At 69.7% G+C, this 110,962-nt stretch carries 106 protein-coding genes and 1 riboswitch (1 of these 107 running past the window's edge); of the genes, 31 read left to right on the top strand and 75 right to left on the bottom strand.

Annotated elements, in window-relative coordinates; genetic code table 11:
* The 3 genes in view from gatB to gatC are tightly spaced (at most 2 nt apart) and all read right to left on the bottom strand, a layout consistent with a single transcriptional unit that may run on beyond the window.
* Positions 1-843, bottom strand: partial view of an Asp-tRNA(Asn)/Glu-tRNA(Gln) amidotransferase subunit GatB gene (gene gatB, locus ACS5NL_RS14645; protein ID WP_439354612.1) — the 5' portion only. The gene continues 621 nt to the left of window position 1, outside the view; only the first 843 of its 1,464 coding nucleotides appear in the window; its start codon is at positions 841-843; the stop codon falls past the left edge of the window.
* Positions 844-845: 2 nt separating this feature from the next.
* Positions 846-2,342, bottom strand: a complete 1,497-nt coding sequence (gatA, locus tag ACS5NL_RS14640) for an Asp-tRNA(Asn)/Glu-tRNA(Gln) amidotransferase subunit GatA (RefSeq protein WP_439354610.1) — start codon at positions 2,340-2,342, stop codon at positions 846-848.
* Positions 2,339-2,638 (bottom strand): Asp-tRNA(Asn)/Glu-tRNA(Gln) amidotransferase subunit GatC, encoded by a 300-nt coding sequence (gene gatC / locus ACS5NL_RS14635; protein WP_439354608.1) that lies wholly within the window; start codon positions 2,636-2,638, stop codon positions 2,339-2,341. The genes gatA and gatC overlap by 4 nt, the downstream gene beginning before the upstream one ends.
* A gap of 263 nt (positions 2,639-2,901) precedes the next feature.
* Between gatC and ACS5NL_RS14630 the strand changes: the two genes are divergently transcribed.
* From ACS5NL_RS14630 to mrdA, 4 genes are all read left to right on the top strand, one after another.
* Positions 2,902-3,945, top strand: a complete 1,044-nt coding sequence (locus ACS5NL_RS14630) for a rod shape-determining protein (protein WP_066256228.1) — start codon at positions 2,902-2,904, stop codon at positions 3,943-3,945.
* A 45-nt stretch (positions 3,946-3,990) separates the two neighbouring features.
* Entirely contained in the window at positions 3,991-4,953 is a 963-nt protein-coding gene (gene mreC, locus ACS5NL_RS14625; protein ID WP_439354606.1) for a rod shape-determining protein MreC, read from the top strand.
* Positions 4,950-5,480: a rod shape-determining protein MreD gene (mreD, locus tag ACS5NL_RS14620; RefSeq protein ID WP_439354604.1), complete on the top strand. Its 531-nt coding sequence runs from the start codon at positions 4,950-4,952 to the stop codon at positions 5,478-5,480. Before mreC ends, mreD begins: the two co-directional genes overlap by 4 nt.
* A gap of 209 nt (positions 5,481-5,689) precedes the next feature.
* Positions 5,690-7,675 (top strand): penicillin-binding protein 2, encoded by a 1,986-nt coding sequence (mrdA, locus tag ACS5NL_RS14615; protein WP_439354602.1) that lies wholly within the window; start codon positions 5,690-5,692, stop codon positions 7,673-7,675.
* A 9-nt stretch (positions 7,676-7,684) separates the two neighbouring features.
* On the opposite strand, the gene ACS5NL_RS14610 is transcribed toward mrdA, so the two are convergent.
* Positions 7,685-8,443, bottom strand: coding sequence for a sulfite exporter TauE/SafE family protein (locus ACS5NL_RS14610; protein ID WP_439354600.1), 759 nt, complete (start codon positions 8,441-8,443; stop codon positions 7,685-7,687).
* A gap of 39 nt (positions 8,444-8,482) precedes the next feature.
* On the opposite strand from ACS5NL_RS14610, the gene ACS5NL_RS14605 reads away from it, so the two are divergent.
* On the top strand, positions 8,483-9,319 hold the full coding sequence (locus ACS5NL_RS14605) for an amidohydrolase family protein (RefSeq protein ID WP_439354598.1): 837 nt from the start codon (positions 8,483-8,485) through the stop codon (positions 9,317-9,319).
* Between the two features lie 45 nt (positions 9,320-9,364).
* On the opposite strand, the gene ACS5NL_RS14600 is transcribed toward ACS5NL_RS14605, so the two are convergent.
* From ACS5NL_RS14600 to ACS5NL_RS14485, 24 genes are all read right to left on the bottom strand, one after another.
* Positions 9,365-10,708 (bottom strand): sensor histidine kinase, encoded by a 1,344-nt coding sequence (locus tag ACS5NL_RS14600; RefSeq protein ID WP_439354597.1) that lies wholly within the window; start codon positions 10,706-10,708, stop codon positions 9,365-9,367.
* Positions 10,709-10,861: 153 nt separating this feature from the next.
* Entirely contained in the window at positions 10,862-12,319 is a 1,458-nt protein-coding gene (locus ACS5NL_RS14595) for a nickel-dependent hydrogenase large subunit (protein ID WP_439354595.1), read from the bottom strand.
* The gene (locus tag ACS5NL_RS14590; RefSeq protein ID WP_439354594.1) at positions 12,316-13,311 is read right to left on the bottom strand and encodes an NADH-quinone oxidoreductase subunit B family protein; all 996 of its coding nucleotides are present in this window, start codon (positions 13,309-13,311) and stop codon (positions 12,316-12,318) included. The genes ACS5NL_RS14595 and ACS5NL_RS14590 overlap by 4 nt, the downstream gene beginning before the upstream one ends.
* Positions 13,308-14,768 carry a sigma-54-dependent transcriptional regulator gene (locus ACS5NL_RS14585; protein ID WP_439354592.1) on the bottom strand — a complete coding sequence of 487 codons (1,461 nt, stop codon included), beginning with the start codon at positions 14,766-14,768 and terminating at the stop codon, positions 13,308-13,310. Before ACS5NL_RS14585 ends, ACS5NL_RS14590 begins: the two co-directional genes overlap by 4 nt.
* Positions 14,769-14,775: 7 nt before the next feature.
* Positions 14,776-16,578, bottom strand: coding sequence for an enoyl-CoA hydratase-related protein (locus tag ACS5NL_RS14580; RefSeq protein ID WP_439354591.1), 1,803 nt, complete (start codon positions 16,576-16,578; stop codon positions 14,776-14,778).
* A 5-nt stretch (positions 16,579-16,583) separates the two neighbouring features.
* The gene (locus ACS5NL_RS14575) at positions 16,584-17,108 is read right to left on the bottom strand and encodes a hypothetical protein (protein ID WP_439354589.1); all 525 of its coding nucleotides are present in this window, start codon (positions 17,106-17,108) and stop codon (positions 16,584-16,586) included.
* 17 nt (positions 17,109-17,125) lie between these two features.
* A complete protein-coding gene (hypE, locus tag ACS5NL_RS14570; RefSeq protein ID WP_439354587.1) occupies positions 17,126-18,238 on the bottom strand; it encodes a hydrogenase expression/formation protein HypE in 1,113 nt (370 codons plus the stop codon).
* A complete protein-coding gene (gene hypD, locus ACS5NL_RS14565; protein ID WP_439354585.1) occupies positions 18,235-19,407 on the bottom strand; it encodes a hydrogenase formation protein HypD in 1,173 nt (390 codons plus the stop codon). Before hypD ends, hypE begins: the two co-directional genes overlap by 4 nt.
* Positions 19,404-19,643: a HypC/HybG/HupF family hydrogenase formation chaperone gene (locus tag ACS5NL_RS14560; RefSeq protein WP_291104025.1), complete on the bottom strand. Its 240-nt coding sequence runs from the start codon at positions 19,641-19,643 to the stop codon at positions 19,404-19,406. The genes hypD and ACS5NL_RS14560 overlap by 4 nt, the downstream gene beginning before the upstream one ends.
* A complete protein-coding gene (locus tag ACS5NL_RS14555; protein ID WP_439354583.1) occupies positions 19,634-20,770 on the bottom strand; it encodes a Kae1-like domain-containing protein in 1,137 nt (378 codons plus the stop codon). The genes ACS5NL_RS14560 and ACS5NL_RS14555 overlap by 10 nt, the downstream gene beginning before the upstream one ends.
* A gap of 13 nt (positions 20,771-20,783) precedes the next feature.
* Positions 20,784-21,767, bottom strand: a complete 984-nt coding sequence (gene hypB, locus ACS5NL_RS14550; protein WP_439354582.1) for a hydrogenase nickel incorporation protein HypB — start codon at positions 21,765-21,767, stop codon at positions 20,784-20,786.
* 20 nt (positions 21,768-21,787) lie between these two features.
* Positions 21,788-22,135 (bottom strand): hydrogenase maturation nickel metallochaperone HypA/HybF, encoded by a 348-nt coding sequence (locus tag ACS5NL_RS14545; protein ID WP_439354580.1) that lies wholly within the window; start codon positions 22,133-22,135, stop codon positions 21,788-21,790.
* Positions 22,128-23,267, bottom strand: a complete 1,140-nt coding sequence (locus tag ACS5NL_RS14540) for a hypothetical protein (RefSeq protein WP_439354578.1) — start codon at positions 23,265-23,267, stop codon at positions 22,128-22,130. Before ACS5NL_RS14540 ends, ACS5NL_RS14545 begins: the two co-directional genes overlap by 8 nt.
* Complete coding sequence (gene hybE, locus ACS5NL_RS14535; RefSeq protein ID WP_439354576.1) at positions 23,267-23,764, bottom strand: [NiFe]-hydrogenase assembly chaperone HybE; 498 nt, start codon at positions 23,762-23,764, stop codon at positions 23,267-23,269. Before hybE ends, ACS5NL_RS14540 begins: the two co-directional genes overlap by 1 nt.
* A gap of 1 nt (position 23,765) precedes the next feature.
* The gene (locus ACS5NL_RS14530; protein ID WP_439354734.1) at positions 23,766-23,960 is read right to left on the bottom strand and encodes a rubredoxin; all 195 of its coding nucleotides are present in this window, start codon (positions 23,958-23,960) and stop codon (positions 23,766-23,768) included.
* Between the two features lie 125 nt (positions 23,961-24,085).
* Complete coding sequence (locus ACS5NL_RS14525) at positions 24,086-24,949, bottom strand: hydrogenase expression/formation protein (RefSeq protein WP_439354574.1); 864 nt, start codon at positions 24,947-24,949, stop codon at positions 24,086-24,088.
* Positions 24,950-24,993: 44 nt separating this feature from the next.
* Positions 24,994-25,449, bottom strand: coding sequence for a thioredoxin domain-containing protein (locus ACS5NL_RS14520; protein WP_439354573.1), 456 nt, complete (start codon positions 25,447-25,449; stop codon positions 24,994-24,996).
* Between the two features lie 16 nt (positions 25,450-25,465).
* Positions 25,466-25,768 carry a HypC/HybG/HupF family hydrogenase formation chaperone gene (locus ACS5NL_RS14515; protein WP_439354572.1) on the bottom strand — a complete coding sequence of 101 codons (303 nt, stop codon included), beginning with the start codon at positions 25,766-25,768 and terminating at the stop codon, positions 25,466-25,468.
* Between the two features lies 1 nt (position 25,769).
* The gene (locus tag ACS5NL_RS14510) at positions 25,770-26,435 is read right to left on the bottom strand and encodes a HyaD/HybD family hydrogenase maturation endopeptidase (RefSeq protein WP_439354571.1); all 666 of its coding nucleotides are present in this window, start codon (positions 26,433-26,435) and stop codon (positions 25,770-25,772) included.
* Positions 26,436-26,457: 22 nt separating this feature from the next.
* Positions 26,458-26,796: a HigA family addiction module antitoxin gene (locus tag ACS5NL_RS14505; protein WP_439354570.1), complete on the bottom strand. Its 339-nt coding sequence runs from the start codon at positions 26,794-26,796 to the stop codon at positions 26,458-26,460.
* Positions 26,797-26,800: 4 nt separating this feature from the next.
* Positions 26,801-27,547 carry a Ni/Fe-hydrogenase, b-type cytochrome subunit gene (gene cybH / locus ACS5NL_RS14500; protein WP_439354569.1) on the bottom strand — a complete coding sequence of 249 codons (747 nt, stop codon included), beginning with the start codon at positions 27,545-27,547 and terminating at the stop codon, positions 26,801-26,803.
* A gap of 31 nt (positions 27,548-27,578) precedes the next feature.
* Positions 27,579-28,181, bottom strand: coding sequence for a HupE/UreJ family protein (locus ACS5NL_RS14495; protein ID WP_439354568.1), 603 nt, complete (start codon positions 28,179-28,181; stop codon positions 27,579-27,581).
* A gap of 44 nt (positions 28,182-28,225) precedes the next feature.
* Positions 28,226-30,085 (bottom strand): nickel-dependent hydrogenase large subunit, encoded by a 1,860-nt coding sequence (locus tag ACS5NL_RS14490; RefSeq protein WP_439354567.1) that lies wholly within the window; start codon positions 30,083-30,085, stop codon positions 28,226-28,228.
* 20 nt (positions 30,086-30,105) lie between these two features.
* Positions 30,106-31,200 carry a hydrogenase small subunit gene (locus ACS5NL_RS14485; RefSeq protein WP_439354566.1) on the bottom strand — a complete coding sequence of 365 codons (1,095 nt, stop codon included), beginning with the start codon at positions 31,198-31,200 and terminating at the stop codon, positions 30,106-30,108.
* A 531-nt stretch (positions 31,201-31,731) separates the two neighbouring features.
* On the opposite strand from ACS5NL_RS14485, the gene ACS5NL_RS14480 reads away from it, so the two are divergent.
* Positions 31,732-37,242, top strand: a complete 5,511-nt coding sequence (locus ACS5NL_RS14480) for an O-linked N-acetylglucosamine transferase, SPINDLY family protein (RefSeq protein WP_439354565.1) — start codon at positions 31,732-31,734, stop codon at positions 37,240-37,242.
* A 94-nt stretch (positions 37,243-37,336) separates the two neighbouring features.
* Positions 37,337-37,639: a hypothetical protein gene (locus ACS5NL_RS14475; RefSeq protein WP_439354564.1), complete on the top strand. Its 303-nt coding sequence runs from the start codon at positions 37,337-37,339 to the stop codon at positions 37,637-37,639.
* Between the two features lie 124 nt (positions 37,640-37,763).
* On the opposite strand, the gene ACS5NL_RS14470 is transcribed toward ACS5NL_RS14475, so the two are convergent.
* The 5 genes from ACS5NL_RS14470 to ACS5NL_RS14450 form a co-directional block, all read right to left on the bottom strand.
* Positions 37,764-38,600: a dioxygenase family protein gene (locus ACS5NL_RS14470; RefSeq protein ID WP_439354563.1), complete on the bottom strand. Its 837-nt coding sequence runs from the start codon at positions 38,598-38,600 to the stop codon at positions 37,764-37,766.
* A gap of 23 nt (positions 38,601-38,623) precedes the next feature.
* Complete coding sequence (locus tag ACS5NL_RS14465) at positions 38,624-39,286, bottom strand: peptidase associated/transthyretin-like domain-containing protein (RefSeq protein WP_439354562.1); 663 nt, start codon at positions 39,284-39,286, stop codon at positions 38,624-38,626.
* Positions 39,287-39,373: 87 nt separating this feature from the next.
* Entirely contained in the window at positions 39,374-40,579 is a 1,206-nt protein-coding gene (locus ACS5NL_RS14460; protein ID WP_439354561.1) for an ATP-binding protein, read from the bottom strand.
* Complete coding sequence (locus ACS5NL_RS14455; protein ID WP_439354560.1) at positions 40,576-41,307, bottom strand: response regulator; 732 nt, start codon at positions 41,305-41,307, stop codon at positions 40,576-40,578. The genes ACS5NL_RS14460 and ACS5NL_RS14455 overlap by 4 nt, the downstream gene beginning before the upstream one ends.
* A gap of 92 nt (positions 41,308-41,399) precedes the next feature.
* Positions 41,400-43,115, bottom strand: coding sequence for a GMC family oxidoreductase (locus ACS5NL_RS14450; protein ID WP_439354559.1), 1,716 nt, complete (start codon positions 43,113-43,115; stop codon positions 41,400-41,402).
* Positions 43,116-43,271: 156 nt separating this feature from the next.
* Between ACS5NL_RS14450 and ACS5NL_RS14445 the strand changes: the two genes are divergently transcribed.
* Genes ACS5NL_RS14445 through gloA2 form a run of 3 tightly spaced genes read left to right on the top strand, consistent with a single transcriptional unit; the run spans position 43,272 to position 46,582 of the window.
* A complete protein-coding gene (locus tag ACS5NL_RS14445; RefSeq protein ID WP_439354558.1) occupies positions 43,272-44,198 on the top strand; it encodes a LysR family transcriptional regulator in 927 nt (308 codons plus the stop codon).
* 35 nt (positions 44,199-44,233) lie between these two features.
* Positions 44,234-46,171 (top strand): acyltransferase family protein, encoded by a 1,938-nt coding sequence (locus ACS5NL_RS14440; protein ID WP_439354557.1) that lies wholly within the window; start codon positions 44,234-44,236, stop codon positions 46,169-46,171.
* A gap of 24 nt (positions 46,172-46,195) precedes the next feature.
* A complete protein-coding gene (gloA2, locus tag ACS5NL_RS14435) occupies positions 46,196-46,582 on the top strand; it encodes an SMU1112c/YaeR family gloxylase I-like metalloprotein (protein WP_439354556.1) in 387 nt (128 codons plus the stop codon).
* 115 nt (positions 46,583-46,697) lie between these two features.
* Here the strand turns inward: gloA2 and ACS5NL_RS14430 are convergent, their stop codons facing one another.
* On the bottom strand, positions 46,698-47,540 hold the full coding sequence (locus tag ACS5NL_RS14430) for a hypothetical protein (RefSeq protein ID WP_439354555.1): 843 nt from the start codon (positions 47,538-47,540) through the stop codon (positions 46,698-46,700).
* A gap of 181 nt (positions 47,541-47,721) precedes the next feature.
* Between ACS5NL_RS14430 and ACS5NL_RS14425 the strand changes: the two genes are divergently transcribed.
* Entirely contained in the window at positions 47,722-48,231 is a 510-nt protein-coding gene (locus tag ACS5NL_RS14425) for a low molecular weight protein-tyrosine-phosphatase (protein ID WP_439354554.1), read from the top strand.
* On the opposite strand, the gene ACS5NL_RS14420 is transcribed toward ACS5NL_RS14425, so the two are convergent.
* Positions 48,228-48,746 carry an acyl-CoA thioesterase gene (locus ACS5NL_RS14420; RefSeq protein WP_439354553.1) on the bottom strand — a complete coding sequence of 173 codons (519 nt, stop codon included), beginning with the start codon at positions 48,744-48,746 and terminating at the stop codon, positions 48,228-48,230. The two genes, ACS5NL_RS14425 and ACS5NL_RS14420, sit on opposite strands and share 4 nt — an antisense overlap.
* Before the next feature lie 112 nt (positions 48,747-48,858).
* Here ACS5NL_RS14420 and ACS5NL_RS14415 point away from each other — a divergent pair, with 112 nt between their 5' ends.
* Positions 48,859-49,668, top strand: a complete 810-nt coding sequence (locus ACS5NL_RS14415) for a putative signal transducing protein (protein WP_439354552.1) — start codon at positions 48,859-48,861, stop codon at positions 49,666-49,668.
* A 16-nt stretch (positions 49,669-49,684) separates the two neighbouring features.
* Here ACS5NL_RS14415 and ACS5NL_RS14410 read toward each other — a convergent pair whose 3' ends face one another.
* On the bottom strand, positions 49,685-50,335 hold the full coding sequence (locus tag ACS5NL_RS14410; RefSeq protein WP_439354551.1) for a LysE family translocator: 651 nt from the start codon (positions 50,333-50,335) through the stop codon (positions 49,685-49,687).
* A 91-nt stretch (positions 50,336-50,426) separates the two neighbouring features.
* Here ACS5NL_RS14410 and ACS5NL_RS14405 point away from each other — a divergent pair, with 91 nt between their 5' ends.
* The gene (locus tag ACS5NL_RS14405) at positions 50,427-51,401 is read left to right on the top strand and encodes a helix-turn-helix transcriptional regulator (RefSeq protein WP_439354550.1); all 975 of its coding nucleotides are present in this window, start codon (positions 50,427-50,429) and stop codon (positions 51,399-51,401) included.
* A 16-nt stretch (positions 51,402-51,417) separates the two neighbouring features.
* Here ACS5NL_RS14405 and ACS5NL_RS14400 read toward each other — a convergent pair whose 3' ends face one another.
* Entirely contained in the window at positions 51,418-51,618 is a 201-nt protein-coding gene (locus ACS5NL_RS14400) for a hypothetical protein (RefSeq protein ID WP_439354549.1), read from the bottom strand.
* A 117-nt stretch (positions 51,619-51,735) separates the two neighbouring features.
* Here ACS5NL_RS14400 and ACS5NL_RS14395 point away from each other — a divergent pair, with 117 nt between their 5' ends.
* Together ACS5NL_RS14395 and ACS5NL_RS14390 are read left to right on the top strand one after the other, a co-directional pair.
* Entirely contained in the window at positions 51,736-52,071 is a 336-nt protein-coding gene (locus ACS5NL_RS14395) for a flagellar basal body protein (protein WP_439354548.1), read from the top strand.
* Positions 52,072-52,229: 158 nt separating this feature from the next.
* Positions 52,230-52,559 carry a YegP family protein gene (locus ACS5NL_RS14390; protein ID WP_439354547.1) on the top strand — a complete coding sequence of 110 codons (330 nt, stop codon included), beginning with the start codon at positions 52,230-52,232 and terminating at the stop codon, positions 52,557-52,559.
* Here the strand turns inward: ACS5NL_RS14390 and ACS5NL_RS14385 are convergent.
* Positions 52,546-53,415, bottom strand: a complete 870-nt coding sequence (locus ACS5NL_RS14385; RefSeq protein WP_439354546.1) for a heme-dependent oxidative N-demethylase subunit alpha family protein — start codon at positions 53,413-53,415, stop codon at positions 52,546-52,548. The genes ACS5NL_RS14390 and ACS5NL_RS14385 overlap by 14 nt on opposite strands.
* Before the next feature lie 99 nt (positions 53,416-53,514).
* Here ACS5NL_RS14385 and ACS5NL_RS14380 point away from each other — a divergent pair, with 99 nt between their 5' ends.
* Positions 53,515-53,988 carry a c-type cytochrome gene (locus tag ACS5NL_RS14380; RefSeq protein ID WP_439354545.1) on the top strand — a complete coding sequence of 158 codons (474 nt, stop codon included), beginning with the start codon at positions 53,515-53,517 and terminating at the stop codon, positions 53,986-53,988.
* A gap of 13 nt (positions 53,989-54,001) precedes the next feature.
* Positions 54,002-55,423 (top strand): FAD-dependent oxidoreductase, encoded by a 1,422-nt coding sequence (locus ACS5NL_RS14375; RefSeq protein ID WP_439354544.1) that lies wholly within the window; start codon positions 54,002-54,004, stop codon positions 55,421-55,423.
* A gap of 18 nt (positions 55,424-55,441) precedes the next feature.
* Here ACS5NL_RS14375 and ACS5NL_RS14370 read toward each other — a convergent pair whose 3' ends face one another.
* Entirely contained in the window at positions 55,442-56,323 is an 882-nt protein-coding gene (locus tag ACS5NL_RS14370) for a LysR family transcriptional regulator (protein WP_439354543.1), read from the bottom strand.
* Positions 56,324-56,426: 103 nt separating this feature from the next.
* Here ACS5NL_RS14370 and ACS5NL_RS14365 point away from each other — a divergent pair, with 103 nt between their 5' ends.
* The 3 genes from ACS5NL_RS14365 to ACS5NL_RS14355 are packed head-to-tail and all read left to right on the top strand — an operon-like array spanning position 56,427 to position 58,126.
* Entirely contained in the window at positions 56,427-57,107 is a 681-nt protein-coding gene (locus ACS5NL_RS14365) for a Bax inhibitor-1/YccA family protein (RefSeq protein ID WP_439354542.1), read from the top strand.
* A 9-nt stretch (positions 57,108-57,116) separates the two neighbouring features.
* Positions 57,117-57,527: a hypothetical protein gene (locus ACS5NL_RS14360; RefSeq protein ID WP_439354541.1), complete on the top strand. Its 411-nt coding sequence runs from the start codon at positions 57,117-57,119 to the stop codon at positions 57,525-57,527.
* Positions 57,524-58,126, top strand: coding sequence for an exopolysaccharide biosynthesis protein (locus ACS5NL_RS14355; protein ID WP_439354540.1), 603 nt, complete (start codon positions 57,524-57,526; stop codon positions 58,124-58,126). Before ACS5NL_RS14360 ends, ACS5NL_RS14355 begins: the two co-directional genes overlap by 4 nt.
* Before the next feature lie 83 nt (positions 58,127-58,209).
* Here ACS5NL_RS14355 and ACS5NL_RS14350 read toward each other — a convergent pair whose 3' ends face one another.
* The 10 genes from ACS5NL_RS14350 to ACS5NL_RS14305 all read right to left on the bottom strand — a co-directional run bounded on the left by ACS5NL_RS14350 (position 58,210) and on the right by ACS5NL_RS14305 (position 69,470).
* The gene (locus ACS5NL_RS14350) at positions 58,210-58,962 is read right to left on the bottom strand and encodes a sulfite exporter TauE/SafE family protein (protein ID WP_439354733.1); all 753 of its coding nucleotides are present in this window, start codon (positions 58,960-58,962) and stop codon (positions 58,210-58,212) included.
* Between the two features lie 16 nt (positions 58,963-58,978).
* Positions 58,979-59,218 carry a hypothetical protein gene (locus tag ACS5NL_RS14345; protein WP_439354539.1) on the bottom strand — a complete coding sequence of 80 codons (240 nt, stop codon included), beginning with the start codon at positions 59,216-59,218 and terminating at the stop codon, positions 58,979-58,981.
* A gap of 70 nt (positions 59,219-59,288) precedes the next feature.
* On the bottom strand, positions 59,289-60,335 hold the full coding sequence (locus ACS5NL_RS14340; RefSeq protein ID WP_439354538.1) for an SLAC1 family transporter: 1,047 nt from the start codon (positions 60,333-60,335) through the stop codon (positions 59,289-59,291).
* 9 nt (positions 60,336-60,344) lie between these two features.
* Complete coding sequence (locus ACS5NL_RS14335; RefSeq protein WP_439354537.1) at positions 60,345-60,572, bottom strand: YgaP family membrane protein; 228 nt, start codon at positions 60,570-60,572, stop codon at positions 60,345-60,347.
* A 34-nt stretch (positions 60,573-60,606) separates the two neighbouring features.
* Positions 60,607-63,876 (bottom strand): efflux RND transporter permease subunit, encoded by a 3,270-nt coding sequence (locus ACS5NL_RS14330; protein WP_439354536.1) that lies wholly within the window; start codon positions 63,874-63,876, stop codon positions 60,607-60,609.
* A 9-nt stretch (positions 63,877-63,885) separates the two neighbouring features.
* The gene (locus ACS5NL_RS14325) at positions 63,886-65,004 is read right to left on the bottom strand and encodes an efflux RND transporter periplasmic adaptor subunit (protein ID WP_439354535.1); all 1,119 of its coding nucleotides are present in this window, start codon (positions 65,002-65,004) and stop codon (positions 63,886-63,888) included.
* A gap of 87 nt (positions 65,005-65,091) precedes the next feature.
* A complete protein-coding gene (locus tag ACS5NL_RS14320) occupies positions 65,092-66,330 on the bottom strand; it encodes an MFS transporter (protein WP_439354534.1) in 1,239 nt (412 codons plus the stop codon).
* A 153-nt stretch (positions 66,331-66,483) separates the two neighbouring features.
* On the bottom strand, positions 66,484-67,608 hold the full coding sequence (alr, locus tag ACS5NL_RS14315; RefSeq protein ID WP_439354533.1) for an alanine racemase: 1,125 nt from the start codon (positions 67,606-67,608) through the stop codon (positions 66,484-66,486).
* Between the two features lie 101 nt (positions 67,609-67,709).
* The gene (locus ACS5NL_RS14310; RefSeq protein WP_439354532.1) at positions 67,710-68,729 is read right to left on the bottom strand and encodes a DUF6976 family protein; all 1,020 of its coding nucleotides are present in this window, start codon (positions 68,727-68,729) and stop codon (positions 67,710-67,712) included.
* Positions 68,730-68,735: 6 nt separating this feature from the next.
* Entirely contained in the window at positions 68,736-69,470 is a 735-nt protein-coding gene (locus ACS5NL_RS14305) for a hypothetical protein (RefSeq protein ID WP_439354531.1), read from the bottom strand.
* 296 nt (positions 69,471-69,766) lie between these two features.
* Here ACS5NL_RS14305 and lplT point away from each other — a divergent pair, with 296 nt between their 5' ends.
* The gene (gene lplT / locus ACS5NL_RS14300; RefSeq protein WP_439354530.1) at positions 69,767-71,050 is read left to right on the top strand and encodes a lysophospholipid transporter LplT; all 1,284 of its coding nucleotides are present in this window, start codon (positions 69,767-69,769) and stop codon (positions 71,048-71,050) included.
* Positions 71,051-71,247: 197 nt separating this feature from the next.
* Here lplT and ACS5NL_RS14295 read toward each other — a convergent pair whose 3' ends face one another.
* The gene (locus ACS5NL_RS14295) at positions 71,248-72,360 is read right to left on the bottom strand and encodes a response regulator (protein WP_439354529.1); all 1,113 of its coding nucleotides are present in this window, start codon (positions 72,358-72,360) and stop codon (positions 71,248-71,250) included.
* Between the two features lie 179 nt (positions 72,361-72,539).
* Between ACS5NL_RS14295 and ACS5NL_RS14290 the strand changes: the two genes are divergently transcribed.
* The 4 genes from ACS5NL_RS14290 (at position 72,540) to ACS5NL_RS14275 (ending at position 77,985) form a co-directional block, all read left to right on the top strand.
* Entirely contained in the window at positions 72,540-73,022 is a 483-nt protein-coding gene (locus tag ACS5NL_RS14290) for a glutathione peroxidase (RefSeq protein WP_439354528.1), read from the top strand.
* A gap of 163 nt (positions 73,023-73,185) precedes the next feature.
* Positions 73,186-75,108, top strand: a complete 1,923-nt coding sequence (locus ACS5NL_RS14285) for a PrkA family serine protein kinase (RefSeq protein ID WP_439354527.1) — start codon at positions 73,186-73,188, stop codon at positions 75,106-75,108.
* Positions 75,109-75,140: 32 nt separating this feature from the next.
* Positions 75,141-76,418, top strand: coding sequence for a YeaH/YhbH family protein (locus ACS5NL_RS14280; RefSeq protein WP_439354526.1), 1,278 nt, complete (start codon positions 75,141-75,143; stop codon positions 76,416-76,418).
* Between the two features lie 22 nt (positions 76,419-76,440).
* A complete protein-coding gene (locus ACS5NL_RS14275) occupies positions 76,441-77,985 on the top strand; it encodes a SpoVR family protein (RefSeq protein ID WP_439354525.1) in 1,545 nt (514 codons plus the stop codon).
* On the opposite strand, the gene ACS5NL_RS14270 is transcribed toward ACS5NL_RS14275, so the two are convergent.
* The 8 genes from ACS5NL_RS14270 to ACS5NL_RS14235 form a co-directional block, all read right to left on the bottom strand.
* Positions 77,982-78,686 (bottom strand): helix-turn-helix transcriptional regulator, encoded by a 705-nt coding sequence (locus tag ACS5NL_RS14270; protein WP_439354524.1) that lies wholly within the window; start codon positions 78,684-78,686, stop codon positions 77,982-77,984. The two genes, ACS5NL_RS14275 and ACS5NL_RS14270, sit on opposite strands and share 4 nt — an antisense overlap.
* Positions 78,647-79,168, bottom strand: a complete 522-nt coding sequence (locus ACS5NL_RS14265; RefSeq protein WP_439354523.1) for an EVE domain-containing protein — start codon at positions 79,166-79,168, stop codon at positions 78,647-78,649. The genes ACS5NL_RS14270 and ACS5NL_RS14265 overlap by 40 nt, the downstream gene beginning before the upstream one ends.
* Positions 79,165-79,542 carry a VOC family protein gene (locus ACS5NL_RS14260; RefSeq protein ID WP_439354522.1) on the bottom strand — a complete coding sequence of 126 codons (378 nt, stop codon included), beginning with the start codon at positions 79,540-79,542 and terminating at the stop codon, positions 79,165-79,167. Before ACS5NL_RS14260 ends, ACS5NL_RS14265 begins: the two co-directional genes overlap by 4 nt.
* 109 nt (positions 79,543-79,651) lie before the next feature.
* The gene (gene glcF, locus ACS5NL_RS14255; RefSeq protein WP_439354521.1) at positions 79,652-80,881 is read right to left on the bottom strand and encodes a glycolate oxidase subunit GlcF; all 1,230 of its coding nucleotides are present in this window, start codon (positions 80,879-80,881) and stop codon (positions 79,652-79,654) included.
* Positions 80,882-80,884: 3 nt separating this feature from the next.
* The gene (gene glcE / locus ACS5NL_RS14250) at positions 80,885-82,012 is read right to left on the bottom strand and encodes a glycolate oxidase subunit GlcE (protein ID WP_439354520.1); all 1,128 of its coding nucleotides are present in this window, start codon (positions 82,010-82,012) and stop codon (positions 80,885-80,887) included.
* A 90-nt stretch (positions 82,013-82,102) separates the two neighbouring features.
* Positions 82,103-82,345 carry a hypothetical protein gene (locus ACS5NL_RS14245; protein WP_439354519.1) on the bottom strand — a complete coding sequence of 81 codons (243 nt, stop codon included), beginning with the start codon at positions 82,343-82,345 and terminating at the stop codon, positions 82,103-82,105.
* Positions 82,346-82,540: 195 nt separating this feature from the next.
* Positions 82,541-84,145 carry an ammonium transporter gene (locus ACS5NL_RS14240; protein ID WP_439354518.1) on the bottom strand — a complete coding sequence of 535 codons (1,605 nt, stop codon included), beginning with the start codon at positions 84,143-84,145 and terminating at the stop codon, positions 82,541-82,543.
* 31 nt (positions 84,146-84,176) lie between these two features.
* Positions 84,177-84,515: a P-II family nitrogen regulator gene (locus ACS5NL_RS14235; protein WP_411366570.1), complete on the bottom strand. Its 339-nt coding sequence runs from the start codon at positions 84,513-84,515 to the stop codon at positions 84,177-84,179.
* A 277-nt stretch (positions 84,516-84,792) separates the two neighbouring features.
* On the opposite strand from ACS5NL_RS14235, the gene ACS5NL_RS14230 reads away from it, so the two are divergent.
* The gene (locus tag ACS5NL_RS14230; protein WP_439354517.1) at positions 84,793-86,346 is read left to right on the top strand and encodes a YifB family Mg chelatase-like AAA ATPase; all 1,554 of its coding nucleotides are present in this window, start codon (positions 84,793-84,795) and stop codon (positions 86,344-86,346) included.
* 37 nt (positions 86,347-86,383) lie between these two features.
* Here the strand turns inward: ACS5NL_RS14230 and ACS5NL_RS14225 are convergent, their stop codons facing one another.
* From ACS5NL_RS14225 to ACS5NL_RS14215, 3 genes are all read right to left on the bottom strand, one after another.
* Entirely contained in the window at positions 86,384-87,184 is an 801-nt protein-coding gene (locus ACS5NL_RS14225) for a zinc ribbon domain-containing protein (RefSeq protein WP_439354516.1), read from the bottom strand.
* 49 nt (positions 87,185-87,233) lie between these two features.
* On the bottom strand, positions 87,234-89,969 hold the full coding sequence (gene metH, locus ACS5NL_RS14220) for a methionine synthase (RefSeq protein WP_439354515.1): 2,736 nt from the start codon (positions 89,967-89,969) through the stop codon (positions 87,234-87,236).
* 25 nt (positions 89,970-89,994) lie between these two features.
* Positions 89,995-90,100, bottom strand: a riboswitch (S-adenosyl-L-homocysteine riboswitch).
* An 8-nt stretch (positions 90,101-90,108) separates the two neighbouring features.
* Positions 90,109-90,546, bottom strand: a complete 438-nt coding sequence (locus tag ACS5NL_RS14215) for a transcriptional regulator (RefSeq protein WP_439354514.1) — start codon at positions 90,544-90,546, stop codon at positions 90,109-90,111.
* A gap of 87 nt (positions 90,547-90,633) precedes the next feature.
* Here ACS5NL_RS14215 and ACS5NL_RS14210 point away from each other — a divergent pair, with 87 nt between their 5' ends.
* Positions 90,634-91,455: a hypothetical protein gene (locus ACS5NL_RS14210; protein ID WP_439354513.1), complete on the top strand. Its 822-nt coding sequence runs from the start codon at positions 90,634-90,636 to the stop codon at positions 91,453-91,455.
* Here the strand turns inward: ACS5NL_RS14210 and ACS5NL_RS14205 are convergent.
* The 10 genes from ACS5NL_RS14205 to ACS5NL_RS14160 all read right to left on the bottom strand — a co-directional run bounded on the left by ACS5NL_RS14205 (position 91,430) and on the right by ACS5NL_RS14160 (position 101,591).
* Entirely contained in the window at positions 91,430-92,482 is a 1,053-nt protein-coding gene (locus tag ACS5NL_RS14205) for a protein-glutamate methylesterase/protein-glutamine glutaminase (protein WP_439354512.1), read from the bottom strand. The two genes, ACS5NL_RS14210 and ACS5NL_RS14205, sit on opposite strands and share 26 nt — an antisense overlap.
* A gap of 9 nt (positions 92,483-92,491) precedes the next feature.
* A complete protein-coding gene (locus ACS5NL_RS14200; RefSeq protein WP_439354511.1) occupies positions 92,492-93,010 on the bottom strand; it encodes a chemotaxis protein CheD in 519 nt (172 codons plus the stop codon).
* Positions 93,007-93,819: a CheR family methyltransferase gene (locus ACS5NL_RS14195; protein WP_439354510.1), complete on the bottom strand. Its 813-nt coding sequence runs from the start codon at positions 93,817-93,819 to the stop codon at positions 93,007-93,009. Before ACS5NL_RS14195 ends, ACS5NL_RS14200 begins: the two co-directional genes overlap by 4 nt.
* A 52-nt stretch (positions 93,820-93,871) precedes the next feature.
* Complete coding sequence (locus tag ACS5NL_RS14190) at positions 93,872-94,381, bottom strand: chemotaxis protein CheW (protein WP_439354509.1); 510 nt, start codon at positions 94,379-94,381, stop codon at positions 93,872-93,874.
* Between the two features lie 12 nt (positions 94,382-94,393).
* Positions 94,394-96,550 (bottom strand): methyl-accepting chemotaxis protein, encoded by a 2,157-nt coding sequence (locus ACS5NL_RS14185; RefSeq protein WP_439354508.1) that lies wholly within the window; start codon positions 96,548-96,550, stop codon positions 94,394-94,396.
* An 11-nt stretch (positions 96,551-96,561) separates the two neighbouring features.
* Complete coding sequence (locus ACS5NL_RS14180) at positions 96,562-98,619, bottom strand: chemotaxis protein CheA (protein ID WP_439354507.1); 2,058 nt, start codon at positions 98,617-98,619, stop codon at positions 96,562-96,564.
* The gene (locus ACS5NL_RS14175; protein ID WP_439354506.1) at positions 98,616-98,930 is read right to left on the bottom strand and encodes an STAS domain-containing protein; all 315 of its coding nucleotides are present in this window, start codon (positions 98,928-98,930) and stop codon (positions 98,616-98,618) included. The genes ACS5NL_RS14180 and ACS5NL_RS14175 overlap by 4 nt, the downstream gene beginning before the upstream one ends.
* A 10-nt stretch (positions 98,931-98,940) precedes the next feature.
* Positions 98,941-99,312 (bottom strand): response regulator, encoded by a 372-nt coding sequence (locus ACS5NL_RS14170; protein WP_439354505.1) that lies wholly within the window; start codon positions 99,310-99,312, stop codon positions 98,941-98,943.
* A gap of 17 nt (positions 99,313-99,329) precedes the next feature.
* Positions 99,330-100,391, bottom strand: a complete 1,062-nt coding sequence (locus ACS5NL_RS14165) for a methyl-accepting chemotaxis protein (RefSeq protein WP_439354504.1) — start codon at positions 100,389-100,391, stop codon at positions 99,330-99,332.
* Between the two features lie 156 nt (positions 100,392-100,547).
* Complete coding sequence (locus tag ACS5NL_RS14160) at positions 100,548-101,591, bottom strand: RNA methyltransferase (RefSeq protein WP_439354503.1); 1,044 nt, start codon at positions 101,589-101,591, stop codon at positions 100,548-100,550.
* A gap of 73 nt (positions 101,592-101,664) precedes the next feature.
* Between ACS5NL_RS14160 and ACS5NL_RS14155 the strand changes: the two genes are divergently transcribed.
* From ACS5NL_RS14155 to ACS5NL_RS14145, 3 genes are all read left to right on the top strand, one after another.
* The gene (locus ACS5NL_RS14155) at positions 101,665-102,537 is read left to right on the top strand and encodes a pirin family protein (protein WP_439354502.1); all 873 of its coding nucleotides are present in this window, start codon (positions 101,665-101,667) and stop codon (positions 102,535-102,537) included.
* Between the two features lies 1 nt (position 102,538).
* A complete protein-coding gene (locus ACS5NL_RS14150) occupies positions 102,539-103,408 on the top strand; it encodes a pirin family protein (RefSeq protein ID WP_439354501.1) in 870 nt (289 codons plus the stop codon).
* Between the two features lie 88 nt (positions 103,409-103,496).
* Positions 103,497-104,117 (top strand): cyclic nucleotide-binding domain-containing protein, encoded by a 621-nt coding sequence (locus tag ACS5NL_RS14145; RefSeq protein ID WP_439354500.1) that lies wholly within the window; start codon positions 103,497-103,499, stop codon positions 104,115-104,117.
* Between the two features lie 19 nt (positions 104,118-104,136).
* Here ACS5NL_RS14145 and ACS5NL_RS14140 read toward each other — a convergent pair whose 3' ends face one another.
* The 4 genes from ACS5NL_RS14140 to ACS5NL_RS14125 form a co-directional block, all read right to left on the bottom strand.
* A complete protein-coding gene (locus ACS5NL_RS14140; protein WP_439354499.1) occupies positions 104,137-105,696 on the bottom strand; it encodes a methyl-accepting chemotaxis protein in 1,560 nt (519 codons plus the stop codon).
* 119 nt (positions 105,697-105,815) lie between these two features.
* Positions 105,816-106,766 carry a TerC family protein gene (locus ACS5NL_RS14135; RefSeq protein WP_439354498.1) on the bottom strand — a complete coding sequence of 317 codons (951 nt, stop codon included), beginning with the start codon at positions 106,764-106,766 and terminating at the stop codon, positions 105,816-105,818.
* 287 nt (positions 106,767-107,053) lie between these two features.
* Complete coding sequence (locus ACS5NL_RS14130; protein ID WP_439354497.1) at positions 107,054-108,106, bottom strand: homocysteine S-methyltransferase family protein; 1,053 nt, start codon at positions 108,104-108,106, stop codon at positions 107,054-107,056.
* A 29-nt stretch (positions 108,107-108,135) separates the two neighbouring features.
* Complete coding sequence (locus ACS5NL_RS14125; RefSeq protein ID WP_439354496.1) at positions 108,136-108,903, bottom strand: alpha/beta fold hydrolase; 768 nt, start codon at positions 108,901-108,903, stop codon at positions 108,136-108,138.
* A 78-nt stretch (positions 108,904-108,981) separates the two neighbouring features.
* On the opposite strand from ACS5NL_RS14125, the gene recQ reads away from it, so the two are divergent.
* Complete coding sequence (gene recQ, locus ACS5NL_RS14120; RefSeq protein WP_439354495.1) at positions 108,982-110,883, top strand: DNA helicase RecQ; 1,902 nt, start codon at positions 108,982-108,984, stop codon at positions 110,881-110,883.
* The last annotated feature ends 79 nt before the right edge of the window (positions 110,884-110,962 follow it).

The following is a 110,962-nucleotide window of genomic DNA, read 5'->3' as shown; positions in this document are numbered from 1 at the left end:
GTAGCGGTAGTCGGCCGCGTCTTCCTTGGTGCGCATGGCGCGCGTCTCGCCGGTGTCGGGGTCGAACAGTACCGTGGCCTGCTGGATCTCGAAACCGTCCTCGATCTGCTCGATCTGCCAGCGGATCTCGTAGTCGATCGCCTGCTGCATGAACTTGAACGAGTTCAGGTTCTTGATCTCGCGGCGCGTGCCCAGCGGCGCGCCGGGCTTGCGCACCGAGACGTTGGCGTCGCAGCGGAACGAGCCTTCCTGCATGTTGCCGTCACACACACCGATCCAGGTCACGATCTTGTGCAGCTCTTTCGCGTAGGCCACGGCCTCGGCGCTGGAGCGCATGTCGGGCTCGGTCACGATCTCCAGCAGCGGCGTGCCGGCGCGGTTGAGGTCGATGCCGCTCTGGCCGATGAAGTCTTCGTGCAGGCTCTTGCCCGCGTCTTCTTCCAGGTGGGCGCGCACCAGGCGCACGGTCTTCTTTTCGTCACCGAGGAAGAAGCTCACCTCGCCGCCCTGCACCACCGGGATCTCGAACTGGCTGATCTGGTAGCCCTTGGGCAGGTCGGGGTAGAAGTAGTTCTTGCGCGCGAACACGCTCTGCTCGGCGATGTGCGAGCCCAGCGCGAGGCCGAGGCGGATCGCGTGTGCCACCGCTTCGCGGTTCATCACCGGCAGCGTGCCGGGCAGCGCCAAGTCCACCGCGCAGGCCTGCGTGTTCGGCTCGGCACCGAAGGCCGTCGGCGCGCGGCTGAAGATCTTGGATTGCGTGGCCAGCTGGGCGTGGGTCTCGAAGCCGATCACGACTTCGTAGCCTTGCACCAGCAGGGAAGCTTGTTTCTTTTCGCTCATGGTCAGAAGCCCTCCGGCGTCTTGGTGTGCCAGTCGGTCGCGCGCTGGAACGCATCGGCCGCTTGCAGCAGTTCGGCTTCCTGGAAGTAGTTGCCCAGCAGCTGCACGCCCACGGGCAAACCACCGGCGCCAAAGCCCGCCGGCACGCTCATGCCGGGCAGGCCGGCCAGCGAACCGGGCAGCGTGAAGATGTCGGCCAGGTAGTTGGCGACCGGGTCGTCGCTCATCTCGCCGATCTTCCACGCCGTGGTCGGTGCGGCCGGGCCGGCGATCACGTCGCACTGCGTGAAGGCCTGCTGGAAGTCCTGCGCGATCAGGCGGCGGATCTGCTGGGCCTTGAGGTAATACGCGTCGTAATAACCGTGGCTCAGCACGTAGGTGCCGATCATGATGCGGCGTTGCACCTCGGGGCCAAAGCCTTCGCTGCGCGACTTCCGGTACATGTCGTTCAGGTCGTCGAACTGGGCCGCGCGGTGGCCGAACTTCACGCCGTCGAAGCGGCTGAGGTTGGACGAGGCCTCGGCCGGCGCGATGATGTAGTAGACCGGGATGGACAGCTGCGTGCGCGGCAGCGAGATGTCGACCAGCGTGGCGCCGAGCTTCTCGTATTCGGCCAGCGCCGCGCGCACGGCGGCCAGCACATCGGGCGCGCAGCCCTCGCCGAAGAATTCCTTGGGCAGGCCGACGCGCAAGCCCTTGAGCGGCTGCGCGGCGGTCGCGCCTTCGCGCGGGGCACCGAGCAGGCGCGTGTAGTCCTCGGCCGGGTGGTCCAGGCTGGTGGAATCGCGGTCGATGTCGGGACCGGCCATCGCCGTCAGCAACGTGGCGCAGTCGGCGGCGCTGCGCGCCATGGGGCCGGCCTGGTCGAGGCTGGAGGCGAAGGCCACCATGCCGTAGCGCGAGCAGCGGCCGTAGGTCGGCTTGATGCCGGTGACGTTGCAGAAGCTCGCAGGCTGGCGGATCGAGCCGCCGGTGTCGGTGCCGGTGGTGGCGGGCGCCAGACGCGCGGCCACGGCCACGGCCGAGCCGCCCGAGGATCCGCCGGGCACGCGCTCGGCGTCCCAGGGGTTGCGGGCCACGCCGTAGGCCGAGTTCTCGTTGCTGCCGCCCATGGCGAACTCGTCGCAGTTGAGCTTGCCCAGCGTCACGGCGCCGGCTTTGGCCAGATTCGCGACCACGGTGGCGTCGAACGGGCTCTGGTAGCCCTCCAGCATCTTGCTGCCGGCGGTGCTCGGAAAGCCTTGTGTGACAAAGATGTCCTTGTGGGCCAGCGGCACGCCCAGCAGCGGGCCGCGCTCGCCAGCGGCCACGCGGGCATCCGCGGCTTTCGCCTGCGCCAGCGTGAGGTCTTCGTTGAAGGCCAGGTAGGCACCCAAGTTTTCATGCTGTTTGGCACGGGCCAGCAGAGCCTGCGCGGCTTCGACGCTGGACGTCTTCTTGTCGGCAATGGCGGCGGCCAGTTCGGCCACGCCCATTTCGTGAATCTGCTTGGAACTCATTCGATCACCTTGGGCACGAGGAACAGGCCGCGCTCGACGGCGGGCGCGCTTTGCTGGTTGGCCTCGCGGTTGTTGGGTTCGCTGGCCACGTCGGGCCGCAGGCGCAGGCTGACGTGATCGATCACGGCCGTCGGGTGGGCCAGCGGCTCGACGCCGGTGGTGTCCACCGCGTTCATCTGTTCGACGATGTCGAAAAAGCCGTTGAGCTGGGAGAGCATGCGCTCGGCCTGGGCCGGCGGCATTTCCAGCCGGGCCAGGTTGGCGATGCGGCCGATGTCGGTCAGGGTCAGGGACATGACGGGATGGACTCGGAGTAGGTCGAAAGAAACAGGCTCGCGGGAAAGACCGCGCGGTGGAAACCGCCTGTAAAGAGATGATTTCGGCCCCGTTGGGTGCAGTTATGCACAGGGGATACGGTATTATCCAAGGTTTGGCGACCCCGACCGCCTCTCGGGCCGTTTTTGTCGCTGAATCAAAGACTTATCCGGATTCCACCCCGAACAGCACACGGCGACGGCCACCCGAAGCGGCGGTCGTGCCCCACAGGATTTTTTGCACCATGTTTGAAGCGTTCCGTCGGAGTTTCTCGACCGACCTGGCCATTGACCTTGGCACCGCCAACACCCTGATCTACGTCCGCGGCAAGGGCATCGTCCTCGACGAACCCTCGGTGGTGTCGATCCGCCACGAAGGCGGTCCCCAGGGCAAGAAGACCATCCAGGCCGTCGGCCACGAAGCCAAGGCCATGCTGGGCAAGGTGCCCGGCAACATCGAGGCGATCCGCCCGATGAAAGACGGCGTGATCGCCGACTTCACCGTCACCGAGCAGATGCTCAAGCAGTTCATCAAGATGGTGCACCCGCGCTCGATGTTCAAGCCGAGCCCGCGCATCATCATCTGCGTGCCCTGCGGCTCGACCCAGGTCGAGCGCCGTGCCATCCGCGAGTCGGCCCTGGGCGCCGGCGCCTCCGAGGTCTACCTGATCGAAGAACCCATGGCCGCGGCCATCGGCGCCGGCCTGCCGGTGTCGGACGCATCCGGCTCCATGGTGGTGGACATCGGCGGCGGCACGACCGAAGTCGGCGTGATCTCGCTGGGCGGCATGGTCTACAAGGGCAGCGTGCGCGTCGGTGGCGACCGCTTCGACGACGCCATCATTGCCTACATCCGCCGCAACTACGGCATGCTGATCGGCGAACCCACCGCCGAAGCGATCAAGAAGAACATCGGCTCGGCCTTCCCCGGCTCCGAAGTCAAGGAAATGGAAGTCAAGGGCCGCAACCTCTCCGAGGGCGTGCCACGCAGCTTCACCATCTCCAGCAACGAAATCCTCGAAGCCCTGACCGACCCGCTCAACAGCATCGTCTCGGCCGTCAAGAGCGCGCTGGAGCAGACGCCGCCCGAGCTGGGCGCCGACATCGCCGAGCGCGGCATGATGCTGACCGGTGGCGGCGCGCTGCTGCGCGACCTGGACCGCCTGCTGGCCGAAGAAACCGGCCTGCCGGTGCTGGTGGCCGAAGAGCCGCTGACCTGCGTGGTGCGCGGCTGTGGCATGGCCCTGGAGCGCATGGAGCGCCTGGGCACCATCTTCACCAGCGAGTAATCCGGTGCCGGCGCCCTGGCGCCTGCCCGCACTGCCCGACCCGACATGCCACTGGGCACCCTGGACCGAACGCCCCCCCCGTTTTTCAAGCAGGGGCCGTCGGCGCTGTCCAAGCTGATGGTGTTCAGCGCGATCGCGCTGTTCCTGATGGTGGCCGACGCGCGTTTTCGCGTCACCACCCCGCTGCGTGCCGTGCTGGCCACCGCCCTGTATCCGGTGCAGTGGCTGGTGCTCCAGCCGATCGATGCCGCCAGCCACGCGGGCGAATACTTCACCAGCCTGCACACGGCCCAGCAGAGCGAAGCCCAGGCCCGCCAGCAGCTGGCGACCCAGGCCGAGCGGGCGCAGCAGGTCGAGCAGCTCACACTGGAGAACCAGCGCCTGCGCGAGCTGCTGGACATGCGCCCGCGCATCAATGCCAAGGCCACCGGCGCACAGGTGCTCTACGACGCGGCCGACCCGTATTCGCGCAAGGTGGTGATCGACCGCGGGCAGACGCACGGCATCCTGCCCGGCTCGCCGGTCATCGACGACCAGGGCGTGCTGGGCCAGGTCACGCGGGTCTACCCGCTGGTGTCCGAAGTGACGATGCTGATCGACCGCGACCAGGCGATCCCGGTACTGAACAGCCGCACCGGCGTGCGCAACGTGGTCTACGGACAGCCCGGCCCCGACGGTGACGGCCTGGAGCTGCGCTACACGCTGGCCAACGCCGACATCAACGAAGGCGATCTGCTGACCACCAGCGGCGTCGACGGTGTCTATCCGCCGGGCCTGCCGGTGGGCCGCATCACCAAGGTGGAACGGCGCGCCGAAACCTCGTTCACCCGCATCAGCTGCGTGCCGGTGGCGCGCATGCACGGCGCGCTGCATGTGCTGGTGCTCGACCCCGTCGGGCAAGGACTGCCCGCCGCGCCCGCGCCGCAGAACGCGGCCGACAAGAGCGCCGAGAAAGACCCCGACGCCGAGCCGTCCACCCCGGCGCACAAGCGCAGGAGGACGCCATGATCATGCGTCCGGGGCAGCAGCTGCTGCTGCCCGCCAACCCGGTCTTCATCTGGGGCAGCCTGCTGGCCGCGCTGCTGCTGAACATCCTCATGAACATGGGGCTGTGGGGCCGCGCCGCCTGGGTGCCCGACCTGCTCGCCGTCGCCCTGGTGTTCTGGAGCGTGCACCAGCCGCTGCGCATCGGGGTCGGCGTGGCCTTCGCGTTCGGCCTCCTGATCGACGTGCAGCAAGGCGCCTTGCTGGGCCAGCATGCGCTGGCCTACACGGTGCTGGGCTACGTCTCGGTCTTCATGCACCGCCGCCTGCTCTGGTTCGACGTGCCGACACAGGCGATCCAGGTGCTGCCGCTGTTCGCCGCGGCGCACCTGCTGGAACTGGTGGTGCGCCTGGTGGCCGGTGGCGGGTTCCCGGGCTGGGCCTACTTCCTGTCGCCGGTGATCGAAGGTGCGCTGTGGCCGGTGGCCAGCGTGCTGCTGCTGGCGCCGCAGCGCCGGGCGCCCGACCCCGACGACAACCGGCCGCTCTAGATGAAACACCCCCGCGCCGCCTTCGGCGTCACCCCCTCAAGGGGGCGATGCGTGTGGCCCGGCAGAGCCGGTTCCACCGCATCCTGGTGCCCAGACACTTCGCGCCAGCGGAGCGTGGAGACCAGGAATTCAGCGCCGGGCCGCCCCAAGCTGAATTCGCACCCCCTCGGGGGGCAGCGACCCGCGCAGCGGCGGAGCGTGGGGGCGCTATGACCGAACTGCGCAACGTCGAAGCCGACCTGGCGCACTTCCGCACCCGGGTCCTGGTGGCCGGGCTGGCGGTGCTGGTGGCGTTTTCGCTGCTGGCCGCGCGGCTGGTCTACCTGCAGGTCGTGCGCCACGAGGACTTCGACGCACAGGCCGAAAGCAACCGCACGGCGGTGCTGCCGGTGGTGCCCAACCGCGGGCAGATCCTGGACCGCTACGGGCGCGTGCTGGCCACCAACTTCTCGGCCTACACGCTGGAGATCACGCCTTCGAAGGTCGAGGACCTGGACCGCACGATCGAGGCGCTGGGCCAGCTGGTCGACATCCAGCCGCGCGACAAGCGGCGCTTTCGCAAGCTGCTGGAGGAGTCGCGCAACTTCGACTCGCTGCCGATCCGCACCCGCCTGACCGACGAAGAGGTCGCGCGCTTCACGGCGCAGCGTTACCGCTTCCCCGGCGTGGAGGTGCGCGCCCGGCTGATCCGCCACTACCCGCACGGCGAGGTCGGCAGCCACGTGGTGGGCTACATCGGCCGCATCAACCAGCGCGAGAAGGAAGACATCGAAGACTGGCCCGAGGAAGACCAGGCCAACTACCGCGGCACCGACTACATCGGCAAGCTCGGCGTCGAGCAGCACTACGAACGCGAGCTGCACGGCATCACCGGCTTCGACCGGGTCGAGACCTCGGCCGGTGGCCGCGCCGTGCGCTCGCTGGCCAACACGCCGGCCACGCCGGGCAACACGGTCGTGCTGGCGCTGGACATCAAGCTGCAGAAGCTGGTCGAGGAGATGTTCGGCGACCGCCGCGGCGCGCTGGTGGCGATCAACCCGAACAACGGCGAGCTGCTGGCCTTCGTGTCCAAGCCGACCTTCGACCCCAACCTGTTCGTCGAGGGCATCGATGCCGACAACTGGAAGGCGCTGAACGAGTCGATGGACAAGCCGCTGCTCAACCGCGCGCTGCGCGGCACCTACCCGCCCGGCTCGACCTACAAGCCGTTCATGGCGCTGGGCGCGCTGGAACTGGGCAAGCGCTCGCCGACCACCATCATCAACGACCCCGGCTATTTCATGTTCGGCGGCCACCGCTTCGGCAGCCCCGAGAACGAGCGCGGCGGTGCGATGGACATGCGGCGCGCCATCGTCGAGTCGAGCAACGTGTACTTCTACTCGCTGGCCAACGAGATGGGTGTCGACACGATCCACGACTTCATGGCGCCGCTGGGCTTCGGCCAGATCACCGGCATCGACCTGCGCGGCGAGCTGCGCGGCATCCTGCCCAGCCAGGCCTGGAAGCGCGAGACCTACAAGCGCCCCGAGCAGCAGCGCTGGTACGCGGGCGAAACGGTCTCGCTGGGCATCGGCCAGGGCTACAACAGCTTCACCATGCTGCAGCTGGCACACGCCATGGCCACGCTGGTCAACGGCGGCAAGTCCTACCCGCCGCACCTGGCGCTGGCCACCGAGGACGAGGTCACCCGCACACGCCATCCGGTGGCGGTGGCCCCGCCGGTCGATCTGGCCTTCAAGCCCGAGCACGTGGAACTCATCCGCCAGGCCATGTACGGGGTCACCACCGGTGGCACGGCCACGCGCGTGTTCGCGGGCGCGGGCTATCTCAGCGGCGGCAAGACCGGCACGGCGCAGGCCGTGAGCCTGGGCAAACACGAGCGCTACGACGCGCGCAAGATGGAAGAGCACCAGCGCGACCACTCGCTGTATGTGGCCTTCGCCCCGCTGGAAAAGCCGACCGTGGCGCTGGCCGTGGTGGTGGAGAACGCGGGCTTCGGTGCCGCCAGCGCCGCGCCGATCGCGCGCCGGGTGTTCGACTACCTGCTGCAGGACCAGTACCCCAATCCCGAAGACCTCGCCGCGGTGCAGAAGGGCCAGGCCGGCCGGCCGATCGGCACGCCGCTCAAGGCCAGCGAAATTCCCTGGCCCTCGGAGAACGAGAACGCCCCGGCGTCGCTGCGCGCGCCGGGCTGACGCCGCCGCTCAGCGCAGCCAGCTGTCGTAACCGGTCTTGAGGATCAGGGCCGTGACAACCACGATGAAGGCCACGCGCACGAAGCCGCTGCCATGCTTGAGCGCCAGCCGCGTGCCCAGCAGGCTGCCGACCACGTTGGCCGCCGCCAGTGGCAGCACGAAATGCCACCAGATGTGGCCCTTGCTGATGAACAGTGCCAGCGCCGCCAGGTTCGACGCCGTGTTCAGCAGCTTGGCGCTGGCGCTGGCGTGCAGGAAGTCGTAGCCCAGCCAGCGCACGAACAGGAACACGAAGAAGCTGCCGGTGCCCGGGCCGAAGAAGCCGTCGTAGAACCCGATCACCAGCCCCAGCGTGCTGGCCGCCCAGGCCTCGCCGCGCGCCGTGAACCGCGGCGTGTGGTGGCGACCCAGGTCCTTGCGCGCCAGCGTGTAGATCAGCAGGGCCAGCAGCACCAGCGGCAGGGCCTTGCGCAGGAAGCCGGGCGAGATCACGGTCACGGTCCAGGCGCCGGCCATCGAACCGGCGAACGCCAGCGCCGCCGCCGGCAGCAGGGCGTGCCAGGGCATGGTCACGCGCTGCGCGTACTGCGCCGTCGCCGCCGCCGTGCCCCAGATCGACGCGCTCTTGTTGACCCCGAACAGCGTCGCCGGGTGCGTGGTCGGGAACACCGCGAACAGCATGGGGGTCAGGATCAGGCCGCCGCCGCCCACGATGGAGTCGACAAAACCGGCGAACAGCGAAGCGAGCGAAACGATCAGCAATTCCATGCAGCGATTGTCGCCGGGCGCCTCGAAGACAATGCCCGCATGACCCAGATCCCCCGCACCAGCGAAGCCCGCATCGACTGCCATGTGCACGTGTTCGATCCGGCCCGTTTCCTCTACGCCGCCGACGCCTGGTACACGCCAGCCCCCGCCGAGACGGGCACGCCGGACCAGCTCGGGCATGTGCTCGACGCCCATGGCGTGCAGCACGCGCTGCTGGTCGGCCCCAACTCCGGCTACGGCCTGGACAACCGCTGCCTGCTCGACACCATCGCGCGCCAGCCCACGCGCTACCGCGGCATCGCGGTGGTGCGCAACGACGCCAGCCGCGACGAACTGCAGGCCTTGCAGGCGCAAGGCGTGGTCGGCGTGGCCTTCAACGTGGCCCTGCTCGGGGTCGACCACTACCGCGACACCGGACCACTGCTGGAGCGGTTGCGCGAACTGGACCTGTGGGCCCAGGTGCAGGTCGAGGGCGACCAGCTCTGCGAGCTGCAAGGGCTGCTGCGGGACAGCGGCGCGCGCCTGCTGTTCGACCACGGCGGCCGGCCCCGCCCGGCCGAGGGCACGCACCAGGCCGGGTTCGCCGCGCTGCTCGGCTTCGCGGCCACGGGTCGCGCGGCGGTGAAGCTCTCCGGCTGGGCCAAGGTATCGCAGCAGTCCTTCCCGCACGCCGACGTGATGCCTTATGCCCGCGCGCTGCTGGAGGCTTACACGCCGCAGGCCCTGGTGTGGGCTTCGGACTGGCCGTTTTTGCGCGCGCCAGCGCGCGTCGACTACGGTCCGCTGCTGGCCCTGCTGGCGCAACAGGTGCCCGACGAGGCCGCGCGCCGCGCCATCCTGTGGGACACGCCGCGGCGCCTGTTTGATTTCGGCTAAGGGGCAGCGGCCCGCGAAAGCGGCGGAGCGTGAGGGCCCCGTACTCTAGGCCGCGGGCAGCTCCAGCAGGAACTCGGCGCCGCCGCCGTCGGCGTTGCGCGCACTCAGGTGCCCGCCGTGCTGCTCGACGATGCCGTAGCTGATCGACAGGCCCAGGCCCGTGCCCTTGCCCACCGGCTTGGTGGTGAAGAAGGGGTCGAAGATGCGCAGCAGGTGTTCGGCCGGAATGCCCGGGCCGTTGTCGCGCACCGTGATGCGCACGGTGGAGCGCTCGCCGCCGCCGCACTCCATCTCGACCCGGACCATCGGTTCGGGTTCGCGCGCGAGCGCGTCGAAGGCGTTCTGCAGCAGGTTCATCATGACCTGCTGCAACTGCCCGGCGCTGCCCATCACCGAGCAGGTCTGCACCGGGTCCCAGCGCACCTGCACCGAGGTCGCGCGCCCTTTCTGCACCCAGTGGATCGCGCGCTCGATCACCTCCACCAGGTTCACCGGCTTGCGCTCGTCGGGGTCCATGGCCGAGAAACGCTTGAGGCCGTGCACGATGTCGGCGGTGCGCTGTGCGCCTTCGAGCGTGCCCTCGATCAGCGAGGGCAGATCGCCCATCAGGTGTTCGATGCGCAGCCGCTGGCGCAGCGCCTGCAGTTCCTCTTCGCTGGCCTGCGCGTGCAGCGCGGCCATGTACATCTGCAGCCGGTCGCAGTATTTGCGCAGCGCGTGCACGTTGCCCAGCACGAAGCTGATCGGGTTGTTGAGTTCGTGCGCCACGCCCGCGACCAGCTGGCCCAGCGAGGCCATCTTCTCGGAGTGCAGCAGCTGCTGCTGCGTGCGCTTGAGCGCTTCGTGGGCGGCGCGCATCTCGTGGTACGCGCGCTTGAGCTCGGCCGTCGGGCGCCCGACCCAGACCGTGCCGACGCGCTTGCCGTTGCTGCCCACGCGCGGCGTGCAGCTGGCGTCGACCGACACCGCCTGGCCCTGGCGGTCCAGCAGGTTGAGCTCGATGCCCTGGCCCGAGCGCGGCACGGCGTTACGGCCCATGGCCTCGCGCGCCGCCTGCACGCTGGCGGCATCGGCCAGCAGGTCCGACAGGCTGCTGCCGCGCAACAGCTCTTCGCTGCGTCCGACCAGTTCACACAGCGCGGCGTTGGCCTGCTCGATCAGGCCTCGCTCGTCGCACACCACCAGCACGTCCGACATCGAGGTCAGCACGCTGACGATGAACTGCTGCGACTGCTCCAGCTCGGCGTTCTTCTTCTCCAGCTCGACTTCGTCGTCGATCAGCCGCGTGTAGACCTCGTCCATCTTCTGGATCACGTCCAGCCAGGTGGACTCGTCCACACCCTCCATGGGCGCGGCGGTCAGCGGACTAGGTGCACGGTCTTTGGTCATAGCGAGGAAAAGGCTCCGGAGCGCGTGCACCCGGATTGAACGGGGGCACCGTGGAACCGGCTTCGCCGGGCCACAGGCGCCGTCCCCCTGCCCAGCACCGAAGGTGCGCCAGAGCGGGGGGAAGCCGCGCAGCGGCGCAGGGGGGTGTCCATCTCAATGCACCGTACACACCATGCAGGGATCGAAGGAGCGCACGATGTGCTGCACCGCCACCGGGTTCTTCTCACCCTCGCGCACCGGCGCGCCCGCCAGCGCCTGCTCCAGCGCACCGGGCGTGCCCTGCGCGTCGCGCGGCGAGAAGTTCCAGCTGGTCGGCGCGACGATCTGGTAGTTGGCGATGCGGCCATCCCGCACCACCAGCCAGTGGCCCAGCGCGCCGCGCGCCGCTTCCGACAGGCCCACGCCGTGCCCTTCGTCGGGCAAGGCCGTCGGCACGCAGAAGGCCTCGGTCGGACGCAGCGACTGCAGCCAGTCTTCCATCATCGGCACCACCCGGGCCAGCTCGACCACCCGGGCCAGCACGCGCGTGAACACCGTGCCGCCGTGGCGCGCCACCGCGTCGCGCACCAGCGGGTGGGCGCTGGCGAGCTGGCGCGCGATGGCCCCGGTCTCGACCACTTCGCCGCCCAGCCGCGGCGCCTTGTTCCAGGTGTAGGCCCCGGCCTTGTCGGGCTCGGGCCGGGTCACGCCATGCAGCGGGTGCAGCGGCGCGCGCGCCTGCGCCAGCCAGGCGTGGGTGGCGTCCTCGGTGATCGCGCGGGCGTCCAGCGGGTCCAGCCGCCGCGCGTCGCCGCGCCACAGGCCCTGGGCGAGCGCGAGCCCGCCGTCCGGTTGCGCATAGGCGCCATAGCTCAGGTAACGGCCCGGCCCCGGGCCGAGTGTCTGCAGCGACAGGTCCTGCACGGCGGTGAGGAAAAACCGCAGGTCGCCGGCCAGCGGGTCCTGCGCGTGCCAGTCCCAGAGCGCGTCCTCGCTGGCCAGTCCGACGAACTGTTCCAGCGGCGCGGCCAGCAGCTGGCGCTCCAGGAAGCCGCGGAACTCGCGCACCTTGCTCAGCAGGCGCACCCGCTCGGCGGCGTCGATCGGTCGCGTGGAACCACCGGGCTCGACCGACTGCGTGTGCGGCCACTTGCCGCCCAGCGTGCCCAGCAGCGTGAGCCAGCGCTGGCGTGCCGCCGTGGCCCCGCGCACCTGCTCGCCCCGGTCGGGCGCGAAGCGGCGCAGCGCCTCGGCGTGCCAGGGCCGGTCGGCATAGACCGGCCGCGCGAAGTCGGGCATGAAGAACAGGTAGAAGTGCGTCAGGTGGTCGGCCAGGTTCTCGGTCGCCAGGATCAGGTTGGTCGCGTGCTGCCCGTTGGGCGGCATGGCGATGCCGCCCAGGTCGGCCAGCGCCCGCGCCGCCGCGACCGACTGCGAGACCGAACAGATGCCGCAGATGCGCGGCACGTAGACCAGCGCGTCGTGCGGCGCCTTGCCCTGCAGGATCTGTTCGAAGCCGCGGTACATGGTGGCGTTGACCTGGGCCGAGGCGACGCGGTCGCCGTCGATCTCCAGCGAGACCTCGAGGTCGCCTTCGACGCGGTTGAACGGACCGACGAGCAGGCGACTCATTTCAGGCGGGTCTTTCTCACCGCGGGCTTCACCACGAGGTGGTCCGCCACCGCGTTGTGCTTCACCCGCCTGGGCGTGGCGCTCTTGGACAGCGAGGCCAGCGCGACGAACCAGGCCTTGGGCATGTCGGTCGGCAGGCCGACCGGAATGCCGGCGATCTTGGGCGTCTGGTGGAAGGGGTGGCCGGGCTCCTGGAAGCCCGGCTCGGTGCAGGCGATGCAGGCGTAGCCGCCGCGCGTGCAGCTGCCCTCGCCGTTCCAGGGCCGGATGTTGCAGTCGGCGTGCACCTGGGTGCCCTTGCAGCCCATGTGCTCCATCATGCAGCCCAGGTCGGAAGGCTTCTCGGCGCTGGCCTTGAACTCGTAGTACTCGTTGCGCGTGCAGCCGTGGTGCACCAGCTGGTCGGCGTAGAAGCGCGGGCGGGCCAGCGGGTCCAGGTCGTCTTCGGTGAAGGCCTCGGCGGCCAGCGCCATCAGCGTGTCGATCACCCAGCTCGGGTGCGTCGGACAGCCGGCGACGTTGATCACCGGCAGGCCGCTGCCGCTGCGGAAGTCGGCGCCGAGCAGGCCGCCCGGGCGGTCGTCCTCGTACTGCAGGCCGCAGGCGTCGGTGGGGTTGTCGCCGCCCGCGGTGATGCCGCCCCAGGCGGCACAGCTGCCCACCGCCACCACATGCTGCGCCTTCGCGGCGAGTTCGCGCACCCAGTGGATCATGGGCAGACCGGTGCCGGCCAGCATGTGGAAGCGCCCGGTGCCGTTGGGGCCACGCAGCAGCGAGCCTTCGACGCACAGCGCGTCCAGCCGCGTGCCGCCATCGATCACCGATCGCAGCAACGCCAGCACCTCGTCGCCACTGGCCAGCGAGAGCGAGGGATGCCACAGCAGCTGGATGCCGGCGTCGCGCAGATGGCCCTGGAAATCGGTGGTGTCGGCGCACAGCAGCGACATGCTGCAGCCACCACAGCCCCCGCTCTGAACCCACAGGACGTTCATGGCGTGTCCAGTCCGAAACGTTGCATCTTGGCCCGCAGGCCGACGCGAGAAAGGCCCAGCTCGGCGGCGGCGCGGGTCTTGTTCCAGCGGTGCCGCAGCAGGGTCTCGCGCAGCAGCATCGCTTCGATCACGTCCAGCCGGTCGGTCAGGGTGCCGGTGCTGGGAATCGCGGCGGCCAGGCCGTCGCCTCCCCCGGCGGCACGGCCCTGCAGCACGCGCGGCGAAAACGCGGCGGGCGGCAGCTCGGTGCCCTCGTGCAGCGCCATCGCGCGCGCGATCTCGTTGCGCAGTTCGCGGATGTTGCCCGGCCAGGGATAGGCCAGCAGGCAGGCCAGCGTGTCGCCCGGCAGCGTGGCGCCCGGATGGCCCAGCTCGCCCGCAACGTCCAGCGCGATCTGGCGCGCGATGGGCGCGATGTCGGCGATCCGGTCGCGCAGCGGCGGCACGGTGATCGACACCCCGGCCAGGCGGTAGAACAGGTCTTCGCGGAACAGGCCTTCGCGCACCCGCTGCTCCAGGTTGCGGTGGGTGGCCGCGATGATGCGCACGTCCACCGGGATCGGCCGCGGCGCGCCCACAGGCCGCACCTCGCCCTCCTGCAGCACGCGCAGCAGCTTGACCTGGAAGGCCGGCGAGGTCTCGCCGATCTCGTCGAGGAACACGGTGCCGCCGCTGGCGCGCTGGAACAGGCCGGGGTGGTCGTCGAAGGCGCCGGTGAAGGCGCCGCGCTTGTGGCCGAACAGCTCCGACTCCAGCAGGGTGTCGGGAATCGCGGCGCAGTTCTCGACCACGAAGGGGCCGGTCTGGCGCGGCGAGGCGTAGTGGATGGCACGCGCCAGCAGCTCCTTGCCGGTGCCCGACTCACCCAGCACCAGCACCGGGATGTCGTAGCGCGCCACGCGCTCGGCCATCGAGCACACCAGGTCGATCGGGCTGCCCGGCGCGCGCACGATGCGGTCGAAATCGAAGTGGCTGCGCGCCTGCGCCATCTGCTGCGCGGTGCGCTGGCGCAGCACGCGGGTGCTGGTGCGCAGCTCCAGGTCGAGCCGGCTGGTCTGGCGCTGCAGCACCTGGGCCTCGACCGCGTTGCGCACCGAATCGAGCAGGTGGTCGGGCGACCAGGGCTTGAGGATGTACTGGTAGATGCCGGCCTCATTGATGCCGGCGATGATGTCCTCGCCGTCGGTGTAGCCGGAGATCACGATGCGCACGGTCTCGGGCCAGCGCTCGCGCACCTCCTTGAGGAAGTTGACGCCGGTCACGCCCGGCATGCGCTGGTCACACAGGATCACGCTCACCGGCTGGCGCTCCAGCAGGCCACGCGCCTCGTCGGCGCTGCTGGCGGTGAAGACCGTGAAGTCTTCGTCCAGCGTGCGCCGCATCGCGTCCTGCGAGCGCACCTCGTCGTCGACCACCAGCACGGTGGGCAGAGGGTCGTGGAGCGGAGGCAGTGTCACGGGACGCTCAGCGGTGGATGGCAAGGTGGCGTGGCGTCCAGGCGTGCGGCAGCTTGTGCACGAAGTGGTGCCGGGCCACGTGGTAGCTGGGATCGAAGCCGTAGAAGTTGCGGTGCATGCGCGCCAGTTCCTGTTCGCGGTAGCGGGCCAGCGGGCAGTGCGCCTCGTCGGCGGCGCGCCGGGCCTGTTTGGCCGCCAGCTGTTCGCTCCGATTGTAGGAGCCGGCCAGCGCCAGCGCACGCGCCAGAACCCTCGCTTCCAGCCCCTCGCGCGGCCCGTCGTCGCAGGCATCGACCAGGCCCATGCGCTGCGCCTCGGCGGCCAGCAGCGGCAGGCGGCCGGCCATCAGGTCGCGCGCACCGGCCTCGCCCAGGCGGCGCGGCAGGAGGTAGGTCCAGTACTCCGAGCCATAGAGGTTGCCCATGTTCTTGTAGTGCGGGTTGAGCACCACGCTCCCGTGCGCCCAGACCTGGTCGGCCGCCAGCGCGAGGAACACCCCGCCCGCACCTGCGTTGCCGCGCATCACGCTCACCGTCAGCCGGTCGGTCATCTCCAGCACCGCCAGCGCCACGTCGTCCATGGCCTGGATGTTGCGCCACGATGCGTCGGCCGCGCTGTCGCCGGGGCGGTGCGCCGCGGCCTCGATGCTGTTGAGGTCGATGCCGTTGCTGAAGAAGCCTTCGCCGCCGCTCAGCAGCAGCACCTGCACCGGCCGCTCGCGCACCTGCCGCAACGCCGCGTGCAGACGCTCGCAACGGTCGGTGCTCATGGCGCCGTTGCAGAAGTCGAAGCTCAGGCAGCCGACCCGCGCACCCTCCGGGCCGTGTTCGGTGTAGCGCAGCTCGCCCCACTCGCCATCGGGCCGCATCAGCGGCACCGGCCGTTGCGGCAGCGCCGCCGCCTGCGGCGCGAACAGTTCGGCCGCGGCCTGCTTGAAGTGCCCCTGGCCCGGTGCCGTGCCCGGCGGATCGGCGAGACGGGCCTGACCGATCCACACGCCGCCGTCGACGGTGCGGCGCAGCAGCGCGCCATCGCGCACCGCCAGCAGCCCGCCCGGCGCGCGGTCGGCGAATTCGACCACGGCCTCGGCGCTGGCCTCGTGGGCATCGCCGAGGTAACAGGCCTGGCCCCAGAGCGCGTCCAGCACACCCGGCTGGCCGTCGGCGCAGCGCAGCCGGGCCAGCACGGTCGCGGTGCCGTCGCGCGACCAGTCGATCGCGCGGTCGGCCTGCTTCATCAACGGTTTCCAGCCAAGCCCCGACGCTCCGCCGCTGCGCGGGTCGCTGCCCCAGGACAGGGAAGGGCCCTGGTCCTTGCCGGATCCGGGGGCTGATTCGCCCTGGAGCGGCCCGGCGGCAAACCGCTCCACCGCCGCCAGCGTGGCCTCCAGCGCGGCCCGGGTGACCTCGCGGCGGTACAGGCTGCCTTTGGTGGCGGGCCGCATCACAAAGCCGGCGTGGGCCCAGACCGGGCCGGCGTCGAATTCGCCGTCGGCCTGCAGCACCGTGACGCCCCACCGCGCCTCGCGGTCGCGCACCGCCCAGTCCAGCGCACTCGGCCCCTGGTCGCCCGGCGGGCCCGGGTGGACCACGAAACAGGGCACGCGCTGCCAGACCGAGGCCGGGATGCGGCGCTTGAGGAACGGTGCGAGCACGAGATCCGGCTGCGCCAGCGCCACCGCTTCTTCGGTCACGCTGTCGGCGATGTCCAGCTCGACGCTGATCGTGTGGCCGCGCGCGCGCAGCTCCGCGAACAGCCGCTGGCTGAGGCTGTTGAAACTGTGGCAGAGCAGCAGGATGCGCAGTGACATGGGCATCAGGGCGCGATGCGCAGCTCCTGCACCTCGCGCTCGGCCTGCTTGCGTCCCATGTAGATCGCCAGCTTGGCCTGGATGCCGTCGAGCGCCGCCAGGTACTGGGCGATCGAACGGGCGGCCAGCAGGCTCTGCGCCACGGTGACGGTGTCGGGCCCGAAATGCTGGACCAGGCGCTGCATCGCCAGCCGCTGCGCGGCGAGCAGCCGGCGGTCTTCCTCGGACGGCGGCGCGGCCGGGGCCGGCGGGGGAGCCGGCGGTGGCGGCGCCACCACCGGGGCCGGTGCCCCCACGGCCGGACGCGGCTCGGGCGCTGCCGCGGCCTCGACGCCCTCGATCAGGCGCAGCGCCAGCAAGGTGTCGATGTGGGACACGATGTCGGGCACGCCCTGCGCCGCCAGCGTGTTCACGCTGTCGTTGCCATTGACCATGATGAGCACCCGCCGCGTGGTGGGCGACAGGCCGGCGCGGCGCGCGCTGATTTCTTCCTTGCCGGTTGTGGTCTTGCGGTACACCGGTGACGCCATGAGCTTCTCCCCGTGAATCAGCAGATGCGTGGCAGCTGTTCCCCGCTGAGCCAGTCGACCACGCGGCGTCCGCCGAAGCGCGTGGCCATCTGCACGAAGTGGTGCGGGTCGGTGGTGACCTCGCCGATGCGCGCCGCGTCCTGTCCCAGGGGGTGGGCCAGCATCGCGGCCAGCACCGCGTCGGCCGCCTCGGGCGCCACCACCGCGATCAGCTTGCCTTCGTTGGCGACGTAGAGCGGGTCCAGGCCGAGCAGCTCGCAGGCCGCGTCCACCTGCGGTTTGACGGGGATCGCGGCCTCCTGCAGCAGCATGCCCACGCCGGACTGGCGCGCGACCTCGTTGAGCGTCGTGGCCAGGCCGCCACGCGTGGGGTCGCGCAGCACGCGCACCGCGCCCGGCGCGGCCGCCAGCATGGCCGCCACCAGGGTGTGCAGCGCGGCGGTGTCGCTCTGAATGGTGGTCTCGAAGGCCAGCGACTCGCGCTGCGAGAGCACGGCCACGCCGTGGTCGCCGATGCTGCCCGAGACCAGCACCACGTCGCCCGGCCGCGCGTGGCGGCCGCTGATGGACACGCCCGGCGGCAGCACGCCGACGCCGGTGGTGCTGATGAACACGCCGTCGCCCTTGCCCTGCTCCACCACCTTGGTGTCGCCGGTCACGACCGGCACGCCGGCCTCGCGCGCCGCCGCGGCCATGGACTGCACGATGCGCTGCAGATCGATCAGCGGAAAGCCTTCTTCGATGATGAAGCTCGCGCTCAGGTACAGCGGCTTCGCGCCCGACATCGCGACGTCGTTGACCGTGCCGTGCACCGAGAGGCAGCCGATGTCGCCACCGGGAAAGAACAGCGGTGAGATCACGTGGCCGTCGGTCGCCATCACGAGGCGTCCTTCGGCCGGATCGAAGGCCGGCAGCGCCAGCACCGCGCCGTCGTCGCCCTGGCGCAGGAAGTCGTTGTCGAAGGCCGCCAGGAACAGCTCCTCGATCAGCTGCGCCGCGGCCTTGCCGCCCGCGCCGTGACTCATGTCGATGCGGCCGTGTTTGATGTCGAGCGGGCGGATGTAGTTCTTCTTCACGGGCTTGGGTGCGGGCGCCTCGCCGGCGCCGCTCTGGTCGTGTTCGGTTCTCATGGCGTGGCCTCCTCGGCCACCGGTGCGGCGGGTGCGGGCACGATGGGAATGTCGCGGAAGCGGCCGTAGGTGTAGTGCGCGGCGCAGGCGCCCTCGCTGGACACCATGCAGGAGCCGACCGGGTTCTCTGGCGTGCAGACGGTGCCGAAGATCTTGCAGTCGGTCGGCTTCTTCACGCCGCGCAGGATGGCGCCGCACTCGCAGGCCTTGTTGTCGGGCACGGTCTTGTAGTTCAGGTCGAATCGGCGCTCGGCGTCGAAGCCGGCGAAGGCCTCGCGGATCTTGAGCGCGCTGTAGGGCACCTCGCCCAGGCCGCGCCACTCGAAGCTGGGCCGCAGCTCGAACACCTCGGACACCAGGGCCTGGGCCTTGAGGTTGCCCTCGGGCGTGACGGCGCGGGTGAACTCGTTCTCCACATGGGCACGGCCCTCGTTGACCTGGCGCACCAGCATCAGGATGGCCTGCATCACGTCCAGCGGCTCGAAGCCGGCGATCACCACCGGCTTGCGGTACTCCTCGGCGAAGTGGTCGTAGGGCGCGGAGCCGATCACGATGCTGACGTGCGCCGGGCCGATGAAGCCGTCGATCGGCACGGTGCCGAACTGGCGCACCTCGGGCGATTCGAGGATGTGGGTGATGGCCGACGGCGTGAGCACGTGGCAGCACAGCACGCTGAAGTTGGCCAGGCCCTCGCGCGCCGCGTCGCGGATGGCGAGCGCCGTGGGCGGCGTGGTGGTTTCGAAGCCGATGGCGAAGAACACCACCTCGCGCTGCGGGTTCGCGCGCGCGATGGCCATGGCGTCGGCGGCCGAATAGACCATGCGGATGTCGCCGCCGCGCGCCTTGGCCTTGATCAGCGAGAGGCTGTCCGACGCCGGCACGCGCATGGTGTCGCCGTAGGTGCAGACAATGGCGTCCCGCTCCAGCGCAAGGCGGATCGCCAGGTCGATGCGGCCGATGGGCAGCACGCAGACCGGGCAGCCGGGGCCGTGGACCATGCGCACGTTGGGCGGCAGCAGCTCCAGCACGCCGTAGCGGCTGATGGCGTGGGTGTGGCCGCCGCAGAACTCCATGAAGCTGTAGGAGCGCTCCGGGCGGGCCTCGGCGGCAATGCGGGCGCCGATCTGGCGGGCCAGGTCACCGTCGCGGAATTCGTCGATGTATTTCATGGCTGGACCTCCGCGCCGGCAACCGCCTGCATCTCTGCGAACAAGGCCAGCGTCCTCGCCGCCTCTTCCGGGTCGATCACACCGATGGCGTGGCCCACGTGCACGATCACGTAGTCGCCCACCTGCACACCCTCCACCAGCGCGATGGAAATTTCCTTGCGGATGCCGCCGAGGTTGACCACGGCCTGGTCGTGGGGGCGCAGCTCCACGAGTTGGGCGGGAATGGCTAGGCACATGAGAGAGTCTCCTCAACGGATGGTTGTTGTGATGGGGCGAGCGTCTGCGCCGCGACCCAGGCCTGGCCGATCGCCAGGCCGGCGTCGCCGCAGCCCTTGGCTCCGGTCTGGACCACCGTCAGCCGGGCCGACGTCAGCCGCTGTTCGACGCGCTCGCGCAGGATGCGGTTGAAGAAGCAGCCGCCGCCCAGCGCGGCGGTGCGGGTGCCGCGCGCGTGGGCGGCGGCGATCAGCGCGTCGGCCAGTGCGTCGGCCATGGCCAGGTGGAAGCCGGCGGCGGCCGCGTCGGCGTCGGGCGCGTCGAATAGCTGCGCCAGCACCGGCCGCAGGTCGATCACGCCGTCGGCGCCGACCACGGCACCGGGCAGGGGCGTCAGGGTGGCATGTCGGGTCCACGCGCGCGTGGCCGCCTGCTCCAGTGCGATGGCGGCCTGGGCTTCGTCGCGTTGGTGCAGACACAGGCCCAGCGCCCCCGCGGCGGCGTCGAACCAGCGGCCGGCGCTGCTGGTGGCCGGGCAGTTCAGGTTTTTGTCGAGCATCTGGCGCACGCCGACCGCCACCGCCTCACCCACCGCCGGCCCGAAGCGCGAAACGATCTGGTCGCCCTGGCCCAGGGCGTGCAGCGCGCTCGCCGCCATGCGCCAGGGTTCGCGGGCCGCGCGGTCGCCGCCCGGCAGGGCCAGCGGCCGCAGGTGACCCAGGCGCTCCCAGCGTGCGCCGTCCAGCCACAGCAGTTCGCCGCCCCAGGGCGTGCCATCGGTGCCCAGGCCCACGCCATCCAGCGCGAGCCCGACCACCGGACCATCGATGCCGTGTTCGGCCACCACGGCCGCCAGGTGCGCGTGGTGGTGCTGCACGCCGACCGCGGGCACACCCAGGGCCTCGGCGGTGGCGATGGCCAGCTGCGTGCTGAAGAAGTCCGGGTGCAGGTCGTGCGCGATGGCCCGCACCGGCGCACCCGCGGCCACCGCCTGCCGCAGCAGCGCCTGCACCGATTGCTCCAGCGCCTCGCAGGCGGCCGGGTCGCTCAGGTCGCCATGCACCGGCGACCAGTGCGGCTGACCGCGCAGCACCAGGCAGGCCGCGTTCTTGAGCCAGGCGCCGACGGCAAGGACGGTGGTGGACATGGCGCCGGAGCCGTCAGGCGGCCGATTCGGTGGACAGCGCGGCCTTCGCCTTCGCCAGTTCCGCTTCAAGCTGCTGCACGCGCGCGCGCAGCGCCGCTTCTTCGGACACCGGCGCGTCGTGATGGTGGTGGTGCGCGCCCATCGCGTGGTCCAGCCAGTGCAGCCAGGCGTCCATGCCCTCGCCGGTGGTGGCCGAGAGCTGGAGGATCTCGATGGCGGGGTTCACGCGGCGCGCGAGCTCGATGCAGCGGGCGACGTCGAACTTCACGTGCGGCAGCAGGTCGACCTTGTTGAGGATCATCAGCTGCGAGGCCGCGAACATGTCGGGGTACTTCAGCGGCTTGTCCTCGCCCTCGGTCACCGAGAGGATCGCCACCTTGGCCGCTTCGCCCAGGTCCCACACCGCCGGGCAGACCAGGTTGCCGACGTTCTCGATGAACAGCAGGTCGCGCGAACCGTGGTCGTGGTGATGGTGGTGTCCGTGCGCATGGTCGTGGTGGTCATGCGAATGCAGCTGCGCGAACGCCTCGGCCACCATGGGCGCGTCGAGGTGGCAGCCCTTGCCGGTGTTGACCTGGATCGCGGGCGCACCGGTGGCGCGGATGCGGTCGGCGTCGAAGCTGGTCTGCTGGTCGCCCTCGATCACGGCGACGTGCAGGCCCGGGTCGCGCGCCTTCAGCGCCTCGATGGTCGCGCACAGCAGCGTGGTCTTGCCCGAGCCGGGGCTGGAGACGAAGTTCAGCGCGGTCACGCCGTGCGACTCGAAATGCGCGCGGTTCTGCTGGGCCACGCGGTTGTTGGCGCCGAGGATGTCGCTCTCCAGCTTGATCGCGCGCTCCTGGCTCATGCCCGGCACCGACACCCGGGCCGAGCCGGCGCCGAAATGCAGGTCGCCGTTGGCCGGGTTGACCTTCACCACGCCGGCCTCGCCGGTCTGGGCCTGCGCGTGGCGGGCATGGGCCGGACTGTTGTCACTGCATCCGCAAACGACACACATGTTCTGTCTCCTGGTTGGGTTCAATCATCACTCACGCGCATGTCCACCACGCGCAATTCCAGCCCGCCGGTCGGCTGCAGCTGATAGCCGCCACAGGACGGGCAGGCGTCGCCGCGCTGGACGATCGCCACGGTCTGTCCGCAGCCCATGCACCAGGCCTGTCCGGGCGGTTCGTCGACCTCGATCTGCGCGCCGTCGAGCAGCGTGCCGGGCGCCAGGCTCTCCAGCGCGAACCGCAGGGCGCGCACGTCCACGCCCGCGAGCTGTCCGGCCTCCAGACGCAATTCGAGCAGGCGCGAAAAACCTTCGCGCCGGGCGGTGTCTTCGACCAGTTGCAGCACGCCACCGGCGAGGCTGGCTTCATGCATGGCTCACCTCTTCGGTCTGGTCCTGCGCCGCGCCGATGTGGAACGGCACGCAGGGGTCGAACGCCACCATGAGCAGGGCCAGCTGACGGTGCAGCAGCGCCTCGGGCACGCCGGTGTCCAGCGCGGCGATGCGCTGCGCCACGGCGCCCTGCGGGTGGAAGTTCCATTCGGTCGGCGCCAGCACGCGGCAGGACCGGACCTTGGCGGTCGCGCCGTGACCGTCGATCGCCACCCGGTGCACCAGCAGACCGCGCGCCATCTCGACCCAGGCCAGGCCCTGGCCGTCGGACAGGCGCAGGGCGCCGTGCGCCAGCCAGCCGGCGCGCTCCTGCGGTGCGGGCAGGCACAGACGCGCCAGCTCGGCCAGCCGGCAACCCAGCATCGCCCAGGGTGTCAGCGGCAGGCCATCGTCGGCGCCGTGCAGGCGCGACCAGGTGCCGGTGTGCGCGCAGGCGCCGTGCCACAAGGGCTGCATCGCGAAACCCGGCGTCTGTGCCAGCGCGTCGGCCAGGCCCTGCTGACCCGCTTCATCGGTATGCGCGCGCAGTGCGTGGTCCATGTCCAGCGCCGGGCCGGTGTCGGCCTCGCGCGCGGCGCGCAGCAGGGTCGGCAGCCAGCCGGTGTGGCGCCGGCTCCAGTCGATCAGCCAGTCGGCGCCACAGGCCTGCCAGGCGCGCAGCCAGGTCGCGGCCGGCATCTGCAGCCACTCGGATTCGAACCAGGCCAGCGATGGCGCCCAGTCGGGTTCCGCCGCGGCGTTCGCCGGCCGGAGCAAGGGACTGGTCTGCAGCGAGGCCAGCGCGGCCGGCACCGGCGCACCGGCCAGCAGGCGCGGCCAGTCCAGGCCGATGCGGCGCACATGCTCCTGTGCGGTTTCCAGCCGCAGGCGCCGGGCGACATCGGTCGGTGCCGCCACCGCCCCCGGCGCCGCCGCCGAGACCGCGAGCTGGGCGCACAGCCGGTGCGCGTGGCTGCACAGGCTGAACAGGCTGGCCAGCAGACCGGGCAAGGCGGTCGCCGCCTGGCCTTGCGCCAGCCGCGACGCCCAGTCGCGGCGCTCGCTGTGCAGCGCGCCGGGCACCGGCACGCCGGGGCGCACGCGCAGGCTGCCCGCCATGTCGTCGGCGCGCATCACGGCGTGGCTCCCGGCCCGGCGCGGCGGGCCATGAAGAAGGCGCGGCGCGCGGGCACCGGCTCTGGCGCCACCGCCTTGGCAGGCTCGGGGCGCACCAGCGCGAGCGAGGCCAGCGCGGTCTCCACCGCCTGCGCCTGCGTCGCGAACCCTTCCATCGGCGAGAACAGCGCGCAGGTCTCGTGGTAGCCCACGGCGTCGTCGTGCGCACCGATGAACTCGAAGCCCTCGCTGCCGAAATCGCGCACGAACTTGCGCGCGACCCGGTTGCCGTGCGGCTGCAGCGCCAGCGGCAGGCGCACCAGGCTCATGAACCAGGGCGTGATCAGCACGCCCTCGGCCACCGGCTCCTGTTCCGGCGCCTCTTCGGGCACCTCGGCCCGGCGAAACCCCACGGCCTCGACCGACAGCGCCGGGTTGAGGATGGGAATGCCCTGCATGCGCTCGGTCTGCACGCGGCGGTAGAAGTCGACCAGGGCAGTGACGCGCTGTTCCATCTCAGTCATCCGTCAACAGGAGGAACTGTTCGGCATCGCAGTCGCAGTTCGGGCAGCGCCAGTGCGGCGGCAGGTCGGCGAACGGCGTGCCGGCCGGGATCTGCCACTGCGGATCGCCCAGTGCCGGGTCGTAGACCCACCAGCAGATCTTGCACTCCAGGCGCGAGCCAGGCTTGAGCGCCGCCCGGTTGCCCAGGTAGCTGCCCTCGAAGCCTTCGAAGCCGCCACTCTTTGCGCTCGTCCGATCCGGCGCCGGGCCGCCCCAAGCCGGATCAGCCCCCTCGGGGGGCAGTGACCCGCCCAGCGGTGGAACGTGGGGGTTCATGCCTGCTCCAGGTAGCCCAGCACGTCGTTCAGGCGCTCGTGCGAGTCGCGCAGGTCTTCGGGCGCGGCCATCGCGACCTCGGGCATGTCGACCACCTCGACCGTGTTCAGGATCACCGTGTCCATCGAGTTGTAGTACACGACGCGCCAGCAGTTGGGCAGCAGGGTGTTGGAGATGCGGCAGTTGCCGTAGCCGCGCGAGAGCAGCAGCACACGGCCGGTGCCCAGCTGGTGGTCCAGGAAGCCGATGTCCTCGGGCGTGACCGGCAGCAGCGTGAGGTTGATGACGTGCGGCGCCTGGCCCGTCTGCCAGCGCGCGATCTGGTCGCGCACTTCCTCGACCAGCATCGGGGCGTTCTGCACGTTCGGCGGCAGCGGCCCGCGCCAGGGCTTGTAGATGCTCTCGGAGTCTTCCTCGGCCACGGTGCGCAGCAGCGCGGGCACCGGTCCGACCTCGATCACGTCGTCCACCAGCGTGCCTTCCTTGAGGGTCATCAGGCGCCAGACGCCGGCGAACACCGACTCCTGCACGCGGACCTCCAGGCTGGCGCCTTCGTCGCGCACGATGGCGCTGGCTTCGCCCTCACCCATCACCTGGTTGATCAGCGCCAGGTCTTCGGCGGCGAGGTCGCGCAGGCTGACCTGGCCACCGGCCTGACCGTCCGCGGCCACATCCAGCAGCGCCAGCACCTGGCACAGCGCATCGCGCGCCGCGGCGCGGCCGGCGATCTCCTCGGGCTCGGGCAGCATCGGCGCGCGGTAGGTGTCCATGTCCTTGGGCATGGGCAGGTAGTCGAGGGTCTCTTCTTCGGTCTGCGAACCCGGACCGAGGGCGACGACGGGAATGGGGAAGGCTTTCATGGGGTGTTCCTTGGGTGTCTGTGCGGGCGGAGCGGTCGTTGCGTTCAGTGGCAGGCGCTGTCGCTGCCGGCGCCCTGGATCACGACGGGAATGCCGACGGTGGGCGGACGCGAAGGCGGCATGGCGAGCGCGGCGGCGACGCCATTGAGATAGATGTCCCAGTCCTGCATGCCGGCGATCGCGGTCACGTACTGTCCGTCGCGGAAGAACAGCAGCGAGGGCCAGCGCTGCGAGCCGTAGCGGCGGGCCACGGCGTCTTCGCTGTCGCGCGGCACCACGGCCACGGTGAAGCGCTCCGGAAAGGCCTTCATCAGCTCGGGCAGCACGGCCGCCACGTCCACGCCTTCGGGAAAGCGCACCGGGTCGCCGGCCAGCAGCACGACGCGGTCGCCGCCGCCGGCGGTCCAGTCGGCGACGGTCTGTTCGTCGACCCAGGTGGCGCCGAACTCGCGGGCCAGTCGCTGGATCAGGGGGGCATGGGCTTCTTCGATGTCGATCATGTTGTCTCCAGTGGAATCATTGGCCCGTCAGGGCACGCATCTGTTCGGGGCTCATCTGCGAGGGCAGCGCGAAGTCGACGTCGTCCGGCAGGGCCGTGCCCTGCATGGCGCCGAGCACCAGGTCGAGTGCCGCGTCGACTTCGAGCGCACGTTCGGCGTCGATCTGTTCGCGGGCATCGTCGAGGAACACCAGCAGCCAGTCGCCGACCGCCACCTGGCCGACCAGGGCGGTGTTCACGCGCCGGCGCTCGCCCCGGCCTTCGCACAGCGCGAAGCGTCCGTCGGTCTCGACCACCTGCATGGGAATGCCGATGCACATGTCAGAGTTCCTTGGGCAGGAAACGGTCGTCGCCGATCCGGCAGGCCTCTTCGGCCGCGGGGCGCTGCGCTTCGTAGGCGGTCAGGGCCAGCTCGTCGAGCGTCACGGCCTCGCGCGGTGCCAGCGGCGCCTGGCGCAGCTGCGGCCGGGCACCCCAGCGTTCCAGCTCGGCCACGCCCAGGGTGATCGCCTCTTCCATCGCCGCCTTGACCACCGGCCGCAGGCTGCCGCCGTAGTCCTCCAGCTCCTGCGGCTGGCAGCCCACCAGCAGCACGCGCCGCGGGTACTTCTCGGTCAGCTGCGCCAGCGAGAGCACTTCCTGGAAGCCGGTCTGGTGCAGGCTCATCTTCTTGGCGCCCATGAAGCGGGGCACGGCGTCGTCGCGCACCTGCTTGAGCGTGCCCGGTTCGAGGCCGTAGTCGATGGCGTCGAAGATCAGCAGCGCATCGGCTTCCTGCACGTGCTGGATCAGGTACAGGCCCTGGGTGCCGCCGTCGATCAGCGACACGTGGTCGGCGAATTCGTAGCGGCGCTGCAGCGCCTCGATGCAACGCACGCCGAAGCCTTCGTCGGCCCACAGCAGGTTGCCAATGCCCAGCACGACGATGTGCTGCGGCAGGGTGTCACCATCCGGGTGACAAGCGGTTTCGGACGGATGTGCGCTCATGGCGGGAAGTCCCGTGCAGAAGTCAGTGGTGGGAGGGAGAAGAGACGGCCGCGCTGTCCCGGGCACACAGCCGCTTCCAGGCGTGGAAGCTGTCCCAGGCGGCCTGCTGCGTCAGCCAGAAGCCGGCATCGATGCCGAACTGGCGCGCGCAACGCAGAGCGGTGTCGGGCGACATCGCGCGCTGGCCGTGCACGAGCTCGTGCAGGCGGCGGCGCGAGAGGCCCAGCAGCCGGGCCGCTTCGCTCTGGTTGAGCGAGAGCGGCGCCAGACAGGTGCGCGCCAGCAGCCGCCCCGGGTGCATGGGCTCGCGCACCGGCACACCACGGGGAGGAATCGACCAGCTGACGGCGACCTTTTTCACAGGATCAGTCCTTGAAGGTGCGGCGACCGGAGATCATGGTCGAGACGATGGACTGGCGGCCCATGATGTCTTCGCGCAGCGCGGCATAGATGTGCAGCGTGATGAACATGATCATGGCCCACATGCCCATGTGGTGCCAGGTGTGCACGTCCTGGCTCTGGCCGAACAGCGGGATCACCCAGCCGAACAGCTTGTCCTGCCACGAACCGACGCCGGCGCCTTCGCTGTAGAGCGCGAAGCCGGTGACGATCATGAAGATCATCAGCACCAGGAAGCCCGAGAACATCGCCAGACGGGCCAGCGGGTTGTGGCCCACATAGCGACCCGGCCGCGGGATCAGGAAGGCGTACCACTTGAACATGGTCAGCACCTCGCCCCAGTAGGCCTTCTGGAACAGCGGCACCCAGAACAGCTCGCGCGCATGGTGGTTGCCGACGATCGCCCAGTAGGCGCGGCCGAGCAGGCCGATCGCCAGGATGTAGCCGGCCGTGAAATGGGCGAAACGGATGTAGCCCATCAGGTAGTTCGCGCTGGCCTCGCCGGGCATGGTCGGCAGGGGACTGCCGATGAAGTAGCCCGAGAGGCACAGCACGGTGATCGCCGCCACGTTGATCCAGTGCCAGACGCGCACGGGCGCTTCGTAGACGTAGACCGACTTGGTGCTCTGGCCGTGCGAGACGGCGCCTTCGTCGATGCCGGTGACATCGGCCAGGCGCTGCTGCGCCAGCTCTTGTGCAGACAGGGAGGACATGGTGATCTCCTGTGGCGTGGGGGTGGGACCGTCAGGCGGCCAGCTGGCCGAACAGGTACAGGCCCGCGCCGCCCAGCAGCGCGCCCAGGCCGCCCAGGGCGGCACCGCTGCGCTGGGCCAGCCAGCGGCGGATCGCCAGGCAGGCGCCCACGCCGCCGGCGTGCATCAGCGCGGTGGTGGCCAGGAAGCCGATCGCGTAGCCGGCGAAGCCGGTGGCCGGGGTTTCCGCGCCATGGGCCAGACCGTGCAGCGAGGCTGCGGCGGCGACCAGACCCAGACCGAGCGACGCCGGCATCGGGCGGCGGGCCAGCACCAGCATGGCGCCGAACAGCACCACCGACAGCGCCACGCCCTGCTCCAGGAACGGCAGCGTCACGCCGGCCGCGCCGAGCGCGGCGCTGGCCACCAGCGCGGCCAGGAAGGTGGCCGGACCTTGCCAGGCCTTGCCTTGCGGCAGGGCCGAGACCGACCAGACACCGACGGCCACCATGGCCATCAGGTGGTCCAGCCCGAAGGGATGGGCCAGGCCCTCCACCAGGCTGGTCGCACCGTGGCCCGGGTGGGCCTGCGCGGCGCCGGCCAGGCCGGCCAGCAGCGCGGCCGCGGCCACGCGGCGGATGTTTTTTTCTTGCATGTGTTTCTCCTCGTCCGTTGTGGGGTGGGGTGGGCTGTGAAGGTTCAGCGCACCGTGACGCGGGCCATTTCCTGACCCTCTTCGCTCATCACGTGGGTGGAGCAGGCCAGGCAGGGGTCGAAGCTGTGCAGGGTGCGCAGGATTTCCAGCGGCTGCTCAGGGTTGACCATCGGGGTGTTCATCAGCGAGGCCTCGAAGGCACCGATCTGGCCCTTGGCGTCGCGCGGCGAACCGTTCCAGGTCGTGGGCACCACGCACTGGTAGTTCTCGATCTTGCCGTCCTTGATCTTGATCCAGTGGCCCAGCATGCCGCGCGGTGCGGCGACCGTGCCCACGCCCTTGGCTTCCTTGGGCCAGGTGGCGGGATCCCATTTCTCGGTGTTGGCGGTCGAGGTGTCGCCGGCCTTGATGTTGCCGATCAATTGCTTGAAGTCGTCCATCATCATTTCGGCGGCGTACTGGCTCTCCAGGGCGCGGGCCAGCGTGCGGCCGATGGTGCTGGGCAGCATCTGCTTGAGCGTGTAGCTGGTTTCCGGCAGGCCCAGGGCCTTGGGGATGGCGCTGTTGATGGCCACGGCCGCGCCGTCCAGCTGCTCCTTGACGCGCTGGCAGTGCTTGTTGCCCTTGAGCGCGTGGGCATAGCCCAGGATGTAGCGCGAGAGCGGGCCGACCTCGACCGCGTGGCCGCGCCAGCGCGGCGACTTGATCCAGGAGTACTTGGCCGACTCGTCGAGCTGCTCGATGTTGGTCCGCGTGCCCTTGAAGTTCGGGCCTTCGGGCTTGTAGTTCGGCTCGGTGATGCCGTCCCAGGGGTGCAGGCCCTTGGCGTCGTTGCCGTAGGTGTACCAGCTGTGGGTCACGAACTCCTGCACCTGCTCGGGGTCGCGCGGGTCGATCGGCTCGATCTTGTCCCAGTTGCCGCCGAGGATGACGCCGCCGGGCAGCTGCTGCGTGCTGTGGTCGTAGGGCACCTTTTCGTAGGTGCCGTAGTCGGCCACGTTGGTGGCCGAGAGGCCGCCGCCGTAGAGCCAGCCAGCCTGCTTGTAGATGGTGCCGATGGCCAGCACGTCCGGGATGTAGACGTTGTTGTTGAACTCGATCATTTCCTTGATGCGGGCTTCAACAAAGTTCAGGCGCTCCATGTTGATGGGCGCACCGGCGGCGCCGACGCCGTCGAGGTTGATCGCGCAGGGCACGCCGCCGACCATGTAGTTCGGGTGCGGGTTCTTGCCGCCGAAGATGGTGTGCACCTTGACCCATTCCTTCTGCAGGTCCAGGGCCTCCAGGTAGTGGGTCACGGCCATCAGGTTGGCTTCGGGCGGCAGCACATAGGCCTTGGAGCCCCAGTAGCCGTTGGAGAACGGGCCCAGCTGGCCGGACTCGACGAACTTCTTGAGGCGGTTCTGCACGTCGCGGAAGTAGCCTGGGCTCGACAGCGGGTGGGCCGGCGAGACCAGCTGCTGCAGCTCGGAGGTCTTCTTCGGGTCGGCCTTGAGGGCGGACACCACGTCGACCCAGTCCAGCGCGTGCAGGTGGTAGAAGTGCACCGCGTGGTCGTGGACCTGCAGCGTCTTGGCCATCATCTCGCGGATCAGGTGGGCGTTCAGCGGGATCTTGATGCCCAGGGCATCTTCCACCGCACGCACCGAGGTCAGCGCGTGGCAGCCGGTGCAGACGCCGCAGATGCGTTCCACGAAGGCCCAGGCGTCGCGCGGATCGCGGCCCTTGAGGATCACCTCGAGACCGCGCCACATCGTGCCGGTCGAGACCGCGTTGCGGATCACGTTGTTGCTGTCGAGGTTGACCTCGCAGCGCATGTGGCCCTCGATGCGGCACACCGGATCGACCACCACACGGCGGCCGGAGTTGTCGAGCTTGAAGCCCTGTGTTTCGTAAGCACCCATGGTCTTGTCCTTCTTCTGCTTCAGGCGTTGTGAGACGAGTCGGCTTTGGCCTTGTCGCGCGAGGTGTCGCGCACCCGCTTGGCCACCGAGATGGCGGCGTGGGCGGCGACCGCGGCCCCGACCACACCGGCGGCCTTGCCACCGATCTGGTCGGCATTGCCTTCGATGCCGAACTGGTGGATCGTGGTCAGGCGGTCGTAGAACGAGCCCTTGTCCCAGAAGCCGTCTTCCGAGCAGCCGATGCAGCCGTGGCCGGCCTTGATCGGGAAGCTGGTGCCCTCGTTCCACATGACGGTCGAGCAGGCGTTGTAGGTGGTCGGGCCCTTGCAGCCGACCTTGTAGAGGCAGTAGCCCTTGCGCGCGGACTCGTCGTCCCAGGCTTCGACGAACTGGCCGGCGTCGAAGTGCGGGCGGCGGTAGCACTTGTCGTGGATGCGCTGGCTGTAGAACATCTTCGGGCGGCCCTGGCGGTCCAGCTCGGGGATCTTGTCAAACGTCAGCATGTAGGTGATCACGCCGGTCATCACTTCGGGGATCGGCGGGCAGCCGGGCACCTTGATGATGGGCTTGTCGGTGATGACCTTGTGGATCGGGGTGGCCTGGGTCGGGTTGGGCTTGGCGGCCTGCACGCAGCCCCAGCTGGCGCAGGAACCCCAGGCGATCACGGCCTTGCAGTCCTTGGCCACGCGCTTGAGCTTGTCCAGGAAGGGTTTGCCGCCCTGGATGCAGAACATGCCGTCTTCGTTCAGCGGCGGGTTGCCTTCGACGGCGAGGATGTACTGACCCTTGTACTTGGTCATGATCTCTTCGAGGATGGCCTCGGCCTGGTGGCCGGCGGCGGCCATCAGGGTGTCGTCGTAGTCCAGCGAGATCATCGACAGCACGACATCCTTGGCCAGCGGGTGGGCCGAACGGATGAAGGATTCGGTGCAGCAGGTGCATTCCAGACCGTGCAGCCAGAGCACCGGCGTGCGCGGCTTGTTTTCCATCGCGTGGGCGATCTGGGGCACAAAGGACGGCGCCAATCCCAACGAGGTGGCGGTGAGCGAGCAGTACTTCATGAAACTGCGGCGCGAAATGCCTTTGCGGCGCATGACCTCGTAGAAGGTTTCCATCTTTTGGTGTCTCCGTAGACTGGTGTGGGGCAGAACCGGGCCCGGCCGCAAACGCGAAGGAATGGGCAGGTGTGTGACCATTTGCAATACGCGGGCCATCGCGCGACCACCAAGGGAAACCACCAAGACGCGCTTGCAAGTCCTTGTCAGGAAACAGATTTTTTCGATGAAATGAGAGGCCTCACGACCCTCCCCTGTTCGGGGTAGAAATTGATCTTCCAGTTTTCATAACAAACCGGAAGAATTTCTTTCACTGCCTGATCGGCACCATCCCGGTCGTCAGGGCAAAAAAAAGCCGACCCAAGAGGGTCGGCTGGATGGTTCGGAGCATCTCTTGGGACGCTGTGAGATTGTTCTGATAGGACTGGGTTGTCTCCTCGGTCCCCCGCGGTCGCGGCGTCTGGCGCCGTTTGCGAGTGACAGCAATGTAACGGCCCGCACCAGACTTGGGCATCGGTGCTTTCCCTTGGGTCGGCCCGGCCGGCGCGACCGCCCGGCGGTTCGCCGACAATCCCAGCTCCCCGCCCGCCCATGAACGACGACCCCACCTCCCGATCCGGCCCCCCGGTCCGCATCATCACCGGACAGCTGCGCCCGCCGGTGCGCCGGCAGGCTCCGCAGGACGGCCCGGTGATTTCGGCCGCCCAGGGCACGTTCAACGGCCGGATCGCCCTGCCCGCGAGCTTCGCCAGCCGCCTGACCAAAGCGGAGGCCCTGCTCGACGCCCGCGACTTCGCCGCCGCCGAACAGGCGCTGGACGCACTGGCGGCCGAAGACCCGGCGTCGGTCGAGCTGCGGCACGTGCGCGGCAAGCTGCTGTTCCACCGCCAGCAGTGGCGCGAGGCCGAGGCGCTGTGGGACGAACTGCGGCGGCTGCGCCCCGACGACGCCGACATCGCCCACGGCCACGCCGCCACCCTGGCGCGGCTGCGGCGCTTCCGCCAGGCGCGCGAGGCCCTGACCGCCGTGGTGCAGCGCTGGCCGGACTACCTGCTGGCGCGCCTGAACCTGGCCGGCATGCTGCGCCAGGAGTTCCGCCGCCCCCGCGAGGCGCTGGCGGTGCTCGAACCGGCGCTGGCGCAGCACGGCGGCAACGCCACGCTGCATTTCAATATGGGGCGCGCGCGCCAGGACCTGCTGGACACCGAAGGCGCGCTGGCCTCGTACCAGCAAGCGATCGACCTCGACCCGGGCCATATCAAGGCCCTCAGCGCCTACCCCTTCTGCACCCACTACCTGCCGCGGCCCGACCTGGACGCGCTGCGCGCCTGGACCGAGTCGCACGCCCGCGCGCTCAGGCGACCGCCCGCCCCCGCCCACCCGGCCACCCACACCCCCGGCGCGCGGCTGCGCGTGGGCCTGCTCTCGGGCGACCTGTCCGACCACCCGGTCGCCTACTTCCTGGAGTCGGCGCTGACCGCGCTGCAGCGGCGCGGGGTCGAACTGGTCGCCTATTCGACCGGCGACAAGGCCGACGCCACCACCCAGCGGCTGGCCAGGCTGTTCACCACCTGGCGCCCGGTCGCGGCCCTGTCCGAACCCGAACTGGCCCAGCGCATCGCCGACGATCGGCTGGACGTGCTGCTGGACCTCGCGGGCTTCACCAACCACCACCGGCTGGCCGCGCTGCTGATGAAGCCGGCGCCCGTCCAGCTGTCCTGGCTGGGCTATTTCGGCACCCAGGGCGTGCCCGAGATGGACGGCGTGATCGCCGACCCGCACTGCGTGCCGCCCGACGAACAGCGCTTCTTCACCGAGCGCGTGCTCTACCTGCCGCACACCCGGCTGTGCATGAGCCCGCCGGCCGGCGCGCCCGAGCCGGTCGCCGAACCGCCGCTGGCGACCGGTGCCGGCCTGCGTTTTGCCTGCCTGCAGAACCTCAACAAGATCAACGAGCGGGTGCTGGCCGCCTGGAAGCGCATCCTCGACGGCGCGCCCCACGCCACCCTGCTGATCCAGGGCCGCCAGTTGTCGCAGCCCGACGTGCGCGAGGCCTTCGAGGCCCGGCTGCAGGCCAGCGGCATCGCGCGCTCGCGCATCGAACTCGGCCAGCCCAGCGGCCGGGCCGAATACCTCGCGGCCTACGGCGGCGTCGACGTGCTGCTCGACACCTTCCCCTACCCCGGCGGCACCACCACCGCCGAGGCGATCTGGATGGGCGTGCCCACGCTCACCCTCGCGACACCGGGCATGCTCGGCCGCCAGGGCCAGGCGCTGCTACACAACGTCGGCCTGGGCGACTGGATCACCCACAGCGACGAGGCCTATGTGCAGCGCGCCATCTCGCTGGCCAACGACCGCGACGGCACCCTGGCCACGCTGCGCCGCCTGCGCGGCACGCTGCGCGAGAGCGCCCGCAGCAGTCCGCTGTTCGATGCCGAGACCTTCGCGCGCGACTTCGAGGTCCTGCTGCGCCGCGCCTGCACCGAGGGCGTGGCCGCCATCGCCGGCCAGATCCCGCCGGTCCACCCGCCCGTGCCCCGCACGGCGCCCGCCCCCGGCGGCAAGGCCGCGCGCGTCGCGCACTTCAACGCCCTGATGCAGGCCGGCGACCTGGCCGCGGCCGAACCGGTGCTGATGGAACTGCTGGCGCTGGACCCGGGCGTGCCGCCGTTGCGCCAGGCACTGGCCGCCCTGCGCGGCGGCCAGGGACGGCATGCCGAAGCCGAGGCGCTCTGGCGGGCGCTGGTGACGGAGCGGCCCGACGACCCGGGCTGCCTGCACGGCCACGCGCTGTCGCTGCTGGCCCTGCGCCGCCACGGCGAAGCCCGCGCGCTGCTGGAACGGCTGGTGGCCGGCTGGCCCGACTTCCTGGCCGCCCGGCTGCCGCTGGCCACCCTGCTGCAACACCACGACCACCAGCCGCAGTCGGCGCTGGCCCTGCTGACCCCGGCACTGCCCGCCCACCCGAGCCACGCCGCACTGCAGTTCGCCATCGGCCGCGCGCGCCACGACCTGCTCGACCCCGACGGCGCACTGGCCGCCTGCGAACGCGCCATCACGCTCGACCCGGCGTCGATCGAGGCCTACTGCACCTACGCCTTCTGCGCGCACCATGTGCCCGCGCCCGACCTCGGTGCGCTGCGCCAGTGGCTGCAGGACCACGCGCCCGCGCTGCCGCGCCCGGTGGCGCCGCTGGCCACGCCACGCCCAGTGAGCGGCGACCGGCCGCTGCGGGTCGGCCTGCTCTCGGGCGACTTCAAGGACCACCCGGTCACCTACTTCCTGGAGTCGGTGCTGGCCGCGCTGCCCCGGCAGGGCGTCGAGCTGTTCGCCTACGCGACCGGCAGCGACCACGACGCCGCCACCGCCCGCGTGCGCGCCCTGGTCGGCCACTGGTGCGACGCCGCGCCGCTGACCGACCTCGCGCTGGCGCGCCGCATCGCCGACGACCGGCTGGACGTGCTGCTGGACCTCGCCGGCTTCACGCAGCACAGCCGGCTGGGCGTGCTGCTGATGCGGCCGGCGCCGCGGCAGCTGTCCTGGCTGGGCTACTTCGGCACGCTGGGCGTCCCCGAGATCGACGGCGTGGTCGCCGACCCGCATTGCGTGCCAGCGCAGGAGCAGCACTTCTTCAGCGAGCGCGTCCTCCGCCTGCCACACACCCGGCTCTGCATGAGCCCGCCGGCGGGTGCGCCCGAGGTGTCGCCCGAACCGCCGCTGGCCACCGGAACCGGCCTGCGCTTCGCCTGCTTCCAGGACCTGCGCAAGATCAACGCGCGCGTGCTGGCGGCCTGGAAACGCATCCTCGACGGCGCGCCACACGCCACCCTGCTGCTGCGCGGCCGCCAGCTGGCGCAGCCCGAGGTGCGCGCGGTCTTCGAGGCGCGGATCAAGGACAGCGGCATCGACCTCGCGCGCGTCACGCTCGACCGCCCGCGCTCGCGCCCCCGCTACCTCGCCGGCCACGCCGAGGTCGACGTGCTGCTCGACACCTTCCCCTACCCCGGCGGCACCACCACCGCCGAGGCGGTCTGGATGGGCGTGCCCACGCTCACCCTCGCCACCCCTGGCATGCTCGGCCGCCAGGGCCAGGCCATGCTGCACCTGGTCGGCCTGGGCGACTGGATCACCCACAGCGACGACGCCTACGTGCAGCGCGCGGTCTCGCTGGCCAACGACCGCGACGGCACGCTGGCGTCGCTGCGGCAGCTGCGTCGCACGCTGCGCGAGACCGCGCGCGTGAGCCCGCTGTTCGACGCCGACGGCTTCGCGCGCGACTTCGCCGCCCTGCTGCGGCGCGAGTGCGGCGTGGGCGCGACCGAGAGCACGGTCGACGGCATCCGCCGCTTCAACCAGCTGGTCGCCGACGGCCAGATGGACGCGGCCGAACAGACCCTGCGCGGCCTGCTGGCGCGCGACCCCAAGGCCGGTGGCCTGCGCCAGGCCATGGCCGCCCTGCTCTACCACCGCGAACGCTGGAACGAAGCCGCACCGCTGCTGGCCGAGCTGGTGCGCGAGCAACCGGACGACGCGACCCAGCAGTACCGGCTGGGCGCCGTGCTGCGCCACCAGGAGAAGTTCGCCGAAGCGCGCACGGTGCTGGAGACCGTGGTGCGGCGCTGGCCCGGGCAGCTGCAGCCGCGCCTGACGCTGGCCAAGCTGCTGCAGCGCCCGTTCCAGCTGCCCCGGCAGGCGCTGGACGTGCTCACGCCCGCGCTCAACGAGCACGGCGGCTCGGCGCTGCTGCACAGCGAGATCGCGCTGATGCAGCAGGACCTGCTCGACACCGAAGGCGCACTCGCGTCCTACCAGCAGGCGATCGCGCGCGACCCGGCGCACATGACCTCGTTCGGCGCCCACGCCTTCTGCAGCCACTACCTGCCGGCGCCCGACCTGGACGCGCTGCGCGCCTGGCAGGCGGTGCACCAGAGCGGCCTGCGCCGCACAACGTTCACCCGCCCTGCCGCCGCGGCGCGCGCGCCCGGCGAGCACCTGCGCGTCGGCCTGGTCTCGGGCGACCTGCGCAACCACCCGGTCGCGTATTTCCTGGAATCGGTGATCGCGGCTCTGCACGCGCGCGGCGTGCAGCTCTTCGCCTACTCGGGCGACACGCGCCACGACGCGGTCAGCCAGCGGCTGCAGCAGCACACCCACACCTGGCGCAAGGCGCACGGCCTGAGCGACACCGCGCTGGCGCAGCGCATCGCCGACGACCGGCTCGACGTGCTGCTGGACCTCTCGGGCTTCACCAGCCACGGCCGGCCCGGTCTGCACCTGATGCGGCCGGCGCCGCTGCAACTGCAGTGGCTGGGCTACTTCGGCAGCCTGGGCCTGCCCGAGGTCGACGGCGTGATCGCCGACCCGCATTGCGTGCCCGAAGGGGAGCAGCGCTTCTTCAGCGAGCGCGTGTGGCGCATGCCGCACACCCGGCTGTGCATGACCGCACCGGCCGATGCGCCCGCGCCAGCCGCGGAGCCGCCGCTGTCCAAGGGCAGCGGCCTGCGCTTTGCGTGCCTGCAGGACCTCAACAAGATCAATGTGCGCGTGCTGGCCGCGTGGAAACGCATCCTCGACGGTGCGCCGCAGGCCACGCTGCTGATCCAGGGCCGGCAGCTGTCACAGCCCGAGGTGCGCGCGGTGTTCGAGGCGCGGCTGGACGCCAGCGGCATCGACCGCTCGCGCCTCACGCTGGGCCTGCCGCGCTCGCGCGCCGACTACCTCGCGGGCTACGCCGACATCGACGTGCTGCTCGACACCTTTCCCTACCCCGGTGGCACCACCACGGCCGAAGCGATCTGGATGGGCGTGCCCACGCTCACCCTCGCCACGCCCGGCATGCTCGGTCGCCAGGGACAGGCCATGCTGCACCAGGTCGGCTTGGACGACTGGGTCACCCACAGCGACGGCGCGTACGCCGAACGCGCGATCGCGCTGGCCAGCGACCGCGACGGCACGATCGCCACGCTGCGCCAGCTGCGGCGCACGCTGCGCGAGACCGCGCGCACCAGCCCGCTGTTCGACGCCGAGACCTTCGCGCGCGACTTCGAGGCCCTGCTGCGCCGCGCCTGCACCGAAAGCGTGTCGGCCCGGGCCGGGTAGCCCCCCGCTGGTGCGGCCCGGGGCCCGGGACCCCGTGCTGCGGCGTGGCACGGGAAATGCTGCACGCCGAGCGTCGTTGGTAAAGAAAGAACCCATGTCGCAAAACGATGCATTCGCCGCGGCCGCGCATCTGCACGTGCTGCTGCGGCGCAAGACCGGCCGTGTGACGGACACCGAGTGGATGGTGCACAACGCGGAGTACGCGCAAGCCATCGTGGCGTTTGCGCGCGAGCGGGCGAGCGAAGACGGCCACGCGGACTTGCTGCCGCTGGCCGACCGGCTCGAGTCGCTGGTGATTCCGGTGCGCAAGGCCACGCCGGTGTCGGCCCCCGCGCCCTTGACCGCCTCGGCACCGGCCGACCTCAATGCCCGCTACATCGGCAGGCTGAGAGGCTAGAAGAAATAGCCCCCACGCTCCGCCGCTGACGCGGGTCGCTGCCCCCCGAGGGGGCGCGAATTCAGCTTGGGGCGGCCCGGCGCTGAATTCCTGAGCGCCTCGCTCCGCCGCGACAGCTGCGGCCTCAGATCGCCATCCCGACCGTGAGGCGGGCGATGTAGCCGGCGTCCACGCTGCCGGTCACGGTCGCAACCTGGTGCGCGGCGCTGTCGTTGCCGAACACGTTGTCGCTGGCCAGCGAGATGTTCGCGTAGTTGGCGACGCTGGCCGAGTAGCCGGCGGCGACGCCATAGATCTGATCGCAGGCGATCGCGGGCAGGGCCAGCTGCGACACCTTGCCGTAGTCGCTCACGATCGACGCGTCGGTCGCGATTTCCAGCGACTGGTAGACCTCGAAATGAATGTGTGGCCAGCGGCCGCTGTAGCAGCCCGGAAAGATGGTGGTGAAGCTGACCTGGCCGTGGCTGTCGCTGACCTGGATGCCGCGCAGGTAGTTTTCCTGCGTGTGGCCGCCCGAATACATCGAGTAGCCACCGTCGCGCGTGCAGTGCCAGAGGTACACCGCACGCCCCGCCAGGGCCTCGCAGGCCGAACCCGCATTGACCAGGGTCAGCACCACCGTCAGCGGCACGCCCAGCGCGGTGCCGCTGGCGCTGCCGACGCTGGTGCGGATGTCGCTGCGCACGATGCCCGAGAGCGCGAGCGCGTTCAGCCGCTGGCCCGACGCCACGCTGCCGTCGGCCGGGTACGGGCCGGCGGTCTCGGTCGGGACCACGCTGCAACTGCCGCTGTCGGCGGAGACCGTCGCGTCTTCGTCGTCGGTCGAACCGCCGCAGGCCAGCAGCGACAGCGGCGCCACCGCACCCAGGGCCGCGCCACCGAGCCAGCGCAGACCGCGGCGGCGGTCCAGCGTCCGTTGCATCAGGGCGTTCATGTCGTGGCGCAGGCCGTGTTCGTGCATGGGTGTCTCCTCTGCGTGGCGGGTCAATGGGTTCTGGGCGCGCTGTCGAGATCGATGCGCAGGGTCAGCTCGGCGCGCAGGCCACCGCCCTCCGGATCGGCCACCACACGGTCGGGCCGCAGGCTCGCCGCCGAACGGGCGTCGAGCGGGGCCGGTTTGCGCAGCGTCGGCAGCACGGCGGGCGCGATCTGCAACTCGCTGGCCACCTCGGCCGGCTGCGTGGGCAGCAGCAGGCAGCCGTCGGCGCGCGCCAGCACGTGGCGGCCGTCGTTGAAATAGACCCGCAGGTAGACCGGCACGCTGTTGTCGACGTAACGGCCGGGATAGACGGTGTGGAACACCAGGTCGCCGTGTTCGTCGCTGACCTGCACGCCGCGCATCAGCGCGACGGTGCGCAGGTCGTCGTCGTGCACGTCCAGCGTCCAGCAGCTGGGGTCGTAGTGCCAGATGTAGACGGCGGCGCGCCGGATCGCCTGGCCCTGCGCGTCCTGCAGGCGCAGCGCCAGCGTCAGCGGCACGCCCGGGCTCTGCCGGGCGAGGTCGCTGTCCAGCGCGGGCGAGGCCTGGACGAACTCCTTGAGCGGGTAGGGCCGCGGCGTTCGCTGGACCTGCAGCAGCACCGGTTCGTGCGGCAGCGGCAGCGCAAGGTGGGCGCGGACGGCAAAGTTCAGCGGTTCGAGTTTCATGCCCCGGATGCTGGGCCGCGCGTGTGAATCCGCCGTCGGCAGATTGTTTCCGCGCCGACACAGAGGCGGCCGCCGCCGCCCGGGCGCTCAGGCCAGCGGCAGCCAGAGCGTGGCGCGCAGCCCGCCTTCGGTCCGGTTGTCCAGGCCCAGGCGGCCGCCCTCGCGCTGCGCCAGATCGAGCGCGATCGCCAGGCCCAGGCCGCTGCCGCTCGGCCGGCCATCCGGCCCGCCCGCGGGTCCTTCGGCCTGCAGCCGCACCCAGGGCTGCATCACGCGCTGCAGCTGGGCGGGTGCGATGCCAGGCCCCTCGTCCTCGACCGTCACCACCACGCCACCCTCGCCCGCCTGCGCGGACAGCCGCGCGCAATGCCCGTAGCGCAGCGCGTTGTCGACCAGGTTGTCCACGATGCGGCGCAGCGAGGCCGGACGTGCCCGCACCCGCAGCGGCGCGGCGTCCTCGGCCGGCTCGGCCAGCGACACCGGCTGGCCGAGCTCGGCGCGGTCGTCGGCCAGCGACTGCAGCATCGCGCCCAGGTCCATCAGCGCCGGCGGCACCGCGGTGGCCTGTTCGCGCACCACCGCCAGCGAGGCGTCGATCAGTTCGTCCATGGCGCGGATGTCCTGCGCCGCCGCGTGTGCGGTCTCCGGTGGCAGCTGTTCCAGCCGCAGGCGCAGGCGCGTCAGCGGCGTGCGCAGGTCGTGCGAGACCGCGGCCATGTGCAGGCCGTGCTGCTCGAACTGGTGCTTGAGCGCGCGGGCCATGGTGTTGAAGGCCTGCGCCGAGTCGCGCACCTCGACCGTGCCGAGCCGTTCGTCCAGCGCGGGTGGGTCACGCCCTTCGGCCAGCCCCTGCGACAGCGTGCCCGAGGCCTGCGCCAGGCGCCGCATCGGCGCCGACAGCCAGCGCGCGCCGATCGCGGCACCGACGCCGATCAGCAGGGCGCGCAGCGCGTAGTCCAGCCAGAGGCTGCGCGCCGGCATGACCGGCCAGCCGTCGCCATCGCGGTGGACGTGTTCGGGCCGGTCGGCACCATCCGGCCGGGGCGCCGGACCGGGCGCACGCCCCGGTTGCCCCGGTGGCGCGCGCCGCAGGTCCATCAGCCCCTCGGGCGGCAGCGAGGGCAAGGGCGGCAGGGCCGCGACGCCTTCGGTGGAGAGACGCCCCACCCAGCTGGTGCCGAACGGCGACGCGGCGGAAAACGCCACCACATTGCTGATCACCAGCGTCACCCACATCAGCAGGAACAGGCGCAGGAACAGGGTGTCGAGGCGGCGCAGGCGGGCGAGGTTCATGCGGCCCTCCGTGGTGCAAACAGGTAGCCGGTGCCGCGCAGGGTGCGGATCATGCCGTTCTGCGCGTCGGGTTCGCCCAGCTTGCCGCGCAGCCGCGAGACCGCGAGGTCGATGCTGCGTTCGTTGGCGTCGACGCCGGGCGCGCGCGTCAGTTCCAGCAGGCGCTCGCGCGAGAGCGCGAGGTCCGGGTGGTCGACGAAGGCCACCAGCAGCCGGTACTCGGCCGCGGACAGCGGCACCATCACGCCCTCGGGGTCGTAGAGCCGGCGCTGCACGCGGTCGAAGCTCCAGGCCCCGATGCGCACCCGGCCCACCGCCTGCGCGGGCGCCGCGCCAGCGCCCACGCTGCGCAGCACGGCGCGGATGCGCGCCACCAGCTCGCGCGGCTCGAAGGGTTTGGGCAGGTAGTCGTCCGCGCCCAGCTCCAGCCCCAGCACGCGCGAGAGTGTGTCGCCCTGTGCGGTCAGCATGATCACCGGCAGGCCGGGCTGTTCGCGCTTGACCCACTGGCACAGGTCCAGCCCGCTCTCGCCGGGCAGCATCACGTCCAGCAGCAGCAGGTCGATGTCCGAGGCCGGCAGGCGCCGCCGCATGCCGTCGCCGTCGGCCACGGCCTCCAGCCGCATGCCAAAGGGTTGCAGGAAACCGGTGAGCAGTTCGCGGATGCCGGGGTCGTCGTCGACCAGCAGGCAGCGCACGGGAAAGGGGGAAACGGCGGATTCGGACATGGTGGCGCAGGCAAGGGGGGCGCCTCGGAGAGCGCCCGCAGGGCGTCAGTGTAGGCAGCGCCCGGCCCGCCAGCGCCGCTGTGTCCGGATCTTTACTGGCCCGACACGATCCAGCGCGCGGCCTTCTCCGCGATCATCAGCGTCGGGCTGTTGGTGTTGCCGCTGGTGATGGTCGGCATCACGCCGGCGTCGACCACGCGCAACCCGGCCACGCCGCGCACGCGCAGGTGGCTGTCCACCACCGCCATCGGGTCGTCGTCCCGTCCCATCTTCGTGGTGCCCACCGGGTGGAAGATGGTGCTGGCGATGTCGCCGGCCAGGCGCGCCAGGTCTTCGTCGCTCTGGTACTGCACGCCCGGCTTGAACTCTTCGGGCTGGTACTTCGCCATCGCCGGCTGGTCGACGATGCGCCGCGTCACGCGCAGGCTGTCGGCCGCGACCTGGCGGTCTTCGGCGGTCGAGAGGTAGTTGGGGGCGATGGCTGGCGCGTCTTCGAAGCGCGGGCTCTTGATGCGCACGTGGCCGCGGCTGCTCGGGTTGAGGTTGCAGACGCTGGCGGTGAAGGCCGGAAAGCCGTGCAGCGGTTCGCCAAACGCGTCGAGCGAGAGCGGCTGCACGTGGTACTCCAGGTTGGCGTGCGGCTGCGACGGATCGCTTTTCGTGAACGCGCCGAGCTGGCTGGGCGACATGCTCATCGGCCCGCTGCGCTTGAGCGCGTACTCCAGCCCGATCGCCGCCTTGCCCCAAAGCGAGTTCGCCAGCGTGTTGAGCGTCTTGGCGCCCTGCACCTTGTAGACCGAACGGATCTGCAGGTGGTCCTGCAGGTTCTCGCCCACGCCGGGCAGGTCCTTCGCGACGGCGATGCCATGCTGCTGCAGCAGCGCGCCCGGGCCGATGCCCGAGAGCTGCAGGATCTGCACCGAGCCGATGCTGCCCGCGCTCAGGATCACTTCGCGCGTGGCCGTCACGGCCACCATCTCCTGCCCGCTCCAGACCTGCACGCCGGTGCAGCGCAGGGTGCCGTCGGCCTGCGGCTCGGTGACCAGCTTCGCCACCTGGGCCGAGGTCCAGAGCTCGAAGTTGGGCCGCGCGTAACAGGTCGGCCGCACGAAGGCCTTGGCCGCGTTCCAGCGCCAGCCGGCCTTCTGGTTCACCTCGAAGTAGCCCACGCCTTCGTTGTTGCCGCGGTTGAAGTCGTCGGTCGCCGGAATGCCGGCCTGCACCGCCGCCTGTGCGAAGGCGTCGAGGATGTCCCAGCGCAGGCGCTGCTTCTCGATGCGCCATTCGCCGCCGGCGTTGTGGTGCCGCAGCGTGTGCCGCCACAGGTCCTGCTCGGCCGTGGCCGGCTGCGCCAGCAGCTCGGACGGGCTGCCCTTGGCGCCGTGCAGCGCGCTCGCGCCCTTGTAATGGTCTTCGTGCAGCTTGAAGTAGGGCAGCGCGTTGTCCCAGGCCCATTCGCCGTTGCCGGTCAGCTGCGCCCACTGGTCGTAGTCGCGCGCCTGGCCCCGCATGTAGATCATGCCGTTGATGCTCGAACAACCGCCCAGCGTCTTGCCGCGCGGGTAACGCAGCTGGCGGCCGTTCAGGCCCGGGTCGGCCTCGGTCTGGTAGAGCCAGTCGGTGCGCGGGTTGCCGATGCAGTAGAGGTAGCCGACCGGGATGTGGATCCAGTGGTAGTCGTCCTTGCGGCCGGCCTCAATCAGCAGCACGCGCTTGCTGGCATCGGCCGAGAGGCGGTTGGCGAGCAGGCAGCCGGCCGTGCCGCCGCCGATGATCACGTAGTCGAAAGTCGCGTTGTGCTCGCTCATGCGGGCGTCTCCTCGTCGGTTCTTGTTCGGGCCGGGTTCATTGGCCGGGCTCATGATGGATTGCCAGCCTGACGCGAAACTGTGCCCGAACCTCAGGGGTTTTCCCAATGAAATCGGCCAAGGCACGTCATAAGCCAGGCCAATAATGCGACCTGCATGGCCGCCCACCCGCCCACCCGTCTTCCCGCCACCGACCCGCAGACCCTGCGCGCCTTCGTCGCCGTCGCCCGCGAAGGCAACGTCTCGCGCGCCGCGTTGCGCCTGCACCTGAGCCAGCCGGCGGTCAGCCTGCAGCTCAAGACGCTCGCCGAGGCGACCGGCCTGCAACTGTTCACGCGCACCCCGCAGGGCATGGCGCTGACGCGCGACGGCGCGGCCCTGCTGCCGCTGGCCGACCGCGCGCTCGCCGCCCTGTCGGACTTCGGCCAGGCCGCCGCCGCGCTGCACCAGACCGTGCGAGGCACGCTGCGCATCGGCACCATCCTCGACCCCGAGTTCACCCGCCTGGGCGCCTTCCTCAAGCAGCTGGTCGAGACCGCGCCGCAGGTGCACACCGAGCTGGGCCAGGGCATGAGCGGCGATGTGCTGGCGCGCATCGCGCGCGGCGAACTCGACGTCGGCTTCTTTCTCGACCTGCCGCAGGACCCGCTGGGCCCGCCCTACCGGCTGCGCGCCCTGACCCGCTTCACCTACCGGGTGCTCGCGCCCGCCGGCTGGGGACCGCAGGTCAAAGGCAAGGACTGGAAAGCGCTGGCCGCCCTGCCCTGGCTCGCCACGCCGCCGGCCAGCGCGCACCACCGGCTGCAGCGCCGCGTCTTCGGCCCGGGTTCGCTCACCGGCCTGGAGCCGCGGCGCGTGGCGCTGGTCGACCAGGAGGCGTCGATGCTCGACCTGGTGAAGAGTGGTGTCGGCCTGTCACTGGTGCGCGACGCGATCGCGATGCGCGAGGCGCAGGCGCACGGGCTGGTCGTCGCGGACCAGGTGGCGCTGGAATGTGATCTGGGCCTGGTGTGCCTCGCGGAGCGGGCGGGGGAACCGGTCATCGCGGCAGCGCTGGGGGCGCTGGATTCGGTGTGGGGGTGACAATCGCCCCCGCAACGGCACCTGTAGCAACATTCATGTCAAGCCCCCTCCACGATTCAAGCCACTCTGGCACCCACCAGGCCCACATCGACGGCCTGCGCGCCATCGCGGTGCTGGCGGTCATCGCCAACCACTTCGATCACTCCCTCCTGCCTGGGGGATTTCTGGGGGTAGATATCTTCTTCGTGATCTCGGGCTTCGTGATCACGGCCTCCCTGGTTTCGCGGCCTCGCGAACCGCTGGGTCCGTTCCTGCTGGCGTTTTTCCAGCGCCGCATCAAGCGGTTGGCGCCCGCGCTGCTGGTCTGCGTGCTGGCAACCGCGGTCGCCATCTGCGTGCTGAATCCGACGCCGCAGAGCAGCCTGATGACAGGCATCAGCGCCCTGTTCGGGGTAGCCAACATCTACCTCTACCAGCAGTCGCTCGACTACTTTGCACAGGCGGCGCAGTCCAATGTTTTTACCCACACCTGGTCACTGGGCGTCGAGGAGCAGTTCTATTTCGTCTATCCGGCCTTGTTCTGGGTCACCACCGGGGGCCGCCTGGCACGCTCGAAAAAAACGCTGGCGCTGGTGATCTGTACCCTGGGCGTGGCGTCCTACCTGGCGTTCCACAAGACCTTTGCCACCAGCCCCTCGTTCACCTATTTTTTCTCCCCCCTGCGGTTCTGGGAACTGGCGCTCGGCTGTCTGCTCTGTGTCGGACGGGAGAGCAGGGTGGTGCTCGGCTTGCGTCGCTTGATGGCATGGTTGGGCCCCCTGCCTCTGGTGGCGCTGCTGGCCTGCCTCTGGATACCAGAGAGCCGACTGGTGCAGGGCACGACCACCGCAGTGGTCCTCACCGGTCTGCTGCTGGTCGCGCCGGGTGGCCTGGGGTTGTCGGCGCTGACGGCGCCCCCACTGCGGCATGTGGGTCTCATCTCGTATTCGCTCTACCTCTGGCACTGGCCGGTGCTGGTGCTGGCCCGCTGGTCGGTCGGCATCACCCCCTCCAGCGGCCTCTGGCTCCTGCTTGCGATGGTCGCGCTGGCGGAGGCCTCGTACCAGTGTGTGGAATCACCGTTGCGACGCCGTCCCTGGCGGTTCCCTATCAGCGTTGGGCTGGGAGCCTCCGCCATCTGCGCAGCGGCGCTGCTGATGCTCTCCCAGGTCAATGATCACCTGCTCTGGCCGGTCAATTCGGAGATCGACAACCCACCCGCTTTCCTGCCAGTGAAGGACCAGAACTACAACCCGGGCTGCGTCGTCAATGACCACAATCTCCCGCTCGGCTCGGGCACCTTTGATCTGTGCACGGTCCCGCCCCGCGCACCGGCGCACCAGACGCTGTGGACCATGGGCGACAGCCACGCCGGACACCTGCAAGGCATGCTCTATCAGTTGCACGAGGACACGGGACTTGGCGTCCATCTGATCGAGACTCCCGGCCAGCCGTACCCCTATATTGCTGCGGTATTCGAACCCAGAGAGCGCATTCTGGAGACAACCCTGGCACGCGCTCGCCCGGGTGACACGTTCGTGGTGTCCCGCCTGTATTTCTATCGCGGCAGCCTGGACGTGGTCACCGATCTGCAGACTTGGGCGGACCAGCTTCTCACGCTCGCCAAGAAGCTCGAACAACGCCAGATGTACCTCCTGGTCATCGGGCCACCACCAATCTTCAACTTCGAGCACTCGGTAGTGTGTCTGCGCACGGCGTTCTCCAATAGGGCCTGCGAACAGGACCGCGCCAGGCTCAAGGAACGCGTCGACCAGGTGGCGGGCACACTGGAAAAAACCCTTGCTTCTCAGCACAATGCGCTGGTGTTCCGCCCCTTCGACGTCCTGTGCTCGCCCGGCGCGGCAACCTGTTCCCCACTCCGGAAGAACACCATGCTGTTCCGTGATCGGGATCACCTCAACACAGCAGGATCCGCGGCGCTGGCCCAGCCGCTGGAAAAGCTACTCCGGGACCGCGGCATCCTGGCGCGGTGACCCCCTGCCCCGAGCCCCTACGACATGCTCCAACGCATCCACCACGCCGCCATCATCTGCTCCGACTACGGGCCCTCCAAACACTTCTATACCGAAGTCCTGGGCCTGAAAGTGATCGCTGAAAACTACCGCGAAGCGCGCAACTCCTGGAAGCTGGATCTGGGCCTTCCCGACGGTTCGCAGGTGGAGCTGTTCTCCTTCCCCGGCGCGCCGCCGCGGCCGTCCTATCCCGAGGCGCAGGGCCTGCGGCATCTGGCGTTCGTGGTCGACGATGTGCCGGCCTGCAAGGCGCGGCTGGAGTCACAAGGGGTGGCGGTGGAGCCGGTGCGGGTGGACGAATACACGGGCCGGCGCTTCACCTTCTTCAGCGACCCGGACGGGCTGCCGCTGGAACTGTACGAAGCGGATTGAGCCGCGAGGTCGTCACGGCGGAACGAGAGGCCAGGAACTCAGCGCCGGGCCGCCCCAAGCTGAGTTCGCACCCCCTCGGGGGGCAGCGACCCGCGCAGCGGCGGAGCGCAGGGGCTCAGTTCAACTCCATCACCTGCGCCGGAAAGTCGTAGTTCTCGTCCAGCGCCCGCGCGGCCATCACCGGCAGCATGTGGGTCAGGAACACCTCGCCGACCCAGCGGCGCACGGCCGGGTCGGCCGGGCTGGTCTTGGCGTGCAGGGTGAAGGCACAGAAGCGGGTGATGCCGATGTCTTCGGTCAGGCCCAGTGGCACGTGCGGTGCGCGCAGCTGGCCTTCGGGCAGGGCGTGCGTGGTTTCCAGCCGCCAGGCACCGAGCATGCGGTCGAAGTGGCCGACGGAGCCACGGCGCCAGACTTCGGCGACGTAGAAGTTCCAGGCGCCGGGTTCTTCGGCGATGAAGCCCCAGTCGAATTCGTGGATCGCGTCGGGCTCGGTGTCGAACACGCCGACCTCGCGCACGTCGTCGCGCATCGCGAACTCGGTGAACATCGCGCCGGCGCCGGTCGGGCGGTCGTCGATGAAGCGGCCGATGGCGACCGGATCGGCGACGTACAGCGGCTCGGGTTCGCTCCAGGCCCGCTTGGCGCGGTTGAGCAGGCGCGCGGTCGCGTCCACGCTCTTCTGCGCGTTGATGACCCAGTCCATGAAGGTCTTGCGGCCCTCGGGCGTCTCCAGCTGCTTGACGGTCTGGTCAAAGGCTTTGTCGTCCCTGAGGTAGCCGTCTTCGCGCAGGCGCAGCACGATGTCGAGCACCGAATTGCGCGTGATGTGTTCGAGCGTGTAGGCCAGGTCGCCGCCGGGGAAGTCGGTCATGCTGCGACGGATCCAGTCCATCGTCGCCTCGTGCGAGAGGCCCTGCGGCGCGCGCGGCATGTCGTTGAACAGTGCTCGCAGCACGCGTACCGTATCCAGATCGCTGGCCATGTCGGTCCCGGGTCAGAAAGAGGAAATGAAAGCCCACGCCCGGCGCGCCCGAACGGCGGACCAGGCCCAGTGGACAGCATAGCCTTGCCGCCCCGGGGGTCAAAGCGCGGAATAGGACCGGGTTCCCGGCCCAGTTTCGGTTCCAATCGGTGCCATGAACCCTGCCGCCCCCACCCGCTACCGCGTCCTGTTCGTCTGCATGGGCAACATCTGCCGCAGTCCGACCGCCCACGGCGTGTTCGAGGCCCAGGTGCGCAAGGCCGGCCTGTCCGACCGGATCGAGGTCGATTCGGCCGGCACCCACAGCTACCACGTCGGCGCCCCGCCCGACCACCGCAGCCAGGCGCACGCGATCCGGCGGGGCTACGACCTGTCTACCCAGCGCGCGCGCCAGCTCACGGCGCGCGACTTCGACACGTTTGATCTGGTGCTGGTGATGGACTGGGACAACCTGGCGCTGGCCGAAACGCTCTGCCCGCCGCAGCATGCGAAGAAGCTGCGCCGCTTCGCCGAGTTTTTCCAGCGCCACGACAGCCCGGTCGTGCCAGACCCCTACCAGGGCGGCTCGGCCGGATTCGAGCATGTGCTCGATCTGGTGGAGGACGGCAGCGCGGGGCTGCTGGCGCATGTGAAGCGCCAGCTGGAGCCCCCACGCTCCGCCTAGGGGCGGCTCGCTAGCGGATCGCTGCTCTCCCCATCCGTCGCTGCGCGCACGGCGGCAAAGCGCTGCTCCATCTCGCGCCGCATGGCCTTGCGCAACTCGGCGCCCGCGTGGCGGCGGCGTTCGTCGGGGGTGGACGGCTGCAGCGGCTTCACGGCGGTCGGCTTGCGGTCTTCGTCGACCGCGACCATGGTGAAGAAGCAGCTGTTGACGTGGCGCTTGGCCTGGGTGCGGATGTTCTCGGCGATCACCTTGATGCCGATCTCCATCGACGAGCTGCCGGTGTGGTTGACCGAGGCCAGGAAGGTCACCAGCTCGCCGACATGGATCGGCTGGCGGAACATCACCTGGTCGACGCTGAGCGTCACGACATAGGTGCCGGCGTAGCGGCTGGCGCAGGCGTAGGCGACCTGGTCGAGCAGTTTGAGGATGGTGCCGCCGTGCACGTTGCCGGAGAAGTTGGCGGTGTCGGGCGTCATGAGCACGGTCATGCTCAGTTGGTGCGAAGGGAGTTCCATGGGCGTTCCGGTGGCGGGGATGCTATGACGAAGCAGCCATCGTGCCAAGCGAAGCTGCCAGTTGGCTGGCAGACGGGCTGGCAGGCGCGCGAGGCTTCGCTAGAGTGGGGGCATGAAGACCCTCTACGAAGCCGCGAACGCCCTCGAAGCCCACATGCTGGCCGATGTGCTGAAACAGGAAGGCATCACCGCCCAGGTCTTGGGCGGCTTCCTGACCGGCGCGGTCGGACAGCTGCCGGCCGCCGGACTGGTGCGGCTGGAGGTCGAGGAGGAAGACTTCGAGCGCGCACGCGCGGTGATCACCCGCTGGGAATCCACGCAGGAGAACGAACCGGCGCCCAGATCGGCCGATGCGCCCGCGCAGCGCGCATGGCTCTGGGGACTCGGCGGTCTGCTGTTTGGCGCAGGGCTCTGCTGGGCCTGGCTCCACGTGCCGGTGCACCAGAACGAGTTCGATCACAACCACGACGGACGGATCGACGAGCACTGGGAATACTCCGCGGCCAACACCGCCGTCAGCGCCGAGGCCGACCGCAATTTCGACGGCCGGATGGACCTGCGGTACCGGTACGACGCACAGGGCGAACTGGCCACAGCCGAAGGCGACGACAACTTCGACGGCGTGTTTGAAACCCACACCCGCTTCCGGGCGAACCAGCCGCAGACCGTGGAAACCGACACCGACGGCGATGGCCTGATCGATGCGGTGAACACGTTCGCCTACGGCATTCTGGCAACCACGCAATACCTCGAACCGCGCTCGGGCCGCCCCACGCGGATCGACGTCTACCGGCTGGGCGGCCTGCTGGACCACGTCGACCGCGACACCGACCTAGACGGCGTGCTCGACACCCGGGAGCACTACAACGCCCTGGGGCAGATCACCCGCACCGAGCGGCTGCCGCCACCCGCCGGAGGCTGAAGCGGGTGCCTGCACTTCAGGGAGCGCGCAGCCCCTGCCAGAGCATCCACGCCGCACCGCCCATCAGCACCAGCCCCACGGCCCGGCCGGCGAAGACCTGCGCACGGCCGCTGCCGCGCAGAAACGCCCGCGCCCGGTCCGCGCCGAGCACGACCGCGCCGTACACCGCCGCCTGCGTGGCCGCGATGATGGTTCCCATGGCCACCGCCTGCGCCAGCATCGGGCCGTGCTCGGGGCGCGCGAACTGCGGAAAGACCGCGACCATGAACAGGTAGGCCTTGGGGTTGAGCAGGCAGGTGAACAAGCCCTGCCGGAACGTGGCAACCACCGGTCGCGACCGGCTGGCACCGACCTCTCCCAGCGCCGACGCGCCCCGCACCAGCGACCCGCCGATCCAGCCGAGGTAGAGCGCGCCGCCAACCAGCATCAGCGTGAACAGCGCCGGGACCGCCTGCAGCATCAGCCCCACGCCCAGCGCCGCCATCGCCGTGTGCGCCACACCGCCGGCCACGATTCCCGACAGCGCCGCCGCGCCGCCACGGCGGCCGTCGACCAGCGTGCTGCCGAGCACGAAGGCCATGTCCATGCCCGGCAGGGCGATGATGCCCAGCACCAGGACGAAGAACAGCCAGAGGTGCGACAGATCGGAGAAGAGCAGGTTTTCCATGGAACGGCGTGGTGAGGAATGACAGGCGCATGCTGCGCCCCATACCATGTCACCTCATGTCATGTTTTACCGGGCACCATCGAAGCTCACCATGCAAGCCAGCCGACTGCTCTCGATCCTGATGCTGCTGCAGTCGCACGGCCGGCTGACGGCGCCCGCGCTGGCGCGCACGCTGGAGGTGTCCACCCGCACCATCCTGCGCGACATCGACCAGCTCTCGGCCGCCGGGGTGCCGGTCTGGGGCGAGCCGGGGCGCACGGGCGGCTTCCAGCTGCGCGAGGGCTGGAGCACCACGCTCACCGGCCTGACCGAACCCGAGTCGCAGGCGCTGCTGCTGGCGGGGCTGCCGGCCGCGGCCACCGATCTGGGCCTGGGCACGGCCGCGGCGTCGGCCCGCCTGAAGATGGTCGCTTCGCTGCCGGCCGAGTGGCGGCAGCAGGCCGACCGCGTGGGCGCGCGGCTGCACATCGATCCGGTGGACTGGTACCGCCGCAGCGAGACGCCCGAACACCTGCGCGCGCTGGCCGAGGCGGTCTGGAATTCCCGCCGCGTCGCGGTGCGCTACGAGAGCTGGCGCAGCACGGGCGAGCGCGAACTGGAGCCGCTGGGCCTGGTGATGAAGGCCGGCACCTGGTACCTCGCGGCGCGCGCCACCGGGCAGGACACGGTCCGCACCTACCGGATCTCCGCCGTGCAATCCCTGCGCCCGCTGCCCACCCGGTTTCGCCGCCCGCGCCAGTTCGACCTGGCGGCGCACTGGCAAGCCTCGATCGATCGCTTCGAGGCCGATCTGCGGCAACTGCAGGCGGTGGTCAGCGTCTCGCCGCGGGCGCTCGGCTGGCTGCGCAACGAGCGCCATCCTTTCACGCCAGACGCGGCACCGGCGGACACGACACCACGACCGGGCTGGACCACGGTGCGCCTGCCCGTCGAATCGATCGAGCACGGTGCGCGGCGGCTGCTGTCCTACGGCGGCGAGGTCGAGGTGCTGGCCCCGCCAGCCCTGCGGCAGCGGCTGCTCGACGAACTGACGGCGGTGCAGGGGCGGTACGGCCCAGCCCGCTGAGCCCGCCCGCGCACCTTCAATCGGGCAGCAGCGACAGCCCCAGCCAGAAGACGCGGCCCGACAGCGCATACCAGTGCAAGGTGTGCCGGAACGAGCGCCCCGAGCTGTAGGCCGCGAGGATCAGCAGCGAGAGGTTGAAGAACAGCGGCGTGAGCACCGCCGCCACCAGCCGTTCGGACAGGGTGATGGAGGGCGTTTCGGGACGGCGTGGGCGCATCGTGGACGGAGAGCAGCGTGTGACGGCGCGACGGTATCACGCAGCGCCCTACAGTTTTTCCGGCCGCCGCCGATAACTCTCTTGGGCCATTGCGCCCGGCCACAACACACCCACCCCATGATCTCGTCCATCGGCTCGTCTGCTTCCGCCACCGGCCTGAGCGGCATGCGCGCCGCGCAGCTGCGGCTGGACGTGGGCGCGCACAACGTGGCCAACGCGCAGACGCCGGGTTTCCAGCGCCAGCGCGTCACGCAGACCGCCAACGCCAGCACCGGCGGCGTGGACGCGAAGGTCGAGCGCGAGACCGCGGTGTCGGGCGCGGGCGGCGACATGAACCACCTGGCCGACGACATGGTCAACGGCAAGATGAGCCTCTACAGCTTCGCCGCCAACCTCAAGGTGGTGAAGACCGAGCAGGACATGCTCGGCGCCCTGCTGGACGAGAAGGCCTGAGCGCGAAAAGCGCCATTGCCTTCGCCGGTTGAGCACGGGCCGCCACAACCGGCGGCCGGAAGTCACGCGGCCGCCCGCACCACCTTCACAGCGCCCCCCGGCCGGCCTACGATGGCCCTGCTTCGGCACATCCCATCTTCCAACTTCAAGGAGCAGACATGGCAGGCTGGTACGAACTCGGTTCCAACGACAAGGGTCAGTATTCGTTTGTGCTCAAGGCGGGCAACGGCGAGGTGATCCTGCGCAGCGAGCAGTACGACACCAAGGCGTCGGCAGACAACGGCATCCGGTCGGTGCAGACCAACAGCCCGCTGGACGCCCGCTACGACCGCAAGGAAGCGTCCGACGGCCGCCCGTTCTTCAACCTCAAGGCGGCCAACCACCAGGTGATCGGCACCAGCCAGATGTACAAGGACGCCGCCGGGCGCGACAACGGCATCGAGTCGGTCAAGACCAACGGCCCGACCACGACCGTCAAGCCGGTCTGAGTTCGGCGCACAACCGCTCGCGCACCGCGGCCATGCCGCGGTAAGCCACCACGGCGTCGCTCATCGAGAGCAGCGCCTCGCGCAGTTCCGCCGAGCGGTCCGGCGCGATGGCGAGCACCTCGGTCAGCGGCGCGACCAGCACGCGGATGAAGAACACGCCGCGCCGCAGCGCCGGCAGCGGCAGGGTGGTCTGGCGCTCCACGCGGAAGAACACCTGGTCGATCAGGCGGCCACCCGCCGCATCGGCGGCCGCCACGGCATCGTCCCAGCGGGTGCGGCGCGTTTCCGGGTGCTGGGCCAGATCGCCGCCGGGCGTGAGCAGCCAGACGTGGCGCAGCATCGGCGCCTGCCGGAACGCCATGTCGATGATGCCGCGCGCACCGGCCTGGAGCAGGGCGTTGTCGGCCACCGGCGCGTGGATGGCGGCGAAGTCCATGCCCAGCTTCCCGGCCGGGTCCCAGTTGGACGGGAAACAGACCGAGAGGAACCGCGCGCGCATGGTGTCGGCGCCGTGCTCGCTTTCGTCGTGCAGCACCACGAAATCTTCCTGCAGGCCCTCGGCCAGCGCATCGGCCTCGGGCGCCAGGCGCACGCCCGTCTGCGCCGCATAGGCCTGAGCGATCGCGGCCAGCACGGCCGGGTCGACCGCGCCGACCGGGGCCCGGCGCGGCTGGGCCTGCAACACCTGGCGTTTCTGCACCGCATAGGCACCGGCCTGCGCATCGCGCACGAACAGGTCGGGCGGTGCGGCTTCGGCGGCCGGTGACAGGCGCGCGAGCCCGGGCCGCATTCGGAACGGGCTCTGGATGGTCCACGGCATCTCGGCCGCGGGGGTATGGGCTTCGTTCTTCAACACCTGTTACACAAAACCACAGGTTTCATAAGGTTTTTTAAGGGAAGCGGTTTTAGCCTTGCCGTGCCTCATCCAAATACCCCTGGCAGTAAAGGAAGAACCATGAAGAACATCAGGATACCGCGGGCCGGCCGATGGAGCGGCGGCCTGCTCGCACTGGCCAGCGTCTGGACGCTGACCGCATGTGGCGGCGGCAACGCCACCGAGACCACCACCGACAGCGCGCGCAGCACGTCCACCCCCACGGTGCTGAGCGCCCAGGCGTCCCCCACCGGCGGCGAGGCCGGCGCCGCCATGACCAGCGCCGACACCCAGCTGGCGGCCGATCTGCAGAAGGACTCGTCCGGCAGCGTCACCACCCAGCCCAGGAACACCGAAGGCCGCCTGCTGGCGTCCAACTGCTTCCAGTGCCATGGCACCAACGGCACCGGCGGCTTTGAAAGCATCCGCGGCGGCGAGGCCAAGGAAGTCATGGAGTTCCTGACCAAACCGGCCAGCAAGGAAATCATGGCCGCGCACGCGCAGGGCTACACCACCGCGCAGCTGCAGAAGATCATCGCCTACCTCCAACAATGACAGGGGACCTCGCATGAAGAAGATTCAACTCTCCGGCGAACTTTCTCGCCGCCAGTGGATGGGTGTGGCGGCCGGTGGCCTGGCCGCAGGCCTGGTGCCGTTCGCCGGCTGGGCCGACAACCGGACCATGACGACCGTCTCGCGCCGCCAGCCCCTGGGCTCGCCACTGGCCGTCACCGCCATCAGCGGCAAGAAGGTGGTGGTGGTCGGCGCCGGCATGGCCGGCATGACCGCGGCCAAGTACCTGCGCCTGTGGGGCGGCAAGGGCCTGGAAGTCACGCTGGTCGAACCCGACGCGCTCTACACCTCCAGCATCATGAGCAACCTGGTGCTCAACGGCAGCCGCACCATTGCCGGCCTGCAGTTCAGCCGCGATGCGCTGACGAACCTGTATGGCGTGACCCGCAAGGCCGGCACGGTGGTGTCGGTCAACCGCAGCGCACGGACCGTGGGCCTGGCCGATGGCAGCAGCCTGCCCTACGACCGCCTGGTGCTGGCCCCGGGCGTGAGCTTCGACAACGCCTACGGCCTCACCCAGACCGACTACGACACCCGCACGCCACACGCCTGGCGCGGTGGCGCGCAGACCACGCTGCTGCGCCAGCAGATCACCACCATGCAGAACGGCGACATCTTCGTGATGACGATTCCGAAGGCACCGTACCGCTGCCCGCCCGGCCCCTACGAACGCGCCTGCGTGGTGGCCGACCACCTCAAGTCCAGCGGCCGCACCGGCTGTCAGGTGGTCGTGCTCGACGAGAACCCGATGGTCCAGGCCGAACGCCACACCTTCGAGACCGCGTTCACCGGCCTGCACGCCGGCGTGATCCGCTACATCCCGAACGTGACGGGCATCCAGATCGATCCGGCCAGCAAGGTCGTGACCTACGTGGACGCCGTCGGCGGTACCCAGGTGATCAACGCCAGGGTGGTCAATCCGATCGTGCCGCACCGCGCGGTGGGCAGCGAAACCGGCGGCTGGCTGGCGCAGGCCGGCCTGAACAACAGCGCCGACGGCCGCTGGGCGATGGTCAATGTGCTGAGCTACGAGTCCACGCTGATCGGTGCCGAAGGCATCCACGTCATCGGCGACGCCTCGTCGTGCGGCATGCCCAAGGCCGGGCACGTGGCCAACCAGGAAGCCAAGATCTGCGCCGACGCCATCGTGCGGCTGATGACGGGTGCGCAGCCCGATCCGCAGCCGGTCGCCAACTCGGCCTGCTACTCGCCCATCACCGCCAGCAGCGCCTCCTGGCTCACGGCCGTCTACCAGTACGACCCGATCGACCGGCGCATGAAAATCGCCAACAGCGGCGGTCAGACCATGGTCAACGGCGTGGCGGCCACCGCCACCGAAGCCGCATCGGTCAGCCAGGACAACTTCAAGGACATGGGCACCTGGTTCACGACCTTGATGAAGGACACCGCCGCCTGACCGGCTGTCACGCCCGCCTCAGTCGGCCGCGAGGAGCTTCTGCACCAGCGGGTGCTGCACCTTGCGCGCCGTGCCGATGGCGTAGAAGTGTTCCTGCACGCCTTCGCAGGGCGCGATCCACTGCAGGCCATACCCCTGCGAGAGCGTCTCGCGCATGCGCTCCGACGCCGGAAACACGCCCATGCCCGAGGCGCCGAAGGTCGCCAGCAGCGCGCTGTCTTCGAACTCGCCGACCACGTTGGGCAGCACGCTGTGCTGTTCGAACCACTGGTCGATGCGCATGCGCACCGACGCATGGGCACTGGGCAGCAGCACCGGCACTTCCGCGAGGCAGTGCGGAAAGTCCTTGTGCGCCGCAGCGACCCATTCCCTGGGCGCGTACCAGCCCAGCGGTGACGAACCCATGGCGTGGCTGTAGAGCTTGAGGTTGGGGTTGGCCGGCGCGGGCCGGTCGGACAGCACCACGTCCAGCCGGTGCAGCGCCAGGTCGGCCAGCAGGTGATCGAACTCGTCTTCGTGGCACACCAGCCGCAGCCGCGGTTCTTCCAGCGCCGGCGCCAGCAGCTCGCGCACCGCCAGCTTGGCCAGACCGTCCGAGATGCCCACCACCAGCCGCACCGAGGTCTGGCTGGTCGCGTCGCGCACCGCCGTGTGCAGGTGTTCGCCGAGATGGAAGATCTGCTCGGCCACCTGCAGCGCGGCCTGTCCGGCGTCGGTCAGCGCCAGGCCGCGGCCGGCCGGCTTGAACAGCGCGTGGCCCAGCGACTGCTCCAGCAGCTTGACCTGCGCACTGATGGTCTGCACCGCCATGCCCAGGCGCGCGGCGGCGTGCGACATGCCGCCCTCCTTGGCCGTGACCCAGAAGTAATAGAGGTGCTTGTAGTTGAGTTCCTGGTTCATGCTTCGACTTTTAGGGAATCACGTTCCGCCATTGTCTGCTTTTTCCAATGGATCGGAAACCCTATCTTCCAGCCTCCCTTTGTTCCCTTTCCGGAGAACCCTCATGGCACAAGTCCGTCGCTTCCCTTCCCTGTCCACCGGCAGCCCGCTGTCGCTGGACCGCCCGCAGGCCGCGAAGGTCCTGCGCAACACCTATGCCCTGCTGTCGCTGACCATCCTGTTCTCGGCCGGCATCGCCGCGCTGGCGGTCGCCAACGCCTGGCCCGCGCCCGGCCTGGTGATCACGCTGGTGGGCTACTTCGGCCTGCTGTTCGCGGTGCACAAGCTGCAGAACAGCGGCTGGGCGCTGCCCGCCGTGTTCGCGCTGACCGGCTTCATGGGCTACACGCTAGGGCCCCTGCTCTCGCACACCCTGGCCCTGCCCGGCGGCGCGAACACCATCGTCGCCGCGCTGGCCGCGACCGGCGCCACCTTTGTCGCCCTCTCGGCCTATGTGCTGACCACGCGCCGCGACTTCAGCTTCATGGGCGGCTTCCTGTTCGCCGGCATGGTGATCGCCCTCGTGCTGGCCCTGGTCGCCGTCTTCTTCAGCATGCCGGCGCTGGCGCTGGCGGTCTCTGGCCTGGTGGCCCTGCTGTCGGTCGGCCTGATCCTGTTCGAGACCAGCCGCATCGTGAACGGTGGCGAGACCAACTACGTGCTGGCCACGGTCGGCCTGTTCGTCTCGGCCTTCAACCTGTTCACCAGCCTGCTGAGCCTGTTCGGCATCGGTTCCAACGACTGAGGGCGCGCCATGAAGACGCTGATCTGGAGCTTCACCGCCCTGCTGGTCGCGGCCTGGACCGGCTTCATCGCCATCGTCCACCAGCTCACCGGCTGGCTGCTGGGCGCCATCGATGCCGGGGCGCTGCAGGGCGCCGCGGGCACGGTCGGTGGCCTGGCGCTGCCGCCCCTGCCCGACTGGCTGGCGCCCTGGCTCGACACCTCCACGCTGGCGGCGTTGCAGTCGCTGGTGGTGTCGGTCGTGCAGTGGCTGGGGGTGGTGCTGCCCTCGGGCGATGCGCTGATGGCCTGGATCGGTCCGCTGCTGTGGGTCGGCTGGGCCCTGGCGCTGGTCCCGATGCTGGCGATCGCGGCCCTGCTGCACTGGCTGGTCGGCCGCACCGTGTCGCAGCAGGCCGCCGTGCGGATCGCCAACGCATGAGCGAAGGCATCGCGCAGCGCCTGCGGGACGCCCACGACGGCGCGGGCGACCTGCGCCTGAACCTGCGCGAGCTGCTGCACCTGCACGGCGAGGGTTCGGGCGCCGTGCTGCTGATGCTGATGGCGCTGCTGAGCACGGTGCCGATCGCCGGGGCGGGCACGGTGCTCAGTCTCGGCATCTTCGCGCTGGCCTGGGCCTGGCTGCGCGGGCGCGACACCCTGCACCTGCCGGAGAGGCTGGCGACGCTGACGCTCAACGAGACCTGGACCCGCCGCTGCCTGCACTGGCTGGCCTGGACCTACGAATGCGCCGAGCGCTGGCTGTGTCCGCGCTGGCAGGCGCTGTGCCATGCGCGCACGCGCTTCTGGTGGGCACTGTGGATCGCTTTGATGGCGGCCCTGATCTTCCTGCCGCTGCCGCTGGGCAACCTGCTGCCGGGCACCAGCCTGATGCTGCTGAGCCTGGGCTGGCTGTTCCGCGACGGCATCGCGCTGCTGCTGTCGGCCGCGACCGGCGCCGCTGGCGTGGGCTACGCGATCTCGGTCGGCCACCTCGCTTTCGCCGCCTGGCAGCAGGCGGGGGCGTGGCTTGGCATTTGATTCGCCGCCGGGCCGCCCCAAGGCGAATCAGCCCCCACGGGGGGCAGCGACCCGCACCGCGGCGGAGCATGGGGGCTACCTTGCTAGAGCCGGGAGAAAAACACCGCGCTCATCACCAGCCCGGTAACGATCACGCCGCGCCGCACCCAGGCCACCGGCAGCTGCCTGGACCAGCGCGCGCCAAAGTAGCCCCCGGCGGTCGCGGCGACCATCATCAGCAGGCCCTCTCTCCAGGCGATCGCGCCGGCGATGACGAAGGCCGCCACCGACAACCACGACAGCACCAGCGAGTTGAGGTTCTTGAGCGCGTTGACCGTGTTCAGCCGCGTCTCGCCGGCCACGGTGTAGAGCGCCATCAGCAGGATGCCCAGTCCGCCGTTGAAGTAGCCGCCGTAGATCGCGACCGCGAGCAGCCCCGGCTCGCGCCAGCGCGCCAGGCCGTGGCCTTCGGCCGAAGCGGCCTGCGCCCGCTGGGCGATGGCGGGTCCGGCCGCGAACAGCAGCGTGGCGAACAGCAGCAGCCAAGGCACGATGCCGGAGAACAGCTTCGCCGGGGTCACCAGCAACAGCAGTGCACCCGCGATGCCGCCGATGGCCGCGATCAGGGTTTCACGGCGCAAGCGCTGCGGGGGCAGTTCGCGCAGTTCGGGCTTGAAGCCCAGCGTGCTGCCCAGGTAGCCCGGGCTCACGGCCAGCGCGCTGGTGGCGTTGGCGACGATGGGCGGCACGCCGGTGAAGACCAGCGCGGGAAAGGTCAGGAAGCTGCCACCGCCGGCAATGGCGTTGAGCACGCCGGCGCCGAATGCGGCACCGGCCAGCAGCGGCGCGGAACTCAGCAGGTCCAGGCCGGACTCACTTGGCCGGCGCGGCGGGAATGGCCACGTAGCGGTAGCCCTTGCCACGCATGCAGTGGGCCACCATCTGCTCGCGTTCGGCCTCGGGCACCTTGGCCAGACCGACCTGGTAGTTGCAGTCGGAGAACTGGGTGTAGGTTTCTTCCTTGGTCGCGCGGGGCTTGACCCATTCGGCCTGGGGCGCCGAGGCGCAGGCAACCAGAGACAGCAGAAGAAGGGAGGCAACAGCAGTTTTCATCGGACGGGCATGGATTTTCAAGGGTGACGCAGGATACCAAACACACACCGCCGGCGAGGCAACGAGTTGTTCAGCCCGCGACCGGCGTGATGCTGGCCACCGGCTCGGGCGCCAGCAGCGACCCGTCGCGCAGGCCGCGCACGGTGGCAAACCCCAGCCACAGCACCACCATCGAGGTCGCGGCCAGCAGCAGCACCGCCGCGGTCTGCATCAGGCCGCCCGGACCACCCTGCAGTTCAAGCAGACGCAGGGTCAGGGTCGTGAAGGCCGCCAGAGGGAACGACAAGGCCCAGAACGGGATGCCAAACGGTTGCGCCACCGCACGCTTGAGCACCGGCAGCACCCAGAGCGCGAAGAACAGCGCCACGCCCCACAGCGCCTGCACCGCCCCCAGCGGCGCCTGACCACGTTCGACCAGCTGCGCCAGCACCAGACCGATCACGGCCGGCGGCGCCACCGTGATGAACCAGGCCGGCAGCACGCGGTCGGGCAGCGGACTGTGCGCGATGCGGCGCGCCAGGATCAGCGCCAGCGCAACCGGCCAGAAGAAGGCCCCGATGCCGAACTGCGCCGCCGCCCAGCCGCCATGTCCCAGCGGCACACCCGCCAGCGGCGCCAGCACATTGCCCACCACCGGGATCAGCAGCACCGGCGTGACCGCGGGCCACAGCCCCGTGTTGCCCGCGCTGGTGCCCGGCGCCGACGGTGCGAGCCAGCGGCCCAGCACCCACAGCGTGGCCCAGAACTGCCCCAGGCTGCCCGCCCACCAGAGCGTGCGCCACAGCAGCGCCAGTTCACCGCCCGCCCCGCCCAGCGCGACACCCACCGTCGCCAGCAGCAGCATCGACACCGGGAACGCGGCCACGAAGGCGTGGCGCACCGGATGTTTCAGATCGTCGGCCAGCGCCGCCGGGTAGCGCGACACCCGCACCCAGGACGCCACCAGCAGGACCACGAACACCACCAGCGCCAGCAGCCCCGCCACCAGCGCCAGGCCATCGGCCATGTCACCCAGCAACGGCACGGCGCGGTGCCAGGCCAGCGACAGGCCGCACAGGCCCATCACCACCGAGAACCAGCCGGGCATGAGGAATTTGAGGGGGGTGGGACTGCTCATGACGCCAGCTTACTTGGTCGAGCAGGCGCCTCCGCCCTCGGGCACGCCCAGCTTGCGGAACAGGATCGCCGGCGGACAGAAACCGGTGATGCCCGACTGCGCCAGGTTGAAGCCGGCGAAGGCCGTGAGCGCGAGGAACCACTCGCTCACGAAGATGGGGCTGCCGTGGTAGCCCAGGGCGAGCGAGACCAGCACGACGGTGCCGGCCATGATGCGGATGAGACGTTCGATGGTCATTGCAGACTCCTTGAAGGATGGGGAAAGAAAGGGATCACGCGGCTTCGTGCTTCTGGCGATAGACCGCGTAATAGAGCACCGGGATGACGACCAGGGTCAGCATCGTCGAGACCGCGATGCCGAAGATCAGCGAAATCGCCAGGCCGTTGAAGATCGGGTCGTCGAGGATGAAGAAGGCGCCCATCATGGCGGCCAGGCCAGTGAGCGCGATCGGCTGCGCGCGCACCGCGGCGGACTGCACGACGGCCTGTGCAAACGGCACGCCGCGCGCGGTCTCCAGCTCGATGAAGTCCACCAGCAGGATGGAGTTGCGCACGATGATGCCGGCCAGCGCGATCATGCCGATCATCGACGTGGCGGTGTACTGCGACTGCAGCAGCGCGTGGCCGGGCATGACGCCGATGATGGTCAGCGGAATCGGCGCCATGATGATCAGCGGCGTGACATAGCTCCTGAACTGCGCCACCACCAGCAGGTAGATCAGGATCAGGCCGACGCCGTAGGCCGCGCCCATGTCGCGGAAGGTCTCGTAGGTGATCTGCCACTCGCCGTCCCACTTCACCGCGTACTGGCGGTACGGGTCCTTGGGCTGCGTGATCCAGTACTCGCCGAGTTCGCCGGTGTTGGGCAGCGCGGCGTCCTTCATCGCGGAACGGATGCCGAACAGGCCGTACAGCGGCGAGTCCAGCCGGCCGGCCATGTCGCCAAAGACATAGCTCACCGCCTGCAGGTCTTTCGTGAAGCGCGGCTGGTCGATCACGCCGCGCTCGACCGTCACCAGTTCGGACAGCGGCACCATGGCCCCGTTCGCGGCCTTCACCGGCAGCGCCAGCACTGCGGCCAGGCCGACCTGCTGGTCCAGCGGCAATTGCAGGCGCACCGGCACCGCAAACTTGGCGTGGCCGTCGTGCAGCCAGGCCGCATCGGTGCCCGAGAGCGCGGCCTGCACGGTCTGCGCGATCACCTGCACCGGGATGCCCAGCGACTCGGCGCGCTGGCGCTGGATGCGCAGGAAGGCGCGCGGCGCGGCTTCCTTGAGCGAGGTGTCCACGCCCACAATGTCGGGCGTGCCCTTGAAGGCACCGGCCACACGCTGGGCCAGTTCGGCGCGGCCTTTGTCGTCCGGCCCGTAGACCTCGGCCACGATGGGCGACATCACCGGCGGGCCGGGCGGCACTTCCACCACCTTCACGCGCGCACCGTGGGCGGCGGCGATTTTTTCCAGCGCCGGACGGTGGCGCTGCGCGATCGCGTGGCTCTTCTCGTGGCGGTCGTGCGCGCCCACCAGGTTGACCTGCAGGTCGCCGCCTTCGGCCTCGGCGCGCAGGTAGTACTGGCGCACCAGGCCGTTGAAGGTGATGGGGCTGGCGGTGCCGGCGTAGCCCTGCACATTCGTCACCTCGGGCTGCCGCGCGAGGAAGGCCGTCATGTCCTGCAGCGTTGCCGCCGTGTCTTCCAGCGGCGTGCCGGCGGGCATGTCGACCACCACCTGGTACTCGCTCTTGTTGTCGAAGGGCAGCATCTTCAGCACCACCCACTGCACCAAGGCCAGCCCCACCGACAGCAGCAGCGCCGCGGCGATGCCGCCCGCCAGCAGCCAGCGCTTGCGGGCGCTCTGCAGGAACGGCGTCAAGATTTTCGTGAAGGTGTTCTGCAGCGCGCTGGTGAGCTTGCCCGGACCGTGCGCAGCGTGGCCTTCACCGGTCCTGGTCAGCTTGAGCGCGAGCCAGGGCGTGACGGTGAACGCGATCGCCAGCGAGATCGCCATGCCCATGCTGGCGTTGATGGGGATCGGGCTCATGTACGGGCCCATCAGGCCGGACACGAAGGCCATGGGCAGCAGCGCCGCGATCACGGTGAAGGTGGCCAGGATGGTGGGGCCGCCGACCTCGTCGACCGCGCGCGGGATGATCACCGACAGCGGATCGTCGGGTGTGAGCTGGCGGTGGCGGTGGATGTTCTCCACCACCACGATCGCGTCGTCCACCAGGATGCCGATGGAGAAGATCAGCGCGAACAGCGAGACGCGGTTGAGCGTGAAGCCCCAGGCCCAGCTGGCGAACAGCGTGGCCGTGAGCGTGAGGATCACCGCGGCGCCGACGATCACCGCCTCGCGCCGGCCCAGCGCCAGACCCACCAGCACGATCACGCTGGCGGTGGCGAAGATCAGCTTCTGGATCAGCTTGTTGGCCTTGGCCGCGGCGGTCTCGCCGTAGTCGCGCGTGATGCTGACCTGCACGTCGTCGGGGATGACCGTGTTCTTCAGGTTCTCCAGCCGCTCGGTCGCGCCGCGCGCGACGTCCACCGCGTTCTCGCCGGGCTTCTTGGTGACGGTGATGGTCACCGCCGGGTGGTTCTGGCCCTGCTGGCCGGCGTGCACCGCATCGGCTGCGCCGGGCGTGAACCACACATAGCGCTGCGGCAGCTGCGCGCCGGCTTCCACCCGCGCCACTTCGCGCAGGTAGACCGGCCGCCCCTCTCCCGCCTTGCCCGTGACGGCCACCACGATGTCGCCCACGTCCTGCGCGTTCTGCAGGAACTCGCCGGTCTCCACCGACAGCAGGCCGGGCTCGCCGGGCGCCGGGTTCGGGTTGACCACCGAGCCCGACGGCATGGCCTGGTTGGCCGCCGCCACCGCGCCCTGCAATTGCTGCACGCTCACGCCGCGCTCGCGCAGGCGGGCCGGATCGAGCCACACATGCACCGCGCGGCCCGGGCCGCCGATGGTGACCACCTCGCGCGTGCCGGGCACGCGCTTGAGTTCGGTCTCGACCGCGTGGGCCACGCGCTCCAGATCGTGGGCGCTCTGCGCGTCGGCCGTCCACAGCGTGGCGGCCAGCACCGGCACGTCGTCGATGCCCTTGGGTTTGACGATCGGCGCCATCACGCCCAGGCCCTGCGGCAACCAGTCCTGGTTCGCGTTGAGCACGTCGTACAGCCGCACCAGCGCTTCGGTGCGTGGCACGCCGACCTTGAACTGCACCGTCAGCACCGCGACGCCGGGGCGCGCGACGGAATAGGTGTGCTCGATGCCCTGGATCTGAGAGAGCACGTGCTCGGCCGGCGACGCGACCATCTTTTCCACGTCGGCGCTGGACGCCCCCGGGAACGGGATGATCACGTTGGCCATGGTCACGTTGATCTGCGGTTCTTCCTCGCGCGGCGTGACCAGCACGGCGAACAGGCCCAGCAGCAGCGCGACCAGCGCCAGCAGCGGGGTGATGGCGTTGGCCTGGAAGGCCCGCGCCACGGAGCCGGAGAAGCCAAGCTTCTCGGGCGCGGGAAATTCGGGGGTCTGGCGCATGGCGGTGCCTTATTTCGCAGCGGGTTGGGCACCGGAGAGGCCCGCCCTCACCGGGTCCAGCGCCACCTGCTCACCCGCCTTCAGGCCGGCCAGCACCTCGACGCCATCGCCCTGCGCGGCGCCGGTGCGCACCGCACGCAGCGCAAAGCCCTGGCCGCTGTCGCCCCTGGCGGTGACGACGTAGACGCCGGTCAGCTCGCCGCGGCGCAACAGCGCGCTGGCCGGCACCACCAGCCGCTGGCTGTCGGCCGCGGCCGGTGCACCCGCAAAACGCACCTGGACCTGCTGACCGGGCACCTGACCCGCGCCATCGGCCTCGCCCAGGTTCAGCCGCCACTCCACCGTCTGCGACACCGGGTCGGCGGCGGGCACGGTCGAGGTCGATGCGGGCACCACCCACTTGCCCGTTCCCGGCAGCTGCACCTCGATCTTCTGCGCCGACTGGGCCAGCGCCTGCTGCGAGGCCGGCACATGCACCACCGCCCGCATCGGCTGCGGCGCATAGACGGTGAGGATGGGCGCGCCGGGCATGGCCAGTGCACCGGTCTCGGCGTGCGTGGCCAGCACCCAGCCGTCGTACGGCGCGGTCAGCCGCGTGAAGCCCTGGGCCACCGAGGCCTGCGTCTGGCCGGCGCGCGCGGCGGCGGTGCCGGCCTGCGCGGCCTTGTATTGCGCCAGCGCGGTGTCGAGCGCGGCCTGGGCGATGAAGCCCTGCGCGCGCAGGTCGCGGGTGCGCTCGTACGCCGCCCTGGCGTTGGCCAGCTGGGCATCGGCCTGCGCCACGCCGGCCTGCGCCTGCGCCACACCCGCCTGCGTGGCGCGGTCGTCGATCACCGCCAGCAGCTGCCCGGCCTTGACGCGGTCGCCGGCCTTGACCGACAGCGTGGCGATGCGGCCACTGGCCTGCGCCGACAGCACGCTCTGGCGCACCGCCTGCAGCGTGCCGTCGAACGCGGCCCCGGCGCCGACCGGCCGTGTGCCCAGCGTGACCACCGGCACCTGCGGACCGGGCGCCGCCCCGGCCGCCACGACCGCACCGGTACTCAGCAGGCCGACGAACAGCAGCGCAGCAGCGCGCGAGGCCAGGGAACGGCGGGACCAACGGGGAAGCGACAGACGGTCGGGCATGGGAATCTCCTATACCGGACCAAGTATATATGTATACCCCCAGGGGTACAAGTCGACAGGGGCTTTCCACCCCGCAGAGCGGGACGCTCAGCGCCGGCGGCGCCCCAGCACCCAGGCGGCTCCAAAGAACGCCAGGGCCGCGACCACCAGCACCGCATAGGCGGCGCGCAGGCCGAAGTGTTCCGCCAGTTCACCCATCAGCAACGCCGCGATCTGGGCCCCGACGGTGAAGGCGATCATCAGCAGGGCCGACAGCCGCGGCGCTTCCTGCGGGAAGCCGCGCAGCGCGATGCCCAGCAGGATGGGGAAACCGACCGACACGCCCAGGCCGGTCAGGTAGTTGCACAGCGCCAGCCAGACAAAGGGCGCGTCGGCCGGCGTCAGCCAGACCGCGGTGATCGCCAGCGCCGCCAGCGCGCCCAGGCCCTGGATCTTCTGCTCCATGGCCCAGCGGCTGTGCACGAAGGCCTGCCAGATGCGGCCGGTGACCATGCCGGCCATCAGGAAGCCCAGCGCCAGGCGCGCGGTCTGTTCGTGTTCGCCCAGCGCCTCGGTGGCGAAGCTGACGAACCAGAAGTACTGGCCCCATTCACACAGGCCGCTGCACACGCCCGCGAACAGCACCCAGCGCACCACCGGCTGGCGCAGCAGGCCGCCGTAGTCCAGCGGCGGGCGCGGCGCGGCCACACCGGCTTCGCCCGCGTGGTGGGTCTTGAAGGCGACCTCGCGCAGGTAGCGCCGCTGCAGGGTCAGCGCCAGCATCACCAGCGCCATCAGGCCGAACACCACGTAGGGGCCGCGCCAGCTCGGGTTGGCGGCGAGCACCGCGGCCGCCATCAGCGGCGAGAGCATGGTGCCCAGGCTGTAGCCGACGTCGACCAGGCTGATGATGCGGGCGCGCTGCTCGGGGTCGTCGCTCATTTCGGCCAGCAGGCCGTGGCCGACGGTGAACAGTGCGGTCTCGAAGGTGGCGATGGTGACCATGAAGAAGGCCAGCCAGCCGAAACTGGGCGCCAGCAGCACGCCCGCCAGGGCGACCACGACGGCGGCGGTGTAGGCGCGCAGCAGGCGCCGTGGCGGGAAACGTTTGGCGATCGCCCCGCCCAGCAGCGAACCGACCGCGCCGCCGGCACTCCAGATCGCCATCAGCCAGCCCATCTGCTGGAACGACACCCCCATCTGCGCCCGCAGGTTGGGGGTCACCGCGCCCAGCAGCGCCCCGAAGATGCCCCAGGTGAGGGCGCAGTACAGGATGATCCAGGCGACATAGGGCAGGCCCCTCAGGGTTTTCAGCGGGGCGGCCAGGTAGGCGGAGACGGCGGTCACATCGGGCTTTCAATCAGGCAATGCAAACGATTGTCTGCCGAGAGCAGCCCTCGCGCCCGGCGGCGCCTGTAAATGAACCTGCTTGGTAACCGGTCACTGTCGCGCGCGGCCAGGATGCTTTGGCCCCGGCTCCGCAGGCGCGCGCGGGGAGAGTCACATGAACGGAACCCGGGGCGCGACCGCACACAACAACTCATATGAGATGGTGCCGGCCGCGCGCGCGACCTCGTCCACCGGCAGCGCGGCGCCGGTCGAGGGCGAGACGCCCCAGAGCACGACCTCGCTGCCGATGCCGGCCGCCACGCCCGCGGCGTCCAGCGGCGACAGGTCGACGGTGATCATGTCCATGCTGACGCGGCCGACGGTGCAGGTCTTCACCCCGTTGACGAGCACCGGCGTGCCGGACGGTGCGTGGCGCGGGTAGCCGTCGGCGTAACCGCAGGCGATGACACCGATGCGCATGGGCCGGTCGGCGGTGAAGCTGGAGCCGTAGCCCACGGTGTCGCCGGGCTGCAGCTGCTGCGTGCCAATGACCTGGGTCGTCAGGCTCATGGTGGGCTGGAGGCCCCAGCCGGCCGCGGTGTGCTCGGGGTGGTCGGGCGCGCCGCCGTAGAGCGCAATGCCCTCGCGCACCCAGTCGGCCGCCAGCGTCGTGACGCCTTCGCCGCGCAGCGGGCTCTGCGCGTGGCGCAGGATGGCGGCGCTGTTGCACAGCGTGCGCTCGCCCGGCAGGTCGGCGGTCGCGGCCTCGAAGGCGGCGACCTGGTGGGCGATGCCGCGCGGGCCGTCGGCGTCGCTGAAGTGCGTCATGAGCGAAATCTCGTCCACCTGCGGCAGCGCGTTCAGCCGCGCCCAGGCGGCGCGGAAGGCCTCCGGCCGGAAGCCCAGGCGGTTCATGCCGCTGTTGAGCTTGAGGAAGACGCGGTGCGGCACCTGGGTCTTGTGCGCGGCCAGCCAGTCGATCTGTTCGGTGCAGTGCACCGCGTGCCACAGGTGCAGGCGCGAGCAGAGTTCGAGGTCGCGCGGCTCGAACACGCCTTCGAGCAGCAGGATCGGGCCGCGCCAGTCGAGCGCGCGCACGCGCTGGGCCTCGGCCAGGTCGATCAGCGCAAAACCGTCGGCGCTGCGCAGCGCCGGGAACACGCGCTCGATGCCGTGGCCGTAGGCGTTGGCCTTGACCACCGCCCAGACGCGGGCGTCGGGTGCCCGCACGCGGGCCTGGTTCAGGTTGTGTTCGAGGGCGGCGGGGTGGACAGTGGCGAGGATGGGACGTGGCATGGCGGGCTGGCGGGGTGAACGGGCGCAGGCCCGACTGTCGCACAAAGCCCGCCCCCGCCAGAGCGCCCTACAGGCCGATTCATGTCCCTGCAGCGCCGCTTCTAGAGCTTCTCCAGATTCACGTAGACCATGGTCTGGTTGAGCAGCTGGTAGGCGATTTCGCCGAAGGTCATCGGCCCGGTGATCGGCCCGGTGCGCTTCCCTTCCAGCTCGCCATACAGGTAGTTGAGGATGCAGTTGCAGCTCCAGCGCGCGCCGTGCGCTTCGCCCGGCAGCGACTGCGCGAAGGCTTTCGCGTAGTCGGGCACCGGCTCGGCGATGCGGTACTCGACGTCGTCGAACACCGGCGCGTAGAAGTCGACCTGGCCGGCCGCCGCGTCGACCGCCTTGAACGAGACATTGATCATCGCGCCCGAGTAGTCGGCCACCAGCGGCAGCCGGGTGTCGATGCCCTTGGCGCCCAGGTACTGCGCCAGGTTCACCAGCTCGCCGTTGACATAACACTCGTGCGCCGAAAAACCGGTCGACGGAAAACGGAGCACATCGCCCGGGCCGGGCCGGAACAGGTTGAGGATCTCGATGCGCGGGTAGATCGATTCGGGCAGCGGAATGTGCACCGCCAGCGCGCGGTCGGTGCTGAACACCAGCGACTGGCCGTTGGCCACCACCGGCGCGGCCTTGCCCAGGTCGTCCAGGTGCACGCCGGCGATCCAGCCCACCAGCGGCTTCATGTACAGGTCTTCGAAGGCCGGCGCCTCGCGCGCGAACAGCGAGTGCACCTCGGAAAACGCCGGCACGATCAGCACCGTCAGCCCATGCGCCGGCGCTTCCAGCGCCACCTTGTGCAGGTTGCCGATGTCGTACCAGCGCAGGTGCGGCTGCCCGGCGTGCGTCGGCAGTTCGGTGAGGAACAGCCGCTCGCGCGAGGTCTCGCCGCCGTCCTGCGCCATGAAATAGGGGATGCTGCCGGCGATCCAGTTGCCCGGGGGCAGGCGCCGCAGCAGCGATTCGTCGGCCGCGATGGACAGGAAGGCGCCGCTGCGGATCGCCGTCAGCGCGCCCTGCAGGTCGGTCAGCTGTCCGCTGAGGGGGCCGGTCTTGGGTGGTCGGGGATCGTTCATGGAATCTCAGCCCAGCCGCAGCTGGTCCAGTTCGTGGGTGAGGACACGTTCGTTCTTGACGAAGTAGCGGTGCAGCTCCTTGAGCTTGAGCATGCGCACCTCTTCGTCGTGGATCAGGTCCAGCTGCGAGCGCAGCCGGGTCAGCATGAGCTTGAGGCTGAGCACCTTGATGTCCAGGCTCATGTCGCCGTCCAGCAGCCGCAGCCAGACCGGGTCGGTCACGTCGGGCACCAGCGCACTGGCCGGGGCCGGATCGGCGCTGGGCACCGCCGGGGCCGGGGCCGCCGCCGCAGGCCGGGCCGGCGCGTCCGGCTCGCCCCCGCCCGCGCGGCCCGTGTCCAGCGCATAGCGGTAGCGCCAGACGTCCTGCAGGCTCAGGTCGAGCAAGGTGCAGACCGACTGCAGCGACACGCCCTCGCCGAACAGCGCGAACACCCGCGCCGCCAGCGCCCGGGTGAACGGCATGCCGGTCTCGCCCATCCAGCCGAAGCCCTTGGACTCGAAGCCCAGCGGCAGCGTCACGTGCAGGTGGAACCGCACCGGCCCGATCGCCAGGTGCTGCCAGACCGCCATGTCGCCCGCCGGAGCCGCCTTGGCCCGGCCGAACCAGCCGCGCTCGGGCTCCTGGGACACCCAGACGTCGCAACGGCGACGGCGCACGTCCAGCCGGTATTCGCGAACTTCCCAGGGGCGTTCTATCAGCAGCAGTTGCCGCAGCAGTGCCTTGTCGATGCTGATCATGTGGGTGGTCTCCTCGTCGTTGTAGGTGGTCTGGCCACGGTGCCTGGCGCTTGCGTCGCCGGCCGGCGACCGGCCGCAAGAGCCGTTCCAGCCCTTTCTTGCGCCAAACTGACACACCCGGCGACCTTTTCCGCCCGCGGCGACCGCGCGATGCCACTGCCCGCAACACTGGCTGTGGCAACCGGACAGCCTGTCCGGGGTGGCGTGCTATAACCCCGCATCGTTGGAGACAGCCTGGGGTATCCGCCCCGCCGCCTACCGACCGGACCCCGACCGCCGGCACAACAAGACACCCGATGAAGCGCGGCTTCTACACCATCATGACGGCGCAGTTCTTCAGCTCCCTGGCTGACAACGCGCTGTTCGTGGCCGCCATCGAGCTGCTGCGCAGCCGCCACGCTCCCGAATGGCAGAGCGCGGCACTGGTCCCGCTGTTTGCGCTGTTCTATGTGGTGCTCGCCCCGTTCGTGGGAGCCTTTGCCGACGCCCGACCCAAGGGCGCGGTCATGTTCATCAGCAATGCGATCAAGGTCGGCGGCTGTCTGCTGATGCTGTTGGGTGTGCACCCACTTCTGGCCTACACCCTGGTCGGCCTGGGCGCCGCCGCATACTCGCCCGCCAAGTACGGCATCCTCACCGAGCTGCTGCCGCCTTCGCAGCTGGTCAAGGCCAACGGCTGGATCGAAGGCCTGACCATCGCTTCGATCATCCTGGGCGTGCTGCTGGGCGGCCAGCTGGTCGCCCCCTATCTGTCGCACCGGCTGCTGGCCTTCGACTTCCCCGGCATCAACACCGGCATCGACCGGCCGGCCGAAGCCGCCATCGCGGTGCTGGTCGCCATCTACGCGATCGCCTCCGGTTTCAACCTGCGCATTCCGCTGACCGGTGTCACCCCGCGCCCGATGCCTGCCAACCCGCTGCAGCTGCTGCCCGACTTCTGGCGCTGCAACGCGCGCCTCTGGAAGGACCACCTGGGCCAGATCTCGCTGTCGACCACCACGCTGTTCTGGGGCGTCAGCGGCAACCTGCGCTACATCGTGCTGGCCTGGGCCGGCGCGGCTCTGGGCTACAGCACCTCGCAGGCCTCCAGCCTGGTCGGCGTGGTCGCCCTGGGCACGGCTGTCGGCGCCGTGGTCGCCTCGATGCGCATGAAGCTCGACCAGGCCACCCGCGTGATGCCGCTGGGCATCGGCATGGGCGTGCTGGTGATCTTCATGAACTTCATCGACAACGTCTGGGTCGCAGCGCCGTTCCTGGTGCTGCTGGGCGGCCTGGGCGGCTTCCTGGTCGTGCCGATGAACGCGCTGCTGCAGCACCGCGGCCACAACCTGATGGGCGCCGGCCGCTCGATCGCGGTGCAGAACTTCAACGAACAGGCCTGCATCCTGGGCCTGGGTGCACTCTACAGCTTCTCCACCGGCCTGGGCCTGCCCGCCGTGGCGGCCATCACCGCCTTCGGCCTCATCGTGGCCGGCTTCATGTGGCTGATCATGAAATGGCACCGCTACAACCAGGAGCACCACAAGGTGGAGCTGGACCGCCTGCTGGAGATCGCGCGCCGCGACGATTTGCACGGGTAGCTCACCCCCGCGCCGCCTGCGGCGTCACCCCCTCAAGGGGGCGATGCGAGTGGCCCGGCGAAGCCGGTTCCACCGCATCCTCGGTTGAAGACACCTCACGCCGGAAGGGAAGTTGGTCCAGGGCACCGCGGAACCGGCTTCGCCGGGCCGCCAGTGCCGCCCCCTGGGGGGTGACGCCACAGGCGGCGCGGGGGGAGTCAAAAGCTCACATTGGTCTTTTCAAACCCGTCGAGGCTGACCAGCCGGTGCTGCGCCAGCACCTTGTAGAACTCGGCCTCGCCGACGGAGCGCGAGAGGTAGGCATCGCAGCCGGCCAGGCCGGCCTTGATGCGGTCCATGCTGCCGGCGGTGGGCGCGAACATCATGACCACCGGGGGGTTCCCGTTGGGCAGCTTGCGCTGCTTGGCGCTGCGACAGACCGAATAGGCGTCGGGCTCACCCTTGATGCGATCGATCGCCACCAGGCGGTAAGGGTGGGCCTTGAGCATGGCCAGGGCCTGCGGGGCTTCGCGCGACCAGTCGATGTTCAGGCCGTAGCGCTTGAAGCGCTTGTGCAGGATGCGCCCTTCGATCAGGCTCTCGGCGACCAGCAGCACTTCGCCGCGCTGCACCTCGGGCAGGGGCTGGGCGGCACGGGTCGACTTCGAGCGTGGCGACCTCGATGCGGGCGGGCGGGAATTCGGCGGCGGGGGTGAAGGCAGGGCCTCCAGCGAGCCGAAGTCGGTCATGCGCATGACGCCCACCCGCTGAGCGGCCGCGGCCGCGGGCGTCGGCGGCATGGTGACCTGCTTCAGGACGGGCGGCGCGGTGCGGGGAACCGAAGCGTCCCGGGTCATGGGACGGGTGGGGGGAAATTCGGTGTCCGGGCTGCTGCGGCGCTTGCCGACCGCCGGCTTCATCAGCTGCATCGCGGCGCTGGTCAGTGGCTCGGTCGCCGCAAAGCTGGGGTCCGCCCCTTTCTTGGGAGCCACCGGCGGCTTGTGCTCGACCGGCGTGCTGGCGCGTGCGCCCACCAGCTGATCCAGTGCCGCCAGAACGTTGACCAGCTTGATCGGCTTGCGCAGCAGCGGCCAGGAAAGACCCTGGTCGGTGTGGCCGATGAGCAACACCTTGCCGGGCAGCTGGGCGTAGCGCACCAGATGGACCGCCTGGGCGTTGTCGGCATTGACCACCAGCACCTGGGCATCAATCACCTCGTCCTGCACCGCATAGGCCGGCGGACGGCGGGCCGCCATGCGGAAGAAAGATTCGAACGTTGCGGACTCGTTCTCAGCAAAACCGACCAGTGCCAACGAATACGCGCCTGCCATTCACCACTCCAATTGAGTACAAAGGTCTTCTTCGGGCGACAAGTATGCCCGTTCGGGTGCGTAAGGTCTCTTTTTCAATCCGTGTACGGATCGCGACTCCGTGACACAGTGCCAGCCAAGGTGGTTTCCAGCACGAATTCGCCACATACTCCGCCCCCTACCAGCCAGGAGAACCGACAGTGCCCAGCATCTACGATTTCGAGGCCGAATCGATCGAGGGGAAATCCGTACCGCTTTCGCGGTATCGGGGCCACCCCCTCCTGATCGTCAACACCGCCAGCGCCTGCGGATTCACGCCACAGTTCACCGGGCTGGAGAAGCTGCACGCCACCTACGGCGACCGCGGACTGGTCGTGCTGGGTTTCCCGTGCAACCAGTTTGGCAGCCAGGACCCGGGCAGCAACGACGAAATAGCGACCTTTTGCCAACGCAATTACGGCGTCAGCTTCCCGATGATGAGCAAGATCGAGGTCAACGGCGCCGAGGCCCACCCGCTGTACCGCTGGCTGACGGCCGAGGCACCGGGCCTGCTGGGCAGCAAGGCCATCAAGTGGAACTTCACCAAGTTCCTGATCGGCAGGGACGGCAAGGTCATCAAGCGTTACGCCCCGCAGGACGCGCCGGAAAAGCTGGCCAAGGACATCGAGGCCGCCCTGGCCTGAGCGCCCGGTTCCGGTCCCGCCCCGCACGGGGCTCTAGCCATGCGACCGGTTTTCTGTGAACCTGAGGGCTGCGTTGTGGTCCAACACGCAAATCGTCCCCGCTGCCCCTGGGCACGCACGAGAGCACCCAGGACCGCGAGGAGGCTTCACACAGGAGGTCGCCATGGATGTCGTCAGCAGCTTCAGTGCCCGCTTCGAACGCACCCGCGAGGAAGAGATGTCTCTGGAAGACTATCTCGCGGAATGCAAACGCAATCCGCTTGCCTTTGCCACGGTGGCCGAGCGCATGCTCAAGGCCATCGGCGAACCGCAGATGGTCGACACCCGCAACGACCCGCGCCTCTCGCGCCTGTTCGCCAACAAGATCATCAAGGTCTACCCGGCCTTCGCCGAGTTCTACGGCATGGAGGACTCGATCGAGCAGGTCGTGTCCTATTTCCGGCACGCCGCGCAGGGGCTGGAAGAAAAGAAGCAGATCCTCTATCTGCTGGGCCCGGTGGGCGGCGGCAAGAGCTCGATCGCCGAACGGCTCAAGCAGCTGATGGAGCTGGTGCCGTTCTACGCCATCAAGGGCTCGCCGGTGAACGAGTCGCCGCTGGGGCTGTTCGATCCGGTCGAGGACGCCGCCTTGCTGCAGGAGCAGTTCGGCATCCCGGCGCGCTACCTCAACCGCATCATGAGTCCCTGGGCCGTCAAGCGGCTGGAGGAGTTCGGCGGTGACATCCGGCGCTTCCGGGTCGTCAAGCGCCACCCCTCGGTGCTGCGGCAGATCGCGGTCAGCAAGACCGAGCCGGGCGACGAGAACAACCAGGACATCAGCTCGCTGGTCGGCAAGGTCGACATCCGCAAGCTCGAGACCTACGCGCAGGACGACCCCGACGCCTACAGCTACTCCGGCGGCCTGTGCCTGTCCAACCAAGGGCTGATGGAGTTCGTCGAGATGTTCAAGGCGCCGATCAAGGTGCTGCACCCGCTGCTGACGGCGACGCAGGAAGGCAACTTCAAGGGCACCGAAGGCTTCGGCGCGATCCCGTTCGACGGCGTCGTGCTCGCGCACAGCAACGAGAGCGAATGGAAGGCCTTCCGCAACAACAAGAACAACGAGGCCTTCCTCGACCGCATCTACATCGTCAAGGTGCCCTACTGCCTGCGCGTGTCCGAGGAGGTGAAGATCTACGAGAAGCTGATCCGCCACTCCTCGCTGGCGCAGGCCACCTGCGCACCGGGCACGCTCAAGATGATGGCGCAGTTCTCGGTGCTCACGCGCCTGAAGGAGCCGGAGAACTCCTCGCTGTTTTCCAAGATGCAGGTCTACGACGGCGAGAACCTCAAGGACACCGACCCGCGCGCCAAGAGCTACCAGGAGTACCGGGACTTCGCCGGCGTCGACGAGGGCATGAACGGGATCTCCACGCGCTTCGCGTTCAAGATCATCTCCAAGGTCTTCAACTTCGACTCCACCGAGGTTGCCGCCAACCCGGTGCACCTGATGTATGTGCTGGAGCAGCAGATCGAGCGCGAGCAGTTCGCCAAGGAGACCGAGGAGCGCTACACCAGCTTCATCAAGGAGCAGCTCTCACCGCGCTACGCCGAGTTCATCGGCAAGGAGATCCAGACCGCCTACCTGGAGAGCTACAGCGAGTACGGCCAGAACATCTTCGACCGCTACGTCACCTACGCCGACTACTGGATCCAGGACCACGAGTACCGCGACACCGACACCGGCGAGGTGTTCGACCGCCAGTCGCTCAACGCAGAGCTCGAGAAGATCGAGAAGCCCGCGGGCATCAGCAACCCCAAGGACTTCCGCAACGAGATCGTCAACTTCGTGCTGCGCGCCCGCGCCAACAACGCCGGCCACAACCCGCTGTGGACCAGCTACGAGAAGCTGCGCACGGTGATCGAGAAGAAGATGTTCTCCAACACCGAGGAGCTGCTGCCGGTGATCAGCTTCAACGCCAAGGCCAGCGCCGACGAGGCCAAGAAGCACGAGGACTTCGTCACCCGCATGGTCGCCAAGGGCTACACGCCCAAGCAGGTGCGCCTGCTGTGCGAGTGGTACCTGCGCGTGCGCAAGTCCAGCTGACACGGAACGGCGGTCGTCCGGAGGGAGCATCCATGCTGCATTCCATCATCGATCGGCGGCTGGCGGGCAAGAACAAATCCATCGGCAACCGGGAGCGCTTTCTCCGCCGCTACCGCGGGCAGATCGCCGACGCCGTGCGCCGGGCCGTCAGCGGGCGCGGCATCCGCGACCTCGAACGCGGGGAGGAGGTGCGCATCCCGCAGAAGGACCTGTCCGAACCGGTGTTCCGCCACGGCGAGGGTGGCCGGCGCGAGGTCGTGCACACCGGCAACCGCGAGTACCTGACGGGCGACCGCATCCAGCGGCCCCAGGGCGGCACCGGACAGGGCCGCGGCGGCCAGGCCAGCGACAGCGGCGAAGGCGAGGACGACTTCACCTTCGCCCTGAGCCGGGAGGAGTTCATGCAGGTGTTCTTCGACGACCTGGCGCTGCCCAACCTGGTCCGCACCCAGCTGGCACAGGTCCCGGAGTACAAGACCCGGCGCGCCGGTTTCACCAGCAGTGGCACGCCCAACAACCTGCACATCGTGCGCTCCATGCGCGGCGCCTACGGGCGGCGCATCGCCCTGGGCGGGGCCGTGCGGCGCCAGTGCGTCGAACTCGAGGAGCGTGCCGCCGAGTTGCGCCGGCTCGGCGACGACCCGGTGGCCCGCAGCGAACTGACCGAGCTCGAGGCGCGGCTGAAGGAGCTGCGCCGGCGCATCGAGCGCCTGCCCTACATCGACCCGATCGACCTCAAGTTCCGCAGCCATGTGCGGGTGCCGATTCCCAGCGCCCGCGCGGTGATGTTCTGCCTGATGGACGTCTCCGGCTCGATGGACGAGCAGCGCAAGGACCTGGCCAAGCGCTTCTTCGTGCTGCTCTACCTCTTCCTGACCCGGCACTACGACCGGATCGACCTGGTGTTCATCCGCCACCACACCCAGGCCCAGGAGGTCACCGAGGAGGAGTTCTTCCATGCCCGCGAGACCGGGGGCACGGTGGTCTCCAGCGCGCTGGAGCTGATGGACCGCATCGTGCGCGAGCGCTACAACCCGCAGGAGTGGAACATCTACGGCGCCCAGGCCAGCGACGGCGACAACTGGCAGAACGATTCGCCCAAGTGCACCGAACTGCTGAACGCGCGCCTGCTGCCGGCCTGCCGCTACTACGCCTACATCCAGGTCACCGACGAGGAACAGAACCTGTGGCAGGCCTACGAAGCGCTGGCCCAGGCGCACCCGAACTTCGCGCTGCGCAAGGTGTCCGCGGCGGCCGACATCTACCCGGTGTTCCGCGAACTGTTCCGCAAGGAAGGCGCGACGGCCTGAGCGCCGCACGGAGGGCCCGCCCATGACCACGCTGCAACAACCGCTGCCGATGCTGCCCCGTCCGTCGCAGCCCCTGCCCGACCCCAGCGACTGGACCTTCGAGCTGATCGACCGCTACCACGAGGTCATCGAGCGCACCGCGCGCCGCTTCGGCCTGGACACCTACGCCAACCAGCTGGAGGTCATCACGGCCGAACAGATGATGGACGCCTACGCCAGCGTCGGCATGCCGGTCAACTACCGCCACTGGCACTTCGGCAAGGAGTTCATCCTCACCGAGAAGAACTACAAGCGCGGCCACATGGGACTGGCCTACGAGATCGTCATCAACAGCGACCCCTGCATCGCCTACCTGATGGAGGAGAACACGATGGCGATGCAGGCCCTGGTGATCGCCCACGCGGCCTACGGCCACAACAGCTTCTTCAAGGGCAACTACCTGTTCCGCATGTGGACCGACGCCAGCGCCATCATCGACTACCTGGTCTATGCACGGAACTACATCACCGAGTGCGAGGAGCGGCACGGCATCGACGCGGTCGAGGAACTGCTGGACTCCTGCCACGCCCTGCAGAACCACGGCGTGGACCGCTACCGCCGGCCCAGCCGCAAGTCGCTGGCGCAGGAGCTGGCGGCGCGCAAGGACCGCGAGGCCTACGCCCAGCAGCAGGTCAACGAGCTGTGGCGCACGCTGCCACGGCGCGCCGGGGCCGAGGGCGACGCCCAGGCTATCAAGCGGTTCCCGACCGAGCCGGAAGAGAACCTGCTGTACTTCATCGAGAAGAACGCACCGCTGCTGGAGCCCTGGCAGCGCGAGGTGGTGCGCATCGTGCGCAAGATCGCGCAGTACTTCTATCCGCAGCGCCAGACCCAGGTCATGAACGAGGGCTGGGCCACCTTCTGGCACCACCGGCTGCTCGGCGAGATGTACGACAACGGCTTCCTGACCGACGGCGTGATGCTGGAGTGGATCAAGTCGCACACCAACGTGATCTTCCAGCCCGGCGTCGGCGACCGCCACTACAGCGGCCTCAACCCCTACGCCCTGGGCTTCGCGATGTACACCGACATCAAGCGCATCTGCGAGGCCCCCACCGACGAAGACCGGCTCTGGTTCCCCGACCTGGCCGGCACCCCCTGGCTGCCCGCGCTGGACCACGCCATGCGCAACTTCAAGGACGAGAGCTTCATCGGCCAGTACCTCAGCCCGAGGCTGATGCGCGAATTCCGGCTGTTCGCCCTGGTCGACGACGACACCCAGGACACGCTGGAGGTCAGCGCGATCCACGACGAGACGGGCTACCGGCGCGTGCGCGAATCGCTGGCGCGCCAGTACGACCTGGGTTCGCGCGAGCCCAACATCCAGGTCTGGGACGTCAACCTGCGCGGCGACCGCTCACTGACGCTGCGCCACACCCAGCACAACGACCGCCCCCTGCACGACAGCGCCGGCGAAGTGCTCAAGCACGTGGCGCGGCTGTGGGGTTTCGGCGTCCAGCTCGAAAGCGTCAACAGCCGGGGCGAGATCGGCCGCCGCCGCGAGGTGCCGGCGCTCGCGCTCGGCTAACTTCCGGGCGCAGCCGGCGCCGCGCAGCTTTCCTCGCGCCGCAGCAGGTCCGCCAGCGTCTTGCCGGACTCGTCGGAAAAACGCTGCTCCAGCATGCGCAGCGACTCGATGCGGTCCACGCGGAAACTGCGGAAATCCTGCCGCTGTTCGCACCAGGCCGCCAGCGTCCAGACCTTGCCCCAGAAGAAACAGCCCAGCGGGCGCACCTGGCGAACGCTGCGGTGATCCAGCGCGTCCCGGTACGCCAGCTCCACCAGGCGACGGTGTGTGCTGGCCTCGCGCAGCAGCTGCAGGGCGTTGCCCACGCCGGGCGGCAACCCCACCGGGGGCGCCATCATCGGCATGCGGTCCACCTCGGCCCGCGTGGCGGCCGGCAACACGGACAGCACCCGCGACATGGCGTCGCCGGCGGCCCGTGCCAGCGCCGGGTCCAGCCACTGCTGGGCGATGCGGGTGGCCACCGCCAGGGCGCGCGCCTCGTCCGCGGTGAACATCAGCGGCGGCAGTTCGAAGCCCCGGCCGAGCCGGTAGCCCACGCCCGCTTCGCCCTCGATCGGCACGCCCTGCAGCTGCAGGTCGGCCACATCGCGGTAGACCGTGCGCGGCGACACCTCCAGCCGACCGGCCAGCCAGGCCGCGGTGGACAGCCGGCGGCCACGGATCAGCTGAACAAGGGCAAAGAGTCGGTCGGCGCGGCGCATGGGTCGCCCATGGTAGCGAGCCCCAGCGCATCGGGGTCGGCCCGCATCGCCCGGGCGATCAGGAGCATGTCGCGGGACGGCACCTCGAACAGGCCGTAGCGGAACTTCTGCCCCCAGTGCTGGCGGTTCTCCACAAAGTCCAGTGCATCGAGCAGCGGCGCAATCGGTGCCGGCTCGGCGGCCACGTAACGCACGTCGCGCCGGAACGGCACGAAGCCGCCGCCCATGTCGGCCTGGTAGGGCTGGCCCGGCTGCACCACGCCCAGGCTCACGAAGCTCTGCAGCCGGTCCTTGCCGCCCATCGTGGTCGAGGGTGCGTAGTAGACAACCAGGTCGCCCGGCGCCAGCCGCCGCAGCGGCCCGCCCTTGCCGTGGCAGACCTGCATGAAGCCCACCGGCGCGTGGTCGCGGCCACGCTGCGCGTGGTCGGCGCAGGCCACCGCGATCCAGCACCGGGGTGTCGGGGCGGTGGCGGCGCTCATGCCAGTGCGTGGATGCCCACGCGGTTGCCTTCGCTGTCGATGATGTGCGCGAAGCAGCCCATGCCTTCGGGCAGGGTCACCTTGGGCAGCGCCACGCGGCCGCCCGCGGTTTCGACCCGAGACAGCCAGGGTTCGAGGGTCTCGCCGGCGTTGAGGTAGACCAGCGTGCCCTGGTCGGCCGGCCGCATGGCCGGGTTCTTGAACAGCGCGCCGCGCACATCGGTCTCGCGTTCGCCGGGGAAGACCGCCAGCTCCTGGCCGGGGCCGCCGAAGGCTTCGCGCTTGAGGGACTGGCGGGTCAGCGCCTCGTAGAAGCGCACGGCGCGGTCCATGTCGGCGACGGGGATCTCGAACCAGTTGAGGGCATGTGCCATGAGGGACTCCAGGAATGGGTTGAACAGAACCCGGAGTCTGCGGACCCCCTCCTGCCAGCGTGTTGTCAGCAGGCTGGCAGTGGTTGCAACAGGGTGGCGCGCCCGCCGTTCAGGCCAGCGCGTCGTCGAGCAGTTCGATCCAGTGTCGCACCGGCGTGGACGTGCCGCTCTGCAGGTGGGTGATGCAGCCGATGTTGGCGCTGGCGATCACCGCCGGCTGCAGCTCGTTCAGGTGACCGAGCTTGCGGTCGCGCAGCTGGTACGACAGCGTGGGATTGAGCACCGAATAGGTACCGGCCGAGCCGCAGCACAGGTGCGCCTCGTTCTTGGCCACCTGCACGCTGAAGCCCAGCGCAGCGAGATGCTGCTCCACGCCGCCCTTGAGCTTCTGCCCGTGCTGCAGGGTGCAGGGCGGGTGGAAGCCGATCAGCTTTCTGGCGTCCGGTTGCTGCGCCAGCTTCGGTTTCAGCACCGGCACCAGCGCGGGCAGCAGCTCGCTCAGGTCTTTCGTCAGCGCGCTGATGCGTGCGGCCTTGGCGGCGTAGGCGCTGTCGTGCTGCAGGATGTGTCCGTATTCCTTGACCGTCACGCCACAGCCGGAGGCGTTCATCACAATCGCCTCGGCGCCGGCCTCCACATGCGGCCACCAGGCGTCGATGTTGGCGCGCATCTGCGCGGTGCCGCCGTCCTGGTCGTTGAGGTGGAACTTCACCGCGCCGCAGCAGCCCGCCTCGGGGGCGACCACGGTCTGGATGCCGGCGGCGTCGAGCACGCGCGCGGTGGCGGTGTTGATGTTGGGCATCATGGCCGGCTGCACGCAGCCCGCGAGCATCAGCACCTTGCGCGCATGGGTCGCGGTCGGCCAGCGGCCGGCGTCCTGCTTCGCCGGCACCTTGTTTTTCAGCGTCTCGGGCAGCAGCTCGCGCACCAGCTGGCCCAGTTTCATGGCGGGGCCGAAGGCCGGCGAGGTGAGGCCTTCCTTGAGCAGCCAGCGCACGGCTTTTTCACCGGCCGGGCGCGGCACCTTGGCGTCCACCAGCTTGCGGCCGATGTCGACCAGGTGGCCGTAGTCCACGCCGCTGGGGCAGGTGCTCTCGCAGTTGCGGCAGGTCAGGCAGCGGTCCAGGTGCATCTGGGTGGCGCGCGTCGGCTCGGCGCCTTCGAGCACCTGCTTCATCAGGTAGATGCGGCCGCGCGGGCCGTCGAGTTCGTCACCCAGCAGCTGGTAGGTCGGGCAGGTGGCGGTGCAGAAGCCGCAGTGCACGCACTTGCGCAGGATCGCCTCGGCGGCCTGGCCGTCGAGGGTGTTCTGGTATTCGGGGGAGAGCTTGGTCTGCATGGCTTATCCCATCCGGCCCGGGTTGAAGAGGCCCTGCGGGTCGAAGGCCTCGCGCAGCCGTGTCGTGATGGTCTGCAGCGCCGGGCTTTCGACGTCGAAGCGGCGCACGCTGGGTGCGCCGTCGGTCCCGGCGCGGAACAGCGTGGCGTGGCCCTGCACCGCGGCCGCAGCGGCGCGGATCTGCGCGGCCGCCGAGGCGGGCGCCCACAACCAGCGCTGCGCGCCCTGCCACTCGATCAGCTGGGCGAACGGCAGGTCCAGCACCGGCGCGGTCTGCGGCAGCGACAGGCGCCACAGGCACAGCCCGGGCGACGGGGCATTGAAAAACGGCAGGCTCTGGTCGCGGCAGGCGGCCCAGTCCGGTCCGGCCTGGGCGTTGTCCATGCGCTGGCCACCGGCCTCGCGCGCCAGGCGCTCGCAGGCCGACGCCACCGCCGCGACGGCACCACGCAGGCGCAGGAACAGCAGTTCGGGCGCATCGGCCGCCGTGTCGTCCTTCACCCAGCAACTGGCGTTGATGGGCAGCGGCTGGCCACCCCAGCAGTGCAGCTGCTCCAGCGCGTCGTGCTGGCCCAGCCGGAACACCAGGGTCGCTTCGGCCGGCGCCACCGGCAGCACCTTGAGCGAGAGGTGGGTGATGACACCGAGGGTGCCCATGGAGCCGGCGAGCGCACGGCTGACGTCGTAGCCGGCCACGTTCTTCATGACCTGGCCGCCGAAGGTCAGCCACTCGCCCTGGCCGTTGATGAACTGGGCGCCCAGCACGTAGTCGCGCACGCCACCCACCGTGGCCCGCGCCGGCCCGGCCAGGCCCGCGGCGACCACACCGCCGATGGTGGCGCCGTCACCGAAGTGCGGCGGATCGAACGGCAGGTGCTGCCCCGTCCCGGCCAGCGCCGCCTCGACCTCGGCCAGCGGGGTGCCGGCGCGCACGGTGATCACCAGCTCGCTGGGTTCGTGGGCGACGATGCCGCTCCAGCTGCGCGTGTCCAGCGGCTGCCCGCCGGTTTTTTCACCGTAGAAGGCTTTGCTGTCACCGCCGCGGATGCGCAGCGGCGTGCGGGATGCGGCGGCCGACCGGACCTGCTCGATCAGGCCGGTCGGGACGTCGTTGGTGGGGCTGTCTTGCATGGCCGCCATGGTAGCGGCGGCCCCGCCGGGCGCTTTGAATTTTTTGCACGGCCGGCTGCAATCCGGGCTGCGGTCCGGCCCGCAGGACGTTCAGCGCGTGTGGCCCAGACAGGCGCCGGCATTGACCCGGCCCTGGCACTCGCGGCGCAGCCGCTTCTCCCGGGCCGCCGGGCTTTCGGACGACGGCGCGTCGATGAACCTGACCGAACCCGACGCGGCTTTCTGGCCGGTCCTGGCTTTGCTGGCTTGTGCGGCCTGGGCCAGGCCGGCGGTAGCCAGGACCAGCAGGATCAGCGCGACCCGCATCGGGCGTGTGCGTGTGTGGACAGACATGGATTCCTCCCCGGTGTGTGACGCCGCGGATGTTCGCCAGCGCGGGCGAGCCTGTCAGTGATCCATTCACCAAAACGAAAAAAGACCCGCGGCCTTGCGGCGCGCGGGTCGAACATCCAAAGGAGACTCTCGAAAACAGCGGCGTGGTTCGTGAATCGCGTCAGTGAATCACGCCGCGGGGGACCAGAAGTCCGGTCAGCGGTTGTAGGCGGTTTCGCCGTGCGAGCTGATGTCCAGACCTTCGCGTTCCTGCTCTTCGGTCACACGCAGGCCGATGGTCAGGTCGACGATCTTGTAGGCGATCAGCGAGACCACGCCGGACCACACGATGGTGATCAGCACGGCCTTGGCCTGCACCCAGACCTGGCTGGCGATGGAGTAGGCGTCGCCGGTGATCATGGCCACGGTGGTCCAGTCGGCGACGGCCGAGGGGCCGCCCAGGTTGGGGCTGTTGAACACGCCGGTCAGCAGGGCACCCAGGATGCCGCAGACACCGTGCACGCCGAACACGTCCAGCGAGTCGTCGGCGCCCAGGATCTTCTTCAGACCCGTCACACCCCACAGACCAGCGAAGCCAGCCAGCAGACCGATCACCAGGCCACCGACCACGCCGACGTTGCCGGCGGCGGGGGTGATGGCGACCAGGCCGGCGACGGCACCGGAGGCGGCACCCAGCATCGAAGCCTTGCCCTTGGCCAGGGCTTCACCCACGCACCAGGCCAGCACGGCGGCGGCGGTGGCGAAGAAGGTGTTGATGAAGGCCAGGGCGGCGAAGCCGTTGGCTTCCAGAGCGGAACCGGCGTTGAAACCGAACCAGCCCACCCACAGCAGCGAGGCGCCGACCATGGTCAGGGTCAGGCTGTGCGGGGCCATGGCTTCCTTGCCGTAGCCGATGCGCTTGCCGACCATGAAGGCACCGACGATACCGGCGACGGCGGCGTTGATGTGCACCACGGTACCGCCAGCGAAGTCCAGCGCACCCATCTGCCAGATGTAGCCGGCCTTGCCGTTCATGGCGTCGACCACTTCCTTGCCGGTGTAGGCGTCAGGACCCATCCAGAACCAGACCATGTGGGCGATCGGGGCGTAGGAGAAGGTGAACCAGATCGCGCAGAACAGCAGCACGGCGCTGAACTTCATGCGCTCGGCGAACGAGCCCACGATCAGGGTGCAGGTGATGCCGGCGAAGGTGGCCTGGAAGGCGGCGAACACGATCTCGTACATCGGCGTGTTCTTGCTGAAGGTCGCGCCGTTGGCGAAGGTGCCGGCGGCGTTGTCCCAGACGCCCTTCATGAACAGGCGGTCGAAACCACCGATGAAGGCGTTGCCCTCGGTGAAGGCCAGGCTGTAGCCGTAGACGGCCCACAGCACGACGATCAGCGAGAAGGTCACCATCACCTGCATCAGCACCGACAGCATGTTCTTGCTGCGGACCAGGCCGCCATAGAACAGCGCCAGGCCAGGCACGGTCATCAGGATGACCAGCAGGGTCGCGACAAACATCCAGGCGGTATCGCCCTTGTTCGGAGACGGTGCGGGAGCGGCAGCGGCCTCGGCGGGCTTGGCTTCTTCCGCAGGCTTGGCAGCGTCAGCCGGTGCAGCGGCCGCTTCGGCCGGCTTGGCGGCGTCGGCAGCGGGCGCCGCAGCAGGAGCGTCGGCGGGCTTGGCAGCCTCGGCCGGCGCGGCGGCAGCCGCCGCGGCGGGCGCTTCGGCCGGCTTGGGGGCGTCTTCGGCCATGGCGCTGAAGGCGCCGAAGGTCAGGCCTGCACCCAGCAGCAGGGTGGCGAGTAGCTTTTTCATGTTGGTGCTCTTTCTGATTCGGGTGCTGGGATCAGAGGGCTTCCTTGCCGGTCTCGCCGGTGCGGATGCGAACCACCTGTTCGAGGGAGGTGACGAAGATCTTCCCGTCGCCGATCTTTCCGGTGCGCGCGGCACCTTCGATGGCTTCGATCACGCGGTCGACCAGGCTGTCGTCGACCGCGGCTTCGATCTTGACCTTGGGCAGGAAGTCGACGACGTATTCGGCGCCGCGATAGAGCTCGGTGTGGCCCTTCTGGCGTCCGAAGCCCTTGACTTCGGTGACGGTGATGCCCTGCACGCCCATGCCGGAGAGCGCCTCGCGCACCTCGTCCAGCTTGAACGGCTTGATGATGGCGGAAACCATTTTCATGCTGTGTTACCTCTTCTTCGGTGGGATGGTGCCGGGCGGCAAGGCCTGGAGACACCACGGTTTGATGCAATCGCTGACAGGTCAATGCACGGACCGTGCCAGCCGGCCCCTCCCCTCGGTCTTCCGCATGGTTTACAGAGGGATACATCCCCCCGGGAGGGGCTGCGGTACGCCCCACCCCATGCCATGATTTCCGCGCGCCGGCCATCAGGCCGCACCAAACATGTGCACGGCGACCCGCAACCGGTCGCGCACCGAAACAGGGAGGAATGAGCAAATGGGTTTGTCATTGGTGCACAGCCGCGCGCTGATCGGGCTCGAAGCCCGGCCGGTGCAGGTCGAAGTCCATCTGGCCAACGGCCTGCCCAGCTTCACGCTGGTCGGCCTGGTCGACACCGAAGTCAAGGAAGCGCGCGAGCGCGTGCGATCAGCGATCGCCAACGCAGGGCTCGAATTCCCGAGCAACAAGCGCATCACCGTCAATCTCGCGCCGGCCGACCTGCCCAAGGACTCCGGTCGTTTCGACCTGCCGATCGCGCTGGGCATCCTAGCTGCGGCGGGCCAGATCGACAGCGCGAAGCTGGTCGGCTGGGAATTCGCGGGGGAGCTGTCGCTGGGCGGCGAGCTGCGGCCGGTGCGCGGCGCGCTGGCGATGAGCCTGGCGCTGCACCGCGGCGGTGAATCGGGCCGGCCCACCCGGCTGGTGCTGCCGCCGGGCAGTGCCGAAGAGGCCGCGCTGGTGCCGCAGGCCCAGGTGTTCCGCGCCCGCCACCTGCTGGACGTGGTCGCGCAGTTCCTGCCCGACGGGGCCAACGGCGCACCCGAGACCGTACCGGACGAAGCGGCCTGGGCGCGCCTGTCGCCGACGCCGCCCGGCTCGCGCGAAACCTACTCCGACCTGGCCGACGTCAAGGGGCAGGCGGCGGCACGGCGCGCGCTGGAGATTGCGGCCGCCGGGGGGCATTCCATCTTGATGCTTGGCCCGCCAGGTTCGGGCAAGAGCATGCTGGCCCAGCGCTTTGCCGGCCTGCTGCCGGCCATGGACACCGACGAGGCGCTGGAGTCGGCAGCCGTGGCCTCGCTGGCCGGCCGCTTCCATCCGGACCGCTGGGGTCTGCGCCCGACCTGCGCGCCGCACCACAGCGCCAGCGCGGTCGCGCTGGTCGGTGGTGGCTCACCGCCGAAACCTGGCGAAATTTCACTCGCGCACCACGGTGTGCTGTTTCTCGACGAGCTGCCAGAGTTCCCGCGCGCCGCGCTCGAAGCCCTGCGCGAACCGCTGGAGAGTGGCCACATCCGCATCTCGCGCGCGGCGATGCAAAGCGAATTTCCCGCACGGTTTCAGCTGGTGGCCGCGATGAATCCATGTCCCTGCGGCTTTCTCGGCCACCCGACCCAGCCCTGCCGCGACACGCCCGACCAGATCGCCCGCTACCAGGGGCGCCTGAGCGGCCCGCTGCTGGACCGCATCGACCTGCATGTGGAGGTACCCGCCCTGCCCGCCGACGAACTGCTCAAGCGTGGCGCCGGCGAAGCGAGTGCCACGGTGCGCGAGCGCGTGGTGGCGGCGCGTGCGCGCGCGCAGGCGCGCCAGGGCCACATCAACCAGAAGCTCTCGGGCCAGTCGCTGGACGAACATGCGCAGGTCGAACCGGCGGCCCTGAAGTTCCTGCAGACCGCCGCCGCGCGGCTGGGCTGGAGCGCGCGCAGCACGCACCGCGCCCTGCGCGTGGCGCGCACGATTGCCGACCTCGCGGGCAGTGAGTCGGTGGGCGTGGCGCAGATCGCCGAAGCGGTGCAGTACCGGCGGGCACTGCGGGCCGCGGGCTAGGTTTCGCGCGCCGGCTGTGGGCCTGAGCGGGGCGTGGTCAGCGGCGCTCGGCTTCCTGGCGCCGGGTCTCTTCCATCTGGCGGAAACGCACGCAGACCGGGTCGCTCGCGTAGCCCGGCTTGCCGCACTCGCGCATGCGGCAGAAATCGCGCGCGAACACGTTGCTGCTGCCCGCACACAGCTGGTCGACCGAGGGCGCGGCGGTCGGCGCCGGTGCCGCGGCCGGTGCGTTGGCCTGGGCAACGGCGGCGGGCGTGGCGGAAGCCGGGCTGGCGGCGGCGGCCAATGCGTCGGTGCGGCGGCGGGCTTCGTCGGCGCGTTGTTTCTCCTGGGCGACTTTCAGGCGTTGCTGTTCCAGCACCGCCGCGCGGGCACGGTCCTGGCGCTCCAGCATCTCGACCGACTGGTGCAGGCGGTCGACCGCGGCGGCCGACTCCGGTTCGGCGTTCGCGCTACCGCCAACGGGAGGATCCACCGGGCTGGCGGCGGGCACGGCCGTCAGCGGCTGCAGCGGTGCGTTCGCGGCGGCCGGTCCTCCCGCAGCAGCAGGGGCCGACACCGCAGGCCGGGCCGCGGCCTGGGCCGGCGCCGGGCTTTGCTGGCGCGCCCCGAGCCACCAGCCGACGCCCAGGGCCAGCACCGCACCCACGATGGCGGCGGTCCAGCGCGAGCGGGACGGGCTGCTGGCCGCACGTGCGGCCGCGGCCCGGCGCCGCCGCTCCCGCGGGTCCGCGGACGGATCGGCTTCGCCCGGCCGCTCCAGCGGTCGTGCGCATCCCCGGCAGAACCGGGCCTTGTCCCGGTTTTCCGCGCCACAGGACGGACACACAAGCGCCATGGATGCAGTGTTCAAGCAGGAGGGGAAAAGGGTTTTAGCACAACCCCTGTCAGAGACTGGGCCCCAGCCAGCGCCGCAGTTCGGACGCCTCGACACCGCTGCGCGCCGCCAGATCCTGCACCTGGTCGTCGCCGATCCTGCCGACGTTGAAGTAGGTGCTGTCCGGGTGCGCGAGATAGAAGCCGCTGACGCTGGCGGCCGGCGTCATGGCCAGGCTGTCGGTCAGCGCCATGCCAATCTCGTCGGCCTGCAGCAGCGCGAACATGGCGCGCTTGACCGAGTGGTCCGGGCAGGCCGGGTAGCCCGGCGCCGGGCGGATGCCCTGGTACTTCTCTTTGATCAGGTCTTCACCGGACAGCGCTTCGCCCGCCGCGTAGCCCCAGAGGTCGGTGCGCACGCGGTGGTGCATGCATTCGGCCATCGCCTCGGCCAGCCGGTCGGCCAGGGCCTTGAACAGGATCGCGCTGTAGTCGTCGTGCGCGGCCAGGAACTGCTGTTCCTTCTTCTCGGCGCCGACACCGGCCGTCACCGCGAACAGGCCCACGTAGTCGGCCGTGCCCGCCGGCGCCACGAAGTCGGCCAGGCAACGGCTGGGGCGCATGACGCCGTCAATCTCCTGCTTCTCGGTCTGCTGGCGCAGGCCGTGCCAGGTCAGCACCGGCTGCTGGCGCGCTTCGTCGGCGTAGAGCGCGATGTCGTCCGCGTTCACGCGGTTGGCCGGGTAGAGGCCGATCACCGCGTTCGCCGTCAGCCAGCGGCCGTCGACGATCTTCTTGAGCATGGCCTGCGCGTCGGCGAACACCTTGCGCGCCTGCTCACCGACCACCTCATCGTCGAGGATCGCCGGGTACGGGCCGGCCAGGTCCCAGGTCTGGAAGAACGGGCCCCAGTCGATGTACTTCGCGGCCTCGGCCAGATCGAAGTTCTTGAACACGCGGCGGCCAATGAAGCGGGGCGCGACCGGCGCGTGGGCAGTGAAGTCGACCGGTGTCGCATTGGCGCGGGCCTGGGCCAGCGGCCACAGCGGCACCTGCTTCTTGCTGGCGTGCTGCTGGCGCACCTTCTCGTAGTCGGCGTTGAGCTCGGCCAGGTACTGCACGCGGCCGTCGCCGATCAGGCCCTGCGCCACGCTCACGCTGCGCGAGGCGTCGGGCACGTAGACCACCGGTCCGGCGTAGTGCGGCGAGATCTTCACCGCCGTGTGCACCCGGCTGGTGGTCGCGCCGCCGATCAGCAGCGGAATGCCCTTCTCGCGGAAATGCGGGTCCTTCTGCATCTCGGCCGCCACCACCTGCATCTCTTCCAGGCTGGGCGTGATCAGGCCCGACAGACCCACGATGTCGGCGCCCTCTTCCTTGGCCTTCTTCAGGATGTCCTGCCAGGGCACCATCACGCCCATGTTCACGACCTCGAAGTTGTTGCACTGCAGGACCACCGTCACGATGTTCTTGCCGATGTCGTGCACGTCGCCCTTGACGGTCGCGATCACGATCTTGCCCTTGCTCTTCACGTCGCCGCCGGCCGCTTCGAGCTGGCGCTTTTCTTCCTCGATGTAGGGCAGCAGGTGGGCCACGGCCTGCTTCATCACGCGCGCGCTTTTCACCACCTGGGGCAGGAACATCTTGCCGGCGCCGAACAGGTCGCCGACCACGTTCATGCCGTCCATCAGCGGGCCTTCGATCACGTGCAGCGGGCGGCCGCCGGTGGCCTGGATCTCCTGCCACATCTCTTCGGTGTCTTCGCTGATGAACTCGTTCATGCCGCGCACCAGCGCGTGCGAGAGGCGCTCGCGGATCGGCAGCGCGCGCCATTCGTTCTTCTTGCTGTCGTCCTTGGCCGCACCCTTGGCGCTCTCGGCCACTTCCACCAGGCGCTCGCCGGCGTCCGGGCGGCGGTTGAGCACCACGTCTTCCACCCGCGCGCGCAGCTCGGGTTCGATCTCGTCGTAGACGCCGACCATGCCGGCGTTGACGATGCCCATGTCCATGCCCGCCTGGATGGCGTGGTACAGGAACACGGTGTGGATGGCCTCGCGCACCGGGTCGTTGCCACGGAAGCTGAACGACACGTTGGACACGCCGCCACTGACCTTGGCGCCCGGCAGGTGCTGCTTGATCCAGCGCGTGGCCTCGATGAAGTCGACCGCGTAGTTGTTGTGCTCTTCGATGCCGGTGGCGATGGCGAAGATGTTGGGGTCGAAGATGATGTCTTCGGGCGGGAAGCCCACTTCGTCGACCAGCACGCGGTAGGCGCGCTCGCAGATCTCGATCTTGCGTTCGTAGGTGTCGGCCTGGCCTTTTTCATCGAAGGCCATGACCACGGCGGCCGCGCCGTAGCGCTTGACCAGACCCGCCTGGCGCTTGAACTCGGCCACGCCCTCCTTCATCGAGATCGAGTTGACGATGCCCTTGCCCTGGATGCACTGCAGGCCGGCCTCGATCACGCTCCACTTCGAAGAGTCGATCATGATCGGCACGCGCGCGATGTCGGGCTCGCCCGCGATCAGGTTCAGGAAACGCACCATGGCGGCCTGGCTGTCGAGCATGGCCTCGTCCATGTTGATGTCGATCACCTGCGCACCGTTCTCGACCTGCTGGCGGGCCACGGCCAGCGCGTCCTCGTAGCGGCCTTCGAGGACCATGCGCGCGAACACCTTGGAACCCGTCACGTTGGTGCGCTCGCCGACGTTGACGAACAGGCTGCCCTCGCCGATGCGCAGCGGCTCCAGGCCGGACAGCAGCATGGGAGGAACGGAGACGGGGGTGGAGGCAGGAACTGCAGACATGGGGCTCACCAGGGTTGCGGACAGAAACTGGTGAGCGCCGTTGGAACCGGCCAGGCCGGCAGGGCGGTGGCCGCCCCTTGCCCCAAGCCTGACGCCGGTCGGAAACCGGCGCTGCAGCGCTCCTTGAGGGAGCGCAATTTTAGCGGCTGGCCTTGGCTTTCGCCGGGCGCTCGGCGCCGGCGGGTTCGGCCTGGTGCACCTTGGCAAAGGTCAGGATGACCTCGCGCACGATCTTGCGCTGCGGCGCCGGCAGGGAAAGGAATGCGTCGAAGGTTTCGCGCTCCACATGGCCGACCCCTTCGTCCCAGCGCTGGCGCCGCTCCTGCACCTGATGACGGACCGCCACCCCGAACCGCAGCACCTCCGGCTCCACCCCCAGCCAGTCGGCCAGCACCAGTAGCTTGTCCTGCGACGGGATCGCCTCGCCGCGCAACCAGCGCCGCACCCCCTGCAGCGTGACCGAGCGCCCCCAGTAGCGGGTGTTGAACTCGCGTTCGAGCACCACCGGGCGCAGCGGATAGCCGGCGCTCGTCATGGCGTCACGCAGGCGCCGGCCAAATTCGGTCTTTTCATCCATGAACACGAAGTTAAGTGTGGATTCTCCCTTGATTACACTTTTTGTTCTTTTCAGAATAAACTTTTTGTTCAATTCAGGGAGCAAGAAATGAACCGATCCATGTTGAACCGGCTGCCGGACATCGTCGCGCTGGCACGCCAGCGCGCCCGCGAGCTGTGGACCCACTCCACCCAGACCCGGACCTCGCACCGCCGCCCGGCCTGGTCCGTGGCCCGGCTGGCGGCCGAGACGGACGCCGGACACCGGGTGTCGCTGCTGTGCGGCGACGACCTCTCGGTGATGTCCGGCCTGTTGTCGGGCCAGGCGCAGGACGGCCCGCTGGCGGGCCGGGTGTCGCTGGTCTGGCTCTCGGACTGCGCGGCCCCTCCGCCGGACAGCCTGAACACCCCCACCAGCTCGATGCAGGCCCGCGTGCGCCGGCTGATCGAACTCTCCACCCGGCTGTTCCTCGCCCGCGACCTGCTCGTCGAACAGGGTGCCCTGGTCGTCACGGCGGACACCGACCCGGACCGTTGCGCCGAACGGCTGCTGGGCGCGGTGTTCGGTCACACCCGGGCGCTGCCCCCCGGCAAGAACCCCCCTTCGAGCGCACGCGCCTACCTCGCCGGCACGGCGGTGCCGAAGAACCTGTCTGTCGGGTCGGGGCCGACGCTGCTGGGTGACCTGGTCCGCGCGTGCACCGGCCGCGACGACCACGTGCTGGTGATGGGCGCCCAGCCGGCCTGCGCGGTCTGGGTCGCGTCCCTGGAACGGCGCTGGGTGCTGGCGCAGTCCCAGCCGCTGACCTTTTCCGTGCTGCGCGAACACATCATTGCCCGGCAGCTGGACCTGGCCCAGCGCCGGCTCACCAGCGAATCGCCGCGCGAATGGGCCGGCGGCCCCCTCAGCCCCGCGCGTCGAACGCCGTGATCGCGCGCGCCACCTGGCCGATCGGCAGCACGTCGTCGACCGCGCCCAGCGCCACCGCTTCCTTGGGCATGCCGTAGACCACGCAGCTGGCCTCGTCCTGCGCCAGCGTGCGGGCGCCCAGGTCGTGCAGCAGCTTCATGCCGCGCGCGCCGTCGTCCCCCATGCCGGTGAGGATAATCGCCAGCGCGTCGCGTCCGGCGCAATCGGCGGCCGAGCGGAACAGCACGTCCACCGAGGGCTTGTGGCGGTTGACCGGCGGACCGTCGGCGACCGCCACGAAGTACTGGCCGGCGTTCTTGCGCAGCTGCATGTGGCGCCCGCCCGGCGCGATCAGCACCACGCCGCGTTCGAGCCGGTCGCCGTCGCGCGCCTCGCGCACCTGCACCGCGCACAGGCCGTCCAGCCGCTGCGCGTACATCGCCGTGAATTTTTCGGGCATGTGCAGCACGATCGCCATGCCCGGGCTGTCGCCAGGCAATGCGACCAGCACCGATTCGATGGCCTGCGTGCCGCCGGTGGAGGCACCGAGCACGATGGGCTTGTTGACCGAGAGCGCGTGCAGGCCGGCCAGCGGCGGACGGGACGCCGCGGCCTGCGGGCGCTCGGCGGGCGCCGTCGCGCGGCGGGGGTGCGAGCGGGCCGCGGTCTTGAGCGTCTGCAGCAACTCGCGGCGCGATTCTTCGAGGAACTGCTTGAGCCCCAGCCGCGGCTTGGCCACCACCGCCACGGCGCCGGCTGCCAGCGCGTCCAGCGCCATGCGGCTGCCGTCGGTGGTGAGCGTCGAGCAGATCACGGTCGGGATCGGCGACTCCTCCATGATCTGGCGCAGGAAGGTCAGGCCGTCCATGCCGGGCATCTCGATGTCCAGCAGCAGCACGTCGGGCCGGTTCTTGCGGATCGCGGGACCGGCGATCAGCGGGTTGGGCGCGCTGCCCACGAGTTCGATGGCGGGATCGTCCTTGATCAGGTGCATCAGGGTCTGCCGCACCACCGCCGAGTCGTCCACCACATAGACTTTGATGCTCATGAGTCGCTTTCAGACCGGCACCTGGCGGACCTCGGGCGCGTCCGCACCCACCGTCCAGCGCAGCCGCCGGTACACCTTCCCACCCAGGTCCTGTCCCACCACGCGCACACCGTGTTCGCGCAGCGTGCTCAGCGTCCACAGGGCATTCGCCTCGCCGACATGCGGCTGGGTGATCAGGCCCGGAAACATGTTGCCACCGCCGTACACATAGGCCTCGCACAAGCGCAGGCTGATGCCGCGCGCCAGCAGCAGCCGGTCCATCGCCTCGATCGCCACCGAGCCGTAGGAGGTGCTGGATTTCTCGTGCGAGAGCGGCGGCTTGCTGTGCACGATGTGGCACATCACGCCGATGGTGCGCCGCGGGTCGGTGAGGATGATGGCCACACAGGACCCGAGCAGGGTGTGGAGCACCTCGCCCCGCTCGGCGCAGGCGACGTCGCCCGGATGCAGGGTGCGCACCAGGTCGGGCGGCGGCCGCGTCATCGGCACGGTCAGCGTGCTCACCGGTTGCGTGGCGGCGAATTTCATGCGTTCAGCTTGCGAAAGGCACCCGGCGCCATGGCCTGCAGCGGTGTCTGGCAAGGCACCCGTCCCTCGGCGGTACCGATGAAGAACAGGCCGCCCGGGCGCAGGTGCGTCAGCACGCGGTCGACCACCGCGCTCTTGGTGGGCGGGTCGAAATAGATCAGCACATTGCGCAGGAACACCACGTCGAAAGGCCCCAGGCCGGTGATCGGCTGGCACAGGTTGACCTGGCCGAAACGCACATGCTCGCGCAGCTTGTCCTTGATCTGGACCAGGCCCTCGGCATCGCCCTCGCCGCGCAGGCAGTGGCGCTTGAGGCGCTCCGGCGACACATGGCGCAACCGGTCTTCGGGGTAGATGCCCTGGGTCGCGCTGCGCAGCACGCGGTCGCTGATGTCGGTGCCCAGGATGTTCCAGTCCGCGCCCACATGGCCCCTGGCCTGCAGGTCGGCCAGCAGCATGGCGGTGCTGTAGGCCTCGTCGCCGAACGAAGAGGCCGCGCTCCAGACCGCCAGCGATGGCGGCCGGGTCGCGACCAGCTCGCGCTCCAGCAGGTCAAAGTGCGCCTGCTCGCGGAAGAAGTAGGTCTCGTTGGTGGTCAGCAGGTCGATCGCGACCTGCAGTTCGCCCTGGTCGTCGTTGCTGGTGATCAGGGCGGCGTAGGCGGCGTAGCCCGTCAGGCCCAGGCGCTGGATGCGCGGCGCCAGGCGCGACGACACCAGCGGGCGCTTGGACTCGGAGAACGACAGGCCGCAGACCTCGTACATCAGGCCCGTGATCTGGCGGTAGCTGCGATCGCACAACGGGGTCATGGACGTGCCTTTGCCCTGCGGACGGCGGCGCGCGCTGGCTGGCGGACGGGGCTCATGCCGCCTCCGTCTGCTGGGCGGCTTCGCAGAGTTGCGCCATCTCGTTGATGTCGAAGGCCTTGTCCGGGTCCAGGATGATGACGAAGCGCTCGGCGAGCTTGCCCATGCCCTGGATGAAATCGCGCCGCACGGCGGAGCCGAAGCTCGGCGGCGGCTCGATCTGGCCGGCCGGGATCTCGATCACCTCGCTGACCGCGTCGACCAGCAGACCGAGCTCGACCCGTTCGCCCTCGCGCACCGCGTCGAAGATGACGATGCAGGTCTTCTTGCCGATCTGTGCGGCCGCGTGGCCGAAACGCGCGTGCAGGTCGATCACCGGCACCACGGCGCCGCGCAGGTTGATCACGCCGCGCACGAAGCCGGGCATGAGCGGCACGGTGGTCATGGGGCCGACCTGGATGATTTCGCGCACGGTGCGGATGTCCATCGCAAAGACCTCCTTGCCGAGCAGGAAGGTCAGGAACTGGGCAGCGCCTTCGGCGGCCTCGGTGCTCTGGGTGGCCATGGAGGGCTCCGGTCAGTAGGGGCGGAAGTTGGCGGTGCCGGTGCGCGGCACCGGCGCGCCAGCCACCGCGGCCATGCGCAGGTTCGAGCCCGCGGCCTTGCGGCGCTGCGCCGGCTCGGGCGCGCCACGGTGCACCACCGCCTCGTGGTCGCCGGCGCCGAAGAAGGCCACCGCCTGCTGCAGTTGCTCGGCCTGGCCGGACAGTTCTTCGGAGGTCGCCGCGAGTTCCTCGGAAGCCGAGGCGTTCTGCTGCGTGGCCTTGCTGAGCTGTCCCATGGCGCCGCCGATCTGGGTGACCGTCTGGCTCTGTTCGCTGGACGCGGCGGCGATCTCCTGCACCAGCTCCGAGGTGCGCTGGATCGAGGGCACGATCTCGCCCAGCAGCTTGCCGGCGCGCTCGGCCGTGTCCACGGAGTTGCCGGCGAGGTCGCCGATCTCCTTGGCTGCTTCCTGGCTGCGTTCGGCCAGCTTGCGCACCTCGGCGGCCACCACCGCGAAGCCCTTGCCGTGTTCGCCGGCGCGCGCCGCTTCGATCGCGGCGTTGAGCGCCAGCAGGTTGGTCTGGTAGGCGATGTCGTCGACGATGCTGATCTTGGCGGCGATCTGCTTCATCGCCTGCACGGTCTGGGTGACGGCCTGGCCGCCGTCGCCGGCTTCCTTGCTGGCCTTGGTGGCCATGCCGTCGGTGACGCGGGCGTTGTCGCTGTTCTGCGAGATCGAGGCCGACATGAGTTCGATGGAGGCCGTCGTCTCTTCGACCGACGAGGCCTGCTCGCTGGCGGCCTGCGACAGGCTCTGCGCCGTGGCGCTGACCTGGTTGGCCGCGCCGGTCAGCGCGTCGGCGGCGGAGCGCACCTCTTCGATGATGCCGGCGAGCTTCTCGCAGCTGGCGTTGGCGTCCTGCTTGACCTGGTCGAAGGTGCCCGCCGCCACGCGCACGATGCGCTGGGACAGGTCGCCATTGGCCAGGCCGGAGAACACGCGGCCCACGTCGTCCACGATCGCGGCCAGCGTCTCGCTGGTGGCGTTGGCGTCGTCCTTGACCTGGCCGAACGTGCCGCTGTAGTCGCGGGTGATGCGTTGCGTCAGGTCGCCGTTGGCCAGTGCGCCGAACACGCGGCCCACGTCCTCGAAGATCACCGAGGTGGTTTCCATCAGGCCGTTGACGCCTTCGCACAGCACGGCGATCGGGCCCGACTTGCCTTCCATGGGAATGCGCTGCGACAGGTCGCCGTTGCGCGCGGCCGTGGCCACCTGCTGGGCCTGCTCGACCGCGTTCTCCAGCATGGTCTTGGCCTTGACCTGCTCGGTCACGTCGGTGGCGATCTTGACGATCTTCACCACGCGCCCCATTTCGTCGTTGACCGGCGCGTAGACGGCCTGGATCCAGACGTCCTGCCCGGTCTTGGTGAGGCGCCGGAACACGTCGCTCTGCGCCTTGCCGGCGTTGAGGTCGCGCCAGAACTGGGCATAGGCCGGCGAGGCCACCTGGGCCGGGTCGACGAACATGCGGTGGTGCCGGCCCACCACCTCTTCGCTGCGGTAGCCCATGACCTGCAGGAAGTTCTGGTTGGCGCTGAGCACATGGCCGCCCAGGTCGAACTCGATGTAGGCGTAGGAGTTGTCGATGGCGGCCAGGATGCCGCGCGCGTTCTGGCGCTCGATCTCGGTCGCCGTGATGTCGTAGCGCACGCCCAGGTACTTCATCGGCTTGCCGTTCTCGCCCAGGATGGGCGCGATCACCGCGTCCACGTAGTACGGCGTGCCGTCCTTGGCGCGGTTCTTGACGACGCCGCGGAAGATCTGGCCGCGCCCGATGGTGGACCACATCTGCTTGAACACGTCCTTGGGCATGTCGGGGTGCCGGGTGGTGTTGTGCGGCTGGCCGATCAGCTCCTCACGCGAGTACTTCGAGACCTCGATGAACTTCTCGTTGATCGAGAGGATGTCGCCCTTCTTGTCGGCCTCCGAGACGATGCTGGTCTCGTTCATGATGTCCGTGCGGACCTTGAGCTCGGACTCGACCGCGTCGAGCCGGGCCTTCACGTCGGCCAGCGCGGCCTCGGCGGAGGCACGGGCGCGCGACTGCTGGTCCAGTGCTTCGCTCAGCTGCGCGAGTTCGTTGCCTGCGACGAGCTGGGCAATCCAGGAGGTGTTGGACTGTGTCATGTTGGTGTCCTTCAAAAGTTGGCAGGAGCCGCAGGGTTGAAACGTTGGGGGGAGCGGGAAAGCTGGCGGAGCGGGTCTGGCGGGTTCGACGCCAGCTGACTCAGGGACGACACGTCGAAGATCAGTGCCACGTCGCCGTTGCCGAGAATGGAAGAGCCCGACATGCCACGCAGGCTGCGGAACATGCGGCCCAGCGGCTTGATCACAGTCTGGTGCTGGCCGAGCAGCTGGTCGACCAGCACGCCAAAGCGCTGGCCGCCGGACTGGATGACGACCACGCTCACGCGCTCGGGCTCGGGGGAGTCGAGCGCATACAGGGTGCGCAGGCTCACCACCGGCAGCACCTGGCCGCGCAGTTCGACCACGCCGCGTCCGCTGGCGTCCATGCCGGTGGTGGTGGACCGGTTCTCGATCACCTCGACCACCGCGTCGAGCGGGAAGATGAAACGGGAGGCGCCCACGCCGATCAGGAAGCCGTCGATGATGGCCAGCGTCAGCGGCAGGCGGATCTCGATGGTCGAGCCCTGCCCTTCTTCGCTGCTGAGCTGCACCGAGCCGCGCAGGGCTTCGATGTTGCGGCGCACGACGTCCATGCCGACGCCGCGGCCGCTGAGGTTGGTGATCTTCTCGGCGGTGGAAAAACCGGGCTCGAAGATCAGCTTGAGGATGTCGGCGTCCGGCGGCACCACCCCTTCTTCCAGCAGGCCACGCTCCCAGGCGCGGGCCAGCACCTTGTCGCGCCGCACGCCGCGGCCGTCGTCGGTGATGCGGATCAGGATGCTGCCGGACTCGTGGCAGGCCGAGAGGATCAGCTTGCCCTGCGCCGGCTTGCCGGCGGCGAGGCGCTGTTCGGGCGTTTCCAGCCCGTGGTCCAGCCCGTTGCGCACCAGGTGCATCAGCGGGTCGGCGATGCGCTCGACCACCGACTTGTCCAGCTCGGTGTCGCCGCCGACGATCTCCAGCGCCACGTCCTTGCCCAGCTCGGCCGCGGTGTCGCGCACCACGCGGCGAAAGCGCGAGAAGGTCTCGCCGATGGGCACCATGCGCAGCTGCAGCGTGCCGTTGCGGATTTCTTCGATCAGGCGGCTGATCTGGTCGTTGGCCTCGATCAACGAGCCCTGGCGCGACTGGCGCGCCAGCAGCGAGGCACCGGCGCCCGCGATCACCAGCTCGCCCAGCAGGTTGATCACGGCATCGAGCCGGTCGGCCTGCACGCGGATGAAGCGCTGGTCGTCGACCGCCGTGGCGCCGGCTTCGCGGGCCTTCGCCGGAGCCGGGGCGGCCCGGGGCGCGGTGACCGCGGCCTCCTCCACCACCGCGGCAGCGGCGGGCGGGGTGATCGCCAGCCGGCAGTCTTCGCGCACGAAGGTAAAGGCGGATTCGATGGCGTCCTGGTCCGACGCCGTGACCAGGTCAAAGTCGAAGGCGAGGTGGCAGCTCTCGGGGTCCAGCGCGTCCAGCCCCGGCACGGCCGTGGTGTCGCAGGCGATGCGGGAGATGTCGCCCATGCCGCGCACGTAGTTCAGCACCGCCAGCGGGTCCATGCCGTTGCGGAAGGTGTCGGCCAGGAAGGCCACGGACACCTGCCACGTCTGGTCGCTCCCCGTGGCGCCCGGCGCCCCGGCGGCGGCCACGGGTGCCGCGGCGGCGGTGGCGGTGTCGCCGCTGAAGGCCTGCAGCCTCGCTTCCAGGTCGGCCCGCACAGCCACGGCCTCGCCGTCGGCCTGCGCCTGGGTCTGCGCCAGGACGATCAGGGCCCGGATCTGGTCGTTGCACTGCAGCAGCAGCGTGCTCATGGCCGGGGTCAGCGTCACGGCGCCGTCGCGCAGGCGGTCGAGCAGGGTTTCGACGTGGTGCGTGAACGCCACCACCTCGTCCAGGCCGAAGATGCCGGCCGAGCCCTTGACGGTGTGCGCGCAGCGGAACAGCGCGCCCAGCAGGTCCTGGCTGCCGGGCTCGTCCTCCAGCTGCAGCAGCAGCTGTTCGAGCATCTCCAGCTGCTCGCTGGCCTCGCTGACGAAGGCCGGCAGCGCCTCGGCGATGAAGCTGTTGTCTTCCTGCTGGCTCATGCCACGGCTCCTTCCAGGGTGCAGGCCTCGAGCCAGCCGGTCAGGCCGAGCGCGGCACAGGCCTCGCCCAGCGCGGCGCTGGGCTGCAGCAGTTGCAGGGGCTGGCCTTGCTGCGACAGGGTGTGCGCCAGCGCAACCAGCAATTGCACGCCCGCCGCGTCGATCTGGTCCACGGCATGGGCGTCGAGCAGCCAGCGGTCGCCGCCGGTGTCGCGGTCGGCCTGGGCCTCGCTCATCCAGGCCAGGCACTGGCCCCGGAGCTCACCCACGGTGTAGATGGTCACTTCGGCGGGGAGGGCATGCGTCGTCATGTGGCGCTCCTCAGGGCAGGATGAGCTTGGACACCGCGTCCAGCAGCTGCGGCGGGTTGAAGGGCTTGACGATCCAGGCTTTCGCGCCGGCCGCCCTGCCCTGCTCCTTCTTGGCGTCCTGGCCTTCGGTGGTCAGCATGACCACCGGCGTGAATTTGTGGCGCGGGTGCTTCTTGACCTCGGTGACGAAGGCGATGCCGTCCATGTTGGGCATGTTCACGTCGCTGACGATCAGGTGCACCTTGCCCGCCTTCTCCAGCTGGGCCAGTCCTTCCTTGCCGTCGCCGGCTTCGAGCACGTCGTAGCCGGCGCGGGTCAGGGCCAGCTTCACCACCGTGCGCAGGGAACTCGAGTCGTCGACGATCAATATGGTCTTGGCCATGTGAACACTCCCGGAAGTCAGAAAAAGGTGGTTTCGCTGCTGCCAGCGGCGGCGGCGGGCGCGGAAGAGCCCCCGGCGCTGACGGTGCGTTGTTCGTCGGTGGTGTAGCCCGCGGTCAGCAAGGCCTCCCACTCGGCCGTGTCGGGGATGTGGCCGGTCGCCGCGGCGGCCTGCAGGCGCTGCGCGGCCTCGACCATGGACTGGCGCACCTGGTCCAGGATCTGGTGCACACGGTCCTGGAACTGGAAGGCGATCATGAGTTGTTCGACCTGCGCCTTGACCATGGCGCCGCGTTCGCGCAGCTCGGCCGCGCGCTGGTGCAGCCCGCCGATCGCTCCGTGCATCTGCCCGATCACGTCGTTGACGATCTGGCCCGAGGACTGCACCGACTGCAGGTCGCTGTGGGTCTGCTGGTCGGCATCGCGCAGCACCGCATGCATGTGCGTGCCAAAGCGCTCCACCTGGTCGCCGATGTTCTTGCCGGTGGTGCCCGATTCGGTGGACAGACGCCGCACTTCGGCCGCGACCACCGAAAAGCCGCGCCCGCTTTCGCCGGCACGGGCCGCCTCGATGGCGGCGTTGATCGACAGCAGGTTGGTCTGGCGCGCGAGCTTGCTGACGTCTTCGGCCATCAGCGCCAGGCTCTCCGACGCGTTGGAGAGCGAGCGCACCGAGCCGAGCATGCGGTCGCGCGACTCGACAAATCCGGAGAAACGGGTCAGCAGTTCGCGCAGGCGCGTCTCGCAGTCGGCCAGCGTGTCGGCGCGGCTCTCGACCTCGCTGGCGGAAACGTCCCCGCCCTGGTCCGGGGCCACGATCGCATCCAGCTCCTGCAGGATGGTGGTGAAGCCGTCCAGCAGGGTCTGCGTTGCCGCGTGCATCTGCTCCTGCGCCGTGCCCAGGTGGGTCGACCAGAGCTGCGAGGCCTGACCCAGGCGCACGGCCACCGTTTCCAGGACGGGGTCGGTGGCGGGTCGTGACGAGGCGGGCAGCAGGCGGGCGAATGGCTGCATCAGCCAGGCGCCCAGTCCAGAAGGCCGGTCGGCCTGCACGGCCTGGGGGTGCAACAGGACACTCATACCAAGGTGCTCACAGTGAAAGAGTGGAGGCATCCCTTGCGATGAAAGTCCTCACTCGCATCGCTGGATTGCCGGTTTCTTCACTATCGGCCCGAATCCACGGACCTTAAGCACGGAAAAGCGGGATCAATCCCGCCTTGCAGGCGCCGCCGGGGCTCAGGTGGCCGCGCGGATCGGCACCGTGCGGCGTGCCGGCGGTTCGGCCCGGGCGCGCAGCTGGCCGCAGCCGCCGTCCACGTCCTGTCCGGCCGACTGGCGCAGCTTGGTCAGGATGTGGCGCCGGTGCAGTCGGCGCGCGATGTCGGCCGCCTTCTCCCAGCTCGGGCGCACGAAGGGCATGCCTTCGGTGGTGTTGTAGGGGATCAGGTTGAGGATGGCGTACTTGCCCGTGAGCAGGCGCACGAGGCCCTCGATCTCGTCGTCGCCGTCGTTCACGCCGTCCAGCAGCGTCCACTGGTATTGAATGGGGTAGCCGGTGGCGCGGGCGTAGGCCTCGCCGGCCTCGACCAGTTCTTCGGGCGAGAGCAGCGGCGCGCGCGGCAGCAGCTCCCGGCGCAGGTCGGCCTTGGTGGTGTGCAGCGACAGGGCCAGCGCCGGCTTGACCGGGCTGCGCGGCAATTCCTCGAACACGCGCAGATCGCCCACGGTGGAGAACACCAGGTTCTTGTGGCCGATGTTGCCGGCCGTGCCCAGCAGTTCGATCGCCTCCATCACGTTGTCCAGGTTGTGGGCCGGCTCGCCCATGCCCATGAACACCACCTTCCTGACCGGCCGGCGCGTGCGCGCCAGCGCCACCTGGGCCACGATCTCGGCGCTGCCGACCTGGCGGATCAGGCCCGTGGTGCCGGTCATGCAGAAGCGGCAGCCCACCGCGCAGCCGACCTGGGTCGAGACGCACAGGCCGGGCGTGCGGTCGGGCAGCAGCAGCACGCTCTCCACCAGCTGCCCGTCGCCCAGCCTGACCAGCAGGCGTTCCGACCCGTCGTCGCCCGGGTGGGCCGATGCGAGCTGCGCCAGGCCCGCCAGCTCGGCTTCGAGCGCCGGCAGCGCGGCCCGCAGCGTGGCCGGCAGGAAGTGTTCGATCTGCCGCTTGCCCGCGGTCTGCGGCAGGGCCTGGCTCCAGAGGCGGAGCACGCGGAACTCGTGTTTGGGCAGGGCGCCGAGCGCGCGCAGGCGCTCGCGCAGGTCATGGATACGCATCCCCGGATTGTCCCTGACGGTGTTGCAAAACGCCGCCTCACCCCACAATGGGCCTCCAAAGGAGACTCCCCCGATGAAGTCCGTGCAATTCATCCAGCGCAACACGCAGGGCCACTGGGTCGGCGACGGTTTTCCGGTGCGCACCCTGTTCTCGTACCACGACGACCCCGTCGCGTTCTCGCCCTTTCTGATGCTCGACTACGGCGGCCCGGTGGTCTTCGATCCGACCACGAAGCGCCGCGGCGTCGGCGCGCACCCGCACCGCGGGTTCGAGACCGTGACCATCGTCTACGACGGCGAGGTCACGCACCGCGACTCGGCCGGCGGCGGCGGCACCATCGGCCCGGGCGAGGTGCAGTGGATGACCGCCGCGGGCGGCATCGTGCACGAGGAGTTCCACAGCGAGGCCTTCGCGCGCACGGGCGGCCCGTTCCGCATGGTGCAGCTCTGGGTGAACCTGCCGGCGCGCGACAAGATGGCGCCGCCGGGTTACCAGGGCATCGCCGCCGCGCAGATCCCGACGCTGGCGCTGAAGGACCTCCATGGTGTCGACGCCGGCACGGTGCGCCCCATCGCGGGCACGTTCGACGGCGCCGGCGGCCCGGCGAAGACCTTCACCCCCATGCAGGTCTGGGACGTGCAGCTCAAGGCCGGCCACACCGTCACCCTGCCCGCGCCCGAAGGGCACACCACGGTGCCGCTGGTCTACCAGGGCCGGGTGAAGACCCAGGATGGCCAGGAGGCCGGCGACGCGGAGATGATCGTCTACACACGGGCCGGCGAAGGCGTGGTGCTCACCGCCCTGGCCGACACCACGCTGCTGTGGCTGTGCGGCGAACCGATCGACGAACCGGTGGTCGGTTATGGTCCGTTCGTGATGAACACGCCGCAGGAGATCCAGCAGGCCTTCGTGGATTTCCAGTCCGGAAGCATGGGGAGGCTCTGACATGCTGGAAATGGTGATCAACGCCCGCGCGGGCGACCTGGGCCACGGCCTGACGGTGCGGCGCGTGCTGCCCTACGCGAAGCGGCGCCACGTCGGGCCCTTCGTCTTCCTCGACCACGCCGGCCCGGTGACGCTGGCGCCCGAACACGTGCGCGCCGCCGATGTGCGGCCGCACCCGCACATCGGCCTCTCGACCGTGAGCTACCTGCTCAGCGGCCAGATCACCCACCGCGACAGCCTGGGCATCCGGCAGGATATCCGCCCCGGCGACGTGAACTGGATGACCGCCGGCCGCGGCATCAGCCACTCCGAGCGCTTCACCCACCCCGAGTCGTTCGCCGGCGGCGGGCTGGAGCTGATGCAGTTCTGGGTCGCGCTGCCCGAGGCCGACGAAGAGTGCGAACCGGCCTTCACCCACTACGAACAGGCGGTGCTGCCCACCATGAAGCGCGACGGTGTCTGGCTGCGCGTGTTCGCAGGCCGCGCCTACGGCCTGAGCAGCCCGGTGCGCACCCATTCGCCGCTGTTCGCGCTGCACGCGCAATGCCCGGCGGGCAGCACGCTGCCGCTGCCGGTGGGCCACCCCGAACAGGCGGTGTATGTCGCCCGCGGCGAGGTCTGGCACGCCGGCCAGGTGTACGCCCCGGGCCAGCTGCTGGTGTTCACCGGCGACGAGCCGGCCTCGGTCACCGTCCGCAGCGATGCCACGCTGATGCTGTTCGGCGGCGAGCCGCTGGGCGAGCGCCACATGTTCTGGAACTTCGTGTCCTCGCGCAAGGAGCGCATCGAACAGGCCAAGCAGGACTGGGCCGAAGGCCGCTTCGCGTTGCCGCCCGACGATCACGCCGAGTGGATTCCGCTGCCCGGTTGATGCGCCGCCCGTGCAGGGCACGCATCCGGACGCCGCGCGAGTGAGATTGGTCACGGCGCGGCGCGCCATCCCGCGTCACAATGCGCGAATGTCCCTGTTCGACAAACTGTTTTCCGGGCGCCCCGAAGACGCGCCCGAGTCGCGCCTGCCCAGCGAGCGGCTGGCGGCCGTGGCCGGCTCTTCGGCCGCGCACGACGCCGCGCTCTGGCTGCGCGCGCCGACCGCGCTGGCCCAGCTGAACGAAGAAGACGCCCTGGCGGTGGTCGGTTTCATGCGGCCCCGCCGCTTCTCGTCGGGCACCACCCTGATCCGCCAGGGCGAAACCGGCGACACCGGTTTCATGGTGCTGGTGCTCAACGGCGAGGTGACGGTCGAGTCGCAGCAGGCCAGCCGCACCGGCCCGGTCACGCTCAGCGTGCTCGGCCCCGGCAGCCTGATCGGCGAGATGGCCCTGGTCGACGGCGAAGCCCGCTCGGCCACCTGCACGGCGAGCACCGATGTCTCCTGCGCCGTGCTGACCCGCGACGCGCTGGTCGCCCTGATCGCCGAGCAGCCCGCGACCGGCGCCAAGCTCATGACCGCGATCGCGCTGCGCCTGGCCGAACGGCTGCGCGAAGCCAGCATCAAGCTGCAGGTGCACGCCAAGCTGGTGCGCACCCTGCAGCAGGAGATCGACGTCCTGATGCCGACGCCGGACAAGCACAAGTAGGCACCGCCCGCGCGCCGCCTCAGGTCGCGGTGAGCTTGAACACCTGCACCGCTTCCAGCAGGTGCTTGGCCTGGTCGCGCAGGCTCGCGGCCGCCGCCGCCGACTGCTCGACCAGCGCCGAGTTCTGCTGCGTCATCTGGTCGAGGTTGGCCACCGCGAGATTGACCTCGCCCACCCCGGTCGCCTGCTCCTGGTTGGCCTGGCGCATGGTGCCCACCAGTTCGTTGACGCGCTGCACCGAGGCCACGATGTCGTGCATGGCCTGACCGGCGCGGCCGACCAGGGCGCCGCCCGCGTCGATGCGGTCGACCGATTCGCCGATCAGCCCCTTGATCTCGCGCGCGGCTTCGGCCGAGCGGGTCGCCAGCGTGCGCACCTCGGCCGCCACCACCGCGAAACCGCGGCCGTGTTCGCCCGCGCGGGCCGCCTCGACCGCCGCGTTGAGCGCCAGGATGTTGGTCTGGAAGGCGATGCCGTCGATCACGCCGGTGATGTCGGCGATGCGGCGCGAGGAATCGGTGATGCGCTCCATGGTCGTGACCACCTCGGCCACCACCTGGCGCCCGTCCTGCGCGGTGAGCGCCGCGGTGTGCGAGATCTCGCCGGCCTGGTTGGCCGCCGCGGCATTGCGCGTCACCGTGTCGTTGATCTCGGCCATGGCTGCGGCCGTCTGCTCCAGGTTCGAGGCGGTCTGCTCGGTGCGGCCCGACAGGTCCTGGTTGCCGGCAGCGATTTCCGAGGCCGCGTTTTCCATGCTGTGCGCCGACTCCTGCACCATGCCGACCATGCGCCGCAGGTTGACGGTCATGTCGGCCATCGAGGTCATCAGCTGGCCCACCTCGTCGTGGCCGCTGCGCACCTTGATCTCCTGGCTGATGTCGCCCTGGGCGATGGCACGCGCGACGCGGTTGGCCTTGTTCAGCCCCTTGACGATGGAGCGCGTGATGCTGCGCGTGAGCGCCAGGGTCAGCAGCACCGCGATGGCCACGACCGCCGCCAGGCGCCGGATGTACTGCATCAGCTCGGCGTTCAGGTCGTCGACGTAGATGCCCGAGCCGATCACCCAGCCCCAGGGCTCGAAGCCCTTCACGAACGACAGCTTCTCGACCGGTTTTTCCTGCCCCGGCTTGGGCCAGAGGTAGGGCACGAAACCTTCCTTCTCCGCCTTGACCTTGTCGACGAAGGCCACGAACAGCGGCAGGCCGTTCGGGTCTTTGGTGCCGGTGACGTCCTTGCCGTCGAGTTCGGGCTTGATCGGGTGCATCACGACACGCGGCTGCATGTCGTTGATCCAGAAATACTCGCCGCCTTCGTAACGCAGCCGGGAAATCATGCCCTTGGCCAGCGCCTGGGCCGCGGCGCGGTCCATGCGGCCCGCCGTTTCCTGCCCGTGCGCCCAGACCAGGATGCCGTGCGCCACCTCGACCGTGTGGCGGGTGGCCCGCTGGCGCGTTTCATACCCGCGCTGATAGGCGTCGTGGCCCTGCCAGACCGCCATCGCCAGCAGCGAGCCGATGCCCAGCAAGGCCATGAAACGCAACTTGGCCACGATGGACCAACGCTGGAACCAGTAGTGCATGAACACAACCCCCTGAAGGATTCGACCGGGAAGGCACCAGTCTGGTGCTTTCTACCTATCCGGTATCGGCCGATCAGGCGGGGGATTGAGGGCCAGTTGCGGCCCTCGATCCCCGCGGCTCAGGATGCCGGTGCGGTCCTGGAACTCCAGACCATGGTCACGGCCAGGATGCCGATCACCACGCCCAGCGACACCCCCACCGGGATCTTGTACACGTCGATCAGCACCATCTTGCTGCCGATGAACACTAGGATCAGGGCCAGACCGTAGTTCAGCAGGTGGAAGCGGCTGGCCGCGGCCTGCAGCAGGAAGAACATCGCGCGCAGCCCCAGGATGGCGAACACGTTGCTGGTCAGCACGATGAACGGGTCGCCGGTGATGGCGAAGATGGCCGGGATCGAGTCCACCGCGAAGATCACGTCGGTCAGGCCCACCATGGCGATCACCATCAGCAGCGGGGTGGCGATGCGCTTGCCGTTCTCGACCGTCCAGAACTTCTCGCCGTCGTAGTGCTGGCTGACCGGCATGAGCTTGCGCAGCAGCTTCAGGGCCGGGTTGTCGTTGAGGTCGGACTCCTTGCCCGCGGCCCACCACATCTTCACGCCGGTCAGGATCAGGAAGGCGCCGAACAGATAGAGGATCCAGTGGAACTGGGCCAGCAGCCAGCCACCGAGCAGGATCATCACCGTGCGCAGCACGATGGCGCCCACGATGCCGATCATCAGCACCCGCTTCTGGTAGGCCGCCGGCACCGCGAAGTAGGTGAAGATCAGCAGGAAGACGAAGATGTTGTCCACCGCCAGGCTCTTCTCGATCAGGTAGCCGGTGAGGAATTCCAGCGACTTCTCGTTGGCCAGCGCGGTCGACCCGGTCGTGTCCCGGACCGCCCACCACAGCAGGCCGTTGAAGACGAAGCTCAGCGCCACCCAGATCACCGACCAGCGCAGCGCCTCCGGCACGCCCACGGCATGGGCGCCCTGCTTCCTGAGCACGACGAAGTCGACGAACAGCGACGCCAGCACGAAGCCGGCGAACACGAGCCAGAGCCACAGGGGGGCGATGGTTTCCATGGAAAACAGACCTTTCGGAACGGACGGTGTTGATCGAAACGAAGAACACCCTCCAAGGTCTGGCCGAAGCCGGGCGTGGCGCCCGACCCGGGGATTCCGGCGGTCTGCCTGGGCAGGCCGCGTACTGACGGAACCCCCGTCCGCCGGGCCGGGCTGCTTGCCCGGTGGCGGATGGGTTACTCCCCTTGATGGGAAGCGCGATTGTGGCTGGCCCGGGTTGGCCCCGGAAACTGAAGGACTTTCAGCCGCTGACTGACAACGGCATGCTGTCGATCAGGTTTTCGCGATCAAGCCGGTTCCGCTTCCCGGTAGAAGACCTGTCGGCCCACCGTCCGCGGCGCCTGGGTTGCCACCGCGTCGTGGATCGCGCCGATGTGCTGCGGCGTGGTGCCGCAGCAGCCGCCGACGATGTTCACCAGGCCCTCGGCCGCGAACTCGCGCACCAGGCGGCTGGTGACCTCCGGCGTCTCGTCGAAGCCGGTGTCGCTCATGGGGTTGGGCAGGCCGGCGTTGGGGTAGCAGCTGATGAAGGTGTCGCCCGCGACCTTGGCCAGTTCCTGGATGTAGGGGCGCATCAGCGTGGCGCCGAGCGCGCAGTTCAGGCCGATCGACAGCGGCTGGATGTGGCGCACGCTGGCCCAGAAGGCCGTGACCGTCTGGCCGCTGAGGATGCGGCCGGACGCGTCGGTCACGGTGCCGCTGATCATCACCGGCAGGCGCTGGCCGCTCTGCTCGAAGAACTGGTCGATGGCGAACAGCGCCGCCTTGGCGTTGAGCGTGTCGAAGATGGTCTCGACCAGCAGCACGTCGGCGCCACCCTCGACCAGGCCTTCGACCTGTTCCAGGTAGGCGGCGCGCAGCTGTTCAAACGTCACGTTGCGGGCGCCGGCGTCGTTCACGTCGGGGCTGATGCTGGCGGTCTTGGGTGTCGGGCCGAGGGCGCCGGCCACGAAGCGCGGCTTGTCGGGCGTGGAGAACTTGTCGCAGGCTTCGCGGGCGATGCGGGCCGAGGCCACGTTCATCTCGCGCGCCAGGTGCGCCATGTCGTAGTCGTCCTGCGCGATGGTGGTGGCGCCGAAGGTGTTGGTCTCGATCAGGTCGGCGCCGGCCGCGAGGTAACCCTCGTGAATGTCGCGGATCACGTCCGGGCGGGTCAGGCTCAGCAGCTCGTTGTTGCCCTTGACGTCCTTGTGGAAGTCCTTGAAGCGTTCGCCGCGGTACTGTTCCTCGCCGAGCTTGAAGCGCTGGATCATGGTGCCCATGGCGCCATCGAGGATGGCGATGCGGTGCTTCAGGATCTCGGGCAGCGCCTGGGCGCGGGTGTAGGCGGGGGTGTTCATCCGGTGATTTTATTTCCCGCCCGCACGCTTCACAGGTGGGCGCCGAGAAAGCTCTCGATCGCCGTGGCCAATGCGACCGGGGTTTCTTCCATCGGGTAGTGGCCGGCGTTGGCCATGACCTGCAGTTCGGCGTTCGGGTAGTGCGCCATCCAGGTCGCGCGACAGGTCGCTTCACCCAGCGCCGGGTCGTGCTGCCCCGCGATCACGAGCACGGGCGTGGTCTTGCCTTTGACCCGGTCGAGGAAGTCGGTCTTCGCCCAGGCCGTGAGGTAGGCGTCGAAGGCCTCGACATCGGAGGTTGCCAGCGAGTTTTGCACCATGGCATCGAGCCAGGTGCCGGTCAGCCGGTTGCCGGTGGTCAGGTCGATGATGCCGCGCCGGGCCGCCGGCTCGCGCGCGGCGCTGGAGAAAAAGGCCCAGCCGGCCTCGTCGAACGGCACACCGCCCGCCGGCACCGGCGTCACCCCCACCAGCGCCTGCACCCGCGCAGGCGCATCGGCCAGCACGTGCTGGATCGCCATGCCGCCCATCGAGTGGCCGATCAGCGCAAAACGCTCCCAGCCAAGCTGGTCGGCCAGCGCCAGCGTGTCCTGCGCGATCTGGGCCATGGTGTAGGGGCCGCCGCTGCCGCGCCGCTGGCCGTAGCCGCGGTAGTCCAGGAAGGCCACGCTGTAGTCGTTGGTGTTGATGTGCTGCGCGTACGGTCCCCAGCCGCGGGCGTGGCCGAACCAGCCGTGCAGCGCGATGACCTTGCGCGGACCGTGGCCGATGACATGGGGTGCGGGGGTGGCGCTCATGCTGGTCTCCTGTGGGTGGTGGACGCCAATCATGCTAGCCGGAAGGGGCCGCGCCGGCCATTGGCGACAATACGGGCCATGATTGATATCTCGGCCGAAGGCGAAACGCTCGAAGCCTGCGCCGAAGTGCTGCAGGCGGTGTTCGGCTATGACGCGTTCCGCGGCCCGCAGGCCGGCATCGTCACCCACGTCAGCGAGGGCGGCGACGCACTGGTGCTCATGCCCACCGGCGGCGGCAAGTCGCTGTGTTACCAGATCCCGGCCATCGTGCGCCAGCGCGCCGGCCACGGGGTGTCCATCGTGGTCTCGCCGCTGATCGCGCTGATGCACGACCAGGTGGGTGCGCTGCTGGAGGCCGGCGTCGACGCGGCCTTCCTCAACTCCAGCCTGACGCCCGACGAGGCGCAGCAGATCGAGCGCCGCCTGCTCAAGGGCGAGATCACCATGCTGTACGCCGCGCCCGAGCGGCTGACCACGCCGCGCTTCCTGGCGCTGCTCGATTCGCTGCACGAGCGCGGGCTGCTGAGCCTGTTCGCCATCGACGAGGCGCACTGCGTGAGCCAGTGGGGCCACGACTTCCGGCCCGAATACCGCGCCCTGGTGGTGCTGCACGAGCGCTACGCCAGCGTGCCGCGCGTCGCCCTGACCGCCACGGCCGACGACCTGACGCGCGAAGACATCGTGACGCACCTGCAGTTGCAGGACGCGCAACGCTTCGTCAGCAGCTTCGACCGGCCCAACATCCGCTACAGCATCGTCGAGAAGAAGGACGGCACGCAGCAGCTGCTGCGCTTCATCCGCGACGAGCACATGAACGGCCAGGGCCACGACGCCGGCATCGTCTACTGCCAGTCGCGCAAGCGGGTGGAAGAAGTCGCCGCGCTGCTGTGCGACCACGGCCTGAACGCCCTGCCCTACCACGCGGGCCTGGACTCGGCGCTGCGCCAGAAGCACCAGGACCGCTTCCTGCGCGAAGAGGGGCTGATCATGGTGGCCACCATCGCCTTCGGGATGGGCATCGACAAGCCGGACGTGCGCTTCGTGGCCCACCTGGACATGCCCAAGAACATCGAGGGCTACTACCAGGAGACCGGCCGCGCCGGCCGCGACGGCGAGGCGGCCGACGCCTGGATGGTCTATGGCCTGCAGGACGTGGTGAACCAGCGCCGCATGATCGACGAGAGCCCGGCGGGCGACGAGTTCAAGCAGGTGCTGCGCGGCAAGCTGGACGCGCTGCTGGCGCTGGCCGAGGCCAGCGACTGCCGGCGCGTGCGGCTGCTGTCGTACTTCGGCGAAGCCAGCCAGCCCTGCGGCAACTGCGACAACTGCCTGCATCCGCCGGAGCTGCACGATGCGACCGAAGCGGCGCGCAAGATGCTCTCGTGCATCTACCGCGTGCAGCAGGCCAGCGGCACGGCCTTCGGCGCGGGACACCTGATGGACATCCTGCGCGGCAAGGTGACCGACAAGATCACGCAGTACGGGCACGACAAGCTCAGCACCTTCGGCATCGGCGCCGACCTCAGCGAGAGCCAGTGGCGCGCGCTGCTGCGCCAGCTGATCGCGCGCGAGGCGGTGCGGGTCGACGACGCGCCCTACAACACCCTGCACCTGACCGACGGCGCGCGCCCCATCCTCAAGGGCGAGACGCAGGTCTGGCTGCGCCAGGTCAGCGAAGGCAAGAGCGGGCGCACGTCGCGCAGCCGCGGCAAGAGCACGGCGACGGCAACGGCGCCGGACGGCCAGCCGCTGTCGCTGTCCGAACGCGAGTGCCTGGACGCGCTCAAGGCCTGGCGCGCCGAGGTGGCGCGCGAACACAACCTGCCGGCCTTCGTGATCTTCCACGACGCCACGCTGCGCGCGATCGCGGCCCAGAAGCCGCGCTCGATGGCCGATCTGGACGGAATTTCCGGCATCGGCCAGAAAAAGCGCGAGGCCTACGGCGCCGAGGTGCTGCGCGTGGTGAGTGCTTTCGATTGAAGCAGGCCCGGCGGTCGAAAACCATCGACTGAGGCGTGGATTTCTGAATGACCGTCTGTCGGACGGGACGCATTTTTTC

Origin of the sequence: Hydrogenophaga sedimenti, assembly GCF_051857515.1 — a bacterium.
Lineage (GTDB): Bacteria > Pseudomonadota > Gammaproteobacteria > Burkholderiales > Burkholderiaceae_C > Hydrogenophaga.
This window is presented reverse-complemented; position numbering and strand designations above follow the sequence as displayed.

Coding starts and splice junctions, on each gene's coding strand:
- gatA (WP_439354610.1), bottom strand. CDS start 2,342: ATGAGTTCCAAGCAGATTCACGAAATGGGCGTGGCCGAACTGGCCGCC.
- gatC (WP_439354608.1), bottom strand. CDS start 2,638: ATGTCCCTGACCCTGACCGACATCGGCCGCATCGCCAACCTGGCCCGG.
- ACS5NL_RS14630 (WP_066256228.1), top strand. CDS start 2,902: ATGTTTGAAGCGTTCCGTCGGAGTTTCTCGACCGACCTGGCCATTGAC.
- mreC (WP_439354606.1), top strand. CDS start 3,991: ATGCCACTGGGCACCCTGGACCGAACGCCCCCCCCGTTTTTCAAGCAG.
- mreD (WP_439354604.1), top strand. CDS start 4,950: ATGATCATGCGTCCGGGGCAGCAGCTGCTGCTGCCCGCCAACCCGGTC.
- mrdA (WP_439354602.1), top strand. CDS start 5,690: ATGACCGAACTGCGCAACGTCGAAGCCGACCTGGCGCACTTCCGCACC.
- ACS5NL_RS14610 (WP_439354600.1), bottom strand. CDS start 8,443: ATGGAATTGCTGATCGTTTCGCTCGCTTCGCTGTTCGCCGGTTTTGTC.
- ACS5NL_RS14605 (WP_439354598.1), top strand. CDS start 8,483: ATGACCCAGATCCCCCGCACCAGCGAAGCCCGCATCGACTGCCATGTG.
- ACS5NL_RS14600 (WP_439354597.1), bottom strand. CDS start 10,708: ATGACCAAAGACCGTGCACCTAGTCCGCTGACCGCCGCGCCCATGGAG.
- ACS5NL_RS14595 (WP_439354595.1), bottom strand. CDS start 12,319: ATGAGTCGCCTGCTCGTCGGTCCGTTCAACCGCGTCGAAGGCGACCTC.
- ACS5NL_RS14590 (WP_439354594.1), bottom strand. CDS start 13,311: ATGAACGTCCTGTGGGTTCAGAGCGGGGGCTGTGGTGGCTGCAGCATG.
- ACS5NL_RS14580 (WP_439354591.1), bottom strand. CDS start 16,578: ATGTCACTGCGCATCCTGCTGCTCTGCCACAGTTTCAACAGCCTCAGC.
- ACS5NL_RS14575 (WP_439354589.1), bottom strand. CDS start 17,108: ATGGCGTCACCGGTGTACCGCAAGACCACAACCGGCAAGGAAGAAATC.
- hypE (WP_439354587.1), bottom strand. CDS start 18,238: ATGAGAACCGAACACGACCAGAGCGGCGCCGGCGAGGCGCCCGCACCC.
- hypD (WP_439354585.1), bottom strand. CDS start 19,407: ATGAAATACATCGACGAATTCCGCGACGGTGACCTGGCCCGCCAGATC.
- ACS5NL_RS14560 (WP_291104025.1), bottom strand. CDS start 19,643: ATGTGCCTAGCCATTCCCGCCCAACTCGTGGAGCTGCGCCCCCACGAC.
- ACS5NL_RS14555 (WP_439354583.1), bottom strand. CDS start 20,770: ATGTCCACCACCGTCCTTGCCGTCGGCGCCTGGCTCAAGAACGCGGCC.
- hypB (WP_439354582.1), bottom strand. CDS start 21,767: ATGTGTGTCGTTTGCGGATGCAGTGACAACAGTCCGGCCCATGCCCGC.
- ACS5NL_RS14545 (WP_439354580.1), bottom strand. CDS start 22,135: ATGCATGAAGCCAGCCTCGCCGGTGGCGTGCTGCAACTGGTCGAAGAC.
- ACS5NL_RS14540 (WP_439354578.1), bottom strand. CDS start 23,267: ATGCGCGCCGACGACATGGCGGGCAGCCTGCGCGTGCGCCCCGGCGTG.
- hybE (WP_439354576.1), bottom strand. CDS start 23,764: ATGGAACAGCGCGTCACTGCCCTGGTCGACTTCTACCGCCGCGTGCAG.
- ACS5NL_RS14525 (WP_439354574.1), bottom strand. CDS start 24,949: ATGAAAGCCTTCCCCATTCCCGTCGTCGCCCTCGGTCCGGGTTCGCAG.
- ACS5NL_RS14520 (WP_439354573.1), bottom strand. CDS start 25,449: ATGATCGACATCGAAGAAGCCCATGCCCCCCTGATCCAGCGACTGGCC.
- ACS5NL_RS14515 (WP_439354572.1), bottom strand. CDS start 25,768: ATGTGCATCGGCATTCCCATGCAGGTGGTCGAGACCGACGGACGCTTC.
- ACS5NL_RS14510 (WP_439354571.1), bottom strand. CDS start 26,435: ATGAGCGCACATCCGTCCGAAACCGCTTGTCACCCGGATGGTGACACC.
- cybH (WP_439354569.1), bottom strand. CDS start 27,547: ATGTCCTCCCTGTCTGCACAAGAGCTGGCGCAGCAGCGCCTGGCCGAT.
- ACS5NL_RS14495 (WP_439354568.1), bottom strand. CDS start 28,181: ATGCAAGAAAAAAACATCCGCCGCGTGGCCGCGGCCGCGCTGCTGGCC.
- ACS5NL_RS14490 (WP_439354567.1), bottom strand. CDS start 30,085: ATGGGTGCTTACGAAACACAGGGCTTCAAGCTCGACAACTCCGGCCGC.
- ACS5NL_RS14485 (WP_439354566.1), bottom strand. CDS start 31,200: ATGGAAACCTTCTACGAGGTCATGCGCCGCAAAGGCATTTCGCGCCGC.
- ACS5NL_RS14480 (WP_439354565.1), top strand. CDS start 31,732: ATGAACGACGACCCCACCTCCCGATCCGGCCCCCCGGTCCGCATCATC.
- ACS5NL_RS14475 (WP_439354564.1), top strand. CDS start 37,337: ATGTCGCAAAACGATGCATTCGCCGCGGCCGCGCATCTGCACGTGCTG.
- ACS5NL_RS14470 (WP_439354563.1), bottom strand. CDS start 38,600: ATGCACGAACACGGCCTGCGCCACGACATGAACGCCCTGATGCAACGG.
- ACS5NL_RS14465 (WP_439354562.1), bottom strand. CDS start 39,286: ATGAAACTCGAACCGCTGAACTTTGCCGTCCGCGCCCACCTTGCGCTG.
- ACS5NL_RS14460 (WP_439354561.1), bottom strand. CDS start 40,579: ATGAACCTCGCCCGCCTGCGCCGCCTCGACACCCTGTTCCTGCGCCTG.
- ACS5NL_RS14455 (WP_439354560.1), bottom strand. CDS start 41,307: ATGTCCGAATCCGCCGTTTCCCCCTTTCCCGTGCGCTGCCTGCTGGTC.
- ACS5NL_RS14450 (WP_439354559.1), bottom strand. CDS start 43,115: ATGAGCGAGCACAACGCGACTTTCGACTACGTGATCATCGGCGGCGGC.
- ACS5NL_RS14445 (WP_439354558.1), top strand. CDS start 43,272: ATGGCCGCCCACCCGCCCACCCGTCTTCCCGCCACCGACCCGCAGACC.
- ACS5NL_RS14440 (WP_439354557.1), top strand. CDS start 44,234: ATGTCAAGCCCCCTCCACGATTCAAGCCACTCTGGCACCCACCAGGCC.
- gloA2 (WP_439354556.1), top strand. CDS start 46,196: ATGCTCCAACGCATCCACCACGCCGCCATCATCTGCTCCGACTACGGG.
- ACS5NL_RS14425 (WP_439354554.1), top strand. CDS start 47,722: ATGAACCCTGCCGCCCCCACCCGCTACCGCGTCCTGTTCGTCTGCATG.
- ACS5NL_RS14420 (WP_439354553.1), bottom strand. CDS start 48,746: ATGGAACTCCCTTCGCACCAACTGAGCATGACCGTGCTCATGACGCCC.
- ACS5NL_RS14415 (WP_439354552.1), top strand. CDS start 48,859: ATGAAGACCCTCTACGAAGCCGCGAACGCCCTCGAAGCCCACATGCTG.
- ACS5NL_RS14410 (WP_439354551.1), bottom strand. CDS start 50,335: ATGGAAAACCTGCTCTTCTCCGATCTGTCGCACCTCTGGCTGTTCTTC.
- ACS5NL_RS14405 (WP_439354550.1), top strand. CDS start 50,427: ATGCAAGCCAGCCGACTGCTCTCGATCCTGATGCTGCTGCAGTCGCAC.
- ACS5NL_RS14400 (WP_439354549.1), bottom strand. CDS start 51,618: ATGCGCCCACGCCGTCCCGAAACGCCCTCCATCACCCTGTCCGAACGG.
- ACS5NL_RS14395 (WP_439354548.1), top strand. CDS start 51,736: ATGATCTCGTCCATCGGCTCGTCTGCTTCCGCCACCGGCCTGAGCGGC.
- ACS5NL_RS14390 (WP_439354547.1), top strand. CDS start 52,230: ATGGCAGGCTGGTACGAACTCGGTTCCAACGACAAGGGTCAGTATTCG.
- ACS5NL_RS14380 (WP_439354545.1), top strand. CDS start 53,515: ATGAAGAACATCAGGATACCGCGGGCCGGCCGATGGAGCGGCGGCCTG.
- ACS5NL_RS14375 (WP_439354544.1), top strand. CDS start 54,002: ATGAAGAAGATTCAACTCTCCGGCGAACTTTCTCGCCGCCAGTGGATG.
- ACS5NL_RS14370 (WP_439354543.1), bottom strand. CDS start 56,323: ATGAACCAGGAACTCAACTACAAGCACCTCTATTACTTCTGGGTCACG.
- ACS5NL_RS14365 (WP_439354542.1), top strand. CDS start 56,427: ATGGCACAAGTCCGTCGCTTCCCTTCCCTGTCCACCGGCAGCCCGCTG.
- ACS5NL_RS14360 (WP_439354541.1), top strand. CDS start 57,117: ATGAAGACGCTGATCTGGAGCTTCACCGCCCTGCTGGTCGCGGCCTGG.
- ACS5NL_RS14355 (WP_439354540.1), top strand. CDS start 57,524: ATGAGCGAAGGCATCGCGCAGCGCCTGCGGGACGCCCACGACGGCGCG.
- ACS5NL_RS14345 (WP_439354539.1), bottom strand. CDS start 59,218: ATGAAAACTGCTGTTGCCTCCCTTCTTCTGCTGTCTCTGGTTGCCTGC.
- ACS5NL_RS14340 (WP_439354538.1), bottom strand. CDS start 60,335: ATGAGCAGTCCCACCCCCCTCAAATTCCTCATGCCCGGCTGGTTCTCG.
- ACS5NL_RS14335 (WP_439354537.1), bottom strand. CDS start 60,572: ATGACCATCGAACGTCTCATCCGCATCATGGCCGGCACCGTCGTGCTG.
- ACS5NL_RS14330 (WP_439354536.1), bottom strand. CDS start 63,876: ATGCGCCAGACCCCCGAATTTCCCGCGCCCGAGAAGCTTGGCTTCTCC.
- ACS5NL_RS14325 (WP_439354535.1), bottom strand. CDS start 65,004: ATGCCCGACCGTCTGTCGCTTCCCCGTTGGTCCCGCCGTTCCCTGGCC.
- alr (WP_439354533.1), bottom strand. CDS start 67,608: ATGCCACGTCCCATCCTCGCCACTGTCCACCCCGCCGCCCTCGAACAC.
- ACS5NL_RS14310 (WP_439354532.1), bottom strand. CDS start 68,729: ATGAACGATCCCCGACCACCCAAGACCGGCCCCCTCAGCGGACAGCTG.
- ACS5NL_RS14305 (WP_439354531.1), bottom strand. CDS start 69,470: ATGATCAGCATCGACAAGGCACTGCTGCGGCAACTGCTGCTGATAGAA.
- lplT (WP_439354530.1), top strand. CDS start 69,767: ATGAAGCGCGGCTTCTACACCATCATGACGGCGCAGTTCTTCAGCTCC.
- ACS5NL_RS14295 (WP_439354529.1), bottom strand. CDS start 72,360: ATGGCAGGCGCGTATTCGTTGGCACTGGTCGGTTTTGCTGAGAACGAG.
- ACS5NL_RS14285 (WP_439354527.1), top strand. CDS start 73,186: ATGGATGTCGTCAGCAGCTTCAGTGCCCGCTTCGAACGCACCCGCGAG.
- ACS5NL_RS14280 (WP_439354526.1), top strand. CDS start 75,141: ATGCTGCATTCCATCATCGATCGGCGGCTGGCGGGCAAGAACAAATCC.
- ACS5NL_RS14275 (WP_439354525.1), top strand. CDS start 76,441: ATGACCACGCTGCAACAACCGCTGCCGATGCTGCCCCGTCCGTCGCAG.
- ACS5NL_RS14270 (WP_439354524.1), bottom strand. CDS start 78,686: ATGCGCCGCGCCGACCGACTCTTTGCCCTTGTTCAGCTGATCCGTGGC.
- ACS5NL_RS14265 (WP_439354523.1), bottom strand. CDS start 79,168: ATGAGCGCCGCCACCGCCCCGACACCCCGGTGCTGGATCGCGGTGGCC.
- ACS5NL_RS14260 (WP_439354522.1), bottom strand. CDS start 79,542: ATGGCACATGCCCTCAACTGGTTCGAGATCCCCGTCGCCGACATGGAC.
- glcF (WP_439354521.1), bottom strand. CDS start 80,881: ATGCAGACCAAGCTCTCCCCCGAATACCAGAACACCCTCGACGGCCAG.
- glcE (WP_439354520.1), bottom strand. CDS start 82,012: ATGCAAGACAGCCCCACCAACGACGTCCCGACCGGCCTGATCGAGCAG.
- ACS5NL_RS14245 (WP_439354519.1), bottom strand. CDS start 82,345: ATGTCTGTCCACACACGCACACGCCCGATGCGGGTCGCGCTGATCCTG.
- ACS5NL_RS14240 (WP_439354518.1), bottom strand. CDS start 84,145: ATGAAAAAGCTACTCGCCACCCTGCTGCTGGGTGCAGGCCTGACCTTC.
- ACS5NL_RS14235 (WP_411366570.1), bottom strand. CDS start 84,515: ATGAAAATGGTTTCCGCCATCATCAAGCCGTTCAAGCTGGACGAGGTG.
- ACS5NL_RS14230 (WP_439354517.1), top strand. CDS start 84,793: ATGGGTTTGTCATTGGTGCACAGCCGCGCGCTGATCGGGCTCGAAGCC.
- ACS5NL_RS14225 (WP_439354516.1), bottom strand. CDS start 87,184: ATGGCGCTTGTGTGTCCGTCCTGTGGCGCGGAAAACCGGGACAAGGCC.
- metH (WP_439354515.1), bottom strand. CDS start 89,969: ATGTCTGCAGTTCCTGCCTCCACCCCCGTCTCCGTTCCTCCCATGCTG.
- ACS5NL_RS14215 (WP_439354514.1), bottom strand. CDS start 90,546: ATGGATGAAAAGACCGAATTTGGCCGGCGCCTGCGTGACGCCATGACG.
- ACS5NL_RS14210 (WP_439354513.1), top strand. CDS start 90,634: ATGAACCGATCCATGTTGAACCGGCTGCCGGACATCGTCGCGCTGGCA.
- ACS5NL_RS14205 (WP_439354512.1), bottom strand. CDS start 92,482: ATGAGCATCAAAGTCTATGTGGTGGACGACTCGGCGGTGGTGCGGCAG.
- ACS5NL_RS14200 (WP_439354511.1), bottom strand. CDS start 93,010: ATGAAATTCGCCGCCACGCAACCGGTGAGCACGCTGACCGTGCCGATG.
- ACS5NL_RS14195 (WP_439354510.1), bottom strand. CDS start 93,819: ATGACCCCGTTGTGCGATCGCAGCTACCGCCAGATCACGGGCCTGATG.
- ACS5NL_RS14190 (WP_439354509.1), bottom strand. CDS start 94,381: ATGGCCACCCAGAGCACCGAGGCCGCCGAAGGCGCTGCCCAGTTCCTG.
- ACS5NL_RS14185 (WP_439354508.1), bottom strand. CDS start 96,550: ATGACACAGTCCAACACCTCCTGGATTGCCCAGCTCGTCGCAGGCAAC.
- ACS5NL_RS14180 (WP_439354507.1), bottom strand. CDS start 98,619: ATGAGCCAGCAGGAAGACAACAGCTTCATCGCCGAGGCGCTGCCGGCC.
- ACS5NL_RS14175 (WP_439354506.1), bottom strand. CDS start 98,930: ATGACGACGCATGCCCTCCCCGCCGAAGTGACCATCTACACCGTGGGT.
- ACS5NL_RS14170 (WP_439354505.1), bottom strand. CDS start 99,312: ATGGCCAAGACCATATTGATCGTCGACGACTCGAGTTCCCTGCGCACG.
- ACS5NL_RS14165 (WP_439354504.1), bottom strand. CDS start 100,391: ATGAGTGTCCTGTTGCACCCCCAGGCCGTGCAGGCCGACCGGCCTTCT.
- ACS5NL_RS14160 (WP_439354503.1), bottom strand. CDS start 101,591: ATGCGTATCCATGACCTGCGCGAGCGCCTGCGCGCGCTCGGCGCCCTG.
- ACS5NL_RS14155 (WP_439354502.1), top strand. CDS start 101,665: ATGAAGTCCGTGCAATTCATCCAGCGCAACACGCAGGGCCACTGGGTC.
- ACS5NL_RS14150 (WP_439354501.1), top strand. CDS start 102,539: ATGCTGGAAATGGTGATCAACGCCCGCGCGGGCGACCTGGGCCACGGC.
- ACS5NL_RS14145 (WP_439354500.1), top strand. CDS start 103,497: ATGTCCCTGTTCGACAAACTGTTTTCCGGGCGCCCCGAAGACGCGCCC.
- ACS5NL_RS14140 (WP_439354499.1), bottom strand. CDS start 105,696: ATGCACTACTGGTTCCAGCGTTGGTCCATCGTGGCCAAGTTGCGTTTC.
- ACS5NL_RS14135 (WP_439354498.1), bottom strand. CDS start 106,766: ATGGAAACCATCGCCCCCCTGTGGCTCTGGCTCGTGTTCGCCGGCTTC.
- ACS5NL_RS14130 (WP_439354497.1), bottom strand. CDS start 108,106: ATGAACACCCCCGCCTACACCCGCGCCCAGGCGCTGCCCGAGATCCTG.
- ACS5NL_RS14125 (WP_439354496.1), bottom strand. CDS start 108,903: ATGAGCGCCACCCCCGCACCCCATGTCATCGGCCACGGTCCGCGCAAG.
- recQ (WP_439354495.1), top strand. CDS start 108,982: ATGATTGATATCTCGGCCGAAGGCGAAACGCTCGAAGCCTGCGCCGAA.